Genomic DNA, 115343 nt, shown 5'->3' on the forward strand with positions numbered 1-115343 from the left:
GCGGCCTTCACGCTGGTGGCGGCCCTGCCCGTGACCGATGAGGCGGGCTTTGCCCTCGCCGCCCTCTTCGGGCTGCTCCTGTGGCGGCGCAAGGCTCCGGTGTCGGCATGAGCGGCTGTCTGATGGCGGGGGCGATGATGATCGCCCTTGGCACCGGCGGCAGCTTCACGCTGGAATGGACCCATTCGGTCGAACGCGAGGACTGGCGCGAGACATGGGAGATCACCACGGACGACCGCCTGTATCTGACGCAGGCGGCGGTCAAAGGCTCGGGCGCCGGTATGGAACCGGGTGACGGGGGGCATTTCGAGGAGGGCTGGTGGGTCTGGCACCCCGATCTGCCACCGGTGCCCGCGCTGGTCCTTGCCGCCTCCGGCAAGACCCCCTCGGCATGGCGGCTATGCGGCGCCGGATGTGTGGATCTCGGCGCCTTCTCCGGCCAACCTGTGCAGGTTGTCCCCTGTTCCAGAGCAGGGTAATACCGGTCCGCCCTGCTGCCGCATTTGGGCCGGAGCTGCTGCGGCCCGGTCTGATCGTGTGGGGGGGCAATCGCCAGCAAAGGTCTGGCCAAACACCTCCTCTCGCCAGGCTGGCCCGCGGGATCGGTGTCCCGCGCGAGGTCCGGGCCGACCCGTCGCTCTTTTGCTGCAAGCGTGCTTGGCGAGATCATCGGGTGCCGCCGTCGCAACTCTCCGGATTATCGATCAACGCAAATTCGAAACGTCGTTCCGTTACGCACCCCCCGCGCGCCCCGTGACGTGGGGGGCTACACGGGCGGCCCGACTGCTCGAGGCTTTGGATGACGTTAGGGTGAATATCGAAGATATTGGCGGCATGTCCCATGCGGCGAGTGGCGCGCAGTGAGACCCGGCGCGCGCTCATCATGATCCGGCATGCGCAAGCCCACCTTCCGAAAAGTTTAAGCCTTCATGGGAAGTGCTGGCTGTCGAGTGACCCTCTCATCCTCCGCTCTTCGATAAAGATCCATGAATCGCGTATCGCGACAGATGGCCGGAAGCCCGATATTTCCGCTTTTGCGCCGACATATCTCGAGTTCTGGCATGATACCGCCGGAGCGCTTGTGCTTCTATCCTGCCTTGATGCAGGGCACGGGACGCTTCCGGCTGGGGGCGGCCATCACGTGGACCGGTCATAGGTGCTCCGTTTCTTCTCGCTTCGTAATGGTGCAGAGGACCTTGCCGATCTCGCCACCGGACTAGAACTCATCCCAACCGTCAGCCATCTTGACGGATGCTGCAGCTGCGCGACGGGCTTCGGCAGGCCGGACCTGTCGCGGAACTGTCGGGACCGGTTCACGATGTGTGGCATCTACCGGTTTGGGCTGCTGCATCACTCCCCCGGCGGCGGTTTTCGGGCCGGCTTTGAACATCGCGATCGTCTGGGACAGAGTTTCGGTCTCTTGTGTCAGCGCATGGGTTGCGGCGGTTGTTTCCTCGAACCGTGCGGCATTTTCCTGTGTGACCTGATCCAGCTGGTTGACCGCCTCATTCACCTCGGCGAGCCCTACCGATTGTTCGCCCGAAGATGTTGCGATGGCACTTACATTGACGCTGATCTCCGCCACGCTCGACACGATTTTCTCCAGAGCGGCCCCCGCCTGCGAGACAAGTTCGACACCACGTTTCACCTGTAGCTCCGAAGACGAGATCAAGCCTTTGATATCCCGCGCGGCCTCCGACGATCTTTGCGCCAGTGCCCGGACTTCCGAGGCCACCACCGCAAAACCTCGACCGGCATCATCTGCCCGCGCAGCCTCGACCCCGGCATTCAGCGCGAGGAGGTTTGTCTGGAACGCGATATCGTCGATCATTCCGGTGATCTTGTTGATCTGCTCGGACGAGTGCTCGATCTCGCCCATCGCCTCGACCGCCTCCTGCACCACGGCGCCGGATTTCTCGGCATGATCGCGCGCGCCCTCAACCAGTTGGCTGGTGTGCTTTGCCCCCTCGGCCGAAGACCGGACCGAGATCGTCAGCTCGTCGAGCGCCGTGGCGGTCTCTTCGAGTGTTGCCGCCTGCCGTTCGCTGCGTTGCGAAAGATCATTCGCCGCCGAATAGATCTCGGCCGCATCGCCGGTGATGCGGACCGAATTTTCGCGCACGACCTGCATGGCGGTTTCCAGCTTGCGCAGCGCCTCGTTAAAATCCGAACGCAGTCCCTCGTATTCCATATCGAAAGACTGCTCTATACGGGTGGTTAGATCGCCATCCGCAAGCGTTTTCAACCCGTTACGGAGTGCATGGACGACACTCTCCTGTGCCGCCTGCATCTGCGCCCGCGCGGCCGTCGCCTGCGTCAGGGCATGCCGGGCCTCTGTGATATCCTTGCCGATCAACATCAGACGTATGATATTTCCGGTCTCGTCCTGCACCGGCGCAAATATCCCCTCGATCAGGACCGATTTACCATTGGGTCCGGGCGGGCCGGGGAAGACATCGAGCACCGGCTCGCCTGACTGTAGCTTCCGGTAGACCTCTGCAAGCTCCGGCGCGGCGTCCTGCAATCGCGGCATGGCGGGTATATCCGCCTCGGTTATGCCATAGGATCGCAACATTTGCGCGTTGCCTGATGTCAGCACACCATCGGGAGAAAAACTGGCTACGACCTGGCTTTTGTCCAGCGCGCCCAGAACTGCGGCATTCAGATAGGACTCTGTCACATCCGCCCATTCGACAATGAACCCGATCGTCTCGCCTTGCCCGTCCTCGACAGTCGACAGCTTGACCTGCAAACGGCTCTCGCCCAACTTTACTTGCAGCTGACATGGGAGTTGCGATGGATCCGAAAGCGCGGCCAGAACGGTTTTGCGCTCCTCTTCCGAGAAAAACATCCCGATCGGCGTGCCGATAATGTCGTCGGGGTCGAACGCGTCCCCATGCCCGGCGATGGCTCCTGCCGAGCGCCGCAGCAGGTTGTGGATCTCGGCATTGGCAAAAAACACCTTGAGATCATGATCGACGACCATCATGGCCGATGCGGAGGCCTGAAACGCGGCACTGCGATACCGGTTCTCCACATTGGCCGCTTGCGCCGCTGCAAGCTCCGTGCGGAACTGCTCGAGCGCGCAGGCCATCTTGCCGATCTCGTCGCCGCGTCGGGTATCGGGGACTTCGGTCGCATAATTCCCCAAGCTGATCGCCTGCATCGCGGTGGAGGCACGGCCAAGTGGTCTGGTCACGCTACGGGAGACGAGCATGGCCACGACCACCGAGACAAGCAATACGCACAGCACGAGGATGAGCTGGATCTTCTCCGCGTAGCGCTGGGTTGCCAGAACCTCGTCCGCGCCCTTCTCGACAACAATTGCCCATGTCTGCCCAAAGACCTGCACGGGGGTAAAGGCGATAAAGGCCGGATGACCATCGAGCGCTCCGCTCTCGATCGCGCCCGTCTGGCCCGCCAACGCATCCTGAACCGGAATGCTATCGACCCGGCGCGTCAGCAATGCAGGTGTATCCGAGAACCGCAGCTCCGAGCGCAATATCCCGTCAGGCGCGACGATATAGGCCTGCCCCGTCTCCTCCAACCCGTTGGGATTATTTACAATTGCTTCGATCTGATCCGTCGGAAGCTGGTATATGATGGCACCGAGCCTGTTTCCGCCCGGATCGATGACCGGAGAGCCGATAAAAGCGGCAGGCATCTCGTTCGAGGGGGCGTAGAAGGAATAATCCGAGAACGCAACGCTGCCCTGTTCGAGATCTCTTGCGGCGCGGAACACTTCCGCAAGCCCCGTCTCGCTATAGGGCCCGCTTTCGAGGTTTGTGGCAAAATCGGTTTCTTTTGCAACGGAATAGATGACATTCCCTTGCATATCGACCAGGAAAACATCGTAATAGCCATAGACCTCGATCATCGAGCGGAAACCGGGATGATGGAGCTCGTGAAGTCCGGAATAGCTGAAATCATTCACCCGCTCGGTGGGTGTATCGAGCTTGTCACGCTCACCCGCCGGATAGGGATTATCGGTTACGAAAGCCTTGGTCAGGATCTGCGCCGGATCCATCTCCTCGTTCGCGGCCATCATTCCCCAGACCATACTGAAATCCGTCAGGCTCAGCGTGGTCTCGTTCGCCGCGGCAGCTGTGGCGATATCCAGCGCTGCCCGGTCGAAAAACACCTCGAGACGGTTGGCACGGTCTTTTACATCCGCGGTCAACCGCTCTGTCGCCTCGTCCCCCAATCTTTGAAGAACGATCTGCCCCGTAAGCACTGAGACAAAGGAAACCGATAGTAACACGAGCGCCATTATGATGAGTGGCAGCTTGACCGATATACTCAGATTCCTCGTCAACGACATAGCATTCCTCCAAATGCACGCACGCGCCTCCCGAAAGCGCTGCAGTCCTCTCTATATGTCACCTGTAAAGAATCGGTATCGAGCAGATAGAGCAGGGCGGCCGGGCGGAGCCGCCGGACAAGGAGGATTTGCCTTCAAGGCCCCGGGTCGCGCTGCCTTGTGGCCGCCTGCAAAAGCGGTTCCAGCCGATCCAGCGCATAGGGTATGGAGAGCGGCGTCATGAACGAGAGCGCCGCTGCCAGATCCGGATCGGCCCAGATCGCGCGCCCGTCGCGGGCCAGACGTGTCGCACGGTAGAGCGGCATCTGCCGGATCGCGTCCGCACTTGCCGGATCCACCAGCCACAGCACCACATCACGATCGAACAGATCGATACGCTCGCGGCTCACCGAGAACTGGCCGGTCGACTGTGCCAGCGCGTCGAAAACAGGCGGCTGCACGAAGCCTAGCTGCTGGAGAAGGGCATTCGCGCCCGATCGCCCGTCATAGCCCACAAAATGGTCGGAGGCATAGAAACCGGTCGTGGCCTGTTGCCCACGGAAGGCAGGATTGGCCTGCGCGATGCGGCTGATCCGGTTTTCGATCTGCGCGATCACCGCCTCCGCCTGCGGCTCGCGCGCTGTAGCCCGCGCGATCAGACGCAGTTCGTCGGTCCATGGCACGCTCCACACATCTTCGCCCGCAGGCCCCGTGATGACCGGCGCGATCTGCGACAGCGCGTGATAGAGCGAGGGGCTCAGGTTATAGAAACTTGCGATGATCAGGTCGGGTTTCTGGGCATAGACCCATTCGATATCGATTTCGTAGCCATATTGCACCGCAGGCCGCCCGCCAAGCGCGCGGCGCGGCTCATCGGCCCAGACCCAGCTGGCATAGGGCTTGTTGCCGAACCATTCATGCACGCCCACCGGCGCGATCCCCAGCGCATAGAGAAAATCCTGCTCGTGATAGCCGATCGTCACGATGCGCTCGGGGGCGTGATCGATGCGGGTGACGCCGAGCCTGTGGGTCACCTCGCGCGGATAGTCCTGCGCCTGCCCGCATAGGGGCAGCAGGCAGATCAGCACGGTCAGGACAAGACGGAGCATAACCACCTCTCAATAGGGCAGGACAAGGGGTGTGCCATGGCGCGGATCGGGGATCACATCCGCTTCAAGATCGAAGACGCGCTTCAGCGTGTCGGGGGTGATTACCTCCGCCGCAGGCCCTTCGGCCACAAGCTTTCCCGCGCGCAAAGCCACGATATGATCGGCAAAACGGGCCGCGAGCGAGATATCATGCAGGCTCATCACCACCGAGCGTCCCTCGGCACGGTTGAGCGCCTGCACCAGTTTCAGCACTTCCAGCTGATGGGGCAGATCGAGCCATGTGGTCGGCTCGTCAAAAAGCTGCCAGCCTGTATCCTGCGCCAGCACCATCGCGATCCAGACCCGCTGGCGCTGCCCGCCCGAGAGCGCCTCGACCGGCCTGTCGCGCAGCGCGACAATATCGGTGGCCTCCATGGCACGGGCAATCACCGCCTGATCGAGCGGACCAAGCGGGCGGAACGGCCTGAGCCACGGCAGACGACCGCGCGCGACCAGCTCCCCCACGCGCAGCCCCTCGGGCGCAAGCGGGGCCTGCGGCAAAAGCCCCAGCCGCCGCGCCAGAGCCTTGGGCGGCAGTGACACCAGATCATCGCCCTCGATCCTCACACGTCCCCGCTCGGGCCGCAAATGGCCGCCGATCGCGCGCAACAACGTGGATTTCCCGCAGCCATTGGGGCCGATGATCGCGGTGACGCAGCCCTTGGGCAGCGTCAGGTCGATCCCGTCGAGCACCCGGTGCCGCTCATAGGAAATGGCAAGATTTTCGACAGTTATGCCCATGCTCCGTCTCCTTTCCGGCCGGATCGCCCGACCAGCACCACCAGAAGCGGCGCGCCCAAGATGCCTGTGAACACCCCCGCAGGCATCAGTGCCCAAGGGGCCGTGGCGGTGACCATCAGATCGGCTACGACCAGAACCAGCGCGCCGCACAGCGCCGCCCCTGGCAGATCGGGGCCGCTCGTGCGCACGCCCATCTGCCGCGAGAGCGCACGGGACAGAGGTCCCGCCATCAGCCCGACAAAGCCCACCGGCCCCACAACGGCGACCGCCGAGGCCACCGCTATGGCGGCGATCAGAAGCACCCCCAGCCGTGCAGGTGCGACCCTGAGCCCCAGCGCACGCGCCAGCTCGTCACCCATTTCAAGGCGCAAAAGAACGCCACGCGCCCAGAGCGCTGCCCCGCACAGCGGCAGCACCACAGCCCAGACAAGTGCGGTGCGGGCCCAGTAGCTGCCGTTGAGCGATCCGGTCATCCACAAGATCGCATCTCCCGCCAGCCGGTCGTCGGCCTGCGCCACCAGAAGTCCCGTGAGACCGCCCAGCGTCAGCGTGAGCCCGACGCCTGTGAGGATCAGACGGCTCAGGCCGCAGGCCCGCCCTGCCAGAACCACAAGCCCCAGCAATCCGCCAAACGCCCCTGCTCCCGCACCGAGCGTCACCGCCATCCCCTGCGCCCCTGCCAGAATGACCAGCACCGCCCCGAATGTGGCGCCTGCGGTCACCCCCAGCATCTCGGGCGCGGCCAGCGGATTACGAAAGAGCGACTGGCAGAGCGCCCCCGAGAGGCCCAGTGCCATACCCGCCCCGATCGCAAGCATGACCCGCGGCAGGCGGAGATCGATCAGCAGCACCCACATCTCCCCCGCGGGCCCCGCCGCCAGAATGGCCCACAGATCGCCGGGCGAGAACAGGAACCGCCCCAGCGAGAGATCCGCCAGCGCCAGCCCCAGAAGCGCCAGCGAAAGAACCGCCTTCGCCCTCATCGCGCGAGCCTCCCGATCAGCAGGAGGAAACAGGGTCCACCCGCCAGCGCGAGGATCAGACCGGTCTGGATCTCGGCGGGCCGGACCAGCACCCGCCCCAGCGTGTCGCAGGCCAGCAGCACCGCCCCGCCCAGCGGGACCGCCACCAGCACGCCCGCCATGACCTGCGGCCCCACCAACCGGCGCACCAGATGCGGTACCACCAGCCCGATAAAGCCCACCGGTCCGATCATTGCCACCGAGGCCCCCGACAGAAGGGCTACGGCCCCAAGACCCAGGAGCAGGACAGGCCCTGCCCGCACGCCCACGGCCCGTGCCCCCGCATGTCCAAGAGCCAGCGCATCGAGCTTGCGTGACAGCAAAAGCGCCAGCCCCACACCTGCGATCACTGGCCAGCACAAGACATTGAACCGCTCGGGATCGGCGCCCCCCAACGAGCCGATGGTCCAGAAGCGGAACTGGTCGCGTGTGCCCTGATCAAGCAGCACGATGGCCGAGACAAGCGCCAGCGCCAGCGCCGAAACAGCCACCCCTGCAAGGGTCAGCCGTAAGATCGCGGCCCTGTCCGCCGCCTTGCCGCCACCGATGGCAAAGACAAGAAGTGCCGCCAGCCCCGCCCCTGCCATGGCCACAAGCCCCAGCGCGACCGGCCCGCCCGCCACTCCCGCCCACAGACACAGCACCACCGCCAGAGACGCGCCGCCATTGACGCCCAAAAGCCCCGGATCGGCCAGCGGATTGCGGCTGATCTGTTGCATCAGCAGCCCTGCAACGGCGAGCGCGGCGCCACAGGTGAACCCTGTCAGCGTCCGCCCCAGACGCAGCCCCTGCACGATAAGATCGGCGGGGCGCGCGGGATCAAAATCGGTCAGGGTGCGCCAGATATCGGCCACGGGCATGACACGCGCTCCCAGCGACAGCGAGAGCGCGGCCACGATCAGGACCGCGCAAAGGGAAAAAAGGAGAGGTAAGACAGAACGCATGGCGATATCCGCTAGGGCGTCCCTTGCTGGCAATCGGGCTGGCTAGGGGGCGGTCGTCGATCAAAAGGTGCGGCTCAGGGTCAGCGTGGCCACGCGACCTTCGCCCAAAGCGCAGCCATAACCGTCATAGCAGACGCCGTAATAGTCGCGGTCCAGAAGGTTGGTGACCCCGAAATCGACCGAAAGCGGCTCCGCCTCGTAATGGACGGCCAGATCGAGCAGCGTATGTCCGGGCGTCTTGCGCAGATTGTCCTGCGTCGAATACGAAGAGGATACGAAGCGCGCGCCCGCGCCCACCGACAGCCCTTCCACCCACGAGGACAGGTCCTGATCGAGCCAGAGCGAGATCTGGTGATGCGGGGCCATCGCGTTTTCATTGCCGATCAGGCTCGCATCGCCATTTTTGGTGATCTCGGTATCGAGATAGGTATAGCTGGCCACACCCTGCAGCGTCGGGGTCAGACGGCCCCGCGCCTCCAGTTCGATCCCGCGCGAGCGGATCTCGCCGGCCTGCGAGAAGCTCGACCATGTCGGATCGGTGGTGTCGTAATCCTTCACATTGGTCTTGCGCAGGTCGAACACCGCGCCGCTCAGCATCAGATCGGCACTTGGTGCATAGCGCAGCCCTGCCTCGAACTGGCGGCTCTTGGACGGATCGAGTGCGGCACCGGTGATCGTCTTGCCGATATTCTGGGTGAAGCCCTCGGTATAGCTGGCATAGGGGGTCAGCCCGTTGGCCAGCTCATGCGTCACCCCGATCATGTAGGTCGTGGCCTGATCTTTCTGGGTATCGCTCGTGCCTGCAAGATCATCGGTCTGCTTGGTCTCGAACCAGCTATGGCGCAGGCCGAAGGTCAGCGTGGTGCCCTGATCGAACTTCATATGGTCCTGCAGATAGAGCCCGCGCTCCTCGTAGCGCGAGTGCGTCACCGACGAGAGCCCCGGTTCGGTCACATCGAAATCATAGCTCGGATCATCATAGCTCACGAGATAGGTGCTATCATCGAGATATTGGGTCACCTTGTAACGGCTGAGCTGGTAATCGGCGCCAAACGTCAGGCTGTTCTCGGCGCCAAACACGGTCGAACCGTATTCGAGATTGGTATCGAAGCCCAGCGAGCGCGCGTCCTCGACATTGTGGAACGGGTAGTAATAGACCCCTTCCTCTGCCGCGTAGGAATAATCGAGCTGACGGTAATCGGTGTCCTGATGGGCATAGCGCAGGCGCTGGTTGAGCCGCAGCCCGCCGCCGAAATCATGGGTGAAATCCCAACCGATGGATTGCTGGGTGGTCTTCATCTCGTTGTAATCGGGCTCGTGCAACAGCCAGTCATCCGGCAGGCTGCCCCAGCTCGGATCGATATCCTCGCCATTGATCGGCCCCATAAGGATCGGCGTCAGACTGTCATGCTGCACATGGCCCAGCACGGTGAGCGAGGTGGCGTCAGTGGGCGCCCAGGTCAGCGATCCGGCCACGAACTGGCGGTCATTGGCCGAGTCCTCCACATCGGTTTCGCCCCGACGCACAAGCCCCGTCAGCCGCCCCGCAAGCGTGCCGCTCTCGTTGAGCACATTGCCCAGATCGAAGCCGACAGACGCGGTGTCATTGCTGTTATAGCTGGCCTCCACCTCGGCCAGTGGCCCGAAGACAGGGCGCTTGGTTACCAGATTGACCATGCCGCCTGCGTCGTTGGAGCCATAGAGCACGCCCGCAGGACCGCGCAGCACATCGACCCGCTCGATCATATAGGGGTCTGACGTAAAGCCCGAGAAATTCAGCGCCTTCTGCGGCAACCCGTCACGGTAAAGCGCATTCGGCCCCATATCGAAGCCACGGATCGAGAACTGGTCATAGCGGTCATCGGTGCCCCATGTAGAGGCATTCACTCCCGCCGAATAGGCGATCGCATCCTCGACCTGACGCGGCTTGCGGGCCTCGAGCTCGGTCGAGGTGACAACGGTGATCGATTGCGGCACCTCCGCCAGCGGCACGCCGGATTTGACGCCCGTCTCGGTGGCCGGTGCCAGATAGCCTGTGACCGCGCCCGAATAGGCAAGGTTCTCGCGCACGATGATCGGCGGCAGGGCGTAGGTGTCACTGCCCGCGCTCTGCCCGTCGGCGCTGTCTTGCGCCATTGCCGGATGCACCGGCAGAAGGGTCAGCGCCGTGCTGGCCATGAGGGCTGCAATCGCCATAGGCCGGACCATGCGCGATGGGGTATGGAGAGGAGAAGTCATCAAGAATGTCCCAAAAGCAAGGGCGCAACCGCGCCGGAACTGACATGGAGGTCAGCGCTCGCCTGGGGACAACCTAGGATGCGCGGACCATATCCAGCCTCACGGGTATGTCAACCACCCGAGAGCATTGCGGACCGGACTGCCTTTGCGTCAGTGTCTCCGGCCCGCAACACGCGCGGCTAGAGCCCCGCGAAAGCCTGATCCAGCCGCGCCTTGAGGCGCGTATGGAAAGCAGTCTCGCCGATGATGCGCAGATGGTTGGTGCCCGCGATCACCTGCGCCGCCGTGGCCTGCGGGCTAAGCCTGCGCCAGTCCAGAAGGTTCAGCCCGCGCGAGAGACTGTCGCCCGCACTGAAGGACGCCACCGGCACATCGAGCGGTTGCTGGCGGTGTCTGCGGAATACTAGCGCATTGTCGATCAGCACCCAGAAGGTGTGCTCGCGGCTCGAGATTTCAGGCCCGTCAAAGGGCAAGGGCTCGGCCTCGTTGCCGATGAAGCGCAGGAACTGGGCATAGGTCTCGGCATCCATCGCCCCGATCAGCCGGTCCCATTGCGCCCGCATCTTGGTCCGTGCCAGCCATGCCGCCAGATCGGCCTCGAGCGCCTCGCGCTCGCCCGCCCCGAATTGCGGCGCGACACCGGGAGTGAATTCCGGCCCCAGATCGCAGACATCGACCATGCCGATCAGCCGTAGATCGACCGCGCCCTGCAATTGCCGCGCGGCCTCCCATGCCAGAAGCCCGCCCCATGACCAGCCAAGGAAGGCCACAGGCTGGCCCTGTGCCTCGGCGCGGATATGGGCGGCATATTCGGCCACCACCTCCTCGACCGAGACATTGAGCCGCTTTTCCTCGTTGAGCGACTGGCACAGGAAGCCCGTCACCGGCTGATCAGGGCCAAGATAATCGGTCAGCCGCTGGTATTCGCGGGTCGAGACCAGAAGACCGGGGAAGCAATAGAGCCGCGGACGTGTGCCGCCCGCCCGCAGGGCGATCGCCCGCCGTCCGGTCCCCCGCGCCCCGATCCGCGCGGTGAGGGCGCGCACCGTGGGGGCGTCGAACAGATCGGCAATCGTCAGCACCGTCTCTGGCCAGAGCCTGCGCATGCCTGCCAACGCCTTGAGCGCCAGCAGCGACTTGCCCCCCATCGCAAAGAAATCATCCGTAACGCCCATCTCGGGTTGGCCCAGCAGATCGCGCCAGAGCGGCAGCAGCAGTGCCTCGGCCTCTGTCTCGGGGGCCACGCCCAGACAGGGCCGTCCCCGCGCCTCGGGCAGCGGGAGGGCGGCGCGGTCAAGCTTGGCATTGGGATTGGTGGGCATCCGTTCCAGCACCATAACCACCTCGGGCAGCATGTGGGCGGGGAGTTTTGCCGCCAGCGCCGCCGCAAGACGCTCCTCGGAGGCCGCGCCAGTGGCAGGCCCCGTCACATAGCCGATCAGCCGTTTCTGCCCGCCGTCTTCGCGCAAAAGCACCAGCGCCTCCGACACCTCGGGCTCGGCCAGAAGGGCGGCCTCGATCTCGCCCGGTTCGATCCGGTAGCCATTGATCTTCACCTGCAGATCGACACGGCCCAGAAAATCGATCGTGCCATCCTCGCGCCAGCGCCCCAGATCGCCGGTGCGGTAAAGCCGCCCGCCCGAACTGCCATCCAGATCCGGCCCGAACGGGTCGGGCACAAAGCGGTCCGCCGTGACATCGGGCTTGCCCACATAACCGCGTGCGACCCCCGTCCCGCCCAGATAGATCTCGCCCACCACGCCCGCAGGACAGGGCATCATCTCGGCATCAAGCACATAGGCCCGCCTGTCGCCCACCGCACGGCCCAAAGGCGCATAGGTGCCGGTAAACCGTGTGCCTGCAGGCACTTTCCAGACCATCGGCGTCATGATCGTCTCGGTCGGACCATAGCCGTTGATCAGGGTCTTGGCCCCAAGAGCGCGCGACAACAGATCGAAGGTCGATTGCGCCAGCCCCTCACCCCCGAAGGAATAAAGGCGCATCGGTGGGGCGCTGCCCGTTTCCTCGGCCCATTCTGCCAGCTGCTGCAGATAGGTGGTGGGGATCGAGGCATTGTTGCAGCCGTGGCGGCGCATCGCGTCCAGCGTCTGCTCGGGCGTCCAGAGCGGGCCATCGGGGATCACCACCGAGCCCCCCATCATCAGGGGCACCATCCAGCGCTCATGCCCGCCATCCGAGGAAAACGGCAGGAAGGGCAGCTCGCGGCTCTCCTCGCTCATCTCGTAGACCCGCGCGGTAGTCTGGTTGTGATGCGAGAGCGGCCCATGCTCGACGGCCACCCCTTTGGGTTTGCCGGTCGAGCCCGAGGTATACATGATATAGGCCAGCTGGTCGGGATGGATCCGCACCTGCGGCGCATCGGGGCGCGGCGCGTCGCTCAGATCATCGAGACAGAGCACCGCCGCTTCGAGCCCTTCGGGCAGACGGTCGGCATAGCGCCTGCGCGTCAGCACAACCCGCACCCCCGCATCGCGCAGGATATGGTGGTTACGGGCCGCCGGATGGTCGGGCTCGACCGGAATATAGGCCCCACCCGCCTTCATCACCGCCAAAATAGCCACCACGGCCTCGGCCCCGCGCTCGATGGCAATCGCCACCGGCACATCCGCGCCGACCCCCAGACCCACCAGCCGGTGCGCCAGCGCATTGGCCTGCCCCTCCATCTGCGCATGGGTCAGCTGCGTGTCACCACAGATGATGGCCGTCTTGTCGGGGGTCCGACGCGCATGGCATGCGATGATCTCGTGGGTCGGGCGCGGATCGATGGGGCCGGTATCGGGATAGGGGGCCGACAGCCGGTCGAGTTCGGGGAGCGTCAGCAGCGGCAGACGGGCAAGCGGCGCCTCGGGTGCGGCCATGCCCTGCGTCAGCACCCGCCCGATATGGTGCAAAAGCGCCTCGATCTGCGCCGGCGTATGGCGGGTGGCATCGGCGCTGGCCGTCATGTGCAGCACTCCCTCGCCCGGCTCGGCCACAATCACCACCTCCTCGGCCAGTGGTGGCATGGCACGCGCGCGCCGCCCGACCCCCTGCGGCAGAGCGCGCAAGGGCCGAAGATAGAGCGCTACCGCCCCGAGCGGTCCGCCCTCGCGCGCCAACTCTTCCTGCTCCAGCAGCTCTGCGGGCAGCGCATTGGCGCGCGCCTCCGTGATCCGGCGGGCGGTATCAGTGCAGGCCGCCCCAAAGCCACGCATCCTCTCGGGGGCCAGACAGAGCGGCAGGATTGTGCCCTGCCGGTCCACGGAGCGCTCCGGCCCCTGCCCCAGCACGAAACGCAGCGCGGTCTCCCCCTCGCCATAACGTCCGAGCACGACACCAAGGGCCGTGGCCAGTGCTGTCTCGACGTCCTCGGGCGCAAGCCCCGCAGGCAGGTCGAATTGCGCCTGCGCCGTAGAGCGCGCCGCCCGCGCGGCTATAGCGGGATCGACGGGCATGGCGGGGAGCTGCGCGACAGGATAGCTCGCCAGCCGCGCCTTCCATCCCGCCAGACGTCTGCGGCGGTCCTCGAGAGACGCCGGGGCCGCCGGAGCGGTATCACGCGGTTCCGGGCCCGACCCCATGGCCTCCCAGAGTGCGGCTTCGACCGAGGCGAACACCCCGTCATCGGCCAAAAGGGGATGCGCACGGATCGCAACGATCCGCCCGCCATCTTGCCTCCCACTGACCAGCACCCGGACAGGGGCCGTCTCGAGATCGGGTGTCAGCCGCGCCAGCGCCGCGGGCAGACAGTCTTCGGGCGCGCAGGGCTCGGGCAGGGTCCGGCCATCCTGATGGCGCAGCACCTCGCCGCCCGCCTGCGGCTCGAGCCGTGCGGTAAAGAGCGGATGGCGGGCCAGCACCTGCGCCAGCGCCGCATCGAGCCCCTTCTGCGCATCGTGATCGAATTCCAGCACCAGCATCTCGGGGGTGAACGGCGCCAGTTCGCCCACGCGGGCATGGGCATAAATCCGGCGCTCGATCGGGCTGAGCGCGCGCATGGTCTCGAACGGAAGATCCTTGCTCATGGGCGGACCTCCTGCAGCGCGAGGGGGCGCATATCGCTCCAGCGCTGGCGCAGATCGGCAAGGGCGGCCTCATGCGGCAGCGCGGGCCCCACCGGCTCCCAGCCAAGGGGCACCGGATGATGGGCCTTCGACAGCCCGAAGCGGCCTTCATGGTTGCGCAGGATACGCCAGAGCGGCGCGGAGAGAGGATCGGTCATCGTCTTTGTCCTTCGATGCAATCGGAGCGGCCGAGCGGAGCCTTAGGGCCGGCGGTCATTTCCCTAGACGCCACGGGGGGCGCGAAATTCACCACACCGCGCGAAAAAATTATTTTTGCCGGTGGGGGTGAATTCCGGAGCGGCTGGCGCGTCTTGAGAGCAGGACCGACCAAACCGAGGCGCCCAGATGGCCCCCCCAGACCTTTCAGATCCCGATCTTCCCCGACTTGCCCGCAAGCTCGGCCTGCCTGTCATGGCGGGGCTGTCGCTCAATGCGCTTCATCAGGTGGTTGATGCGGGGTTCGTCGCGCGCCTTGGCACCGAGCCTCTGGCCGTGCTCTCGCTGATGGCACCGCTTGCGGGACTGGTGGCGGCGCTCGGGATCGGGATCGGCATCGGCGCGGCCAGCCTGACGGCGCGCGCCTTGGGGGCGGCGGATACACAGATGGCGCGGGCCGTTGCAGGGCTTGCGCTGGTCACGGCGCTGGGGCTTGCGGCGGGGCTCTGTAGCGCGCTCTGGCTGGCGCAGGCACCGGTTCTGGGCCTTCTGGGGCTGGAGCAGACCGACCCTCTCGCGGGGCTTGCCCGCGGATATTTCCCGTTCCTCATCCTGACCATGGCGGGCTCGCTCATGCAGATCCAGTGCGATTTTCTGGCCATCGGGCGCGGCGCCTCTGCCACGAGCCTCAAGCTTCTGGCGCTCTGTTTCGGATTGAATATCGCGCTCGATCCGCTCTTCATCTTCGGGCTTGGCTACGGGCTCGAGGGGGCGGCGATCGCAACGCTCTGCGCGCAGAGTGTCACGCTTGGCGCTTGGGCGCTGTGGTTTGCGCCCCTTTCACGCCGCCCCTGTCTGGACCGTATCGCCCCTCTGGCCGATATGGCGCGGATCGGGCTGCCGGAGGCGGGATCTGTGCTGCTGACCACGCTCAGCATGATGGCGGTCCTGCATCTGGCGCTCGTGCTGGGCGATACCGCCACGCTGGCCGCCTTGGGGCTTGCGCTCAGACTGCTACTGATCGTGCAGCTCCCGATGGAAGGGTTCGCGCTGGGGCTCCAGCCGCTTCTGGCCCACGCCATCGGCGCGCGCGATCCCGCCCGCCTGCGCGCGGTGTTCCGCTACGGGCTGCGCGCCCTGATCGGGGCGGGGGCGGGGATGTGCGTGGCCATCCTCCTGCTGGCCCCCCTGCTCGCCGCGCTCCTTGCCCCAGGTCCGGATCTTGCGGGCCAGACCATCCCGCTCCTGCGCTGGCTCGCGCTGGGGCTGCCCGCCCTCGCGCTGCGCCTGCAGGTGCAGATCCTGCTGCAGGCACGGATCGACCCGCTGCGCGCCAGCTGTCTGGGCCTTGCGCCTGCGGGCTGGCTGCTCTGGCCGCTTCTGGCGCTGATGCTGCCCCTCCTCGGCGTGGCGGGGCTCGCCCCCGCACTGACCCTCGCCGCCCTTCTCGGCGGTGCGCTCGCGCTCTGGATGATGCGCAGCGCCCCCACCCCATTCCAACCAAGGGAGATGTCCCATGACCCCCAATCCTGACCTAGAGATCGGGCCTGATGACCTGATCAGCCCTGCCCGCCCCCATGCGCTGGCCGCCTCGGCGCCCCCGATCTTCCAGTCCAGTTCGTTCCTTTTCGAGAGCTACGACCAGATCGCCGATGTGTTCGCGGGGCGCTCGGACCGTTTTATCTATTCGCGCGGCGACAATCCGACGGTGAGCGAGCTGGAGGGGCTGATCGCGCGGCTTGAACAGACCGAGGCCGCGCGCGGATTTGCCTCCGGCATGGCGGCAATTTGCGGCGCGATCCTGCCTTTCGTGAAAAGCGGAGACAGGGTCGTGGCCGTGCGCCATCTCTATTCCGATGCCTTCCGGCTTTGCGAGACCGTGCTGAAACGCTTTGGCATCGAGACCGTCTATATTGATGGGCGCGACACCCATGCCCTGATGGAGGCCCTGCCGCAGGCGGCCCTCCTCTATCTGGAGAGCCCCACCAGCTGGACCTTCCACGAGCAGGATCTGGCCACGCTGGCCGCGGCGGCCCGCGCGGCAGGCACGCTCAGCGTCATCGACAACAGCTGGGCCACGCCGCTCTATCAGAAGCCCGCGACGCTGGGCATCGATCTGGTAGTCCATGCCGCGTCGAAATATCTCTCGGGCCATAGCGATACGCTGGGCGGGCTGGTGGCGGGATCGCGGGAGCTGATCACGCGGATCGATCACGAGGCCACCCATCTTTACGGCGCGCGCATGTCGCCGATGGATGCGTTCCTGATCCTGCGCGGCATGCGCACGCTCGATCTGCGCATGGGGCGTCATATGGCCTCGGGGCTGTCGCTGGCGCGCAAACTGGCCGCGCATCCCGCCATTAGCGCCGTCCATCATCCGGGGCTCGCGCCATGGGCGGCCTCCGCGCTTGCCGGCTATGGCGGGCTCTTCGCCTTTGATCTGCACGAGGGGATCGATGTGGCGCGCTTTTGCAATGCGCTCGAAACGATCCGGATCGGGGTCAGCTGGGGTGGGCCCGAGAGCCTCATCGTGCCGGGCAGTGCGGCTTGCGGTCTGGCGGGGGCGGCCAATTCCTTCCGCTACTTCGGGGTCAGCCCGCGCACCATCCGGCTGGCTGTGGGGCTCGAGCCGGTCGAGGTCCTCGCGGCGGATCTGATGCAGGCGCTTGCGGCCGCCCAACAGATGGAGGCTGCGCAATGAGCCCCAAGCTTCTTGCCGAAGGACAGGGGCTCGCGCCGCGCACACGGTGGTTCGACCTCGAGGACAGCATCACCGGCGCGGTCAGGCGGGTGTTCCTCTGGCTGCCCGAAGGCCCCGCGCCACAGGCGGGCTGGCCCGCGCTATGGATGCTTGACGGCAATGCTGTGATCGGCACCGCCATTGATGCGATGCGGGCACAGGCCTTCTGGCCGACGGGTACGGGGCTTGGCTGGGGTGCGCTGGTGGCGGTGGGCTATCCGAGCGATGCGCCCTATGACAGCTTCCGCCGCAGCTGGGATCTGGGCCCGCCGCCGGGCCGCAGCTACCCGCCCTTCCATGAAGGCGGGCTGGAGGTGCGCACGGGCGGGGGCGCCGAGATGGCGCGGTTCCTGCTGGAAGATGTCCGCCCCTTCCTCGACACAATCGCCCCGCTCGACCCGGACAACCGCGCGCTATTCGGCCATTCCTTTGGCGGGCTGTTCGCGTTGTGGCTTTTGTTCACGCAACCGGCCGCGTTCCGCCATGTGATTGCGGCAAGCCCCGCGATCACATGGGAGGAGAGCTTCCTTCTTGAGTATCTGGCAGGGTTCACCCCGCCCGCCACCACCGCGCCCCGTGTGCACCTGTCGGCGGGCGAATGGGAGGGGGACATCCTTGCTCCCTTCCAGCGCGCGGCCCCCGATGCCGAGTTCCGTCTGGCCGAGAAAGCCCGCACCCGCACCGTGGCGGCCGCACAGGAGATGGCCCGGACGCTCGCCGCCATGGGGATCGAGACGCACTACGAGACCTATGCCGGCGAGACCCATATGTCGGTGTTGCCTGTTGCCATCAATCGCGCCCTGCACTGGGCTTTTGCCCTGCCCCCCGAGGAGCCAACCCATGCCTGATGATCTTTCTCCCTTCCCGCAGGCCGTCGCTCTGCCCTGCGGCACTGTGTTCGCGGTCAGCGATCATGGCGAGGGGCGGCTTGCGCTTGCGGCCCCTGAAATCCCTATGCCCCCCGATCAGCTTTTCGCCAAAACGCTGTCCGCCTGCGAGCGCCTGACCGCGCAGGGGCCGGAGGTGGCGCTGCGTCTTGATGGGGCGGCATGGGCGCCGCTGCTCCCGCGGCTCAGGGCGCAGGGCGTGGCGCTGGCCTGCGCGGGCGGGGATTTCGTTCTGCCCGAAACGCTCTGGCAGGTGCCCGATCTCTGGCTGTGCCATGACGCGCCCGCCTATCCGCTGGTCTGGCGGCAGGGCCCCCATGGCCGCCACCCGCTGCGCCCGCCTGCGCCGGAAGGGCAGCTCTATCGCCGCTATATTCCCTGGCTCGGCCAGACATTCGGCCTGCGCGCGCTCACCATGGACGATCTGCCCCTGTTCCACCGCTGGCAGAACGACCCGCGCGTGGCGGCCTTTTTCGAGGAGGCGGGCAGCCTCGAGGCCCATCAGGCCTATCTCGAGCGGCTTTTGGCCGATCCGCATATGACGGGGGTGATCGGGATGCTCGATGACATGCCCTTCGCCTATTTCGAGCTGTACTGGTGTCGCGAGAACCGGATCGGCGCGCATTACGAGGCAGGCCCCTTTGATCGGGGCTGGCATGTGCTGGTGGGCGAGGAGAGCGTGCGCGGGGCGGACTATATCACCGCATGGCTGCCCTCGCTCATGCATTACATGTTCCTGTCCGAGCCGCGCTGTGCCCGCATCATGGGCGAGCCGAAGGCCAGCCATGCCCAGCAGCTTCGCAATCTGGCGCGGGCGGGCTTTGCCCATCTGCGCGATTTCGACTTCCCCCATAAACGTGCCAGCCTCGTTGCCCTCGACCGCCAGCATTTCTTCGAGACCCGCGCATGGGCGCGCCCCGCGCCCACAGACGGCCAGCCGCTCCGGCTATCGGCCGCGCGCCTTCTGGATAAAGGAGACTGGTAATGACTTCTCACGATAGTGAATTCGATCTGATCGGCATGGGCTTCGGCCCCTCGAACCTCGCGCTTGCCGTGGCGTTGCACGAGCGGGGTGCGGGGCTGCGCACCCGTTTTCTCGAAGCGCGCCCGCAATTCGCGTGGCATCCTGAAATGATGATTGAAGGCGCCGATATGCAGGTCTCCTTCCTCAAGGATCTGGTCAGTCAGCGCAATCCGCAAAGCGCGTTTTCCTTCGTGGCCTATCTGCATGCCAAGGGGCGGCTCGGGCGGTTCATCAACCGCAAGACCTTCTTCCCCAGCCGTGTCGAGTTCAATGACTATCTGGCATGGGTGGCGGGCCAGCTTCCTGTCTGCACCTATGACCGCAAGGTGGTGGGGCTTGCCCCCGTGAAGCGCCATGGGCGGATCGACGCGGTCTCGGTGATTGCCGAGGACCGTCAGGGGCGGCAATGGGCCGAGACGGCGCGCAATCTCATCCTCGCGCCCGGTGGCCAGCCGCGCTGGCCAGCCGCACTCGAGGTCCTGCGCGATGATCCGCGTGTCATCCATTCACGCGATTACCTGTCCCGCGCTTTGCCCCGCCTGAAGCCCGGCATGCGGGTGGCGGTGATCGGCGGCGGCCAGAGCGGGGCCGAGATCTTCGATGATCTGGCCAGCCGCCCCGAAGCGCCCAGGATCGATCTGGTGCTGCGCGCGACCGCCCTGCGGCCGTCCGACGATACGCCTTTCGTCAACGAGATCTTCGACCCCGCAGGCACCGACCGGTTCCATGCCCGCTCCGAGACAGAGCGGCACGAGACCCTCAGGGCGCTGGCCGCCACCAATTATTCGGTGGCCGATGCCGATCTGATCGAGCGGCTCTATGACCGGCTCTACGAGCAGAGCGTCACCGGCGAGGACCGTCTGGGCGTGCATCCCGAGCAGCGGCTCACCGGCGCCCATAGGCGGCAAAACGGCGTGGTGCTGGCATTTGCGGGGCCACAGGGGCCCAAGGAGATCGCCGCCGATCTGGTGATCCTCGCCACCGGGTTCGAGCGCCGGATCGACGGGCGGTTGCTGGGCGATCTGGCGCCGCATTGGACGGGCGATCTGCCCGACCGGAGCTATCGCCTACCGATGGAAAACGGCTTTGCCCCCGGCATTTTCGTGCAGGGGTTCAGCGAGAGCACCCATGGCCTGAGCGATACGCTCCTGTCGGTGCTGGCGCTGCGCGCGGACGAGCTGGCACAGAGCCTGATCGGGCTGGCGCAGGCGCGCCGCCACAGCCTCGCCGCCGAGTGAGTGGGAGGGGAGGCCGCATCCGGCGGCCTCCTGCCCATGCCGCAGCGTCAGAGCGTCGCCTGACTTGTGGAGAGCCTTGTCTGTAAAACACCGCCCGTGCTAGGTCTGGCCCATCTACTCAGCGACGCGCCCGGCAGATGACCCCTCCCCTTGTCAGGTGATGCCATGCCCGTTGCTGCTCCCCCTTCCTTGCCCGATACCGCCCTGCGGGCGGATCTGCTCGATACGCTACAGTCACGACGCGAACGGCTTCTATGTCAGGCCATGCGCGTGCTGGGAAACCGCGATCAGGCCGAGGATGTCCTGCAGGAAGCGGCGCTGCGCTGCCTCGACTGTCCGTTGCGGCGCGAGCAGATCGCCCGTCCGCAAGCATGGCTTGGCTGCATGGTCCGCAATCTCGCCATCGACCAGTATCGCCGCACGAAGCGCCAACCGGGAGCGGAGCCGGTCACCGAACTGCCCTGCCCGCAGGCCGATCCCGAGCGGTTATTGCTCGACCGTCAGCGCCTGGATCTCCTGGAGCAAGGTTTGGCCCGCGTGCCGGACCGCGACCGGAGCATCTTTCTGGACCACAGGCTGGGCGGGATACGACAGCGCGATCTGGCCACGCGCGAGGGTCTTTCGCCCGCCCGCATCAATGCGATCATCGCCCGTGTCCATGCCCAGCTACAGGACGTGCTCGAGCCGCAGCGGCCGGAGCATTGACCCATGCGCCTGCCGCGACATGCCGACAGGCTCCTGTGCCGCCCCGATTCCATGACCATTCTACTGACAGGCCATGATGACGGTCCCGCGCATCTGCGTGCCGACAGGCTCGTGGCGCAGGGCCAACAGGCACTCGGCCTGCCCGCGAGCCGCGTGCCCTGCCGGCCCCGCGCGCCCCGCGACTGGCCTCCGGGCACGCGGGGCAGCCTCAGCCATTGGGGGCCATTCACGCTCTGTCTGCTCCATCGCGGGACCGGCTGCCATTGGGGGGTCGATATCGAAGGCGTGCCGGAGTGGCAGACCGCGCAAGACATCCTCTCGGTCGCGTTGGGCCCGTCCGAACGTGCGCTCCTCGATCATGGCAGCGATGCATTGCTCTGGCAGGCGGCTGCGGTCTTCTCGGCCAAGGAAAGCGTCTACAAGGCGGTCTATCCAAGTGTCGGGCGGGTGCTTGAATTCGATGCGATCCGGCTCGCCGCGCGGCCCTCGGGGGGGGCGCTCGTCTTCGCGCCCTCCGCAGAACTGCTCGCATTCTTTCCCGCAAGGCGCCGCATAACCGTGCCCGTCTTCCACCTCGGGGAGGCGGTCCTCAGCTTTTGCCGGATGGAAGATGCCCGCGCGGCGCGGGTGGATGACAAGGAACAGCCACCAGAAATCCGCGCTCCCCGTGCCTACCGCGATCAGGCACCGTAATCGGTATCGCTCACCTTCTCGAGCCATGTCACGGGGGAGCCGTCGATACTCTCCTGCACGGCAATATGGGACATGGCGGTTTGCGGTGCTGCCCCATGCCAGTGTTTCTCCCCTGCTGGGAAAAAGACCACATCGCCGGTGCTCACCTCCTCGACCGGCCCGCCCTCGCGCTGGACCCGCCCGCGCCCGAAGGTGATGATGATGGTCTGGCCTGCGGGATGGGTGTGCCATGCGGTTCGCGCGCCGGGCTCGAACGTGACATGGGCACCGCTCGTGCGGCCCGGTGCGTCGGCTTGGAACATCGGGTCGATGCGCACGGTGCCGGTGAAATAGGCCTCGGGGCCCGGAGCGGAGGGCGTGCTGCCTGCGCGGATGATTTTCATGGTTGTCTCCTCGGGTTGGATGGCGCGGAAAACCGCTCCACCGGATAGGGCTGCCCGCTGTGTTGCGGCGGGGCGTGCCCTGCATAGTTGCGGCCAGCCTGCGGGGAAGGCAAGCGGAGGGCGCTCAGGCCAGATGGGTCTCGAAGAAACCCTGAAGCCGGTCGAAGGGAATGATCTCCTTGCGGTCATAGAGGTCGACGTGATCTGCGCCCTCGATGATCACCAATTCCTTCGGTTCGGCCGCCCGCGCATAGGCATCTGCGCTGAAATAGCGCGAATGCGCCTCCGAGCCCGCGATAATCAGCGCCGGACGCGGCGAGATCTCGTCGAGATAGGTCAGCTGTGGCATATTCATGAAGGACAGGGGCGAGGTGGTGTTCCAGCCGCCATTCGAGTTGAGCGCGCGCGGATGATAGCCCCGATCCGTCTTGTAATAGCCATGATACATGGCGATGACCGGATTATCGATCCCTTCCAGACTGTCGGGCAATCCGCCCGCCCGTTCCGGCGCCGCCTCCGAGGCCGCATCCTCCCAGCGCTGGCGGCTCATCGCCTCGAGGGCGGCCTGACGCGCCTCGCCGCTCATCGCATCGTTATAACCATGCGCCATCACGCGGCTCATGTCATACATGGAGGTCACCGCCACCGCCTTTACCCGCTTGTCGGGGGCGGCCGCATTCAGCGCCATGCCGCCAAAGCCGCAGATGCCGATCATCCCGATCCGCTCGCGGTCGATCCCCGCCTCGAGACCGAGAAAATCGACCGCCGCCATGAAATCCTCGGTATTGATATCGGGCGAGGCCACATAGCGCGGCACACCGCCGCTCTCGCCGATATAGGACGGGTCGAAGGCCAGCGCCGCAAATCCGCGCTCGGCCATCTCCTGCGCGTAAAGGCCTGCCGCCTGTTCCTTGACCGCGCCGAAAGGACCGGCGATGGCAAGGGCAGGCAGCGCTCCACGGTTCTCCTTTGGCAGGTAGAGATCGCCCACCAACGCGATGCCGTAGCGGTTGGTAAAGGCGACCTTGCGGTGATCGACACGCGCGCTTCGGGGGAAGGTCTTGTCCCATTCGGGCGTGGCCTGCGCCAGCAGGGCCTCGGCACTCAGGGTGAGCATACCCAGGGCTGCGGCCCCGATGCCCGCCCCCAGAAGAAGGTCGCGACGGGCGGGATCTGCGGGATCTGTCTGCTCGGTCATGGGAAACTCCATCATCATATTCGCTCTGCCCCCAATCTGGCGCGATCCGGACCGCTGGATAAGACCGCCATTAGGCATCTGTCCCATGAATTGGATTCATGAATTCGTGCAAGATTTGCGCTAGAACATCTGACAAACTGGTCACAGCACGACCGAACTTCAGGAGATATTCATGGACCGCGAACTGCTCGGAGATCTCTCGACCCTTCTGGCCGTCAGCGAGGAGGGCAATTTCACCCGCGCCGGACACCGGCTGGGCATCTCGCAATCCGCCGTCAGCCATACGATCCGGCGGCTCGAGGACCGGATCGGCATTCGGCTGCTGAACCGTAGCGCGCGCAAGGTGACGCCCACCGATGCGGGGGCACAGCTTCTGGCGGCGCTCGCGCCAAGCTTCGCGCAGCTGGGCAACCGGATCGAGGAGATCCGCACCTTGGGCGAGCGCCCCTCGGGGCTGGTGCGCGTGACCTCGAGCGCGCCTGCCACGCGCGATTACCTCTGGCCGGTGGTCTCGCAGCTGGTGCGCGACTATCCCGAGGTGCGGATCGAGATCAGCAGCGACGGACGGCTCTCCGATCTGGCCGAGGACCGCTTCGATTGCGCAATCCGGCTAGGCGAGCATCTGAGCCCCGATATGATCGCGGTGCCGGTCGGGCCCCCGCTGGAAATGGCCGCCGTGGCCGCGCCCGATTATCTTTCACGCCGCGGCACCCCCCTCCATCCCGACGATCTGGAAGAGCATGACTGCCTTCTGATGCGTCACCGTGCCGATGGCCCTGTCTATGACTGGGAATTCGAGGCGGATGGCACCGAGATCGTGAAAAAGCTGACCGGCCCATTCATCCTCAACGATCCGGCTCTGGTGCGCGAGGCCGTGCGCGCCGGCCACGGCATCGGCTTCCTGCCGCTTCCGGAGGTCCGCGCCGATCTCGCGACCGGAGAGCTGCGGCGTGTGCTCGCGGAGTTCTGTCCGGCCTTTGCGGGCTATCACCTGTGCTATATGGGCCGGCACAACCTCAGCTCGGCCCTGAGGTTGCTGATCGACCGGCTGCGGTTCAGGAGCTGACGGGCGGCAGAACCGCCCCCATCAGTCCGTGATCCCCTTGGACAGCATCAGCACACGGCAGGCCTCGGCCATGCATTGGCGCGCGGCACGGCGCTCGGGCGTATCCGCAAAGCGCGCGTCGAGAAGAAGTTCGATCTGGTCACGGGCGTCCTTTACCGTCATCCCGCCGAGGCTCAATCCGCACCGCATCCAGACACCATCTATTACGGAAATCAGCGCATCGGTCATGCCTTCGGCGGTCTGCGCCTCGGACAGGCTGCGCAGCGGACCGATCAGATTGCTGCGGGTGCGGGCATAGATCACCGTCTGGATCCGCTGGTATTGCCGGTTATAGGGCACGGCCGCGCTGAGCGACATCCAGCCCTGCGCGATCGAGGGGCGGAACGCACGGGGCGAGAGGTTGGCTTCGACCACCGCATAGATCCGCTGCCACGGATTTCGCGCCACTTTCATCAGCGCCGAAACCTCGTCACGCAGGGCGCTGTTGCCATGACGCAAGGCCGCCTCGAGCAGATCGTCCTTATTGCCGAAATAATGCAGCACACTGGCTTTCGAGACCCCCGCCTCCTCTGCCACGCGCGCGAGCGTCGTGCCCGCCATGCCGTAACGCGCAAGGCATTGATGCGCGGCTCGGGCAAATTCGCGGCGCCGGATCTGCGATAACGGTCTGCGTCCCAAAAGCAGCCCTCCTTCTTATCTCGGGACGTTTTCGGTAGAGTAGATTGACCGACAGGTCAACTTATCTTAACAATGCGTATATTGACCGCAGAGTCAGCTTATAGACCACAGGATAGGATATACGAATATGATGACCGCCAGAGCGGCGCTCGCTGCCAGCGCTTTCCTTGCCTCCGCCACTTTTGCACAAGCCGATTGCAGCAAGGTCCAGCTCGCCGAGCCGGGCTGGACCGATACGGCCCTGACCTCGGGCATCGCGCAGGTTCTTCTCGAACAGCTGGGCTATAGTGCCAATGTCGAGCTGCTGAGCATCCCGATCATCTACCAGTTCATGGCCAAGAAGGATGTCGATGCCTTCCTCGGATACTGGGATCCGGCGATGGTGCAGTATTACAAGCCGTTCAAGGAAGATGGCTCGGTCGTGACGGTCACCCAGAATCTCGAGGGCGCCAAATATACCTGGGCCGTGCCATCCTATGTCTATGAGGCGGGCGTGCATGATTTCGCCGATATCGCCGCGCATGGCGACGAATTCGACCACAAGCTCTACGGCCTCTCGCCGGGATCGAATGACAGCATGATCGACGCGCGCGACAATGGTGGCTTCGGTCTTGAGGACTGGCAGATCGTCGAAAGCTCCGAGCAGGGCATGCTCGCGCAGGTGGAAAGCGATGTGAAACGCGGCAAATGGATCGTGTTCATGGGCTGGGCGCCGCATCCGATGAATGCGGAGTTCGACATGCGCTACCTGACGGGCGGTGACAAGTTCTACGGCCCCGATTTTGGTGGTGCCACTGTTCATACACAGTTCCGCAAAGACTATGCGGAGGAATGCCCCAATACCGGCAAGCTGCTCTCGCAGCTCAAGTTCACGGTCGATATGGAGAATATCGGCATGGGCTATATCCTCAATGACGGCATGTCACCGACCGATGCGGCCCGCAAGCTGCTCGGCGAGCATAGCGATATGCTGGAGGGCTGGCTGGCGGGCGTAACCACCCGCGACGGCAACCCCGCATTGCCGGCCGTCAGGGAAGGGCTCGGGCTGTGAGCGAGGCGGCAGACCGTTTCGCGCAGGTCAACGGGGTCCGTCTGTGCTACCGCATGGACGGCCCTGCCGATGCGCCTGCCATCTTTCTGGTCACCGGCCTCGGGATGCAACTGACGGAATGGCCCGAAACACTGGTCGCAGGTTTGGCCCGGAACTTCCGCGTGATCCGGCCCGACAATCGCGATATGGGCCTCTCGCAGCGGATGGGACAGCCCTTTGCGCAGGTGCCCGAGGGGTTTCGCTGGATCAGCCGCCATGCCATAGCTGCCCCCTATCACCTTAGCGATATGGCCGATGATGTGCTGGCGCTGGCCGATCATCTGGGCATCGGGCGCTTTGCCTGTGCAGGTTTCTCGATGGGCGGCATGATCGCGCAGCATGTCGCGATGCAGGCCCCCGGGCGGGTGACGGCGCTTGTGTCGCTGTCGAGCGCGGATGGCGAGCCGGTGGCCGAAGGCACCCCCGAGAACACCGTGATGATCGAGCGTTTCTTTTTGCTACCCGCCGATCGCGACGGACAAATGCAGACCTATTGCGAGAGCGCCGAATATTATTCGGGCGGAACGATGCTTGCCGATGATCCGCGGACGCGGGCGGGGGCGAAGGCGCTGCTCGACCGGTCCGATCTGGGCGGGGGCGATGGCGGCGGCTACCTGCGACAGGCCATGGCCATCACCGACAGCCCCGATTGGGTGAGCGGTCTGGGCCGGCTCGACCTGCCGGCGCTTGTGGTCCATGGGACAACCGATCCCTGCCTTCCCTTGCAATTGGGCCAGCAGGCGGCCGCGCGCATTCCGAACGCCGGTCTGCGGATCTATGAGGGTCTGGGTCACTGGATCTCGGAAGAGGTCGTGGGGGATCTGTGTGACTGGTTCGAGGACACACTGTGCACGACCTCCGCGCAGGCGCAGGATCAGTGCTGACTACCCCGGATAAGTGGTAGCCCATCGGGCCGCCACCCGCCCCGATCCATCAGGGGCGCCCCTCGCCACTGCGCCGGAACGCATTCGGGGTCATCCCTATGGTCTTGGTGAATGTGCGGCTGAAATAGGTGATATCGGCAAAGCCCGAACGCTGCGCCACATCCTGCACCGAGAGCCGCGTATAGGCCAAGAGGCGCTTGGCCTCCAGCATCCGGCGCTTGCGGATCAGCTCGTTGGGCGAGGTGCCGAGGATACGCCGGCATACGCGTGTCAGATGCGGCGGCGAGACGGCCATGGCGCGGGCGTAGTCGGGGATCGGCATGCTCCGGGTAAAATGCGCCTCGACCAGCTCGCAAAATGCCTGCGCCTGCAGCTCGTGACGGTTCATCTCGCTATGGAACGCGGTGCCGCCGACCGGCGCGATCCGGCGCAACTCCCCGATCAGCGACAGGAGCGTTGCTTGGGTCAATGCCCCCAGAAGCGCCGCCCGCTCGCTGCCGATCGAGTGGTAGACATCCCTGATCTGGCGCAACAACATATCGATCGCCTCGAAACGCTGCGCAGCGGGGCCGGTCAGGATCCCGCCCGAGACCTGCATAACCTGCCGGAGCTTGTCGAGCACCGGCGGCGCGATCTCGGCCACGGGGATGGAAAGCACATCCCCGTCGATCGCCTCGGGGAAGCGGAACCCGTGCGGCGTCTCGGGCGGCACCAGCAGCACCAGCGGCGTGCTACTGTGATACTCCAGCTCGCCAATCCGCAGCCGCACTCCCGCCGTGCGGAACAAAAAGACCTGCACGAGTTTCGCATGGCGGTGGAGCCGGATCGTCCAGTCATTCTGGCTCGAACGCTCGAAGATCGTCTCGTGATGGATCGGGTCGGTAAACGCTCCCGAGAGCAACTCGCCATAGAGTTCATAGATCGGGATCATCCGCGACATGACAGCCTCCGCTTCCCCGCTCAAGGTCCAGATTGATCGGATAATACAAATCTTTGTGCGCCGCGTCCATTCCAACAGGGCCGCAAAAAGGGCGATCCTTGATCCATATTTATGGGAGGAGAACCATGAAACTATCACGTCTACCCGCATTGGGTCTGGCGACGGCTTTTGGCGCGCTGATGGCCGCCGGAGCACAGGCGCAGGACTTCCAGTTTTCGATCCACCATTTTCTCAGCCCCAAGGCCCCCGTGCAGACGCTTCTGCTCGAGCCATGGGCGAAATCGGTGGAAGAGGCCTCCGGCGGGCGCATCCATTTCGAGATCTTTCCGTCGATGGCGCTTGGAGGGGCGCCGCCCGAGCTTTATTCGCAGGTGCGTGACGGGGTGGTCGATCTGGCATGGACCCTGCCCGGCTATACGCCCGGCACCTTCCCGCGTCTCGAGGTCTTCGAGCTACCCGATGTCCATGGCGGCGATGCCCGCGCGACCAATCTGGCCATTCAGGACATGATGGGCGATCTGGCCGAGGATTTCAAAGATGTGCATCCGATCCTCGTGCATGTGCATGCCGGCAACGCGCTGCATCTGGCAAGTGGTTCCATCGACGGGGTCGCGGGGTTCAAGGGGCTGAAGGTCCGCAGCCCGTCGCGCACCGGAGCCTGGGTGCTCGAGGAGCTGGGCGCCGAACCGGTGGCGATGCCCGTGCCCGCCCTGCCGCAAGCCCTCTCGAAAAAGGTTGTGGATGGCGCGCTGGTGCCCTTCGAGGTGGCCATTCCGCTGGGCCTGTCGGAGCTGACCGAGACCACGGTCGAGCTGGATCAGGGGCACCGTTTCGGCACCTCGACTTTCCTTTTCGCGATGAACAAGGACGCATGGGCATCGCTCCCGCCCGATCTGCAGAAAGTGATTGATGACCATTCCGGCGCGGCACTGGCCGAGGAGATGGGCGTGGCATGGAACGAGATCGAGCCGGTTGGCGTGAAGATGGCCGAAGAGGCTGGCAACAGCGTCATCGCGCTCTCGCCCGAAGCCTCGGCCGAGTTCGACTCCCCCTTCTCCGCCGTCGCCGCCCGCTGGACCAAGGAGGCCGACGGGCTGGGGATCGACGGTGACGCGCTGATCGAAAAAGCCAGAACTGCCGTTGCAAGCCATAGCGAGTAACCCATGACCAAGAGATCCCTTTTCCACGGGGTCATCGCGGCTTGGGCAGTGACGGGCGGCCTCGTGCTGCTCGTCATTGTTGGCGCGACGGCTCTCAATGCAGCCGGTTTTCTGGCCGATACGATCGCGGGGCTCTGGGGCGGCGATGTCGCGGGACTGTCGGGCTACGAGGATGGCGTGAGCATGCTGGCCGGCGTCGCAGGGCTTGCAATGTTCCCCTATTGCCAGCTCCATCACGGCCATGCGGCGGTCGATGTCTTCATGGACAAGGCGCCCCGCTGGGCCAACCGGCTGGTCACGCTTTTCTCGGGGCTGGTGGTTACGGCCATCGCACTCTGGATGGCCTATATGCTGGTGCTGGGCACGCTGGAAACCCGCGGCGACAATGTGGAAACCGCCGTTTTGGGCTGGCCTGTCTGGATCTTCATGCCCACGGCCGTGATCTCCTGCCTGCTCTGGGCACTGGCGGCTTTGATGGAAACCTTTGCACCGGAGATGCCCCATGGCGCCTGAATTGATCGGCCTTCTGGGGCTGGGGGGGCTCTTCGCCCTGATCCTGCTCCGCATTCCGGTGGCGCTGGCTATGCTGCTGACGGGCATCATCGGCACCTATGCACTGAGCCTCGCCTCACCCTTTGTAAAATTCGCGCCCTATCTGAAACAGTTCAAGACCGCGCTGTGGAACTCGGTGGCCAATTACGATCTCTCGGTCGTGCCGCTCTTCGTGCTGATGGGCTATCTCGCCGCCGAAACCGGCCTGTCGCGTGATCTGTTCCAAGGGTTGGCGGTGCTCACCCGCCGGATCCGTGGCGGGGTCGCAATGGCCACGATCCTTGCCTGTGGCGGCTTCGGCGCAGTCAGCGGCTCCTCCATCGCCACCGCCTCGACCATGTCACGCGTAGCCCTGCCGGAATTGCGGCGGCTGAAATATGACGAGGGTCTGGCGACCGGCGTTCTGGCGGCCGGCGGCACGCTGGGCATCCTGATCCCGCCCTCGGTGGCGCTGGTAATCTATGCCATCGTGGTCGAGGCGTCGATCCTCGAGATGTTCCGCGCAGCGATCCTGCCGGGTCTTATGGCAGTGGTGCTGTTTCTGGTGGTGATCCGCCTGCGCATCGCCCGCAACCCCGCGCTTGTGCCCCCACTGACCGAGATCCCTGCCGCGCAGGTGCGCCACGCGATCCACAGACTGGCCCCTGTGGCCGCGATCTTCGGCACGATCATTCTCGGCCTCGGCATGGGGCTCTTCACGCCGACACCGGCGGCCGCGATCGGGGTGTTCCTGATCCTTGTCTACGGGCTCGTGTTGCGGCGGTTCTCGGACGAGGACGGGCTGACATGGGCACGGCTGAAGGACGCGCTACTTGCCACAGCCAAAACCGCCGCGATGATCTATTTCATCCTCTTCTCGGCGGATATCCTGAAGGGGTTCTTTGCCCGCACGGGGCTGCCATCGGCGCTCTCGGACTGGGCGGCGGCCTCCACGCTCGATCCCTATGTGATCCTTGTGGCGATGCTGGTGGCGCTGATCATCCTCGGCTGTTTCATGGAGAGCCTGTCGATGATCCTCGTGGTGGTGCCTTTCTTCTGGCCGGTGCTCGTCGAGCTGAATGGCGGAGATTACATCACCGCCGAAACCGCCGCCTTCGGCATGGGCAATGCCGATCTGAAGATATGGTTCGGCATCCTTGCGCTGATTGTCGTCGAGTTGGGGCTGATTACCCCGCCCGTTGGCATGAATGTGTTTGTCATAAAATCCTTCTCTCCGCAGACGCCAATCACCCGCATTTTTGCAGGTGTCGCGCCTTTCTTCGCCATCGAACTGGTCCGTGTCGGCCTGCTGGTGCTTGTGCCCGGCCTGTCGCTGGCGCTGACCCGACTATTCTGAGGTCTCCCCATGAACACGATCAAAACCCAAATCTGCATCATCGGCGCGGGGCCGAGTGGCCTTCTGCTGGCCCAGCTTCTGGCCAATGCGGGCGTCGATACCATCGTTCTCGACCGCAAGGACCGCGCCTATATCGAGGGCCGCATTCGTGCCGGTATCCTTGAATGGGGCACGGTGACCACACTCGAGGAGGCGGGCGTAGCCGAGCGGCTCCACCGCGAGGGCATCGCCCATGACGGGTTCGAGCTGGCCTTCGAGGGTGAGCGTCACCGGATCGACCTGAAGGGGCTGACCGGTCAGCAGGTCATGGTCTATGGCCAGACCGAAATCACCAGGGATCTCTTCGACAAGCGGACCGAAGAGGGGCAGATTTTCTATTATAATGTGGAGGATGTGACCCTCGACGGGCTCAAAAGCGGCGACCCCAGTGTCGGCTTCACCCAGAACGGCAACCGATATGAGGTCTCTTGTGATTTCATCGCGGGCTGCGACGGCTATCACGGTGTCTCGCGGCAGGCGATCCCGGCCGATATTCTCAAGACCTACGAGCGCGTCTACCCGTTCGGCTGGCTGGGGATCCTGGTCGACCAACCGCCCGTCGCGCATGAACTGATCTATGCCAACCATGCGCGCGGCTTCGCGCTGGCCTCCATGCGCTCGCAGACGCGCTCGCGCTATTATGTGCAATGCGATCTGTCGGATCGGGTGGAGGACTGGTCCGATGACCGGTTCTGGGAGGAATTCTCCAACCGTCTGGGGCCTGCGGCCGACGGGCTGCGCACCGGCCCGTCTTTTGAAAAATCCATCGCCCCCCTGCGTTCCTTCGTCGCCGAACCGATGCGGTATGGCGCGCTCTTTCTTGCCGGCGATGCGGCCCATATCGTGCCGCCCACCGGCGCCAAGGGGCTCAATGCCGCCGTGGCGGATGTGCGGCTGCTGTCGCGGGCCTTCGTTGCGCATTACGAGGGCGATGACACGCGGCTTGAGGCCTATTCGGCAAAGGCGCTCGACCGCGTCTGGAAATGCGAGCGTTTCTCGTGGCAGCTCTCCACGCTGATGCACCAGTTCCCCGGAGGCAGCCCCTTCGAGAAGCGCATGCAGCAGGCCGATTTCCACTATATCGCGGGCTCCGAGGCCGCATCGCGCTCGATTGCCGAGAACTATGTGGGGCTGCCGCTGGAATAGGCTGACTCAGGGCGCGTTCAGCACCGCATCGAGCAAGCCGGGGAAGCGTTCGTCAAGCTCCTCGCGCCGGATCGACAGGACGCGCCCGCGCCCTTTGGGCAAGTTGAGAATGATGCCCGCCTCGCGCAGCACCTTCATCAGATGCGATTTGGTCGATTTGGGGATATCGGGGTCCGTCAGATGACACCGCGCCATCTCGAGCGGACCATCGGCCAGTTGCCGCACGATATCGAGACGTGCCGGATCGCTCAGCGCGAACAGAACGGTCTCGAGGCGCAGCTCGTCCTTGGCGGGATGGGGTAGATCTGTCGGTGTCTCACTCATGGTTCGAATATAGTTGAACCATCGAAGGATGCAACCTAGGTAAGGTTCGAAGAGATTCGAACCAAGGAGCCCCCATGTTTGCCATCCGCCAGCCCCTTGCCAGACCGGCAAGCTTTACCCTCGCGGCACTCGGCAGCGCGCTCGTTATGGCCAGCGCCAGTGCTCCCTCGCCATTCTACCCCCAACTTCAGGCCCAGATCGGGTTCTCGCCTGTGGTTCTCACCGGTATTTTCGCCATCTATGCGATCACGCTTCTGGCGACCCTGTTGACCTTCGGCTCGGCCTCCGACCATCTCGGCCGCAGACCGATGCTCTCGTTGGGCTTCCTGCTTCTGGCGGTCTTCGCGCTGATCTTCTCGCAGGCCCATAGCGTGGGCGGGCTCGTACTGGCCCGTGCCCTGCAGGGGGTGGCGGGCGGATTGCTTCTTTCGACCCTCTCTGCGGCCATCGTCGATCTGGAACCCACCGACAGGCCCGGCCTTGCCGCGATCTGCAATTCGACGCTGCCGCTTGCGGGGCTTGCACTTGGCGCGCTGCTGGCAGGAGGGGCGATCGATATGTCCTCGCTGGCGCTGCATCCGTTCTTCATCGGGCTTGCGCTGATCAGCGTGCTCTTTGCCGCAGGCGTCTGGCTCTGGCCCGAAACCTCGCCACGCCATGAAGGCCTTGTCTCCGCGCTGCGCCCGCGTGTGCGGATACCGGACAACGCGCGGCCCGTCTTCTGGCGCGTGGCCCCTGCCCTCTTTGCCACATGGGCCACGGGCGGGTTCTACCTCTCGCTCGGCGTATCGATCTCGAGCCATGTCTTCGGCCTGACCCACGGGCTGGAACAGGGGGCCGTCGTCACCGCGCTGGCCGGAACCGGCGCCGCAGCCTGCTTCTTTGCACGGCATATCTCGGCCTCCGCGACCCTGCGTCTGGGGATCGTGGCACTGGCTTCGGGCACACTCCTGACGCTGATTGCGGTACAACAGGGCAGTCTCTGGGCTTATCTCGTGGCGCTGCCCTTTGCGGGGATCGGGTTCGGCACCTGTTTTTATGGCGCGGTCCGCTCGCTGGCACCGCTGGCCGAACCCCATGAGCGGGGTGAGCTTTTCGCGGCCATCTTCACGCTCAGCTATCTGGCCTTCGGCGTGCCCGTGGTCATCGCCGGTGCCCTCGTCAGCACATTCGGGCTGACCACGACCACCATCGGCTATGGCGTGGTCATCATCGCCATGGCGCTGATCGCTATGTGTGCCAGATCTGACGCGCAGGGCCGCTAACGGTGCCTTTTCCAGCAACGCCTACGCCCCTACCGCCACGGCGGTGAGGCTTTTTTCCGGCAGATCGCTTGGAAAACCGCGCATGGTTCCTACAATTACCTGTGAGCCGGGCGCGATATGCCCTGACCCACCGCCCCATCGACCTCAGGCGTAGGAGCCACTCATGACGTCCAAATTCTTCGTTGCCGCCGCGCTTGTGGCAGGCTTCACCTCCACCGCGCAGGCCGATATCACGGTCTCCTCGAAGATCGACACCGAGGGCGGGCTCTTGGGCAATATCATCGCGCTCGCGCTCGAGAATGCGGGATTGCCCGTCGAGCGGCGCCTGCAACTGGGCGGCACCCAGATCGTGCGCGAGGCGATCAAGGCCGGCCAGATCGATATTTATCCCGAATATACCGGCAATGCGGCCTTCTTCCATAACGAGGCGGGCAGCGATGTCTGGAAGGATCCGGCTTCGGCCCATGACCGTGCCGCCGAGCTTGATGCGCCCGATGGCATCACCTGGCTCGACAGCGCGCCCGCCAACAACACATGGGCCATCGCGGTCACGGGCCCTGTGGCGCAAGCCAACGATCTGGCGAGCATGAGCGATTTCGGGGCATGGGTCGCGGATGGCGGCGAGGTCAAACTGGCCGCCTCGACCGAATTCGTCTCCTCGCCCGGCGTGTTGCCCGCGATGCAGACGACCTATGGCTTCACCCTGACGCCCGACCAGACGGTAATCCTGTCGGGCGGTGATACGGCGGCGACCATTCAGGCGGCGGCCCGCGGCACCTCGGGCGTCAATGCGGCCATGGTCTATGGCACCGATGGCGGCGTGGGGGCCACGGGGCTTGTCGTGATGACGGATGACAAGGGCGTGCAGCCCGTCTACGAGCCCACCCCGATCCTCCGCACCGAGGTGCTCGACGACTATCCCTCGATCCCCGGGATCCTGAACCCGATCTTCGACAAGCTGGACATGACAACGCTGCAAAAGCTCAACGGCCGTATTCAGGTGGGGGGCGAGCCGGCCGAGGCCGTGGCGCGCGACTATCTGACCCAGACGGGTGTGCTGGGCTAAGGCCATGGCGCGGGTCTCTCCCGCCGGTCTGGTCTTCGCGCTTGCCGGTGGCGGGCTGCTCTGTCTGCCCTTCATGACCATCGCGGCCAATCGTATCGTGGCGGGTGAGGGCGTGCGCCTTTGGACGCTAGGGCTCTGGGGGGCAACATCCGGGATGGCTCTGGCGCTTGTTGCGGGGCTGTCACCGCGCCCTGCCCTGCGGCTTGCAGGCGGGGCGCTGGGGCTTGGGTGTCTTGTCTGGGCAGTCTCGCAAGGCAGCGCCGATCTGCTGGCCGATGCCGGTGATTATGCGCGCAGCGGGCCTGCCGCGGGGGTCTGGGGATTACTGGCGGTCTTTGCCCTCCTGATGGTCGATGCGCTCAACGCAATGCGTCCGCGCGCCCTGATGCGCGCGCTCCTGCTCGTTGCGGGCGGCGTGGCGGTGGCCACGGTGCTCTCCTCTGGCTGGCTTGCGGGTCTGTCCATCGCGCAGGAATATAGCGCAAGATCTGCCGCATTCTGGCAGGCGCTCCTGCGCCATTTGCAACTGGCGCTCGGCTCGCTTGTGGTGGCCAGCTCTCTCGGCTTCCCGTTGGGGCTCCTGTGCCATCGCCATGCGGGGCTCCGGCGGCTCCTTCTGCCGATGCTAGGGTTTTTGCAGACCATCCCCTCGCTTGCGATGTTCGGGATCATGATCCCGCTTCTGGCGGGGCTTGCCACTGCCGCGCCCGTTCTGGCGGGGCTGGGGATCGCGGGCATCGGCTTTGCGCCTGCCTTTGTGGCGTTGGTGCTCTATGCGCTCCTGCCGGTGGTGGGCAATACCGTCGCGGGGCTCGAAGCGGTGCCACCTGCTACGGCCGAGGCCGCACGCGGTATCGGGCTTTCCGCGCGCCAACGCCTGTGGCAGGTCGAGCTGCCTCTGGGATTGCCGGTGCTGCTGGCCGGTCTCCGTATCGTCATGGTGCAGAATATCGGCTTGGCGGTGATTGCGGGACTGATCGGCGGCGGGGGCTTTGGCGGGTTCGTGTTCCAGGGCCTCAACCAGACCGCTACAGACCTGATCCTGCTGGGCGCGCTGCCCACGGTGGCGCTGGCGCTGGTGGCCGCAATTGTCATGGATATCGCCGTCGAGCTGGCCAGCCCGCGCTCCGCCACCCGACCGGCAGAAGGCTGAACAATGATCGAGATCACCAATCTGACCAAGCGTTTCGGCCCCGATCTTGCGGTGGATGCCGTCTCGATGGTGGTCGAGACCGGCACGATCACCACCATCGTGGGCACCTCCGGCTCGGGCAAGAGCACGCTTTTGCGCATGATCAACCGCCTCGAGGAACCCAGCTCCGGCGAGGTCCGCCTCAATGGCGACCCGACCCACAGGATGAAACCGCATCTGCTGCGCCGCCGGATCGGCTATGCCATTCAGGGCCACGGCCTGTTCCCGCATCACACGGTCGCGCGCAATATCGACGCGGTGCCGCGGCTCCTGGGCTGGCCCAAGGCCAAGATCCGCGCGCGGGTGGACGAGCTGCTGGATCTCTTCTCGCTGCCACCCGAGACCTTCCGTGACCGCTATCCGGCCGAGCTGTCGGGCGGGCAGCAGCAGCGCGTAGGTGTGGCCCGTGCGCTGGCCTCGCGCCCCGATCTTCTACTGATGGACGAGCCATTCGGCGCGCTCGACCCGATCATCCGCCAGCGCGCGCAGGAGGATCTGGCCCGCATCCAGCGCCAGCTGGGATCCACGATCATTCTCGTCACCCATGATATGGACGAGGCGATCCGGCTGGGGGACCGGGTGGCGGTGATGGATGGCGGCAGGTTGATCCAGTATGCGCCGCCCGCCGAGATTATCGCCCATCCCGCAAGCGGTTTCGTGGCCGATATGCTGGGCGAGCTGGACCGTCCGCTGCGCCGTCTGTCCCTGATGCGGGTCGCCGAGATCGTGCAGGCGGGCGAGGCGACGGGACCAGCCGTCAGCCCCGAGGCCTCCCTGCGCGAGGCGCTGTCGCTCTGCCTCTGGTCGGGGCGCGAGGCGCTGCCCGTGACCGGCGGAGGCGTCGTCACGCTCCGCGCGATCCGCGCGCGCGCCGAGGCCCCCGCATGAAGGCCGGATGGGTCCTGCGCCCCGCGCTCTACGCGCTCTTGCTGGCGATGGTGCTCCGGCCCGCGTGGTTCGCGCCGCTTCTGGCGCCGCTTGCCCCGCAGGGCGGGCCAGTGATCTACGAGCGTGCATCGCTTCTGTCACTGACCCTCAGCCAGCTGGGGCTCGTGGCGCTGGCCTCGGGATGTGCCACGGTGGTCGCGGTGGGGCTTGCTATCTTTGTCACGCGTAAGGCGGGCGCAGGGTTTCTGCCGCTTTCGAGAATGCTGGCCAATGTCGGCCAGACCTTCCCGCCGGTGGCCGTACTGGCGCTCGCCGTACCTGCCATGGGCTTTGGCGCGGGGCCGACACTGGTGGCGCTTTTCCTCTACGGGCTTCTGCCGATTTTCGATAACGCGGTGACGGGACTACAAAACCTGCCCTCCGTCACGATGGAGGCCGCACGCGGGATCGGGCTGTCGCCTCGCCAGCGCCTGATCTCGGTCGAACTCCCCCTTGCGGCACCGGTCATCCTGACAGGGGTGCGCTTGTCGGTGGTGATCGCGCTCGGCACCGCCACGATCGGCTCGACGGTGGCCGCGCGTACGCTGGGAGAGGTGATCATCGCGGGACTTCTGACCAATAACACCGCATTCGTCGTGCAGGGTGGCGTGATCACAGGCCTATTGGCGCTTCTTATCCATGACGGGCTGATGCTGGCGGAGAAGCGGCTGCGCCGGTAGTCTGAAACGCTTGGCATGACCTACGGCGCGACCGATACGCAGAGAACGCTCTGCCTTGCAGGCACCATGCGCCACGGGCCGCGCCCCGCGCACTCGCCGATCACCGCTGTAACGGGTCACCCGGGGTGCAGGCGTTGCTATGGCAGCCACCGGTGAGGACGCCTTTGCCGCAGAAACAGGTGCAAAACGCCACGGGCTCGCCGGAGGCATGCCGTCCCCCCATCGACGGGCCGCGCCGACACGGCAGAACGCTCTCCAGTAGAAACGGCCGGAGAGGCGCTCGAGCGGGCCTGCGCGCGCCCCAGGGAAAAGCGTCTCAGACGCGACTGACCGCCAGAAGCGTCTCGACCTGCGCCGCGAGCTGCAACAGGAAACGGTCCTGATACCATGGGCCCATGATCTGCAAGCCGATGGGCAGACCAGACGCGGTCCGGCCACAGGGCATGGAGATCGCCGGATGGCCCGTGAGGTTGAGCGGATAGGTGAAGGGATACCACGCACCACGGATCGGCCCGCGATTACCCGCAATCTCCACATCGCCCGAACTGTCGACCGTGATCGGGATGGCTGGTGCGGTCAGCACGGGCGAGACGATGACATCGCATCGCGCCAGAACCTCCTGCAGCGCGTTAAAGGTTCTGGTGCGCTCGAAGCTTGCCTGCGACATATCAAAGGCTGAAAGATCGCGCCCCTCGATGATGCGCACCAGAAGGCTCGGATCCATATCATTACCATGGCGCGCAACATGCGCGCCCATCCGCGCGGACAGCCCCGACCGCAGCACAGTCAGGAAAGCGGGCTCCACCGCGCGCAAATCGATCTCGATCTCCTCGATCTCGGCACCTTCCCGCGCCATGGCGTCGATGGCGGCACGGGTGGCCGCCGCGGTTTCGGGCTCGACCTGCGCACCGCCATTGGGGAGCCAGCCGACCCGCAGCCCCTTGAACCCCGCGAAGGGCTTGACCACGGGCAGCGCCCCCTGCCCCCAGGGATCGCGCGGATCGAAACCCGCCATCGTCTCGAAGAAGAGCGCCGTATCTTCCACGTCGCGCGCCATCGGCCCGACATAGGAATTGGCGCCGAACAGATCGGGCAGCGACAGATGCGGGATCATACCCAGCGTGGGCTTGAGCCCGACAATGCCGCAACAGGCCGCCGGAATACGGATCGAGCCCCCGCCATCGGAGCCGATGGAGAGCGGGCCCATCCCGGCCGCCACGGCCACCGCCGAGCCCGAAGAGGAGGCCCCCGGTGTGCGGTCGGGATGGGTCGGATGGAGCGTGCGCCCCGAAAGCGGCGATGTCGCTTCGGGTTTATGTCCGAATTCGGGAGTCGTGGTCTTGCCGATCAGGATGCCCCCTGCCCCGCGCGCGCGCGCCACCGACACGCCATCTTCCTTGGGCACATTCTGTGAAAAGATCTTCGAGCCCTGCGTGGTGCGCACACCCTCGGTTGCGATCAGGTCCTTGACCGAGAAAGGCACGCCTTCGAGAGGTCGGGCCGCGCCTTTCGCGATACGGGCCTCCGCCGCACGGGCCTCTGCAAGCGCGCGCTCGGGGCAGAGCGTCACAAAGGCGTTCAGCTCGGCGCGCGCCTCGATCCGGTCAAACGCCGCCTGCACGGCCTCTACCGGCGAGATCTCGCGCGCGGCAATGGCGCGTGCCTGCGCCACGGCGCTCAGATCGGCAATATCTGTCATCAGGTCCTCGGTTCTAGAGCATGTTGCGACCGCCGTTGATGGCGATCGTCTGTCCGGTAATGAAACGCGCCTCGGCGGAGGCGAGATAGGCCACAAGCCCAGCAACCTCCTCGGGCTGCGCGATGAAGCCTGCAGGCGTGGCAGCCACCAACGCATCGAGCGTCGCGCGCGGGATGCGGTTATGCGCCTCGGTCGCGATGGCCCCGGGACAGACGGCATTGACTGTCACACCATGCGGGGCCAGCTCCTGTGCGAGCGCGCGGGTAAAGCCCACGATGCCCATCTTGGCCGCAGCGTAATCCGACAGACGCAGATCGCCAGAGAGCGCCGCATCGCTGGACATATTTATGATCCGCCCCGCGCCCCGTATCTTCATCTGCGGCCCGATAAGACGGCAGGCCCGCATGGTGGAGAGCAGGTTGATCTCCATGACAAAGCGCCAGACCTCCTCCTCGCTTTCGCAAAAGAGCGCAGAGCGCTCGCGCCCTGATTGACCGAGATTGTTGAACAGGACATCGACCGGGCCGAACTCGGCCTCGACCTGTGCCACGGCTTCGGCCAGCGCCGCTCCGTCAGTGCCATCGAAGGCCAGCGACAGCCAACCCTGATGCGCCTCTGCAGGCGCTTCGGCGGGGTGGAGGTCGAATACGGCCACCCGTGCGCCCTCGGCGGCAAAGCGCCGCGCTGTCGCTCCGCCAATGCCACCGGCACCGCCGGTGACAAGCACGGTCTTGTTGTGGAAACGCTGCATTAAAGTGCCTCAATAGAAGGTGCGTCCGCCATCTACCGCCAGCGTGGAGCCGGTGATATGACAGGCGGCGGGACCGGCAAGAAAGACGATCGCTTCGGCCAACTCCTCGGGCTGCGCGATCCGGCGCAGCGCATAGCGGTCGCGGATCTCCGAGAGCTTTGCCTGCGGATCGGGGGCGTTGGCCCATGACTGGTCGAACAGATCGCTATGGACCGCGCCCGGGCAGACGGTGTTTACGCGGATACCCTCCTCGGCCCAATCCAGCGCCAAGGATTTCGACAGCATCACGAGACCCGCTTTGGACGCACAATAGGCCGCGCGATCGGGGATGGGCTTGAGCCCCGCCCCCGAAGACACATTGACAATCGCACCATGACCGGACGCCGCCAGATAGGGGAAGGCCGCACGCGCGGTCCGCATAGGCCCCGAGAGATTGACCGAAAGAAGATGCGACCAGTCGTCGTCATTTCCCGCCTCGCTCGGGGTCTCGAGGTCGATCCCTGCCGAATTGACAAGGATATCGATCCCGCCAAGCGCGCGCGCGGCGCTCTCCATAGCGGCCTCCACCGCGCTTGCGTCGGCGAGATCGGCCCTCGCACAGGCGAAAGGCGCAGCGTCATTCCGGTCAATGACAAATACCTGCGCGCCGCGTCCCTCCAGCATCAGGGCCGTCGCCCGGCCGATGCCGGCAGATCCACCCACGATGACCGCGCGATATCCGGCAAACATGCTCATGCATCAGCCTTCATCTGCGCCGCCATATCGGCGGAGATCCGGTCACAGCGGTCGATCCAGACATTATCATGTTTGCGGATATGCTGGATGAAACGGTCGAGCACGATGGCCCCCGAGGGCTGGCCGATGAATTCGGGATGCATGGCAGTGACCATCATCCGGTCTTCGGCATAAAGCGTGTCAAACTCCCAGCTCCATGTGTCCACCACCTGGGGCGGCGAGGTGATCGTGCGGCCCGGCAGGATCTTGGCGAACTGGAAATAGGGGCTGTCGGTATTGATGTAGCGGAAGGGCAGCTCCACACAATCGATGGGCGCGCCGCGCACCTTAAGGAAATAAGGCGCATCGTCATCAAAGAAATTCGACGAGTAGGAGAACCCGTATTCCTTGATCAGATCCATGGTCACATCGGTCACTTCGGCGGCCGGGCTGCGCCAGCCGCGCGGCGCCTCGCCCGTGGCCTTGATGATCGCCTGTTGCGCCAGTTCCATCTCCTCGCGCTCTTCCTCGGGGGTCAGCGTCACGATCCAGCGGTGGGTATGACTGTGATGGGCAATCTCGTGACCGTCTTTCAGCAGCGCCTCGATCACTTCGGGATGCGCCTCCACGACCTGCCCGGGCACGAAGAAGGTGGAGGTGATCTCGTGGCGTTTGAGCACGTCCATCACCCGCCAGACCCCGCGTTTCCAGCCATAGGCGCCCTGCGACATAAGGATCGGGCGCTTATGGGCGTCGGGGTCGCGGGCGGTCCACATCGTCTCGCAGTCGAGATCGAAGGTCAGCATCATCGGGAAGCCTTTGGAGGTAAAGCTCATAATCTCTCCAATTCAGAAAAAGCGAGTGAAGGAGACCCATTTCTGGGCCAGAACAAGAACGATGGCGGTGCCCAGCACCAGAAGCGTCGAGGCCGCCGCGATCGAGGGATCAACGCCATGCTCGACGGAGGCGAAAATCTTGGTCGGCAGCGTCGTCTCGCGCGGGGTCAGCAGGAAGATGGTGACCGGCACATTGTCGAGCGAGGTGACAAAGGAAAAGATCCCGCCTGCCACCAGACCCGGTTTCAGAAGCGGCAGCGTCACCAGCCGGAAGGCGGTGAAGCGGTCCGAGCCGAGCACCATGGCCGCTTCCTCGAGCTGGGGATTGAGGCCGGTGAGCGAGGACATGGCCGAGCGCACCACATAGGGCAGCGTGATCAGAACATGCGCGAGCATCAGGACCCAGAACTGTCCGCGCAGCCCCATCAGGGAGATGAACTGCAGCAGCGCCACCCCGATCACCACCGCGGGAAAGACCAGCGGCGCCATTACCAGTGACAGGATCAGATCGCGCCCGCGCACCAGCCGGTGATGGAGCGCATAACTCGCCGCGGTCCCCAGCAGGATCGACAGCGCCGTGGCCCCTGCCGCCAGTGTCAGACTGGTGGAGATCGCGCGCTGATAGCCACGATCGGTCAGCACTTCGGCAAACCAATCGAGCGTCCAGCCCTGCGGTGGCACCGTGAGGTAGCTCGTCTTGGTAAAGGAGGCCAGCACCACCACGACAGTGGGCGCATTCATGAACACCAGCACGAGAAGGGCGAAAAGCGTCAGCAAAAGCGAGGATTTACGCGGGATCATGCCTGTAATCCTTTCGTATAGCGGGCCGCCAGACGGTTTGCGCCCCAGATGAGCCCGAGCGTGATCGCCGTCAGGATGAAGGCAAGCGCCGCCCCTGCAGGCCAGTTCAGATTGGTCATGAACTCGTCATAGATCTGGGTCGCCATGACCTTGTAGGTCGGGCCGCCCAGCATGCGCGGGGTCACCAGCGCCGAAATGCTGAGAACGAAGACGAGGATCGAGCCGGTGATGATACCAGGCAAGGCCAGCGGCACGATAATGGTGAAGAACGCCCGCCCCCGCGACGCCTTGAGCCCGAGGGCCGCTGCTTCGACATCGGCGGGAATGTTCTGTAGCGCCGGCACCAGAAGCAGCACCATGAACGGCAGATAGATTTGCGTCAGCCCGATCACCACACCCAGCAGGTTATACATCAGATCGAGCGGACCGGAGATCAGCCCGAAGGATTCGAGTGTCTCGTTGACGACCCCATTGGGCGAGAGCAGCACCATCCAGCCAAAGGAGCGCACGACGATATTGCAAAGCAGCGGGAATATCACCAGCAGGACCGTCACCGTTTGAACCGCAGGACGGGCGCGCAGGATGAACAGCGCCAGCGGGAAGCCCAGCACCAGCGTTGCCAGCGTCACCACCAGCCCCAGAAACAGCGTCCGCAGCATGATCTCGATATAGAAGCCGTCGCTCAGGACCGAGAAATAATTGCCGAGCGTCCAGTCGGCACCGATGCCGCTGCCTGCCGTATAATTGCGCAGGCTCATCAACCCCATCAACAGGGTCGGAGCCAGAAAGAACAGCAATAGAAGCGCGGTCACCGGCAGAACCAGCCCCGCACCCAGCCAACGCGAGGACGTCATGCCACACCCTCCGCCTGCGCCACGAAGATCCGGTCGGGGGCGATATCGAGCGCGACCTGCGTGCCAGGCACCAGATTGGCCAATGGTCCGCGCGAATTGACCCGCGCCAGCACCTCGACCCCCTGCCCCAGCGCGATCACATATTGCACATGCGCGCCCTCGAAGATACGCAGGCTGATCGTGCCCGCAAGCGGCCCCTCGGCCCCCGGCACGAGATGGATATCCTCCTGCCGCAGGGTGACCGATACCGCCATGCCCTCGGTCAGGGGCCGGTCCAGATCCAGTTCTACCCCATGGGCAAGCGCGACACGACCGCCGCGCACCTGCCCCGACAACTTGTTGGGACTGCCGACAAAGCCCGAGACAAATCCGTTGGCCGGGCGGAAATAGACATCCTCGGGGCTCGCGAATTGCTGGATATCGCCGCCCGACATCAGGCAGATCCGGTCGGAAAGGCTCATGGCCTCATGCTGGTCATGGGTGACAAAGAGCGATGTGATCTTCAGCTCGGCCTGCAGGCGCTTGATCTCGATCTGCATCTCCTCGCGCAGCTGTGCATCTAGATTGGAGAGCGGTTCGTCGAACAGCAGGATCGAGGGGCGCGGTGCGATGGACCGGGCCAGCGCCACGCGCTGCTGCTGACCACCCGACAACTGGCGCGGATAGCGCGCGCCATGCTGGCCCAGACGGACCCGCTCGAGGGCCTCTCCCACCCGCATGTCCAGCTCGCGCCCGCTGACCTTCTGGCGGCGCAACCCGAAAGCGACATTCTCATGCACCGTCAGATGCGGAAACAGCGCATAGCTCTGGAAGACCAGCCCGATATTGCGCTTGTTAGGCGGCAGGTGGGTCACGTCCTGATCGCCGAACAGAATCTGCCCCCCGCTCGGGTCCAGAAGCCCCGCGATCATGCGCAGAATCGTCGTCTTACCGCAGCCCGACGGCCCAAGAAGAGAAACAAACTCCCCTTGTCCGACCTCCAGAGAAACCGAATTCACGACGGTCAGATCGTCATATCGTTTGGTGAGGTTCTTGATTGAAAGTGAGGACACGGCGGTCTCCGTAGGGCTTCTGGTCATGCGCCCCCTGCCCGCCCGATTGCGGGCAGGGGGATAAGGTAAACAAGGTAAAAAAGTTGGCTTAGCGGGTGATCTCGCGCTGCCAGCGCGCCCGCCAGTCGCCGACATTTGCCGCGACCTTCTCGGGATCGGGGAAATAGAGCGTCGGATAGACTGCGGTAGGCACCGCTTCGGCGGCTGCCCCCTCGAGTTTGGTGTCGGGGTTCACGGGGCCTTCATACATCTTCTCGGCCAGACAGGATTGCGCCTCGGGCGAGAGTATCTCGTTGATGAACTTGTAGGCGCCCTCGGGATTGGCAGCGCCTTTAGGGATCACCAGCGTCACATTGATCCCGATCCCGCCTTCTTCGGGATAGGCGATCTTCACCGGAACGCCGCTGGCTGCAGCAGAGGCGGTGCGGTCGCTATACCACGGCGCCATTGCGATCTCGCCACGCTCGAACATGCCGATCAGCTGATCTGCCTGCGTGTAATAGGCTTGTACATCCGGCGCGAGCTTGGCGATTGCCTCAAATCCGGGATCAAGATTGTCAATGCTGCCGCCATTCATCCGCGCCGCCGCGATCAGGAAATGCACGCCCGAGGTGCCCGAAATATCCGGTAGAGCGATTTTTCCCTTATAGGCCGGATCAAAGATCGCGCTCCAGCTGGTGGGCGGGGTTTTCACCAGTTTGGGGTTATAAGCGATAGCGGTCGCGGCCCACATGAACTGCACGAAGCTGTCTGCAGGCCCCCAGACCTTGGGATCGAGCTTAGCCGAATTGGACAGTTTCGCATGATCGAGCGGCTCGACCAGCCCTTCCGAACCCAGTTGCGTGGCAAAGGAATTGTCGATGTAAAGAACGTCGAAATCGCTGTGACCACCGGTCGCGCGCACCATCGAGGCGAATTGCGAGGAACTGCCTTCCTGCGTGATGACCTCATCACCCGTGGCTTTCTCGAAGGGCGCAATATGGCATTGCGCCACCGCCTCGCCAAACGAGCCCCCGAACGTGCCCACCACAACATCCTCCGCCAGAGCCGGCGTGGCAACGGCTGCGAGAATCGCGCCGAAAACTGCAAACTGTTTCATCTTGATCCCTGTTGTCGGTTTTTATGGGTCAAACCTGCGACGAGGAGATCGTTCTGTCTAGATTTATCTTTTGTGAAAGATAAACAAAAGGCAAGTAGAGTGGACCTGCCTGTTATTTACACATTATGCCCTCAGGAATGCGCGTTAAGGAGCAGCACACGCCGCAGAAGGTTCTCGAGTTGCTGACGCTCCTCCGGCGAGAGCATCCGCACGAAATCGCGCTCGGCCTGTGCCTGCGGTGGCATGGTCCTGTCGGCCAATGCACACCCTTCGGGCGTCAGTTTCACCAGCACACCGCGCCCATCGCTAGGGTCGACCTCGCGTGTCACCAGCCCCTTGGCTTCGAGCCGGGCGATCTGGTTGGAAAGCCCGCCAGACGTGACCACCAGGGTCGCCTGCAGCGACTTCGGTGTCATCGCATAGGGGGCACCGCTCGCGCGCAGGGTCGCCAGAATGGCATAGGTGCCATATTTGATCCCATGCCCATGCAGCACGCCGTTCATCCGGTCGTTGACGGCTTCGGCCAACCGCAGGATCCGCCCGGTGATCTGCTTGCCAGAGGTATCCAGATAGGGGACCTCCTCCGTCCAGAGCGAGATCGCCTCGTCTACAAAGTCACGTTCCTCATCGACAGAATAGGCCATCTGGATATCCAATAAATTATCTTTTCTTAAAGATACCATCACGTAAATATGCGCCATTTTCAAGCAAACTCCGCATCCTTTTCCTATTGGCTCATCCTCTGCCGACCGCGGCTGCCCGCCAGAACAGCATCGCTCTGGCGAAGCGGATGGATGTCGGTCCGCGGCCCCCCGAAGGTCAGCGGCAGCACCCCGAGCTCGCCCGCATACAGCAGCGCCTGCCTGACGCAGGCCGCAGAGATCGCGATCAGGGGACTGCGCTGGACGATTTAGGCGATCACCACGAATGGCGCGGCCAGCGTAATGGCCCCGATCACCTTTGGCCGCACATAGCTCACAATTATAACCAACATGGCCGCGGTGACCGAATGCTGTTTCGAGAGGATTAAAAGTATCCGTATCGGATTCGGATCGAACCCATTGAACCTCAGCCGGTGCATAGCCTGCCGTTTGAGCGTTTTAGACCGCCGGTCTGTAAGCATGACACTTTCGAGTGCTGCTGGCCGATAGCACCACGATGGGCAACGCGGCCCCTATGAACTCGGGCGGACCTCGGAGGAGAACGAGAGCTGCCAACGCGTCGGGCATCTCTCCGGAGGCCATCTTGCGCTTCCCGCATGGCATCCCCTCATCCCGCTCATGGCAGGAAGTCAGGCGCGGGTCACGCCGATCTGACGACCAAATTTGCCAGCTTCGCGCCTTTGCCTGCCATTCAGGGCGTCCTCCACCATACGGATCAAACTACCCCGAAAGCTGGACCCGTTTGACCTCAGCCCCGTGGGGATTCCTTCGCCGACCGCACGCTTTGCCGCCAGATGAGCGGAGTCTCCAACCGGCTTGCAGGCTCCTCGCCCAGAAGGATCTCCTCGACCCGTGCCGCTATGCGGTCATAAGGTTGGGCGAAACTGGTCAGCCCATAGCCCGCCCATCCCGCCTGCGGGATATCGTCGAAACCGATCACGCAAAGATCGCGGGGAATGGCAAGTGCCAGTGTATCGCGGGCCATATCCATCAGCCCACAGGCCATCAGATCCGTCAGGCAGAAGATGCCCTCGGGAGGCGCCTGCCCCTGCAGCAGCGCCTGCGCCGCTTCCTGCCCCTCGGCATAGCCCGACCCATCGCCGCGCCAGACCACCGGATCGATCCCCTGCGCATGGCAGGCCTCGATAAAGAACGCCTCGCGCGCAGCAAGGCTCGGTGTGCCCTTGCGCGAGCCAGCAAGCGCGATCCGTCCGCAGCCCGCCGCCCGTAGCGCCGTGACAGCCTCCTGCATCGCACGCCGGTAATCGATGCGGATATGATGCACCCCCGGCCACTCCTCGCCGCGATTGATCGCGATCACCTTCTGGCCCGCATCGATACAGGCGGTCACCATATCTGCGGGAGGCGTGCCCGACATCACGACCACCGCCGAGGCGCGGTAGCTCAGCGCCTGCGCGAGCGCCGCACCGGCGCTTTGCGGGTCGGTGCTGACATTGATGACCATCGCCATCCGGCCCGCGGCCTGCAACCGGCGCGTCAGCGCGTCGAGCAACAGCCCGTGATAGGGGCGGGTCAGGTTCGAGGCGAGCAGGCAGACGGGGCGGCTCGCATCTTTCGACAATCCCCGCGCCAGATGGTTGACGTGATAGTTCAGCGCCTCGGCCGCCGCCATCACCTTGGCCCGCGTGCGCGCCGAGACGCTCGCCCCATCGGTGAAGGTGCGTGATACAGCGGAGCGCGAGACCCCCGCAAGGGCCGCCACTTCGGCGGCGGAGGCAGGGCGCGGGGCGGGGTCGGACATGTCTAGCCCTCTGGCAGATACGGCGTGATCATCCGTGCCATTCTGGCCGACCAGAGGGCCGCGTCCACCAGAACCTGCTTGGGCGCCTGCGGCCATTCCGAAGGGTGCAGCGCGCGCGCCACACGGATATGGTCGATCGCCGCCTGCAGCGTGGGATAGGTGTCGGGGCATTCGAGATGCAAAAACAGCGCCACCAGTGTCACCGATCGCGAGCGACCGCCACGGCAGTTCACGAGGATATTGCCGGTCCCCTGCCACGGATAGCTGGGCTTGTCGGGAAGGGTCTGACCGATCAGCCCCTTCAGCTGGTAATAGCCCGCCAGCAGCATCGGCGCGGGATTGCCCGCACCATCGATGATGCCGAGCTTGTAATAGCGCACGGGTCCCCAGCCGAAGGGCAGCGCCTGCGCCTCGGGATCGGGACGGGTGACCATATTGATATCGAGGTTCACGGCACAATTGAGCACCGTGCCGATCCCGTGCGCCGCCAGCAATGCCGGATCGGAGGCTGCGTGTTTGTTGCCGATATAAAGGTCGATCCCCGCCGGATCGGTATGGACCCTGTGCAGTGGCGCGCGCCCGATATCGGCCTTGCGGAAGGCCTCCTGTAACGCGCTCGTGTCAAGATCATTCATCGCGATCTCCCTCTTCTGCGGGGAAGATCAGGGCCAGATCGAGCCCCGATATCCCCGCCATTTGCGCCGCGATCGCGGGGGTGGCGGCCAGCACGGGGCGCGTGTCGAGGAGTGAGAGGCCCTCCGGCACCTTCGCCACCACCCCGCCGGCCTCGCGCACCATCAACAGGCCCGCCACGCAATCCCAGCTGTTCATCGAGATCTCCAGATAGCCGTCGGAGCGGCCAGAGGCCACATAGGCCAGCGCAAGCCCGCCCGAGCCCGAGCGCCGGATATTCGCGCCCGCGGTGATCGCCGCCTCCTGCGCCTGCAGATAGGGTGCCAGCGGATGACGGCGCGACCAGCCCATCTCGAGACAGGCCGTGCCCATATCGGGCGTCTTTGTCACGCGGACGGGCGCCCCGTTCAGGCTGCAACCGTGCCCGCGCCGCGCCTGCCAGCGCTCGCCCGTTACCGGCTGGTGGATCGCGGCCAGCACGGCCTCGCCCGCAAGGCAGAAGGCCACGATCACGCAGAAATGCGGTACGCCACGCGCGAAATTGGCGGTGCCGTCGATCGGGTCGATTACCCATGTGGCATGGGCGGGCGTGCCGCCGCCCTCCTCGCCCAGGATGGCATCCTGAGGGAAGCGTTCCGCGATCTCCGCGCGGATCAGCGCCTCCACGGCGAGGTCGGTCTCGGTCAGGAAATCCTGAGCCCCCTTGAGGGAGAAATCGCCCGCATTACGGGTGCGGAAGCCATTCAGCGCGAGGGCCGTGGCACGCGCCATCATGTCGGACAGGAAGGCTTCGCGGGCGTCGAGGTCTGGGATCTGGGTCAAGGTCGGTCTTTCTGTAAAGGGGTCCGGCGCATACCGGACCCGATCAACGGGTCGTCGGTTACTGGCCCAGCTGGCCTGCACGCGCCAGCGCCCAGAGATCCTGCCAGTCCTGCCGCGCCACCCAGTCATCGCCCGAGGTGGCAGTGTCATAGTTCAGCATCTTGTCGGCATAACCGGCCACACCGGAGGGTTCGTCGGCCGGCACCGCATTCTCGCGATTGGTGGACATCTTGCCATCAACCGCCTGTGGTGCCCAGCCCGCTTCGGTCAGCATGTAATGGGTGAACAGCTTGGCGGCGGCGGGGCTGTCGGTCCGAGTCATGGTAAGCATGAAGCTCGGATAGAACAGCCCCACCATCGGCGACATCGAGGCACAGATGCCGAGCTTCATCCCGTTCTCGTTCTCGCGGAACTTGGCGGTGGACATGATCCCGATGAAATTCTCAGTGGTATCGGGGGCGCCCACGGCTGCGGCCACGTCACTATCGGAATTGGTCAGGAGCGGCTGGTTGGCCGCCAGTGCGGCCACGAAGGCCTCGGTCGCGGAAGCAAAACCGGTCTTCAGGGGCTTGCCGTAATGTGCCTCATAGGCGGCGGCCACCTGTGTATCGTAATGCATGGCAAGCTGGTTGAACCAGTCGGTATACATCGCCTTGGCCTGCGGGTCGGGCATGGAAACATGCCCCTTCCATTCGGGGTCGGTCAGTGCCCAGATATTATCGACAGGACAGCTCTGGTTGAGCCCGGTATTATAGGCCCAGACCACGGGCGCGTTCGAGACCACGAGCGGGCTCTGATAGCGCGCATCGATCTTGCCCACCATATCCTCGGGGACATAGCTTGTCACATAGCCCGGCTTGATGAGCTGCGCGGTGGCCGCCGGAAGATCCGAGAGGATCACCACATCGGCCTGCACATTGCCCGCCTTGGCCTCGCCCGAGACAATCTTGATGATCTGCGGGGCCTTGGCCTTGGTGCCGGTCGCCTCGAGCCCGTAGGCTTTGGCAAAGGCCGCCGCCTGTTCGCGGATCTTGCCGGTGCTGTCATAGACCGTCAGCGCGGGCTCGGTCTTGGCACGGGCCAGAAGCCCCGCCTCGTCGAAACCGTCGGCAAAGGCTGGGGACGTAAGCGCGGTGGTCAGCGCCGCGATATAAGGAAGGGATTTCATCTGTCTCTCCTAGACAAAGGGTCAGGCCAGCCCCGCCAGCGCGCGGGAGTGGGAAGGCCCTGCGGTCATCCGCGAGGCAAGGGGCGCGAGGGCATGGCCCTGCGCACAGAAAAGATGCAGCGCCTCGGGACGCGCCCGCAGATAGACGGGTGCCCCCAATTGCCAGCGTGGCGGCAGCTGCGTGGTATGGGTCAGCGTCAGCGGTCCCGCCTCGTCGGCAAGGCGGAGGGTGATGATCCACGCCCCGCCCGTGGGCAGGATCTCCTCGATCACCGCCGGAAGGCCGCTCTCGTGTCCGAGCGAGATCCCCTCCGGACGGAGACCAAGCATCTCGCCCTGCGGATGCGCGCCCTGCATCAGCGCACGGGCGGTATGACTGCGTGCGGGGATCAGATTGATCGGCGGGTTGCCGATGAACTCGGCCACGAAGCGGTTGGCAGGTTGACCATAGATCTCGTCGGGGCGCCCGAATTGCTGCAGGCGTCCCCCGGCCATCACCGCGATATGGGTGGCAAGCGTCATCGCCTCCCATTGGTCATGGGTCACAAAGACGATGGTGGTGCCGAAATCGCGATGCAGCCGCGCCAGTTCGGCCCGCATCGAGAGCCGCAGCGCCGCATCGAGATTGGACAGCGGCTCGTCGAGCAGAAGCACCCCGGGCGAGACCGCCAGAGTGCGCGCGAGCGCCACCCGCTGCTGCTGCCCGCCCGACAGCTGGGCGGGATAGCGGTTCTCCAGCCCCTCGATACGCAGGGTCCGCACCATCTCGGCCACGCGGATCTTGCGCGCAGGTTTGGGCATTCGGGCGACCTTCAGACCGAAGGCGATATTCTCGGCCACCGTCATATGCGGCCAGAGCGCATAGGACTGGAACACGAGCCCCAGCCCGCGCTTCTCGGGCGGCACGAAGATGCCTTTGGCGGTGCTGTCGAGCACTTGCTCACCGATGCGGATCTCGCCCCCCGTCGTGGCCTCGAGCCCGCAGATCATCCTGAGCGTGGTGGATTTCCCGCAGCCCGAGGGGCCGAGGATACAGGTGAAGGAGCCATGCTCGATGCTGAGCGTGAGGTCATCGACCGCGGGGGCCGCGCCTTTGGCATAGCGTTTCTCGAGATGGTCGAGTTGGATCATCGGCATCGGTCAGCTCTCCAGACCTTGGGCCAGTCCGTTGCGGGTGAGCCGGTTGATCACAATCGTGCCCGCAAGGGCGATCAGCGCGATCATCAGCACCACGGCATTGGCGGCCTGGGTGTAGTTGTAATCGATCAAGCGTAGGGAATAGGTGGTCAGCACATCGGTCGCGGGCACGGCGAGGATGATGAAGAGACTGACCCCCTTGATCCCCGAGATGAAAGGCATGAGCACGGCACTCACCAGCGCGCCTTTCTGGATCGGCACGATGATGGCGCGCATGCGGTGCAACCAGCCCGCCCCCGCGATCCGCGCGCTTTCCTCGACCTCGCGCCCCAGCTGCGTCATCGCCGCAATCCCTGCGCGCGAGGCAAAGGGCATCTGGTCGGCCACCAATGCCAGAAGCAGGATATAGGGCGTGCTATAAAGCGCCGGGATCGGCCCGTGGGGGACGGCAAACAGCGACAGGAAGGCCGCGGCAAAGGCGATACCCGGCACCAGATAGGGGAAGAAGGTCACCTGCCGCAGCGCCACACCCACCGCCCGCACCGGCACGCGGGTGACCACATAGCCCACCAGCAGCCCCGCGAGGCCCGCCATCAGCGAGGCCGCGCCCACAATGCGAACCGAATTCCAGACCGCCGCCCAGAATTCGGGCGCGCGCAGGATGCCGGTCTTGAGCGCGACCGTGTCGAGCCCGGTGCCGATCCAGTAGGCCAGCGTGAAATTGGCGGCATTGAAGCGGCCCGGCAGGATCATCACCGTCGAGAGTGCGAGCACCCCCAATGGCACAAGCACCGACACCAGCACCACCCCAAGGACGAGCCCGAATGCCGGAAGATGCCAGCGCCCCAGAGTGCGGCGGCGTTCCATCGCGCCCTTGCCTCCGATCGTGGCAAAACGTCTGGCCTCGCGCATCATCCATGTATCGATGCCCAGCGTCACCATCCCCACCAGCATGATCACCCCCGCAAAAACCGCCGCCATGCCGGTCTGCTGGGTGCCGATGGCGCGGTAGAGCGATGTTGCCAGCGTCTCGAAATGTACGGGCAGGCCCAGAACATAGGGCACGGAGAACTCGCCCACCGCATCGGCAAACATCAGAAGGCAGGCCGACATCACCGCAGGCCGCATCAGCGGCACCACGATCCGCAGCGCGATGGTGCCCCGACCCGCACCCAGCATCCGCCCCGCCTTCTCGAGCTGGCTGTCCATGCGTTTGAGCGCATTGCCCACCAGCAGGATGACGAAGGGGATATAGTTGAGCACCATGATCACGATGGTCGGAACCGCGCCATAGGAGATCCAGTCGGGCAGCTGCAGCCCCATCGCCTCGAACCAGCCGGGCTGGCCACCGGTGGTGGCGTTCTTGAAGAGCACAGTCCATGCGAGGGCGAAGGTCCATGCCGGCAGCATGAAAGGCACGATGAGCGCGGTGGAGAGCCAGCGCCTGCCCCGGAGATCCGAGCGCACCAGAAGCCATGCGAGCCCCGTGCCGATCCCCAGCGCCAGCGCGGTCGAGAGGCCTGCCACGGCGAGCGTGTTCCATAATGGCGTCCAGAAGAGGATCTGCGACATGCGCGAGAACAGCGCACGTCCGAGATAATAGCCCGTCCAGCTGCCGGCCTCTCCGCCTGTGCGCGCCGTATCACCGGCCTGCGTGACGAAGATATCCGACAGGATGGTGCACACGGGCGCCACGATCAGCGCGCAGAAGACCGCCAGCAGCACGAGCCCGATCGCGAGTGTCGGATCCTGCCGTGCGACGGCGAACCGGTGGCGCAACCGCGCCGCTTTGCCTGCTGTTGTATCGAACCCGATCATTGCCCACCCGTCCTGTTGTCGGGGCTGTTCTAGGAGCAGCGCATGACAGGGAAGTGACAATTTGCACATATGTGCAAAATAAATGGCGCATGGCCGGCTTACGGCACCAGGCCGCGACGAAAGACGAGATATCCGGCGCGTGGATCGCTGAACATCCCTCCGCTGCCCTGACCGCCTGAAATCCCGCACGGATGATGTCCGCAAGATCCAACCAACGACCGGTCACCGCTCTTTATGGTTACTCTCCGGCGCGCCGCGGCTTACAGGGCTGCACGATTTACAGTCATTCCGCTCAAAAAACACCCAATCAGGCAGATAGGCTTTGAATCCACTTGCAAAACCACCGGCGGAAGACCAAGCGGTAAAACGCTGAAAATAGGGAAATTAAGTTATATTAATGTTGTTAATATAAACCTGGACTATACTTCTAGAAGCTCCTCCCTCTTTCCATCCAGCGGCGATACTGACTGTGTCGCAGAAAACTTACCTGTGATTGGACTTGGCTTTGCCCGCACTCTTCATCATCGTCTTTGTTTCCATCTCGCTTGTGGCGGGCTCGGCCATCGCCTACCTGATCGGCGCCTCTGCGGTCCTGACCTTCCTTGCCGTCGGCAAGGACCAGTTTCTCGCCGTGCTTCCCCAACGCCTCTTCAGCCAGCTCGACAGCTTCGCCTTCCTCGCAATGCCGCTCTTCATTCTGGCAGGGGACCTGATGAACCGCGGCGGCGTCGCCAATGCGCTGATCGAATTCTCGATGGCGGTCTTCGGCCGTCTCAAAGGCGGCCTTGGCCATGTGAATGTGGTGACCTCCGTGTTCTTTGCCGGTGTGTCGGGCTCGGCCACGGCAGATGCGGCGGCCCTCGGCAACTCGCTGGTGCCCGAGATGGAACGCCGTGGCTATACGCGCGAATATGCCTCGGCCATCACCGGTGCCTCATCGATCATCGGGCCGATCATTCCACCCTCCTCGATCATGATCTTCTACGGCGCGCTGATGGGCACCAATGTGACCGCGCTTTTCGCTGCTGGTATCGTTCCGGGCCTGCTGCTCGCGGTCATGCTGATGGCCATGAACGCCTATTTTGCCCATCGCGACGACCATCCGGGCGGCAAGGATCTGGATCTTCCGCGGTTCTGGCCGTCGCTCCTGCGCGCCATCCCGGCCCTGATGTTGCCCGCGATCATTCTTGGCGGTACGCTTTTCGGCATCATGACGCCTGCCGAGGCCGCTGCCGTGGCCGTGCTTGCCGCCATTGTCGTCGGGATGGGCTACGGCCATCTGACCTTCAGCGGCATCCTCGATAGCCTGATGCGCACCGCCGTCATGCTGGGTGGGCTCTTCATCCTGCTCTGCGCCATCTCCACCTTCTCCTATATTGCCGCCCTTGAGGAATGGCCGCAGGCGATCCAGCATCTCGTGCAGGGATGGGGCCTGGGCCCGATCGGTTATCTGATGCTCATCAACGCGATCTTCCTCGGCGCGGGTATGGTGATGGATGTAAAAGCGGCTGTGGCCCTCTTCGCCCCGATCTTCGTGCCTGCGGCACTGGCAATGGGCATCGACCCTGTGCATCTGGCGATCGTGATCTGCTTCAATATCACCGTGGGTCTGCTGTCGCCGCCGCTGGGGTCGGTCCTGCTGATCCTTTCGACCGTGGTGAAGCTCGAATACTGGACGCTCATCCGCGTGACCCTGCCCTTCCTCGTGGCCGAAATCGCGCTGCTTTTCGTGCTGACCTATGTCCCTTCCCTGACCCTGGCGCTTCCCCATGCGCTTGGCCTGCACTGACCCTCCCACCCAAAGGATCTTCCCTATGACCCGTTTTGCTCCCCTCATGGCCACTGCGGCCCTCCTTCTCGGCACCACCGCGCTGCAGGCCTCCGAGATCAAGATCGGCTTCAACAATGTCGATGATGCCGAGATCAATGGCGAGGCCGCCTTCGCCCATGGCTTCCGCGATGCGCTCAAAGGCACCGATTTCACCGTCTCGCTCTTCCCATCCGATACGCTGGGCAAGGAAAAGGAACGCCTCGACCAGGTCTCGACCGGCCTTCTCGAGATCGATCTGGGCGCGATCTCCACCGCCTATTCGCTCTCGCCGCTGCTCAAGGGCGCGACCCTGCCTTTCTTCTTCAGCGATGACGCGGAGATGGACAAGATCACCAGCGAGCCCGCGATGATGGAGGCCTTCAACGCCCCCATGCTCGAAACCGGTGTGCGCTTCGAGGGTCTCAACATCATCGGCACGCCGATGGGTATCCACAACTCCAAGCACCCCGTATCCACCGTCGAGGACCTGTCGGATCTGCGCTTCCGCGCGCTCAATGGCGAGCAGCTCTCGCTGATGGAAGCGCTCGGCACCCATGGCACCGTGATCGCCTGGGCCGAGGTGGCCAACGCCATCCAGACCGGCGTGACCGATGGCTATTTCAACCCGCCCTCCTCCTCGCTGCGCACCGGCCATACGAGCTTCCTGAAATATTACACCCCCGCCGATCTTTTCCCCTCGACCCGCGCGGTCATGATCTCGGATGACTGGTATCAGGGCCTCTCGGACGAGGAGAAGACCCAGATCGACGCGGCGCTTGCCGCCGGTTTCAAGGCCAATCGCGAGTGGATTGCGGACTGGTCCTCGAAAGTGGATGGCAAGCTCGAAGAAGCGGGCGTGACGATCACCCCGCTGGCCACAGGCGAGCGTGACAAGATGGAAGCGCTGGCCAAGCCGCTCTGGGCCACGACCCTGACCGCGGACGAGCTGAAAACATGGCAGGATGCCAAAGCGGCAGCTGACAGCGAGTAAGGAGCGGGACATGGGACCGATCAGAACCGTTATCCTGAGGACCAGTGCGGTTCTCGATCGTCTCGCCAGCGTGGTCACCTGTATCGCGCTGGTCCTCCTTGTGGGGATCGTGCTCCTGCAGGTCGTGGCGCGCTATCTCTTCGACCAGCCGCCAAGCTGGACCGAGGAGGCGGCACGCTACGCCATGATCTGGGCCGGCCTCATCGGCGCCAGCATGGCCTTCAAGCGCCGCTTCGATCCGGCGCTGATGAACAGTGTGAAGGGCGGCCCGCTCTGGCTGCAGACGGGGGCGGAACTCCTGCGCTCGATCGTGGTCATTATCTATCTCGGGCCGATCCTGCTCTACTGCTTCGTCGGGCCGAACCTCAACCTCGCCCGCGGCTTCCTGCTGCGCCATTCCAAGACCATGGCCGAGGCGCTGCCCTTCACCACCTTCTGGGTGGCGATCGCGGTGCCCCTGATGATCCTCATGGTGTTCGTCCATCTGGTTGCGCGCCATATGGGGGACCGCCCGCCCGCAGATAGCGACGCGATCGAGGAGTGATCCATGTATGATCTGATCCTTCGCGGCGGGATCCTGTGCGACCCCGTCTCCGCTCGCGAAGGGCGGTTCGACATCGCCTTCGAGGCCGGTAAAATCTCCGAGGTCGCCCCCGAGATCACCGCGCCCGCGCGCAGGGTCGAGGATGTGAGGGGGCTGCATGTCCTACCCGGCATCATCGATTCCCATGTCCATGTCTCGAACTGGATGGGCGGCGCCGCAGGCCACCGGATGCTGGCGCTTGCGGGGGTGACCACAGCCCTCGACATGGCCGGCCCCATTGACAGCGTGATGGAGATCGCGGCCCGCACCGGCACCGGCCTGACGCTGGCCTGTATCGACTATATCCGCCCCGGCCATACGGTCGAGGGCACGGATCCCGACATGCCCGAACTCGAGGCGGCACTGGCCAGAGCCCGCCAGGCGGGGGCGGTCGGGCTCAAGATCCTTGGCGGGCATTTTCCGCTCTCGGCCACTGCCTCTGGCCGCGTGATCGAGCTTTGCGCCCGCGAGGGTGCGCATGTGGCCTTCCATGCAGGCACGCTCGAAACTCCGCAGAACCTGCACGGGATGCGCGAGGCCTGCGATCTGGCGGCGGGGCATCCGCTGCATCTGCCGCATGTGAATGCCTATGCGCGCGGCTTCGAGGCCTCCGCCCATCTCGAGGCATGGGAGGCGACCCGGATCCTGAGCGCCCATCCCAATATCTGGTCCGAAAGCTATCTGGCCCCGATCAATGGCAATTCGGCCAAATGTTCCAATGGCATCCCCGAAAGCGTCGCAACCCAGCGCAACCTGATCGCGGGCGGCTACAGCCCCGATCTCGACGGTATGGCCAAGGCGATTGCCGAGGGCTGGGCGTGGATCCATCTCTACGAGGATGGTGTCACGCATCTGGAAACCGGCCCAGTTGCCGTGCAGGCCTGGCGAGAGGCGATGACCGATATCGGTATGAGTTTCTTCGTCAATCCGCCCGAAACCAGCCTGTCGCTGGCCATTCTCAAACGCGACGATGGCAGTTTCGCCATCGATGCGCTGGCCACGGATGGCGGGGGGCTACCGCGCAACGATCTGTGCGAGCGCGGGCTGGCACTTGTCCATCTCGGCGCGCTGAGGCTGGCGGAGTTCGTGCACAAAACCTCGGTCGCTCCGGCGCGGATGATGGGCCTGTCGGGTAGCAAGGGCCATCTGGGCATCGGCGCGGATGCGGATGTGACGGTGATCGATCTGGCCGCGCGCAAACCGGTGCTGAGCTATGGCGAGGGCCGTGCGATCCTCGAACGTGGCAAGGTGGTGGGTCAGGGCACCACGATGATCGTGCCGCCCGAGGGCCGCGCACGCGCCGAAAGCCTCGGGCTGCGGGTGCACATCGCCCAAGCCGGAAGCTTCCGTCCCGTCTCGCCGCTCCACAGAGCCTGATCTACTGGGCCTGATCTACTGGGCCTGACTCAGCTCTCGAGGCTCCCGCGCAGAGCCTCGACGAAGCCCATGAGAAGGCTCGAATGCGGAACGCCCTTCCGTGTCAGGATCGAGGCGCGGATCTCGCAGGCCGGCACGAAGGGCCGCGCCACCAGACCCTTTTGCAGATAGGGCTCGGCGGAATAGGGATCGACGATCGTTACCCCCATACCACCCGCCGCAAGCGCCGCCGCAGTCTGGCAGTAGCGCACCTCGATCTGGGGCCGGAAGGCCGCATTGTCGGTGGCAAAGCTCTTGGCCACAAGCCGCCCCAGATGCGAGGCCTGATCGATGCCCACCAGCGGACGGCCCACCAGTTGCTGTGCCGAGATCTGCACCTCCTGCGCCAGCGGATCCTCCTCGGGCACCAGAACGACCATCTGGCTGCGCTCGATCAGCTCGGAATTCACCGTCTCCAGCCGCTCGGCATTGAGCACGAGCCCGATATCGACCTGCCCCGTCTCGACCGCCTCCAGCACATTCGCCAGACGCCGCACATCATAGGAAATGGTGACCTCGGGGCGGCTTGCCAGAAAGGCGCGTAGGGCCTTGGGGCCCAGCGAATACCCCAGAGGCGGCGTCGCGATCACCCGCAAACGTCCGACCCGCCCACTGCGCATATCCCGCGCCCGCGTCGAAAACGACCGCAAGAGCCCGAAAAGCGGGCGGATTTCCTCGAAGAGATCACGCGCCTCTGCGGTAGGCTGCAGACGCCGCCCTGTGCGGTCAAACAGCGTCAACGCCAGCTGGCTTTCCAGCTGGCGCAACCCCGCCGAGACCGCAGGCTGCGAGATCCCCAGAAATTCCGCCGTTTCCACGGTGGTCGAGCACCGCATCATGGCCGCAAATATCTCCAGCAATCGCAAGGAGATATCCGGCAGGCCCTCAATTTTTTCCATGTTGGTCGATCCTTTTTGAGGCATATTACCCCAGGATCGTTCCGAGTGCGATTGCCGCCGCGGCCAAAACCGGATCAATAATCGCAAGTCCCGTATCGCGCTCAAGCCGTGCCCTGATCGGCGCCATGCCGGCACATCCCAGCACGATGGCACCCGCACCCGCAGCCCCCAGTTCGCGCGCCCGCGCGCAGACAAGACCGTAGACGGCCTCATCGCGCCCCGAGGCTTCGGCGGAGACACCAGGCAGCGCCAGCTCGCCCGCAAGCCGCGCCTCGACCCCCATCTGGCGGATCTTGCGCAGATGGCGCGGGATCGACCGCTCGGAAAGCGCGATGATCCCGAACCGGTCGGCTCGTGCCAGCGCCGTCAGGATCGCGGCCTCCTGACAGCCGATCGCGGGTTTTGTCCCTTCGGCGCGCAGGAGATCCAGCCCAGGATCGGAAAAACAGGCGGTGATATAGGCACGCGCATCGGGGCGCGAGCGCGCCATTTCCAGCACATCGAGACCGCCGCGAGCCACATCCTCGTCACTGGCAATCGTCGCGGGGCCATGGGCAATGCCCACCGCCTCGAAATGCGGGCCCAGAGGCGCCACCGCGCGGGCAATGCCCTCGGTCACCGCCTGCGCGCTATTGGGATTGATGATCAGGATCTTACCCATCAACGTAACTCCGTTCCGAAATTCTGCCTTGGATCGAATTCCTTGGCCATATAACCGGAGGTCGCGCGCAGATCCGCCGGCGCCCGACCGAAGAACCGGCCCTGCCCCTCGCGCGCCACCAGTTTGTCCTCCTCAACGATCACCTGACCACGGGTCATCACCAGTTTCGGCACACCGGTCAGCGCCATCCCCTCGAAGGGCGTGTAATCCATATTGTCATGCTGGTCGGCCAGCCGGACCGTGCGGGTTTCCTCGGGGTCCCAGATCGCGATATCGGCATCCCACCCTGGTGCGATGCGCCCCTTGGTGGTGCAGCCGAAGACTTTGGCTGTATTGGTGGCCGAAAGCGCCACGAACTGTTCGGGCGTGATCCGGCCCTTTACCACCCCTTCGGAGAAGAGATAGGGAAGACGCGCGGCAATGCCGGGCATGCCATTGGCTATCTTAGGATAGGGAGCATCGGCTCCGTTCAGGAATTTCCCCGTCTCGTCATAGCGGTAGGGCGCGTGATCGGAATGAACCCCCACAAAGGTGCCCATGCGGATATGTTTCCAGAGCGCCTCTTGCGTGGCCGCATCGCGCAGCGGCGGCGAGCACATGAACTTCGCCCCCTCCATACCGGGACGGTCGAGATCATCGCGGGACAGCGCCAGATAGTGCGGGCAGGTCTCGGCATAGAGTTTCGCGCCATTCCACTGCTCGCGCCGCACGATCTCGGCGCCGCCCGCGGTGGAGACATGGACGATAAACAGGGGCGCATCGACGAGCTTGGCCAGCTGGATCGCGCGGTTGATCGCCTCTTCCTCGGCCAGCTCGGGACGGGAAATGGCATGATATCTGGGGGCGGTCAGCCCCTTGGCCGCCAGACGCCCGTTCATCCAACTGACCATGTCGTTATTCTCGGCATGGACCATGGTGATCGCGCCATGCGCGCGCGCCACGCTCAGGATGTCGAGCATCCCGCCATCGCCCAGATTCATCAGATCATAGGTCATGAAGACCTTGAAGGACGTAATGCCACGGGCGAATGCGCGGGGGAGTTCCTCGCGCAGCACGGTTTCGGTCGGATCGGAAATGATCAGGTGGTAGCTATAGTCGATGACCGAGCGCGAACCCCGCGCATCATAGGTCGCGATCACCTCATCCACAGATTGCCCGCGATGCTGTGCGGCAAAGGGGATGAAAGAGGAATTGCCGCCGAAGGCCGCCGAGAGCGAGCCGGAGAGATAGTCATCGGCGCTCATCACGCCCGAGGAGCTTTCCTGTGCGATATGGGCATGGGTCTCGATCCCGCCGGGCATCACGAGACGTCCGCCGGCATCGATCCGGCGCGCGCCTCCCTGCAGTGTTTCGCAGACGGCCGCAATGCGGCCGTCCCTGATACCGAGATCCCCTTTGAACAGGCCGTCGGCGGTGACCACGGTCCCTCCATGGATCACGGTATCGAATGTCATTGCGCGGGTTCTTTCACGCCGGTTTGCGACACGATCAGACCGTAATGCTCGGTGCGGCGATGGGCCTCGAAATTGAACACCGTCGATTTGCCGAAGGCGCATTTGTCGAAATCGGCCTCGGCCACGATCAGCTCGTCGCCCTCGCCTGTCGCACGCGCAATCACGAACCCGTCGGGATCGACGATGATCGAGCCTGCGAACATATGGTTGCCGTCTTCCATGCCGCATTTGGCCACGGCCACCGCATAGGTCGAGTTCTGGTAGGCGCCTGCACAGACCGACAGCTCATGGTGATAGACGCGGCGCTCGATGCCCTCGTCCTTCGAGAGATTGTTCTGCGAAGGGGTGTTATAGCCGATGGTCACGAGCTGTACGCCCTGCAGCCCCATCACGCGCCAGCTTTCCGGCCAGCGGCGGTCATTGCAGATTGCCAGACCCATGATCACACCCTGATTGCGCACCACATTGAAGCCGGTATCGCCCGCAAGGAAGTAACGCTTTTCAAGGTGCTGGTGGCTGCGCTCGGGCTCGTATTCGGCATGGCCCGGCAAGTGGGTCTTGCGGTATTTCAGCACGATCTCGCCTTCGGGGGACACGATGATCGAGGTGTTGAAATGCTCGCCTTCGGGCGTCAGTTCGCAATAACCGAAGGAGAAGCCCATACCGTAGCCCTTGGCCTTGGCAAAGAGCGGCGCGGTGGCGTGGTTCGGCATCTCGGTCTCGAACCAGTGGTCGAACTCGGCGCGATCCTCGACATAGAAGCGCGGGAAGAATGTTGTGAGCGTCATCTCCGGATAGGTCAGGAATTCGACGCCCTTCTCATGCGCTTGATCCATCAGCGCCATCATCCGCGCGACAACCTCTTCGCGGGTCTCCGCTTTCTGGATGCCGCCGATCTGGGCGCCGCCGATAATCATCTTGGTCATTTTCAGTCTTCCTTTCGGGTTATTTCACGGCCAAGCCACGCTGGAAGCGCGAGATCACCCGCACCAGCGGCCACAACACGGCTAGATAGAGAAGCGCCGCCAGAACAAGGGGCGAGGCGTTATAGGTCACCGAGCGGGCCATATTGGCCGAGTAGAGCAGCTCGGATAGCGACACGACGGAGGCCAGCGAGGTCAGCTTCACCACCTCCACCGTGTTCGACAAAAGATCGGGCAACACGTTGCGCACAGCCTGCGGCAGCACCACCGAGACCATGGTCTGTGTGGATGAGAGACCCGTGGCCCGTGCAGCCTCGGTCTGGCCCTTGGGAACGGCATTGATGCCTGCGCGGAACACTTCGGCGAAATAGGCCGAGTTGTTCATGAAAAAGGCGATCACCACCGCCACGAAGGGCGACAGCTCGATCCCCGCAAATGGCAGCCCCGAATAGACGAAGATCAGCAGCACAAGCGGCGGGATGGCGCGGAAGAGGTCGATATACACCACCGCGCTCCAACGCAGCCAGCCCCGCGGGCTGAGCGCGCCGAGCGCCAGCATCAGCCCGCCAAAGAGACCGCAGACGATCACCACGGCGCAGAGTTCCAGCGTGGTGACGGCGCCTTTGAGAAGCAGGGGCAGCGCCTGCATCATGATGTCGATATTGAAGAATGTGGTCAGGAACATATCCATGGGGCGCCCCTTACGTCCGGTAGGTGAAGCGGCGTTCCACCCAGTGGGACGCAATAACGGCGGGGATGAAAATCACCAGATAGGCAAGCGCGGCCATGGTCAGCGGCGTGGCCGATCCCGAAAAGCTCTGTGCCGAGGAGGAGACCGAGAGGATCTCCTTCACCCCGATCACCGAGCCGAGCGCGGTGAGTTTGGTGGTGGCCAGCACGCGGTTGACGAGCGGCGGAATGCCCATGCGCAGCGCTTGCGGGAAGGCGATATAGGCCAGCGTCTGCAACTTCGAGAGGCCCGTGGCACGTCCGGCCTCCCATTGGCCTGCGGAGACAGAGGTCAGACCGCCCCAGAAGATCTCTTCGGCAAAGGCTGTCAGCACCGCCGAGAGCACCAGCCAGATCACCACCTCGGCCGAGAGGTTCAGCCCCACCGAGGGCATCCCGAAATAGAAGATCAGGATCAGCACCAGCGGCGGCAACGCGCGCATGATATCGGCGAAGACGATGATGAAGAAGTTCACCACTTTCAGATTGGCCGCCCTGAGGCAGGCCAGCAGCCCGCCCAGCACGACGCCGGTCACGATCGTGGCCATCGCGAGATAGAGCGTGACGCCCATCGCCGCCACGACCTGCGGCAGGTATTTGTCGATCACGGCGGGGTTGAAAAACGTATCGAGAAACCGCATCAGGCCGCCTCATGCCCCGAAACACGCGACAGGAACGTCTTCAGGCGCTCCGATTGCGGATTGCCGAAGATCTCCTCCGGCGGGCCCTGTTCGATGACATAGCCCCCATCCATGAACACCACCCGGTCAGCGGCCTCACGGGCGAAGGCCATCTCGTGGCTGACCACCAGCATGGTCATGCCCTTTTCGCGCAGCTCCTTCATCACCTTGAGCACCGAGCCAACCAGTTCGGGGTCGAGCGCAGAGGTCGGCTCGTCAAACAGCATCACCTTGGGATCGAGCGCCACCGCGCGGGCGATGGCCACACGCTGCTGCTGGCCGCCCGACAGCTCGGAGGGTTTTGCATGGGCCTTGTGCTTGAGCCCGACCTGATCGAGCATCTCGAGCGCGCGGGCCTCTGCCTCGGGCTTGGACCGCCCCAAAGCCTTGACCTGCGCCAGCATCACGTTTTTCAGCACCGACATATGCGGGTAGAGATGGAAGCCCTGAAACACCATACCCACCTTGAGGCGCATCTTGTCCAGATCGCGGCGGGGAATGTCGGTGATGCGCTCTCCATCGATCATGATCGCGCCCGAGGTCGGCTCCTCGAGCCGGTTACAGCAGCGCAGCATGGTGGATTTCCCCGACCCCGACGGACCGATCACGAATACCAGCTCGCCCTCGCGCACCTTGAGGTCGATATTCTTCAACACCTCGGTCTGGTCGAAGCGTTTCTCGAGCGCGTGGATCTCGAGCATGGTGCGGGGCTGGGTCATCGGGTGCCTCTTCGGGAACTTGGGTCTTGCGGGCCCGCGGGGCCCAAAGGGGCGAGCCCGTCCGGGGGAGGACGACGGGCTCGCCTGTGACGTCACATCCGTTCCGATGGATCAGAACGTGCAGGTGACGTCGTGCTCGGTCGGGTCATAGCCATCAAAGCCCGGCGTGCCATAACCCGGCGTGGGGGTGACGATAGTGGTGCCTTTGGTCGGCTCGACGCCGAACCATTTCTCGGAGAGCGATGCCATAGTGCCATCGGTCTTGAGACATTCCAGAACGCTATCGATCAGATCCCGGGTGGGCGCGTCATCCTTGCGGAAGGGGAAGGCCCAGACGAGACCCGTCGGGTATTCGTAGGACAGCGCGACCGCAGGGTTCTTCTTGACCGCCCATGCAGCGCTGGTCGAGCCGCCGAGCGAGGCATCCGCACGTCCCGAGGTGACGGCCTGGATGGCGTCGCTCGTGGTGCCGAAAGTCACGACCGTCCAGCCATAGTCCGCCGCGTGCTCGCTCAGGAAGGATTCATAGACCGAGCCCTTGTTGACAGCGATGGTCTTGCCCTTGAACGCATCGAGCCCTGCCGCACCGGACAGATCGGAGCCTTTGGGCACGACGAAGCTGAAATTGGTATCCATGAACCCTTCCGAGAAGAGCAGGTTCGAGGCACGCTCTTCTGTCACGGTCACGGGGGCCACGAGGAAATCATAGGTGCCGGCCTGCAGCGCGGGGATCAGACCCGAGAATTGCGCTGCGGTCACATCGACCGGCACACCCAGCTTCTCGCCGATCGCCTTGGCCAGATCGATATTGAAGCCCTCGACCTCGCCCGACATCGTGGGCATGGCATGGGGGGCGAAAGTGCCGTCGAGCGCCACTTTATATCCATCGGATTTGATGGCTGCGGGCTCGGCCAGAGCGGAGGTTGCAAGCCCGAGAAGGGCGGCAGTCGTAAGAAGGAGGGTGCGGGTCATAATGGGTTCCTGTTGCCGGATCGGGAGGGGGACACTTGTTGGGTCGCGTCCCTACCCCGCAATATTCGCCAGCATCCGCACCGGATTCCAATATAGAACTGGATTATGTTTTAACTCATCATATTTGATCTGTTTATATATAGAGACGCGCATGTGTCTTGACTGGATCAGAAACCCGCTATCCATTTGGAAAATATCGATTAATATTGGAAACTTCGGCTAGCCTGACATGAAATCCTTGCATAGCCTCCAATCGGGCAGGATTGTTGTGATTAATATTTCACCGATTGTGATAAAATATAGGCAATGTGATATTACCTCATTTGCGATCCCGTCCCGCCTGAAAAGCCGGGGCGAACCGCTCAGCGTGATTTCGACCGTCCGAATCCGGGATGTGCAGGGGTGCACGGCGCATTGCCTTGGCCTGTAGATCTTGATCAAGACCCGCCACCAACCGTATCCGTATCTGGAGATATACCGGCAAAGGCTTGACCTCCGGCGTATATCCTTTTTGCCCCTACCCTCGGAGAGATTCTGGTTTTGGCATCTTATTATTCTGGAACCTCCCCGCGACGTCCGGAACTCGACCCTATAAATGCCCCCCGTCTGGGAAAGAAAGGGTATCGGATGCCTGCCCGAGCGGGCTACCCCAGTAGGCCTCTTCGGGATCGACGTCTCGGAACAACCGGCCAAATGTAGCGCTCGGCTTTTCCGGCGCACAGAACTTGTCGGGCATATCCATACCCGCCCCGGCGTGATCCTGGCCGAAGAGCGTCTTGCAATGCGCCGCGACGGGATGTGCACTGATCCAGCCGCGGGCGGGCCGGGTTTGATGGTCCAAATGTCGAAGGACTAGACGTTGCGGTCTGTTGCCGGCTTCCTTCCCTCGTGGGGCATATCTGCAGGTGCAAAGCCAGTATTGCGCAGCGTCAGCGCCACGATGAAGGCCACACTCATCACCGCCCCCCCGATCTCGAAGGAGCCGGTGATCGCATGGCGGAAAGCTGCCTCGATCTCGGGGCGCATGGCTGCGGGGAGCTGTGCGACAGCTTCCATCCCGCCATTCACGATCGCACGGATATCGACATCGCCCCCCAGATGGCGCAACCCCAGCGTCAGGCCCTGCGCCATCACCCCGCCCGAGACCGCCACGCCCGACGCCCCGCCCAGCGAGCGCAGGAAGGACATCGTGGCGGTGGCGCTGCCGATACTGGCCTTGGGCACCGCGTTCTGGACGATAGCCGTGGCATTGGGCATGGCAATGCCCATCCCGAAGCCCAGCATGGCCAGCGCCCCCCAGAAGGCAGGCACAGGCGCCGCATAGGTGGCCAGCACCGCCAATGTGCCAAGCCCCAGCGCCTCCAGCCCGATCCCCGTGACCATGAAGACCTTGGGCCGCCCCAGCCGCGCGGATAGCCTGCCGCCAAAGATCGATGTCAGGACCATCGCAAGGATCTGCGGCAGCATCATCGCGCCCGCCTGCGCAGGGTTGAGCCCCAAAACAAGCTGGAAATAGAGCGGCAGAAAGACCATCGCGCTCATCATGGCAAAGCCCATACAGGCCATGGTCAGAATCCCCGTCGAGAAGGCCCCGATCCGGAAAAGCGGAAGCGTGATCAAGGGCTCTCTGGCTCGCGTCTCGACCCAAAGGAAAAGCGCGATCGCCAGCAGGCCGAGCCCGCCAAGAGCGAAGGACGCCACAGATCCCCATGCAAAGAGCGAACCGCCAAGACTGAAGAGCAGCAGGAGCGACGAGGCGCCCGTCACCAGAAGTGCGGCCCCCTCGTAATCGATCCGGTGCGGTTTGCGCGGCGGCGGTGGCGGCAGCGCGCGCCACAGAAGCGCCAACGCCAGAAGACCGATCGGCAGGTTGATATAGAACACCCAGCGCCACGAGAGCGCGGTCGTCAGCCCGCCCCCCAGCAGGGGACCGGCAAGGCTCGAGAAGGCGAAGGCCGCAGAGAAAAACCCCTGATAGCGCACCCGCTCGCGCGGGGTAACCACATCGCTGATCACCGTCTGGGTCAGCGTCATGATCCCCCCGGCCCCCACCCCTTGCAGGAAACGGAAAACGATGAGTTGCGGCATGGATTGCGCCAGACCGCAAAGCATCGACATCACCAGAAACAGGCTGATCGCCCCGATCAGGAAGGCCCTGCGCCCGAACATGTCCGACAGCTTGCCGAAGATCGGCGTCGCCGAGGTCGAGGCCAGCATGAAGGCCGTCACCACCCAGCTCAGATGCGCAAGCCCGCCCAGATCGCCGGCCATGCGCGGCAGGGCGGTGTTGACGATGCTCTGGTCGAGCGCGGCAAGGATCATCGACAGGATGAGCCCTGCAAACAGCCGGCGCAGATGTGGCGGCAGGCCTTTGGCGGGGGGACGGGACGTATCGGTCATGCTGCCTTGTCGGCAAATTCCCCGACAATGGAAAGAGGACCATTCACCTTTTTTGTTACAAACGGGGCCTCTGCAAACACCCGCCCCCAGGGAATGCTCGGGGGTCTGCTGCCAGCCCATCAGCCGCGCAGCCCTCCAGTGGCCAAATCGGGCCCTGTTGACAGGCGCCTGCCGGACTGCGGCAATGGCATCGGGACCTTCGAGGCCCATCGCCGTAGACTGTGCGATCCGCAGCGCGGCATTTGCCTTAGGGGCTGGCACACCGGTGATGATGCGCAAGCCCCCACGAAATCTGCGGGCCGGATCAGGGGCTGAATCGGGGGCCGCTTGGCCTCAGGCCGGTTCCGCCACGCCTTCGGGGACGGCGGCGCCGGTCATATAGGCCACCGCATCCGACATGCTATGCGCCTTGGGGTCGATCACGCAGAGCCGCTTTCCCAGCCGGTGGACATGGATACGGTCGGCAATCTCGAACACATGCGGCATGTTATGCGAGATCAGGATGATCGGAATACCGCGCGCGCGCACCTCCTGTATGAGATCGAGCACGCGGCGGCTTTCCTTGACCCCGAGTGCGGCGGTGGGCTCGTCGAGGATCACCACGCGCGAGCCGAAAGCCGCAGCCCGGGCCACCGCCACCCCCTGCCGCTGCCCCCCCGAGAGCGTCTCGACGGGTTGGGAGATATTCTGGATGGTCATCAGACCCAGCTCGGCCAGCTTCTGGCGGGCGAAATCCTCCATCCCGCGCTTGTCGAGCTTGCGGAAAAGCGTGCCCATAATCCCCGGCACACGCCGCTCTCGACCCATGAACATATTATCGGCAATCGAGAGGGCGGGCGACATGGCGAGCGTCTGGTAGACCGTCTCGATCCCTGCGGCCCGCGCATCATTGGGCGAGGCGAACTGGACGGGTGTGCCATCAAGGAGGATCTCGCCGGCATTGGGCTTGACCGCGCCCGAAAGCGCCTTGATCAGCGAGGATTTCCCCGCGCCATTATCGCCGATCACCGCGAGGATCTCGCCCGGCATCAGGTCGAAATCGCAATGATCGAGGGCGGTAACGCGGCCATAGCGCTTCACGAGGCCGCGCGCCTGAAGAACAGCTTGGGTCATTGGGTCACCTTCCGGATGGATTGGTCGATGGTAACAGCGGCGATGATCAGCACACCGATCAGCAGATAGGTCCATTGCGGGTCGGCCCCTGCCATGCGCAGGCCCAGCTCGAACACGCCCACGATCAGTGCGCCGAACAATGCGCCCATGATCGAGCCGCGCCCGCCAAAGAGCGAGATCCCCCCGATCACCACCGCGGTGATCGCCTGGATATTGCCGATGACGCCCGTGGTGGCCGAAGGCGAGACCGAGCCGAAACGGCCGATCATCACCCAACCCGCCAGCCCGCAGATGAAGCCCACCAGCATATATACCGACATCAATGTCTTGTGGCGGCTGACACCGGCCAGCTCGGCCGCCTCGGGGTCATCGCCCACCGCATAGACATGGCGCCCCCAAGCGGTCGAGCGCAGCGCATAGGCCAGCACCAGCACAACGCCCAGCATCACCACGACGCCCACGGTCAGCACCGCGCCGCCAAGCGCGAATTTGGTGCCGAGGATCTGCAGGAAAGGCGCCTCGGTCTCGATATCGCGGGCGCGGATGGTCTCGTTGCGCGAATAGAGATAGTTCACCGCCAGCACGATCTGCCACATGCCGAGCGTCACGATGAAAGGCGGAAGCTTCACGCGGCTCACGAGCCAGCCATTGATCCCGCCGATCAGCGTGCCGCAAACCAGCCCGATCACCACCGACAGCTCCGCGGGAATGCCGTAGCGGAAGGTAAACTGGCCCATGATGACCGAGCAGAGCACCGCCAGCGCCCCTACCGAGAGGTCGATCCCCGCCGTCAGGATGATCAGCGCCTGCGCGGCGGCCAGAATGCCCACGATCTGCACCTGCTGGAGCACCAGCGTCAGCGCGAAGGGCGAGAAGAACTTGCTCCCCAGCACCAGCCCGAACACGACAAGCGCGCCCACAAGCACGATCAGCGGCACCAACGCCGGATTGGTATGGAGCGCCTCATGGGCGCGACCCGCAAACCCTTTTCGCGCTGGCTCGAATTCGGCAAACCGCTCGGCCTCGCGTTTCTTGACCACATCTTCATATTGATCCGAGCTGCTCATGTTTCCCCCCATGAGTGCAGGAGCGCAGCGCTCCGTCCGTGTTCCCAACCCGCCCTCGGGACGGGTTGGATGCGATCATGCTGGCACTCAGCCCCAGCACATAGCCTGACCTTCGGCCACCGAGATCGACTCGACCCCCTCGACAGGCTGGTCAGTCACAAGCGCCACACCGGTATCGAAGAAGGTCTTGCCATCAGTCGCCTCGGGCTTGGTGCCATCCTTGGCGAAAGCCGCAATCGCTTCGATCCCCTTGGACGCCATCAGGAGCGGATATTGCTGCGCAGTCGCCCCGATCACACCATCGGCGATATTCTGCACACCCGGGCAGCCACCATCGACCGACACGATCAGCACGTCCTTCTCGCGCCCCATGGACTTGAGCGCCTCATAGGCACCCGCGGCGGCAGGCTCGTTGATCGTATAGACCACATCGACCATCGGATCCTTGGCAAGGAGGTTCTCCATCGCCTTGCGCCCGCCTTCCTCGTTGCCCTGCGTCACATCATGGCCGACGATGCGCGGATCGCTCTCGTCGCCCCACTGGTTGGGATCGGCCAGATCGATGCCGAAGCCCTGCATGAAGCCCTGATCGCGCATCACGCCCACCGTGGGCTGGCTGACATCGAGATCGAGGAAGGCGATCTTGGCATCCTGTGCCTTATCGCCCAGCTTGGCCTTGGCCCATTGGCCGATCAGCTCGCCCGCATGGAAATTGTCGGTGGCAAAGGTCATATCGGCCGCATCGATCGGGTCGAGCGGCGTATCGAGGGCGATCACCAGGATCCCCGCTGCCCGCGCGGCCTCGATCGAGGGCACGATGGCCGAGGTGCTCGAGGCGGTAAGCAGGATGCCCTTGGCGCCGTTGGCGATACAGGTCTCGACCGCATTCACCTGCGTCTCGTTATCGCCATCCACCTTGCCGGCATAGCTGTTGAGCGTGATGCCCAGCTCTTTCGCCTTGGCCTCGGCACCCTCACGCATCTTGACGAAGAACGGATTGGTATCTGTCTTGGTGATCAGGCAGGCGCTTGTATCTGCCGCCCATGCCCCTGCCGCCGAGACAGCAAGCGTCAGCACGCTGACCGAAATCAGTGTTTTCATCGGATCTTCCTCCCTAGAAGTCTCCCGTGCCCTCCTCAAAGCACGGCAACCGGACGATACCGGTCTGTCTCACGGTGGCATTCCGCGCAAAACGCGTCAATAAATAATTCCAATTGATTTATATATTTTTCCCTTTAGCTTAATCGAACGTGGAGGATGAGACATGGATGGAAGCGAGATCCGCGCCCTCGGAGGGGGTGTCAATCATATCGGTGCGCGCGCGCATAACGAGCGGCTGATCCTGTCGACGATCCAGCGCCATGGCGAATTGCCGGGCATGGATATCGCCAAGCTGACGGGGCTGACCCCGCAAACCGTCTCCAATATTCTGAAAAAACTGGAAAATGACGGGTTTCTCTTGCGCGGAACACCCAAGCGCGGGCGGATCGGGAAACCCTCGATACCGATGGCGATCAATCCCGATGGCGCGCTGTCTTTCGGGTTCAAGATCGGGCGTCGGTCGGCGGATCTCATGGTTATGAACCTTGCCGGAGAGGTGCTGGCCGAGGAGCAGACCACCTATCGCTACCCGATGCCCGATGCGCTCTTCGCCTATCTCGAATCGGGGATGGAGCGGCTGACGCGGGGGCTGAGCCCGCTGCAGAAAGAACGCATCTGCGGGCTTGGAATCGCGGCGCCCGCCGAAATCTGGAGCTGGACCGAAGCGCTCGACGCTCCCGCCGGTTTCTCGATCTGGCGTGAGACCGACATCCAGGCCGAAGTCGCGCGGATTACCGATCTGCCGCTGATCACGCAGAATGACGGCACCGCCGCCTGCCGCGCCGAACATGTCTTCGGGCGCGGGCGGGAATTCGGCGATTACGCCTATTTCTTCATAGGCTCCTTCATCGGCGGCGGCGTGGTGCTCGACTCAAAAGTCGTTGTGGGCGGCAAGGGCAATGCGGGGGCCTTCGGCTCGTTGCGCGTGCCCGGTCCGGATGGCGCAGAGGTGCAGCTTCTGGACGCCGCCTCCCTCTATCTCCTTGAGAACGCGATCGCGCGTGAGGGGCTCGATACCTCCGCGCTCTGGACCCGCCCGCAGGACTGGAGCGGGTTCGAGCGCCAGCTCGGACCATGGATCGACACCACCGCCCGCGCGCTCGCCCATGCCATCCGCTCCATCGGCGCGGTCATGGATTTCGAGGCCGTGCTGATCGGCGGCGCCATGCCAGAGGAGGTGCGCGCCCGGATCGTGACCCGCACCACCGCCGCTCTGGCCCAGCTCGACACGCGCGGTCTGATCCCGCCCGCCCCGCAACTGGCCCAGACCGGCTCCAATGCCCGCACATTGGGCGCGGCCTGTGGCCCAGTCTTCGACCGCTATTTCCTGCAATAAGCGCGCCAACGGCCCATAATCATGAGAATTCCGATGAATGAACGTCTCCCCTTCGTCGGGCAGGGAATGCGCTTGCCTTTCCTGCTGCTGATCATCTGTTTTACCGTCTGGGGGGTGGCCGCCAACCTGACCGACCCGCTGGTGCAGGTCTTCTCGCGGATCTTCTCGATGAGTTCACTACAGGCCTCGCTCGTGCAGTTCTCCTATTACGGGGCCTATTTTCTGCTGGCGCTGCCTGCCGCCTTCATCAACCGCCGCTTCAGTTACAAGACAGGCATGCTGACGGGGCTCGGGCTTGCGACCATCGGCGCCTTCCTGTTCTATCCTGCAAGCCTGATGATGACTTATGGCTTTTTTCTGGCCGCGCTTTTCTGTCTGGCGGGCGGGCTCTCGATTCTCGAGACCTCTGCCAATCCCTTTGTCATCTCGCTGGGTCCCGAAGCCACCGCCACCCGCCGCCTCAACCTCGCACAGGCGTTCAACCCCGTGGGCACGAATATCGGCGTCCTGCTCTCGGCCACACTGATCCTGCCCAATCTCAACCCCGCCACAGATGCCGAACGCGCTGCAATGGCGCCTGCGCAGCTTGACGCGATCCGGCAGAACGAATTGGCCGCGGTGATGGGGCCCTATGTGGCACTGGCCTTCGTGCTGCTGTCGATCTGGCTGGCAATCGCGCTCAAACGCTTGCCCGAGCGCACCGCAAAACGGCGCGACGCACCGGCCCACAACTTTAACGCAGCCCTGCGACGGCTCCTGCGCAACCGCCACTATGCCTTTGGTGTTGTTGCGCAATTCTTCAATGTCGCGGCACAGACATGCACATGGACCTTCACCATCCAATATGTCTTGGGCGCAATCGGCGGCAGCGAGGCCGAGGCCGGATGGGTGCTGCAGGCGAGCCTTCTGGTTTTCCTGCTGGCGCGCTTTGTCATGGTAGGTCTGATGACCGTCATCCGGCCCGCACGGCTTCTTTGTGCTATGGCCCTCCTCGGGACGGGCCTGTGCCTCTTTGCGGCGGGCCTGCCCGGTCTGGCGGGGGTCTGGGCGGTGACGGGGCTCTCGGCCTGTCTCTCGCTCATGTTCCCCACGATCTATGGGATCGCGCTCGAAGGGCTTGGAGAGGATACCAAATTCGGGGCTGCGGGCCTTGTCATGGCGATTGCTGGCGGGGCGGTCATGCCGATGGTGCAGGCTGCCATGCTGGACCGGTTCGGGCCGGCGCTCTCCTATCTCGTCCCCGCTCTCTGCTTCGCTGTGGTGAGCGCCTATGCGCTCTTTGACCTGACCTCCGAGCGGCGGCACCACTGAGTCCGCTCTTCCCCAAGATCCTCAGAACCTCCATCGAACGCCCGAAGAGATTCGGGCGTTTTTAAACAATCGAATTGACAAAACAGATGGAAAGGCACGGCGTTTGAGGTCTATCCGTCATGCAAATGACGCATGCTTCATGTGGTTTTACATCATTTTGAGGCAGACGCCTCATAAGATTAGACCGCTAATTAATCCATTTATTTTCTTAACTTATGGTGGACAGCCTCGGCAATTGACGGGCCAGTTTCGCTATAGGCTGAAAAAACCGTCGATATTCAGTCGATTAGAAATCGACTTGCCTCGGTTACCGATTGTGACAGATGACGCGCATATTAGCGCTAACCGTTTCCGAAACCGATAGAGTCAGGACTGCACAATGCCACCCAAACTCTCTCTGACGCGCCGCGGCTTCTTGGGAAGCTCGGCCGTGGGACTGTTCCTCACAGCCCTACCGCAGCAGCTTCTTGCCCAGAACACCGCGCGTCTGACCCGATTCATGTCGCTGTCACAGTTCGTGACCGGCCACGGGGCGCTTGATCCCCGCACCGGACAGGGGCTCCTCGACGGTCTTTCCGCCGCGCAGGAGGATTTCGACACCAAGGCCCGCGCGCTGGAGACGAAAATCTCCGCCACAAACGCTCCCGATGTCGAGACCCTCGCCCAGAGCCTTGAAGGTGATCCGCTCCACGATACGCTCCTTGCCATCGTCGCTGCGTGGTATTCCGGCGTGACGACCACCGGCAGTGATGCAACCGTCTATGCCTTCGATACGGCGCTGATGTACCAGCCCGCTCGCGATGCCGTGCCGATCCCGACCTATGCGCTCGACGGTCCCAACTGGTGGGTTGTCGCACCGCCTGCCCTATCCGACATGCCTGCTTTCGGGGAGCCGCTATGACCCGTTTTCCTCTGACCCGCATGGCGCGGGCGCTTATGGGCTTCGGCCTTCTGGCGAGCCCGCTTGCCGCGCAGACCCCCGACCCTGCCAGCGGCGCCTATATCGCGACCACGGCCGATTGCGCGGCCTGCCATACCGCCAAGGGTGGCAAATCCTTTGCGGGCGGCTATGCGATCAACTCGCCGATGGGGGTGATCACCTCCTCCAACATCACCCCCTCGAAAGAGTTCGGGATCGGGAGCTACACGCTCGAGGAATTCTCGGACGCGGTGCGCAAAGGCATCCGCCGCGATGGTGCCCATCTCTATCCGGCGATGCCCTATCCGGCCTATGCCCATATGAGCGATGCCGATATCGCCGCGCTCTATGACTATTTCATGCAGGATGTCGCGCCCGTCGAGACAGCCGCCCCCGAGACCGACCTGCCCTTCCCCTTCTCCCAACGCTGGGCGATGATCGGCTGGAACGCGCTCTTTGCAGGCGGTGCGCCGATCACCTCCGATCCCGACCAGTCCGAGGCATGGAACCGCGGGCGCTATCTGGTGCAGGGGCCTGCGCATTGCGGCACCTGCCACACGCCGCGCAACCTGCTGATGGGGTCGAAAAACGCCGATCTGATGGCGGGCGGTGATGTGGGCGCGTGGTATGCGCCCAATCTGACGCCGGGCAAGGGCGGGCTGTCGGACTGGTCCGATGCCGATCTGGCACGCTATCTCAAGACGGGGATCGCCACCCATGGTCGCGCCTCCGGCCCGATGGCGGAAGCGGTGGAATACAGCCTCCAGCACCTGAGCGATACCGATATCGACGCGATGGTCACCTATCTTCGCAGCCTGCCGGCGCGCGACAGCGATCTGTCCCCCGCGGCAGGCCAGGCCACCGATGCCGCCTTCGCGCCGTGGGAGCATAGCGCCAATCGCACAGGGCACCGTCTGGCCAAAGATGCCGGCGGCGCCGAGCTTTACGAGACCGCCTGCGCCTCCTGCCACGGGCTGTCGGGCGAGGGCTCGAAAGACGGGACATATCCCGCGCTCAAGGGCAATGTGACGCTGGAAAACGGCCAGAGCGCCAATCTGGTCTCCACCATCCTGCATGGCGTGACCCGCGAGGCGGATGGCAAGCACACTCTGATGCCGGGCTTCGGGCCGGACAGTCTGGTGCAGAAGCTTGACGATGCGCAGATCGCGCGGCTTGCCAGCTATGCCAGCACAACCTTCGGCGATACCGGCCAGACCGTGACCGCCGATGAGGTGAAAACCCTGCGCACCGGTGGCCCCGTCGCACCGCTCGTGCGGCTCGCAGCCCCCCAGATCATGATCGGCGTGGCCCTCGTTGTGCTTCTCGTGCTGGTCCTGCTGGTGGTGTGGCTGATCCGCCGCCGCCGCTGACACCTTCCGGCGGGGCCCCATGCCCCGCCAGCCCCCCTTCCATGCGCCGCTCCGCGCGGCGCCGTTCCGAAAGGACCTCCCATGTCGCAAGACACTCTCAGCGCCGATGTCGTCATCGCAGGTGCAGGTATCTGTGGCGGGCTTCTCGCCCTTGATCTGACCCGCGCCGGTCTCTCGGTCATCGTGCTCGATGCAGGCCCGCGCTATGACCGCGACCAGATCGTGCAGAACTGGCGCTACATGCCCCCCGCCAACAAGGCAGGCTTCGATTACGCCACCCCCTATCCGACCGTCCCATGGGCGCCGCACACCAATTTCTTCCCCGATAACAACTATCTCAAGACCACCGGCCCTGATGCCACCGCCTACAAGCAGGGCATCATCAAGGGCGTGGGTGGCACGACATGGCACTGGGCGGCCTCGTCCTGGCGTTATTTGCCGTCGGATTTCGAGATGCAGAGCCGTTACGGCGTGGGCCGTGATTTCGCGCTGAGCTATGACGAGATCGAACCCTATTACTACAAGGCCGAGGTCGAGATGGGCGTGATGGGCCCGAACGGCCAGGAGATCACCCCTTCCGCCCCGCGCGCCCAGCCCTGGCCCATGACCTCTATGCCCTATGGCTATGGCGACCGCCGGTTCACCGAGGTCGTAGCGCCTCTGGGTTACGACAATACTCCCGTTCCGCAAGGCCGCAATTCGGAGCCCTATGACGGGCGCCCGCAATGCTGCGGCAATAACAACTGTATGCCGATCTGCCCGATCGGGGCGATGTATAACGGCATCTATTCGATCGAGAAGGCCGAAGCGCTCGGCGCGAAGGTAATCCCCAATGCGGTGGTCTACCGCATCGATACCGATGCCAAGAACGACATCACCGCCTTCCATTTCTACGATCCCGACAAGAACTCGACCAAGGTCACAGCCAAGCGCTTCGTGATCGCGGCCAACGGGATCGAGACACCGAAGCTTCTCCTGATCGCGGCCAATGACAAGAACCCCAACGGCATCGCCAACTCCTCCGATCAGGTGGGACGTAACATGATGGACCATCCGGGCATCTCGATGTCGTTTGTGGCCGCCGAACCCGTCTGGGCGGGGCAGGGCTCGGTGCAGATGTCCTCGATCACCAATTTCCGTGATGGCGACTGGCGGGGCGAGCATTCGGCCATCCAGATCGGCTATAACAACACGGCCCAGACATCAAAAGCGGGCATGAAGGCGCTGGCCACCGGCAAGGTGGGTCGCGCGCTCGACGAGGAGATCCGCCGCCGCTCGGCCTGCGGGGTCGATATCTATGTCAATCACGAGACGCTGGCGGATCCCGATAACCGCCTGACGCTCTCGAAGGACCGCAAGGACAGCCTCGGCCTGCCGATGCCCGATGTCTATTACGATGTGGGCGAGTATGTGCGCCGCGCGGCCGTGACCTCGCGCGAGCATCTGCACACCATCGCCGAGGCCTTCGGCGCGACCGAGATCGAGATGTCGGACCATTTCACGCCCAATAACCACATCTGCGGCGGCACGATCATGGGCCATGACCCGCGCGATAGCGTGACCGATAGCTGGTGCCGGACCCATGACCACCAGAACCTCTTCCTTGCCACCGGCGGGACGATGGCTGCGGCGGGCACGGTGAACGCGACGCTGACCATGGCGGCACTGTCGCTGCGGGCGGCCCAAGCCATCCGCGAGGATCTTTCGGCGGGCTGATAGCCCTTACCCTAAACGGAAATCGGGCCTGCCGGATTCAGTCCGGCGGGCCTTTCGGCGTGACGTAAACATTTTTAAGTTATTGTTTTTAATATATTTTATATGGAACTCCGTCTCTATTTCGGGGTTGGGTGAATGTAGAAATACACATACAACCCCGACGGAAGGAGCTCCCTGATGACCAGATTGATGACCGCCCGCGCCGTGCCACTTGCAGGGCAGGAGGACCGCCTGAGGGCCCTCGTGGCAGAGCTGGCCCGCAATGTCCGCGCCGAAGCCGGCAACCTGCGCTTCGAGGCCAGCCATGAGCGCGATGGCGCCGTGGTGATGATCGAGGAATACCGTGACGATCAGGCCTTCGAGCATCACCTTGCCCAGCCCCACACACAGCAGTTCAACGCGGCTCTTGAAGAGATCGTCGAGAATGGCGGCTCGGAGGTGACCGAGCTTACAGGCTTTGCCAAGGAGGAGGCCGCCCATCCCGATATCCGCGGCACCGATCATATCGGGCTAACTGTGCCGGATATGGCCGAGGCCACGCGCTTCTTTACCCAAGCTTTCGGCGCGGTCACGCTTTATGATGTGCAGCCCGCCGATGCCCCCCCGATGGCAGGCAAGGACCCAGAGGCACAGCTGGGCCTGACCGAAGGCACCAAGGTCACCCATATGCGCCTCATGCGGATCGGAAATGGCCCCTGCCTCGAGATGTTCTGTATCGCCGATGGCGAAAGCCGTGCACCCGCGCGGCTGCAGGATCGCGGGATCACCCATATCGGGCTCTATGTCGAGGATATCGACACGGCCGCAGAGCGCTTCGCGCAGGCGGGCGGTTCGCTGATGGCGGGACCGCATCCACTCTCGGGTGTCGAGGATGGCGCGGGCAATGCGGGCATCTATGGCACCACGCCCTGGGGGATGCTGGTGGAACTGCTGACCTATCCTTCAGGCAATAGCGCCACCCCGCCGCTGCCGCGCTGGACGCCCCATCCATAACCCTGCAACCGAAAGGAAAGCCCCATGATCAAGATGACGATGTTTCTCAAACGTCTCCCTTCCCTGACCCGTAGCGAGTTCGTCGAACACCATATCCACACACACGGGCCGCTCTTCCGGTCCATCCCCGAAGCCGAGCGCCATGTGCTGCGCTATATCCAGACCCATCCGATCAGCGCTCCCGAAGGCACGGTGGAGACGGCCGATTTCGACGGCACCGCAGAGATCTGGTTCGACAGCCCCGAGGGGATGCAGGCAGTGCTCGGCTCCGACACCTACAAGAGCCGCGTTTTTCCTGACGAGACGACCTTTCTCGACCATGCCAATACCCTGATACAGGTGGGCGAGCAGGTCGAGATCATCGCCTGACGGCGGAACCGCGGGGGTGACGCGCCCCCGAAATATAGGGAAAGGGCCGCCCTCCGGCACGGAGGGCGGCCCTTTCGGTGTTCAGTTGTGCAATACAGGGCTACTGCGGCAGCGCATAGACCGCGATCTGGTCACCCACGGCGGGTTTCAGGATCGAATTGCCGCCAGATATGAAGGCCACATATTGCCGCCCCTGATATTCGTAGATCGCGGGGTTGGCCACCACGGGTGCCTGCAATTGCGAGGACCAGAGTTCCTCTCCCGTGTTCAGATCGAAGGCGCGTGCCTTGGCATCCATCGTGGCTCCGATAAATACGAGCCCCGATTTGGTCACCGCAGGACCGCCGATGGTGGGCGAGCCCATGCTCTCGGGCATGAAAAAGCCGTATTTCTGCGAGCTGCCCAGAGGCTTGCGCCATTTCACATCGCCCGTATGCATATCGATTGCCACCAGCTCGCCAAAGGGCGGCTTCCAGCAGGGCATCCCGAGCCAGTTCATCGCCGTCATCAGGCTCATCCCATAGGGCGCGCCCTGCTGCGGATAATAGCCGTTCTCGTTGCCCGAGCCACCAGCGACCTTATCATAGGTCTCGCGGTCATAGAGCTTGATATACTGCACGATATGCGAGGTATTCACGACCGCGATCTGGCTTTCGGGGTCGAAGGCCACGCCGCCCCATTGCACGCCACCGGCGCTATCGGGATAGGTCAGCACCCCCTCGCCCTTGGTGGTGGGCGGCGTATACATCCCGCGATAATCGAGATTGTCGAAGAGCTTCGAGCATTGGCCCCCCGACACAAGATCCGCGATCCCCCAGACCTCGGGCTTTTTCGACTGATCGAGAAGCGGCGCGGGCTTGGTGGGGAAAGGCTGCGTGGGCGCATAATATTCGCCCTCGACCGAGCCATCACCCTGCGGCACGGGACGTTCCTCGATAGGCCAGACATCCTCACCAGTGGCGCGGTTGACGGTAAAGAGGAAGCCCATCTTGGTGGCCTGCATCAGCGCGGGGATCTCCTTGCCGTCCACCGTGATATCCATCAGCGTGGGGGCCGAGTTTATGTCATAATCCCAGATATCGTGATGCACCCATTGCCGCGACCAGACCACCTCACCGGTATCAAGATCGAGCGCAGTGGTGGAGGTCGCATAGGGGATCTCCTGCGTGCGGTTACCGCCCCAGTAATTGGGCGAGGGCGAAGCCACCGGCAGATAGACCATGTTCAGCCCCAGATCGACCGACATCGCGGTCCAGACATTGGCGGTGCCGGTCTGGCGGCGGATATCTTCGGGTAGGGTTTCGAAGGCCCATTCCAGCTTGCCGGTCTGCGCATTCACAGAGAAGACCGCGCCCGGAGGGGCTTCGGCATATTCCCAGTCCTTGCCCGCCCAGCCGAGGATCACATGATCGCCCGCAACCGTTGGCGGCTGCAGCACCGAGAAGGGGAAACGGTCATTGACCGTATTCCACTGGTTCACATCCAGCACGCCATCCTTGCCGAAATCGGGGCAGGATTTGCCGCTATCGGCATCGACCGCGAAAAGCTGCGCATCCATCGTCCCGATATAGACGATCTTCTGGCAGATCTTGCCTTCGACAGGGTTTGCCGCCTGCCAATAGGCCACGCCGCGGTTCTTCAGTGCGGGCTGGGTAAGCGCCTCGAGCCTGGATTTGGTGTCAAAGGCCCATTTCTGCTCGCCCGTCGCCGGATCGAGGGCGAGGATACGGTAGAAGGGCGTGCCGATATAGAGCGTGTCATTGGCAAAGATCGGCGTAGCCGACCAGACAGTGGCGGGCTGGTCTCCCGAGCCGTCCGAGACATCGCCCGTATGCAGATCCCAGACCTTTTCCAGCTTGCCCACATTTTCGGGCGTGATCTGGGTCAGGGGAGAGTATTTCTGGGCGTTCAACTGCCCGTGGAAGCTGTCCCAACCGGCGGTTTCGGGCACAAGGGGCGTGCCGTTGCGCGTGCGGGTTTCGGCGGAGAAGAGCGGATCGGCCACGCCCGGATAGCGGTCCTGTGCAGTCTGCACCGGGGCTGCGGGGCTGTCCTCATCGGCCCCCGGATCGCTGCTCTGGTCCGCGCCTTGGGTCATGCCGGACATAGCGTTCGGGTCCGTGCCGTCCTGAGATGCGGCCTCCTGCGCGGGCGGCGAATCGGAGGGCGCTGCGGGCGTTTGCGTCTCCTGTGCTACGGCCGCCCATGGCAGAGTGAGCGCCAGCAGGGCCAGCGTTGCGGTCTGTGTCGCGCGCATCATGCCATCACCTCGCTTTTGCGCAGCGAGCGGCCCGCGCGCAGATCATAAATCAAGCCGAGCGCGACGACGACCATCGCCACGATCAACCACCATTCATGCAGGAAATACCCTGCAGCCGCTGTCCCTAGCGCGCCGAGCGCCACGAGGATACGCAGCACCAGGCGAAGCCCGCCCGGGCGCGTGATCTGGATCCAGAGCCCCGCAATCACGATCAGGATCGAGCTGGCGATCACCAGCCCCGCCCCGAAGGTACCGGTCACCCCTGTAAGCGGCGTCATGAAATTCCAAACCGCCACAACGGCACCGCCCAGCCCGCCTGCCACGATCCCGATCGTGCGCGGGCGCTCCGATGAATATGCGCTACCCATCACGTCCTCCTCCGCCAAAATAGCCCGACATGTCAATTTGACATACAGATGGCGGAACGCAGCCGATCACGATTGGATCCATAAAAAATGATGGAACCTGAAGTAAGCTTCTCGCCCTGCGTCAGAAAAGCGGCCTTCGGCAGATGCGAAAAGGGGCTGCAAGCCAGCCCCCCTTCCCCGCAATGCCTTCTGCGTCAGGACATCACTTCTTCTGCCGTTGCAAGATACTCGAGCCCCAATATCGCGATCACCCGATCAAGCGTTCCCAGCATCACGAGCGACGTATCGAGCGGCCGTTTGGGGGTTTCGCTCTGCCCCGCCGCAATACAGCGCGCAACCTCGGCGGCCTCATAGAACAGCCCCTCGAAATGGCGCCCCCGCGGCTCGTCCCATGTCAACACAGACGCGCCATCGGCAGAGGCCAGCGTGAACGGCCCCGGCAGGTTGAATTCGGACCCGAAGCGCAGCGTGGCTTTGGTTCCCACGATCACCGCATTCGTGGGCGTGAAGCCGTAAAGCGTGGTGGAAAGCGTCGCCTGATTGCCCGCGTGATCGGCCATCATCAGCGAGAGCTGCCCATGGACCCCGCTTTCGTCCATCTGTTTCTGCCCCACCAGCGTCGCGGGCGCCCCCATCAGACGCGTGATCAGCGACAGCGGATAGGTGCCCAGATCCATCAGCGGGCCGCCTGCGAGCGCGGGATCGAAGATACGGTGATCGCGGCTGAAATACTCGCCATAATCGGTCTGGACCGACTTGATCTCGCCCAAGGTTCCCGCCGCCAGAAGCTGGTCGATCACATCGAATTTCGGCAGGAAATAGGTCCAGAGTGCCTCGGCCAGAAACAACCCCTTGTCCCGTGCCAGCGCCGCCATCTGACGGCCCTGGCTCTGCGACATCGCCATCGGCTTTTCCACCAGCACATGTTTGCCGGCCCCGAGCGCCAGCATCACATGCTCGAAATGCAGGTTATGCGGGCTGGCCACATAGATCACATCAAGGCTCGGATCATTGACCAGCGAGGCATAGGACCCATGCGCCGTCTCGATCTCCCATCTATCCGCGAAATCCTGCGCCTTATCGAGGCTGCGCGAGCCCACGGCAGCAAAGATCTGGCGCGTATGGGCACGGGTCGAGGCAATGAACTGCTCGGCAATCCAGCCGGTGCCGAGCACCCCCCATCGGAGCGCGGGCGCCGCCATCGGATCGGGGATACGGGACGCGGGCAGGGTCTGCGGAAAATCGGTCATCAGAGTGTCTCCCATTTACGGCTTGTCAGGGACCGGTCCATCGCATCGACGATCCGCTGGTTTTCCAGTCCGAAGGCAAAATCGGGATAGCAGGCCTGCCCGCAGATCCCATCGATCAGATCGCGGACCTCGATCACCTTCACATCGAAATAGCCCAGCCCCCCGCCTGCAAAATCGAAGGGGAAGAAAGCCGAGAATTGCGGCACCTGCGAGCCTGCCAGAAGCGTCTTGAAGCCGCGATCAGGTTTGGGGTCATCGAAGCGTGCGACCTTGAGCTCGTTGAACCGTTCACCATCCATCAGGATCGTGCCTTTGGTGCCCGAGATTTCCCAATAGACCCCAAAGACCTTGCCCGCGCTCACACGGCTGGCCTCGATCGTGCCGCCCGCGCCAGAGGCGAAGCGGATCATGGTCTGGATCTGGTCCTCGTTCTCCACCTCGCGGCGCGGGGCATCCGCGCCCGCACGGGCCGAATAGCCGCCTGCGCCCTGCGGCTCGGGGCGTGTCGGGAAATAGGTCTGTGCCTGTGCGATGGTCTCGGCCACAGGCCCCATCAGATATTGCGCCACCGAAATCACATGACTGCCCAGATCGCCAAGCGCACCGGTGCCCGCCTCGCGCCGTGTGCAGCGCCACGAAAAGGGCAGATCGGGGTCGTTGAAGAAGCCCTGATCGAACCAGCCGCGAAAGCGCATCGGCTGGCCTATCTCTCCCGCCTCGATCAACTGCTTGGCCAGCATCGCGGCCGGCGTCTTGATATTGTTGAAGGCCACCATTGTCTTTACCCCCGCGCGGCGCGCGGCGTCCTCCATCTCCTCGGCCTCTGCCACCGTCACCGAGAGGGGCTTCTCGCAATAGACATGTTTTCCTGCGGCAATAGCGGCCAATGCCATCTCGTGATGGAGCGCATTGGGCGAGGTAATATCGACAACATCCACCTCGGGGTCGGACACCAGCTGACGCCAGTCACCCGTCGAGCGGGCAAATCCGAACCGTGCCGCGGCCTTGGCCGCAAGTGTCTCTGTGGCATCGGCGAGCATATAGAGTTCGGGCTGGGCGGGCAGATCGGGATAGAGCATCGCCGCACGGCGGAAGGCATCGGCATGGGCCTGGCCCATGAACCCCGAACCGATCAACCCGATTTTGAGTGTCTTGGTCATTGCGGCCTCCTCATGCCGGAACGAACTGGGAAAGAATATATTCACGGGCGGCCGTGACCGCGGGTCGCGGCGGCACCTTGGCGGGATCCTGCTCTGCCTCGACCACCAGCCACCCCTGATAGCCGCTCTCGCGGACAAAGCGTGCAAGCGGCCCGAAATCGATGCAGCCATCCCCCGGCACGGTAAACATGCCCGTGCGCACGCCGGCGTTGAAACTCATGTCGTCCTGCCGCACACGGGCCATTGCTTCGGGGCGCATGTCCTTGAGATGGATATGGCATATCCTCTGACCGAAGTCGGCGATCAGGCGATCATACGCATAGCCCGCCCCGGCCGCATGGCCGGTATCCAGCAATAGCCCCAGTTCTGGGCCGGACTGGGCAAAAATCTCGGCCACTTCCTCATAGGTCTCGGCCACCATCATCAGGTGGTGGTGATAGGCCAGCCGCAGCCCGTAACGCGTCTGCAAGGCGTCCGCGAACCGCGTCAGGCGCTCGGCATAGGCACGCCGATCGGATGTCGACATCAGCACGCGCCGCGACATCGGCTGATCGAGCGCGTCAGGTTCGGCCATCATCGCGACCTCGCCATAGACCATCACCCGGGCCCCCATCGCCTGCAAAAGCCGCGCATGTGGCCCGACTGCCGCCAGTTCCTCGTCCACGCCCCGCAGGGCCAGCTCGCCCGAATACCAGCCCGAGGCCAGATCGAGCCCGTAATCTGCCAGAAGCGGGCCGAGAACTGCCGCATCACGCGGAAATTTGCGGCCAAGCTCGATGCCCTGATACCCCGTCTCCGCGGCATCGTTCAGGCAGGTCGAGAGCGGGATATCCGCGCCCAGATCTTCGAGCACGTCATTGGCCCAGCTCAGGGGGCTCACACCCAATTTGACACCTTGTGGAAGCCCCATCTCACACCTCCTCCAGCTGGGGTTGGCGCAGATCGACCGCACGACCTTCGCACATCGAACGGATTGCAGCCTCGACCAGACGCTGCGCCTCGAACCCGTCGCGGATACCGGCCAGCGGCACATGGCCGTCGCGGATCATCGCCACGAAATCCACCATCTCGTCGCGATAGGCCTGCGCGAAACGCTCGAGGAAATAGGCTTCTGGCGGCGCGCTCAAAGCGCCCGAACGGGTCGACACGACCATATGGTGCTGCGGCTGGTTGGCGATCGAAAGCACCTCATGTGAGCAGAGCGCCTCGAGCCTCTGGTCGAAGCCCATCGGACCACGGCGGCACCCGGTGATCTGGGCCTGTCGCCCCGAAACGGTGGTCATCGTGATCATCAGGCTATCTACATCGCCCGCCGCCCCGATCTCCTCGGAGATCAGGCAGGCGCCTACCGCATAGACGGTGGCGATCTCCTCGTCCATCATATAGCGCACCATATCGGCATCATGGATCGAGCTGTCGCGGAACATGCCGCCCGAGCGTTCCACATAGGCGCGCGGCGGCGGCGCGGGATCTCGCGACCACATGCTCAGCTGTTCGAGCCGCCCCGCCTCGCCCGACGCGATCCGCTCGCGCAGGGCCCGGAAGCTGGCATCATAGCGGCGCTGGAACCCCATCATGCACCTGATCCCCGACGCCTCGACCGCCTGTGTCACCTGCTCGGACAGCGCGAAATCCAGACTGATCGGCTTCTCGCAGAAGACCGCCTTGCCGGTCTGGGCCGCAAGCCGCAGCAGGTCGACGTGGCTGTCGGTGGAACTGGCGATGATCACGCCATCAATGTCAGGATCATCGAAGATGTCCTGTGTGGCGCGCAATTGTGCCCCTGTCGCCGCACAAAGCTGTGCACGCGCGGGGCTGTCGATCGGATCGGCAATCGCTACAAGCGAGACATCCGGCAAGCGCGCAGCGTTCAGCGCATGGATCTGTCCGATGCGCCCTGCCCCGAAACAGGCAAGTCTGGTCATGGTCTTTCTCCCTCAGGCCCTCCCGGCCTTGGGCAAAGATTAGGCTTGCACGAAGCTGCCACATAGACCAGATTTTGATGAGATTTCATCAGATCGAGTTGCTCATGACCCGCAAGGCCACTGCCGCCGATGTTGCCCGAGACGCCGGCGTCTCGGCAGCAACCGTGGACCGTGTGCTCAACAATCGTGGGGGCGTGGGCGAGGATAAGGAGCGGCGCGTATTGGAGGCCGCAAGGCGGCTGAAACTGGATCGCGCACTTGATCTGCGGGCCGCGCGCACCCTGCGGGTCGCCGTGTTCCTGCAACCGGGCACAAACCCGTTCCATGCCAGTCTGGCCGCGGCTTTCCGCGCCCAGAACCATGGGCCCAATCCGTTCAACCTGCAAAGCCGTATCCACCATGCCGATCCGCGCGATGCGACCAGCACGCTCAAGGCGCTTCGTAAGGCCTCGGCCAGCCATGAGGCGCTGATCACCTGCCTGCCCGACACCCCCTCCATTGCTGCCTTTCTGGAAGCCCGTGCCGCCTCGGGCCAGCCCGTGATCACGCTGGCCAGCGATGTCGGTGCGCCACATGCAATCTATATCGGCCCCGATAACTACCGCGCGGGGCGTATCGCGGGCGAGTTGACGGGACGGTTTCTGGGGCGGCACGGGGGAAAGGTGCTGGTGATGGCGGGGCATCTGTCAATGATCGGTCAGACCGAGCGCTGTGAGGGCATCCGCGACGCGCTGGCAGAGCATTATCCGCGCGCCCGGCTCCTCGATATTGTCGAGATGGGAGACGGGGTCGAGCGGGCCGCGCATTTCCTGCATACGGCCCTGCGTGCCGAGCCCGATATCGCGGCAATCTACTGTGCCTCGGCCGCCGTGAAGGAAATTGCACAGGCGCTCGCCCTCCACTCTCGAGGCGCGGCCCGGCCCGTGGTAATCGCGCATGAATTGACCCCCGAGCGGCGCAGACTGCTGGCGGAGGGGATAATCGATGCATTGATCGATCAGGAGCCGGCGGTCGAGGTCGAAACCGCGCTACGCCAGATCGCGATTATTTTCGGGCGCAGCGAGCCGGGAGGCCTCGAGATGGAAACGCCGCTGCGCATCTATCTGCGTGAACATCTGTAGCGGCGGGGGAACCGGCTGCGGCTCCCCCCCTCTGTCAGGTCTGCCGGTCTTTCCCTGAACTGTGGCGCAGCAACAGCCGCCACCCCAGATAGGCACCACAGGCCCCAAAAAGGATGGCCCAGCCCGCGCTTCCGGTCAGCGCCTCGAACACTGCCCAGCCGAGGCAGAGCGCCACCAGAACAAGGCGCATCCAGAGCGGCAGATAGATCGGATGATCAAAGGCAAAGAGACGTTCGAGATCGAGCACCCCTCAGGCCTCGACCGGTTGTTTTTGAGTGTTTGTCAGGCCGACCTCGTTTGCGATGCGTTTGAGGGTGTGGAGGCCGAGGGTCTGGTAGAGGAGCGGGTTTCGGATATGGGGGTCCTGCTCTGCCTCGATGACGATCCATCCGTCATAGCCGTTCTGCGCGAGGATCGTGAGAAGCGGCGTGAAGTCGACGGCACCCTCCTGATCGCCGGGCACGGTGAAGGCGCCGGCCAGCACGCCCTGCAGGAAGGACAGGTTCTCGGCACGGACCTTCGCGGTGATCTCGGGGCGGATATTCTTGGCGTGGAAATGGGCCACGCGCGTGATGTGGCGGGCAAGCACTTCCTCGGGATTGCCGCCGCCGAAGGTGCAATGGCCCGCATCGAAGAGAAGATGCGTGGCGGGGCCCGTCGCGGCCATGAAGGCGTCGATCTCGGCGGGGCTCTCGACCACGGTCCCCATATGGTGGTGATAGGCAAGCCGGATGCCCTGGGTTGCGAGATAGGCGGCGAAGGCTTCCATCTTGGCGCCGAAAGCGCTCATCTCGGCGGCGCTGAGTTTGGGGCGGTCATTGACCGGCACATCGGGGCGCCCATGGACGGTGTTGGAGCATTCGCAGACGATGCAGACCTTGCAGCCATTATGTTTGAGCTTGGCCAGATGGGGCTGGACGGCCTCGATCTCCGCCTCGACCGAGCGGGTCAGGAGTTCGGTCGAATACCAGCCGGAGATGAAGGCGAGGCCATATCCGGCCAGCAGGGCGCGCAGGGCCTCCGCGTCGTCCTGTGGCCAGCGGTGGCCGTTCTCGATACCGTCGAAGCCGATGAGGCGGCCCGCCTCCTCGAGGATGCGCGCGGTGGGGATATCCGCGCCGATGGACTGGTCGTCGTCATTGGCCCAGGCGATGGGGTTGGTGCCGAATTTGATCATGGGGATCTCCTTATGGGTAGGGGCCGCGCTCGGGGGCATCGAACCCCCTCGCGCGGCGCAGGCGTCCCCATCGGGTCCGCCTGCCGCGCCGGTGGTTAGTTCACGAGCCGTTGTTTGGCGGTATTTTCGAGGTAGCGCTGGTAGGCTGCGGGGCGGTTCGGGGCGTGGCCTGTGGCGGGGACGGCGACGTCCCAGAAGTGGCCGGCCTCACCGGCTGTGGTCTCGATGCCGGTGCCGGGGAAGTCTTTCGCGGTGGTGTCGATCACGATGACGGTGGGGATATCGCGCGTGCGGGCGGCCGCCAGCTGCGCTTCCAGATCCTTGATATCTTTCGCCTTCACCGCATGGGCGCCCATCGAGGCCGCATGCATCACATAATCGATCTGCGGCTGCGCCTCGATATTGCAGTTCACATACATGTTGTTGAACGGGTTGCCGCCACAGCCCAGCGTCTGCAGCCGGTTGATGCAGCCATAGCCCGCATTATCGGTCAGCACCACGGTGAAGGGGATGCGGCGCATGACGGCAGTGGCCAGCTCGGAATTGGCCAGCATATAGGAGCCATCGCCCACAAAGCAGATCACCTCGCGGTCGGGGTTCGCGAGCTTCAGCCCCATCCCGCCCGCGACCTCGTAGCCCATGCAGCTATAGCCGTATTCCATGTGATAGCCGCCTTGAGTGGGCTGCCAGAGGAGCTTCAGCGCGCCCGGCATGGTGCCAGCGGCACACATCACAACGGCCTCGGGGGCCGCGCGCTGCACCGCGCCGATCACCTCCGCATCGAGCGGCAGCTCGCCCGCGCCCCGCTCCTCCGAGCGGTCGCGGCAGTGATGGGTCACGGCCTTCAGCCAATCCTCGCGCGCGCCCTGATCGGCATCCTCGGCGCGGTAGGCGCCGAGGCCTTCGGTCAGCGCTTCGAGCGCCACTTTCGCATCGGCCATCAGGGGCTCGGCGCCGTGCTTCATGGCATCATAAGCGGCCACGTTGATCGAGAGGAGTTTCGCTTGCGGGTTCGCAAAGAGCGTGCGCGAGCCGGTGGTGAAGTCCTGCAGGCGCGTGCCCACACCGATCACCAGATCGGCGCGCTGGCTTGCGGCATTGGCCGCCGCCGAGCCGTCGACGCCGCTCGCCCCGAAGTTCATCGGGTGGAATTGCGAGAGCGCCGATTTGCCCGCCTGCGTCTCGACCACGGGGATGTTGTGGCGGCTGGCGAATTCGGCCAGCGTGGCCTCGGCCTGCGAGTAGATCACCCCGCCACCGGCCACGATCACCGGGGCCTTGGCCGCACGGATCATCGCGATGGCCTGCTCCAGCTCGCGCGCATCGGGCGCGGGGCGGCGGATATGCCAGGTGCGGGGCGTGAAGAACGCTTCGGGGTAATCGAAGGCTTCCGATTGCACATCCTGACAGAAGGCCAGCGTGACAGGGCCTGCCGAGGCAGGATCGGTCATCGTGGCCAATGCGCGGGGCAGCGCCGTCAGGAGATGCTCGGGCCGCGTGATCCGGTCATAATAGCGCGAGACAGGGCGCAGGCAGTCATTGGCCGAGATCGTGCCATCCTCGAAGCCCTCGACCTGCTGGAGCACCGGATCGGGGCGGCGATTGGCGAAGACATCGCCCGGGATCAGAAGGATCGGCAGACGGTTCACATGCGCCAGCGCCGCCGCGGTGACGAGGTTCGTCGAGCCCGGCCCGATCGAGGAGGTCACCGCATGCGCGCGGGTGCGGCCCATGCCCTTGGTATAGGCCAGACCCGCATGCGCCATGGTCTGCTCGTTCTGGCCGCGCCAGGTCGGGAAGGCCTCGCCGATCTCCTCGAGCGCCTGACCCAGACCCGCCACATTGCCATGGCCGAAGATCGCCCAGATCCCCTCGATATACCGTTCGCCCTCGGGCGTCAGCTGAACGCTCAGCCATTTTACCATGGCCTGTGCGGCCGTCATGCGGATCGTGCCCATACTCTTCTTCCTTTGTTATACGCCCCGCCCTGTGGGGGGCCGCGCCCTTGGCGGCATCGAGCCACCTGCGGGCGCGCATCGCGGGCTGCGCCCGCGATGGGGCGCGCCGGTCCTTTCGATTATTCGGCAGCCACAGAGGTCGCTGCCGCGCGGGCCTTGTCCCAGATCCCGGCCAGACGGGTGTAGCGCGTGGCCATCTCGGCAACCGCCTCCTCGTCATCCATCCGCCCCGCCAGCCAGTCGCGCGCCACCGACCCGAAGATCGTCCGGCCCACGGCAAAGCCTTTCACCAGCGGGAAGCCTGCGGCCACCTCGAAGCTTGCCGCCAGTTCCGCCTCCGGCGCATCCAGCCCCAGAACCACGATCCCGCGGGTGTGGCGGTCATGCTCCTCGATGGCATCGCAGGCCTTGGCCCATCCGGTCTGCGATGCCATCGGCTCCAGCTTCCACCAGTCGGGATAGATCCCTTCCGCATAGAACCGCCGGATCAGGATAGCCGTGGTGTCATCGGTCACCGCAGCCACCTTGGAGGGGATGATCTCGAGGAGGAACTCGAGATTGTTGCGGCGCGAAGCCGCGTAGAGTTTCTTGACGCTGTCGAGCTGCCAGGCCCAGGTCTGCGCATCGTCATCGGGATGGCAGAACACCAGAACCTTCACCACATTCTCGCGCGCCCATTCCTTCAGGCCACCGCAATCATCGCCCAGTTCCGGCTCCAGCGTCAGCGGACGGGAACCAGGCCATTCGCAGGGACGCCCGATCCACAGGCCCGTGCCGGAGGCCGCATGCAGCGCATGCCGCCCGATGCGGTTGTCGCACAGGATCCCATAGCCCGGACGGCCATCCTGCACCTTGAGTGCGGCCTCGAGGCACAGCTCCTTGAAGGCCCCGCCTTTTTTCAGCGTATAGCCCTCCATCTCCTCGAGCTGCATCCGGTGATCGAAGGCGAACACCCGCATCTCGGAGAAGTCGCCGCCATGGCTGCGATGGCGGTTGGTCGCCCAGTGGATCTGCTCGAGCTCGGCATCATTGCGCAGATCGGGCTGGATCACGCCGCGGCTCAGGAAGAACTCCAGCTCCTCGAGCGAGGGATAGGCCGGCGTGCAGCCATGGCGCGAGACCGCAAAGGCCCCGCAGGCATTGGCATATTCGAGCGCCTTCGGCCAGGTCTCGCCATCGAGCCAGCCCTTCAGGAGGCCGGAGAAGAACCCGTCGCCCGCGCCCAGCACATTGAACACCTCGATCGGGAAGCCCGGGCCCGTCTGGCCCTCGTCAAGGCTCTCGGGGATCGCGCCTTCAAAGGCCGCAGCCCCCGCCGCCCCGCGTTTGCAGATCAGCGTCGCATTCGACACCGCCCGCACCGCCTTGAGCGCCGCGATCGTATCCGTCGTGCCGCCCGCAATGTGGAACTCTTCCTCGGTGCCCACGATCAGGTCAAAATAATGCAGGCTCTTTTGCAGCTTGGCCGTCACCTCGGCGCTTTCCACAAAGCGGCTCTCGCCATCGCCATGGCCCGCAACCCCCCAGAGATTGGGGCGGTAATCGATATCGAGCGCCGTCTGCGCACCATGTTTGCGCGCCAGCGCCAGCGCTTTCAGCGTCGCCGCTTCCGTCTTGGGGTTCGACAGATGCGTGCCGGTCGCCACCACCGAGCGCGTGCGCCCGATCAGATCTTCCGAGATGTCATCCTCGCACAGCGCCATATCCGCGCAGTTCTCGCGGTAGAAGATCAGCGGGAACTGCTCCTCGTCGCGGATCCCCAGAATCACCAGCGCCGTCAGACGCTCGGGATCCGTGGTCACACCCGCCACATCCACACCGTGGCGCACCAGCTCCTCGCGGATGAACCGCCCCATATGCTCGTCGCCAACCCGCGTGATCAGCCCAGAGTTCAACCCAAGACGCGCCGTCCCGCAGGCGATATTCGTCGGAGACCCGCCAATATATTTCTCAAATGACCCCATATCCTCCAAACGACCCCCAACCTGCGAGCCGTAAAGGTCAACGCCAGCGCGACCAATCGTAATTACATCCAATGGTTTCATAATGTCCGTCCAATTCTTGCAGGGCGCTGGTGAGGCCCCTAGGCCGACCGGAAGACCACGCTTCCGACCGGGCTTTTACCTGCGGTGATACCGCGTTTCAGGCATCCGCGGCGGCGACTGCCTCGCGCATATAGGCAAGGCTCGCCGCGATTTCCGCTTCGGGATCCTTGGCCAGATGCACCTCCTCCGCGAAAGGCTCGACGGAGAAGGCTCCCTGATAGCCAAGCTCGATCAGCTTGCGGATCTGGGCGATATTTTCGAGCCGGTCCGCGCCATCGACATGCACCCGATGCGCATCGAGCATATCCTCGACGGCCACCTCCGGATCGGTCACGCCCGACAGATGCACCAGACCGGTCATTTCGGGGAAGAACTCGGTCTCGGAGGCCAGATGATGGTGGAAGGTGTCATGCATCAGTTTGTAGGTGCCCATGCCATCCGCCGCCTCGATGGCCTTGACCGCCACCGATTTCAGACGCAGCGAGGAGACCGGAAAGCCCAGCGGCTCGACAAGCCCCGTGAGGCCGCGCGCCTCGAGCACCGGTTTCATGGCCTGGAGCGCCGCGACGGTGTCCTCGAAGGAGACCGGCGTGCCGTCATTGAGCGGGCACATCACCAGCGCCTTGGCCCCGCAGGAGGCGGCATAATCGGCCATCGCCTCGGCACGGGCAGGCAGGTCGCCCGACCAGACATTGAACGGATAGAGCGCGTTGATCGAGAGGATCGTGATCCAGTATTCCTCGGCCAGCGCCCGCACCTCGGCGGGGGCCATCGTGCCCAGGATATCGGGAATGTCGTTACGGATCTCGACCTCGGTCACGCCCTGACGGCGGCACAGCGCAAAGAATTCGGCCAGCGACAGTTTCGGTGTGCAGATATGATTGAGTGCAAAACGCATGATCTCACCTTTGGCAAAGGGTTCAGTTATAGAGAGCGGGGCGGGTTGGCAGGGTGATCGGGATGATCGTGCCCTCGTTATCCTGTGCGGTGACGCAGGCATCGGAGGTGATCGCCGCGACATAGCCATCCCATGCAGAGGGTCCCGAGGCGGTGCCCGCCTGCGCGGCCGCGATGAAGTCCTTCAGCTCGACATCATAGCTCGCGACGAAACGGTCCTTCCAGTCGGTCAGGATATCGTTCTTCAGCTCGGCACCCAGACGCTTGGTGATGGCCATCGGCTCGGGCAGATTGGCAAGCCCCTCCTCGCCCACGACCTGACACTGGATGTCATAGCCATAGGTGCAATTCACGAAGACCTCGACATCGATCCGCACGCCTTTGGCCGTTTCCAGCAGAACCACCTGCGGATCGCGCAGCTTGGCATGGGCTTTGGAGGAGACCCGCGGGAACACCACCTGCGCCGAGACATAGTCATCATCCAGCAGCCAGCGCAGCACATCGATCTCGTGGATCAGCGTGTCATGGATCGCCATCGGCGTCAGATAGGCTTCGGGCACGGACGGGTTGCGATGGGCGGCATGGACCATCAGCGGTGTGCCGATCTGGGTGTCGACCACTTCCTTGAGCATCCGGTAGCCCGCATCATAGCGGCGCATGAACCCGACCTGCACGAGGCGCTTTCCATGCGCCACTTCCGCATCGACGATGCGCTTGGCCCCCTCGGCGGTCGTGGCCAGCGGCTTCTCGCAGAAACAGGGTTTGCCCGCGGCAATCGCGGCCAGAACATAGGCCTCATGGGTCGAGCCTGTCGAGGTGACGAGGATGGCGTCCACATCCGCAGCTGCGATCAGCTCCTCGCCCGTGGCATAGACGGTGGCTTCGGGCGCGAGATCGGCCTGCGCGGCGCAAGCCGCATCGAAACTGTAATCGGCCAGCGCCACCATTTCGGCCCCTGCCAGAACCTGTTGCAGACGGCGCGTATGATCGCGCCCGATCATGCCGGTGCCGATAACACCTACTCTTACGGTCATAGGATTGATCCTTATCAGAAATATTTCGCGATATAGCTTTTGGTCGAGGCCAGCATGGAGGCGGCGCTCGCCTCGGCGCGGTCCTCCCAGGCAAAGACGCAATTCGACAGCACACCGTCGAACTCCATATCGGCCAGTGTCTTGAAGAAGAGATCCCAGTCGATCTCGCCCTGCCCGATATCCAGATGCTGGTGCACCCGCACCTTGGATTCCGGCGGGTTCACGATATAGCGCAGCTCCGACGACTTGTTATGGTCATAGGTGTCGGCCAGACGCACATGGACCAGATGGCCCGCCGTGGCGCGCAGGTTCGCTTCCATATCGGGGCCGTAGAAGAAGGTATGCGGCGCGATGAAAGACGCCTTCACCGCGGGCGAATTGATCGTCTTGATGATATTGATGGCCGGCGCGATCTCCTCGAGCCAGTCTTCGGGATGGGCTTCCAGCGACAGCGTCAGCCCCTCCCGCTCGAGGATCGGCACGAGGATATCCATCGCGCGGAAGAACTGCATCTCGCAGGTCTCGGGGCGGTGCACGCCCGAACGGTCATTCAGCGAGCGGTTGGGCGAGCCTCCGCGGCCGAATTCGGAGACGAACATCGGGCAGTCCATCTCGATCGCGATCTCGATGGCGCGTTTCCAGTTGTCGATCGCGTTCTCCCATTCATCGGGATAGGGGCTGGCCCAGCGATACATCGGCTGCAGCGTCGCCAGACCCACGCCATGGTCCTTCAGCGCTTTTTTGAAGCTGGCAATCCGCTCGGGATAGACCTTGGGGCGCGTCCACCAGGACAGGAAATCGGGGCGCGGCGAGAGTTCGATATAATCGTAACCCAGCTCGGCGGTCTTGCGGCAGGTCTCCTCCAGCGAAAGATGGCGGATCATATGCGGGTCTAGCGTATGTTTCATGAAAACTCCGGTCGTCTTGTGGCGGGCAGGCCCCGCCACGCTGTGTCAGTTATACTGGTCGAGCGTGTCGGGGGTGACGGGCTCGAACGGCACCCAGATATTGCCCTCGACACTCTGGCCCGCGGCCATGTCGAGCGCGGTCTGCAACGTCACCTGCCCCTGTTTCGTCGCGTTCTGGAACACGGTCACATCCAGATCGCCCGCGCGCATCGCGGCCAGCCCGTCGGGCGTGGCATCGATACCGGCCACCACGATCCGGTCCATATCGGCCCCTGCCGCGCGCAGCGACTGGATCGCCCCGATCGCCATCTCGTCATTATTCGAGATGATCGCATCGAAGGGGATGCCCGCCGTCAGCCAGTTGGTGGTCAGATCCGCGCCTTGGGTGCGGTTCCAGTTGCCCACCTGCTTGTCGACGATCTCCATCCCGTCACAGGGGGCTTGGGAGATCACCTCCTCGATGTCGCGGGTGCGCACCATCGAGGCCTCGTTCTCCAGAGGGCCCATCAGCACCAGCACCTTGCCCTTCCCCCCCAGCATCTCGCAGACGGCCCTTGTCTGCATGGTGCCCGACTGTTTCTCGTCGGAGCCCACGAAGGAGGCGCCTTCGGGCATGTTCTCATGCTCGGCGGGCGGGTGGTTGACATAGACGATGGGGATGCCCGCATCGCGCGCGACCGCCGTCATCGCGGGCGTGGCCGCCCCATCCACCGGATTGACGATGATCGCATCGACGCCATTGGCCACCATGTTCTGCACCTGATTGAGCTGGCGGGCCACATCGAGCTGGGCATCCTCGACCGAGAGCGTCAGATCGGAATGGGTCGCGGCCTCGCTGCGGATACCGTCCAGCAGGATGGTGAGGAAGGGGTTGTCGAAACTGGTCATCGACACACCCACGGTTGTCTCGGCATGGGCCATCCCCGCCGTCAGGGCAGTGCCTAGCGCGAGGGCTGCAAGTCTGGTCTTCATTGTCTCTCTCCCGTTGATAGATAATCGTCATGGCTCACACGGGGCGGCCTCTCGCCGCCCCGCGGGGGAGGTTATTTCTTGATGCGTTTTTTCTGGCGGTAGGTGTCCACGACCACGGCGGCCACGATGATCACGCCCTTGATCATTTCCTGGTAATAGGCGTCGAGCCGGAGGAAGGTGAACCCCGAGATGATGACCCCGAAGATCACCATGCCGATCGAGGTCCCGATGATCGAGCCGCGTCCACCTGCCAGAGACGTGCCGCCGATCACCGCCATCGCAATGGCGTCGAGTTCATACATCAGGCCCATGCCGGCCTGCGCGGTCTGGCCGCGGGCGGCGACCACGATGCCCGCAAGCGCGGCAAGCATGGCCGCGACCATATAGAGCTTGATAATATGGCGCTCGACATTGATCCCCGAGACACGCGCGGCCTGCGGATTGGCGCCAATCGCATAGGTAAACTTGCCATAGCGGGTATATTTCATCGCGATATGGAAGATTACAGCCACCGCGATGAAGATATAGACGGGCGTCATTCCCTTGCCGAGCATCGCATAGCTCTCGGTGGGGAAAGAGATCGGCTGTCCCTTGGTATACCATTTGGCAAAACCGCGCGCCGCCACCATCATCCCCAAAGTCGCGATGAAGGGCGGGATCTTGGTATAGGCGATGAGCCAGCCATTGATGAAACCCGCCACCGCCCCGCAAGCAAGCCCGATCAGGATCGGCACGATCACCGGCATATCGGTCAGCGCCGGATAGACCGCCCGCGCGTATTCCGCCGATTGCGCGAAGGACATTGAGACCATCGCGACGGCCCCCACGACCGAGCCCGAGGACAGGTCGATCCCCCCCGAGATGATGACCTGCGTCACCCCCACGGCGATGATCCCCACCACCGAGACCTGCAGGATCATGATCTTCAGACGGCCGATATTGGCCAGAAAGGACTGGCCCTGAAAGATCCAGCCCAAAATCTCGAAAACAATGGCAATCCCGACAAGCACCAGCAGGATATTCACCTCCTGCGGCAACTTGCGATGCGCCGTGCCCCGCGCATCCTCCATATTTACATCTTGCGTCGCCATAATGGCATTCCTCCCTAACTCCCCTGACTTGCGGCGTTATCTCGCCGCAAGCTCCATCACACGCACCTGATCTGCCTCCGCCCGATCAAGGAAGCCACTCACATGGCCCTCGTGCATCACCATGATCCTGTCCGACATGCCCAAGACCTCCGGCAGTTCCGACGAGATCATCAGCACCGCCACCCCCTGCCCTGCCAGCTGGGTGATCAGACGGTGGATCTCGGATTTCGCGCCCACATCGATCCCGCGCGTCGGCTCGTCGAGAATGAGGATGCGCGGATTGGTCAGAAGCCAGCGCGCGATCAGCAGCTTCTGCTGGTTTCCGCCCGAGAGATTTTCCACCGTCTCCGCCAGATTGGGGGTCTTCACCCGCAGCTTGGCGGCATAATCTTCGGCCAGCGCCTCGATTTCCTTCTGTTTTACAAAACCCAAACCACTGACCTTGTCGCGCGTCAGAAGCGCCATCTGGATATTGGCCAGACAGTCGAGTTGCAGGAAACAGCCCGTCTCCTTGCGATCCTCGGTCAGGAAGGCCAGCCCGTGTTCCATCGCCACCTGAGGCGAGGCCATCGCGACGGGCACCCCGTCGATCAGGATCTCGCCCGAGCCCGCAGGAGTCACGCCAAAGATCGCCTCGGCCACATTCGAGCGTCCCGACCCCACGAGCCCTGCCAGCCCGAGGATCTCGCCACGACGCAGGCTAAAGCTGACATCATGAAAGGTGCCCGGCAATGTGAGCCCGCGGACCTCGAGGATGGTCTCCCCGATCTCGCAGTCGATCTTGGGAAACATATCGGTGATCTCGCGGCCCACCATCATGCGGATGATGTCGTCGCGGGTCACGTCGCTGGCACTGACGGTCGCGATATACTGGCCATCGCGGAAGACGGTCAGCTCATCTGCAATCTCGAACAACTCGTTCATCTTATGGGTGATATAGACGATCCCCACGCCTTTCGCGCGCAGATCGCGGATGATGGCGAAGAGATGTTCGACCTCGGTCTCGGTGATCGCCGAGCTGGGTTCATCCATGATCAGCACATCGGAATTGTAGCTCACCGCCTTGGCGATCTCGACCATCTGCTTTTGCGCGACCGTCAGATCGCCCACCATCGCCGCCGGATCGAGCCCGATATTCAGATCGTCGAACAGCGCCTGCGTCATCGCCCGCATACGCGCATGATCGACCAGACCGAACCCGTTCTTCGGCTCGCGCCGGATCCAGATATTCTCGGCCACCGTCATGGTGTTCATCAGGTTCAGCTCCTGATGGATCATCGCGATACCGGAGTTGAGCGCATCTACGGGCGTCTTGATATCCAGAGGCCGCCCCGCAAAACGCACCTCGCCGCGATCGGGCGTATAGACGCCGGCGATGATCTTCATCAGCGTCGATTTGCCCGCACCGTTCTCGCCCATCAGCGCATGGACCGTGCCCGGACGGATGCGCAGCTGCACATCATCGAGCGCCACCACGCCGGGAAACTCCTTACGAACCTTATCGACTTCCAGAATATACTCGCCCTGATAGGGTTCGTGGGCAAAGGCCTTGGCACCATCTGGCATGTGATCCTCCCTCTCGCATACGGAAAGGGGGCGCAGACGCCCCCTCTGGGCCTCAGTTCTTGGCGGTGTAATCGGCAAGATTGTCGGGGGTGACGAGCTCGAAGGGCACATAGACAGTGCGCTCCAGATCCTCGCCGCGCGCAAGGCTGAGTGCCGCATCAACCGCGCCACGCCCCTGCCCCGCCGCATTCTGGAAGACGGTCACATCCAGATCGCCCTGCGACATGGCGGTCAGCGCATCGGCCGTGGCATCGACCCCGCCCACGACCACATCCTCCATCGGGATGCCTGCGGTTTTCAGCGCCTGAATGGCCCCGATCGCCATCTCGTCGTTATTGGAGATCACCGCATCGAATTGCAGGCCCGCCGAAAGCCAGTTGGTCATCAGGTCGGTGCCCATCGTGCGCGACCACATCGCGGTCTGCTGGTCGACGATCTCGATAAACGAACAGTCATCGGTTGCGATCACGTCATGGATGTCCTGCGTGCGCATCCGCGCCGCCTGATTGGAGAGTTCCCCCATCATCACCAAAGCCTTGGCACCCTCGCCCTTGCCCTGTTCTTTCAGAAGGCGGCAGACTTCCTGCGCCTCCAGCGTGCCCGATTCCTTCTCGTCCGAGCCTACAAAAGCCTGGTTATCGGGAAGCTGGTCGAGATTGACCGGAATGCGGTTGACATAGACGAGCGGGATGCCGGCATCGGCTGCGGCCTGGCTCATGGCCATCGTGGCGTCAGTATCCACCGGGTTAACGATGATGGCATCAACGCCAAGCGCCACAAAATTCTGGATCTGGTTCAATTGCTTGCCCACATCATTCTGGGCATCCTCGACCTGCAGGGTCACCCCTTCGAGCCCCTCGCCATAACCAATCATCCCGTTGCGCAGCACGGTCAGGAAATTATCGTCGAACAGGGCCATGGACACGCCGATATTCTCTGCATGCACGGCACCAGCCATCGATGCCGCCAAAGCGGTCGATACCAAAAGCGTTTTCATATGTTCTCCTCCAGATACGACGTCCGGCAGCGTCGCTCAGGTCTTGCCGGATGATCGGGACTACGGGCCGCTCCCATGCGGCGCGATACATGCCCCGATAGCACCGCAGCGGCTCCTCTCCGCTTTGGCGCTAGGGAAAGATCCCTATTCCGTTAACATCCGTCAATCATGTTGAAACGTCATGGCGCTTCATTCGTGAGAGATAGAGACAGCGGAAATGAAAGAAACCCATCATCATACAATCTCCGAGGTCCACAGCTGCGGCGGGAAGAACCGCTGCCCCGGAACGGCAGCCGTGCCATTCTCATGGGTCGAAACGATGACATCGAGCAATTCGCGCACCAGATCCTCGATCGGAGTGCCAAAGACCATTGCGGCATAGCCGTCCTGAAGGGCCAGCCGTGATTCCGGCGTCAACTCGTTCACGATCAGCAGGACTTCCTCCGGCCCGCGCGTCTCGCGGAGCGCCGAGATCGCGCCCTCCATCCCGCCTCCCGCCACATACAGGCCGCAGAGATCGGGATGCCGGTCGAGCAGTTCCAGCGTCGCCTCATGGGTCAATGCCCGCGTTTCCAGATTGATCTGGGTGTCGATCATCTCGAATTCGGGGGCCACATCGCGCAGATAGGAGCGAAACCCCGTCTCGCGCATCACATGCCCATGATAGCGCGAGCTGCCGATAAACAGCGCGACCTTGCCGGGCCGCTTGCTGATCTTCGAGATACACCATCCCGCCTGCCGTCCGATCTTGAGATTGTTCATGCCGAAATAGCTCTCGCGCACCCCCTGCGCGAAATCCGAAAGAAGCGAAAACACCGGAATACCCGCGGCCTTGAGCACCCCCACGGCCGCCGTGATCCGGTGATGGTCGACGCCTGTGGCTGCAACCGCATCGACCCGCCCGGTCAGGCCCTCCAGAATATCGGCCAACTCCGCCGGATCAGTCGATTGAGGATGATGGAAGACAAGCTGTATGCGGCGGGTCAGGATCGCCTGCACCTGCCGCTCGAAGGCGCTGATGAATTCGAGATAGAAACTATGCCTGGGTTTTTGCAGTACCACCCCAAGGCGCAGGGTCGGTCGGTCCGCCAGAATGCGCTGCCGGATCATATTGCTGCCATGATAGCCGATAGTTACGGCCGCCTGATGAACCTTCTTGGCGGTCTCCTCGCGCACGGGCGAGCGCCCGTTGAGCACGCGATCGACTGTCGCCACACTGACCCCAGCGGCCCGCGCCAGATCCGTAATCGTCGGTCTGCCCATCTGTTTCCCCTCCCCGAGCAAAAGCCCCACATGTCTCCTCGGCTCTACTGATGCCGGAAGTTCAGCAGAAAATGAAATACTGTCATCATCAGGCTTTCATTTTCTATCAAATCTGCAAGTTTCCTGTGGGATAGCCGGAAATCCTATGCTGAACGGTCGCAAGCCAGCCCGTTGCCGCGTGGCCGGACCGGCAAGACGCTCCCGCGCCCTCTGATGGAAGACAACGCGACTATTCTTTTGCGATTGCGCGCTTTTCTGAGACATTACAATCGGTCGGGATAGAAGAGATTCTGCCCCGTGTTTTATGACATGCGCCCGCCACGATTTTTTTTGGGGGGGGGATCATAGAATTTCGACAGCCATTTTCGGTTTATGGGCGGGCATCGTCCCGCCGTTCCCCATGTTGGGACACTTGTTTTTGCAAGACCAGAGTCACTCGATGGCAACCTACGCCACCGCATCCATATTCTCGACGAGATGGAGGTCCAACTGGTCGTGCCAGACCCTCGAGCTTATTCTGGGGAGGGTGATGGAGCTCCGATGGCCATCAGATTTTTTGTGAGGGGGTCTGAAACATCATCAGATCCCAGCAACCTGATAAGCAAATCCATGATGAGCCTTCGCGCTTCTCGCGCTGAGCCGCGATACCGGTTTGTTGGGCGAGATGATTGGCGTCACTGCGGAGCACCTGATGGAGTTCGATATTGGCGCGGACGGGTGCGTATCGGCTGTCTTTCTCTAAGGACACGTCGAGCGATCGCAAAGACGCGGATCGCTATTAATGATGAGGCCTATGTTCATAGCGTTTCGAGGCGATCCGCAGATAATCTGATACAGGCGATGATTGTGTCGGCCTTTTCATGACACCACCCATCGAGGGCACCGGCCCTTTCTCCGGATCGATACGAGCAGGATCAAAGTGCGCCAGCTGAGTTCATCAGCATCGCCGTCACCATTGTGGTGAGGGTTGAGACCGATGGCAGGTATGAAACTTCGGGAATATCTGTAAGGGCATCAGAGGCCGAGCTTCCGGACCGAGTTCTTGCGTGATCGTGTACATCGCGGCCTGCCGATTTCTAGCTGATCCCATCCAATGCACACGCAAGTAGAAATGCGGCTACATCGCAGGGGCTCTCGACGATATAACAACAATGCCACGGCCATTGTTAGCGCATTGCCTTGCTCCACATGGGCCAAGAGCAGCAGGCATGTGGTCTCGGCCTTCGTAAGCCCTTGCACGAGCCGCTATCCGAATGCAGCAGACCGAAGAATAGACCGGCCTGCGCGACCCGACAGTAAGTTCAAGCCCCCCTTTGGAACTACACCATCACATGGAACCTGAGCCCGAGTTGGTCTTCCAGGCATTATGCAACATCTTGCGCGAACCCGTCGTGATCTCCCAGACCCGTATCGGTGAGCGGAATATGGAAGCGGTCCACGACTTGTGTCAGTTGCAACGCTTCGCGTTCGAGCGCGCCGCAGGCCGCTGCTGTCTCCTCGAACATCGCTGCATTCTTTTGAGTCGTCCCGTCCAACTGTCCGACCGCGGAATTGATCTCGCCAATCCCCGAGAGTTGCTCATCCGATGTTGCGGAAATCCCCGCGACATTCTCCGAGATTTCTTTCACGAAACTTACGATATTCTCCAGCGCTTCGCTGACCTGACCAACCGAGGCCACGCCGTTCTGAACATGGCTGTTCGATGCAGCGATCAGACCGTTGATCTGGCTGGCGGCCTCTCCCGCCCGTAATGCAAGGGCGCGCACTTCGGACGCCACGACTGCAAACCCACGCCCTGCTTCACCCGCCCGTGCTGCTTCGACCCCTGCATTGAGCGCAAGCAGGTTGGTCTGGAATGCGATATCGTCGAGAACCGAGGTGATCTTGCTGATTTCCTGTGACGAATGTTCGATGCTGCCCATTGCGGAGACGGCGTCGGTAACGATGCTTCGGCTCGTTTCGGCACTTTCACGGGCCGATATGACCCGCATATTCGCACGTTTTGCGCTTTCGGTCGAAGACGAAACGGAGGCCGTCAACTCATTCAGCGCCGCAGCTGTTTCTTCGAGCGTGGCCGCGGTGGATTCCGTGCGCCGGGATAGATCGGAGGAGGCTTGCGCGATCTCCGTGGACGAGGCGCCGATAACCGATACAGAATCCGTCACCTGCCGGATGACCTCGCCCAGATTACCGATCGCAACATTGAAGTCATGGCGCAAGGCTTCGTAATCGGTCGGAAATTCTTCGTTGATGCGATGCGCGAGATTACCTTGCGACAAAGCGGCCAGCCCTTGGGCGAGAGCCGTGACGACCTGTCTCGTCTCGCGGGCTTGCTGTGCCTGTCGAGCCTCTTCCTGCTGACGTTGCGCCTCGATCCGCGCAGCATCCTCCTGCGCGCGCGCATCCTCATCGGCCTGACGCTGTTTCTCGCGGGCCTCTTCTTCCTCTTCGCGGCGGCGCGCCTCCTCGGCAGCGGCTTTCTCGCGGGCACGATCTGCGAGTTCGCGGTCTTTTTCTTCCTGTTGCAGGCGTTTCTGGTCAAGTGCGTTGTTGCGGAAAATCGATAGGGCCGTTGCTAACCGGCCCAACTCGCCGCTACTGGGCAGCCCGTTTACCGGAGCCAGATCGCCTTGGGAAAGGCGTTCCGTCACGCGTGTGATCAGATTGAGCGGCTTGATGATCATGACCCATGCAAATGCCGGAGCGATCACGATAATGATAAGAGCAAGTATACCGATGCCGCCAATCTGCGTCTGTGCGGACGAGACGTCTGCCGATATCATCTTGGAAATTTCGATGATGGCTGAGCGTGCACCATTCGCCTCTGTCGCAATCAGATCGGCAATTTCCGTGACGTTTTGCGCGGCATCTATCTGGGCTTCGCCCGCACGGGTGCTTGCCGCAAAACCGAGGGCACGGTTGGCCGCAAGTCCGGTCTCGGGGTCCGCCAGTTTTACCAGATGGCCGATCCGGCCCTGTAGTTCGGGATCTGCGGTCGCACTAAGGGCGGTCAGCTCTCTTCCCGCTGTCACGAGTACGCTTTGCCGGCGTGCCAACTCGAGCGGGTCTCGTGCCAAGGCGGTGTGAAGCGCCTCGGCAAAGAAGTGCTTCGTGCTAGCGTCCAATGCGCCCATGTTCCGGATCATCCGGACCTGTTCGTCCAGAAGGGAACGTAACGCCGTCTGGTTGGCCGTTTTTGTATCGTCACCTTTGATGATCAGATCGAAGCCGATATCATCAAGGGCCGTATTGAGTTCGAGTTCTGCCAGGCGCCGCAACTCGAAGATTTCGGCGGTATCCACGGAGCTCGCCGCACTCCACGAGGTAAAGACGGGCATCAGGCGGGTCTGCAAATTTGTGACTGCGGCGGCGGCAGGTTGCGTCTGCTCGGATGTTGCCAGGTCTTGCAAAAGCTCCGTCAGGCTGTTGCTCGAGGCCTGCGCAATATCCGCCAGAATGGACCGGATCGCTGGATCTGCCGTCTGTACCGCGCTCAGCGCAAGTCCCGAGATCAGGTTCATTTCCGCCCGTGCCTGTAAAGCGGTCGTCAGCTGCGCTACATCCTGATCCAAAAGGGTTGTCAGGTTTTCATCCACTTGGGATATCGTATCCTCCCCGCTCAGGACCATTTCGAAATAGGCGTTGTCTACCGCATCCGCCAGCGCCGTGGCGACATCGACCTCAAGCCCGGCCGCCTCTTCGACAGCATGGGAAATCATCTCCTCTTGCTGATATTCGTCGGCGCGCGCGGCACGCAGGGTGTTCAGGGCGGCATCGGTTTTGGCTAAAGCGTCCATCAAGGCCTGCTGGCGCTCCGCCGGCAGACCCGAGATGATCTCTCTTGTCTCATCAAGCGTTTTCTCGGTCTCTTCTCCGATCGTGCGCAGCGCCTCTGCAGACGGGGCCGTCATCAGATCAATCAGATGTCCCCGCATCTTGCCTGCCGTTGCTGTAATTCGAGCACTATCTTGCAAAAGCGGCAAACGGTTTGCTGTAAAGTCCGTCACTGCACCTGAAATGGACTGGAACACGGTCCATCCAATGACCACTGCGGTGATTGTCATCGCACCGATAACGGCAATGATCATCATGACGCGCAGCATGATACTTCCAAATAACTTCTTCGCCAGTGGCATGCAGAGAACTTTCCAAACTCTAGAAATCGGAGAGATCGATGTCCCCCGCTTGCTCTACAAGCGGGGGCAGCTATCAGATATCAGCCATCGCCCAATGCGAGCGGCTTGAAGGAGCCATCCGCCTGAATCTCGGTCAGGAACACGTCATCCGAGCCCTGATTGTCGCCGGCGCCATAAGTGAGCGAGAAGCCACCCAGATCGAGTGTGCCCAGATCTTGCAATGCGGCCAGGTAGCTTTCGCGGGTCACATCGGTCCCCGCTTTTTCGAGCGCAGCCAATGCAACACGGCCGGTGATATAGCCTTCGAGCGTCACGAAGCCCGGTGCAGCATCGGGCGCGACCGTTTTCAGGGCGGCCTGATATTGCTTCACGAGCGGCAGGCTGTCATCCCACGGGAAGGGCACGACCTGGCTGATAATGACGCCCTCGCCTTCTGCTCCGAGCTCTTTGGAGAGCGCATCGGACCCCACGAAGGAAATATTCACGAAGACCGCATCCATCTTCATCTTATGAGCCAGTTTGATGAATTCCGCGATGGGTTTATAGGCCCCCACCATCACAACGGCCTGCGGATTGGCCTTGCGGATATCCAGAAGCGCGGTCTTCACCGCGACCGTGTTGCGGGTGTAGGTGCCCTCTGCCACCAGCGACATACCGCGATCGGTCAACGCCTTGGTCACGCCCTCGAGCCCGACGCGGCCGAACCCGTCATCCTGATAAAGAATGGCGATATCTTTCAGGCCCAGAGTGCCCACCAGATAATCGATCCAGACTTTGGTCTCGGCGCCATAGGTAGCACGGATATTCACCACATTGGTCAATTTGGGGTCGCGGAGGAAGCCCGCACCGGTGAACGGGCCGATATAGGGCATGCCCGCCTCGGTGGCCAAGGGCTGTGTGGCCTGTGTCGTGGGGGTGCCGACCGGACCGATCAGCCCCAGATAGTCGTTGCCGGTGATGACGCTGCGCACCTGCTCGACAGAGCGATCGGGTTCGTAGCCATCGTCGAAGCCCTCGACCGAAACCTTGCGCCCGTTGACGCCGCCTGCGGCATTAGCCTCTTCGAAGGCGGCCTTGATGCCAAGGTTCATCCCCGTCCCCAGAGCGGCTGCAGGCCCCTCCATTGCCGCCACCTGCGCAAAGCTCACCGAACTGTCGGTCACACCCTGCTCTGCCCAGACCGGCGCCGCCGCAATGACGGATGCTGCCGTCAGCGCACCCCAAAATGACTTGATCATTCTCATCCCTTCCCGCGATTGATGTCGGCAGCAGGATGACAACCAAAAGTTTTTTATCCCTTATCGGCACACGTTTTTGGAGAACGTGGTAAACAATTCCCGAAATGCAGGGACTATCCCTTAACGGAGACGCGGATCCGCCTCGGTGCCAAAGCGAATCCTCGACTCTCCGGATCGATAAAATTATAAGAACATAACAGGAACAAAAAGGACCTGTCATGTTTGCTGCACAGGACAGACGCATCATCAGCATGTGGTTTCCAAGACTGGCCACAGACCGCGTTTTACGCGGCTCTTCCGTCACGGGCCCCTTCGCACTTACGCTGCGCGTGGTCAATGCCGAGCGCCTCAGCTGCCTGAACGATGCGGCCGAGAAGGCAGGTCTGGCGCGCGGGATGAGTGCGGCCGATGCCCGTGCCTTCTGCCCCGATCTCCTCACTGCCCCTGCCCGCCCCGATCTCGATGCCCGTTTCCTGTCGGGGCTGCGCCGATGGGCGTTGCGCTATTGTCCCTGGGTCGGGCGCGAGGGCGCGGATGGGCTGGTACTGGATGTGACGGGCTCCACGCATCTCTTTGGCGGCGAGGCGCAGATGCTGGAGGATATGCGCGCGCGCGCGCTCCGCACCGGTCTGACCTTGCGGTTGGGGGCCGGACATACCCGCGGCGCGGCATGGGCTTTTGCGCATTACGGGCAAGGACATATACAGGATCTGGCCGAGCTGCCGGTGGCCGCGCTGCGGATTGATCCGCAGACTGTCACCGCCCTCCAGCGGCTGGGGCTGCGCCAGATCGGCGATCTGCAGAGCGCGGCCCGCGCGCCTCTGGCGCGGCGTTTCGGGGTGGGGCTGATGGAACGGCTCGATCAGGCGATGGGCATCATGCCCGAACCGGTCACTCCCGAGGAGGAAGCCCCCAGCTTTGCCACCCGCATGAGCCTGCCCGAGCCGATCGGGCTCAGCGCCGATGTCATGGGCGGGGTCGAGCGGTTGCTGGTGCCGCTTTGCGACAAGCTCGCCCGCCATGAGAAAGGCGCGCGCCGATTGCTCCTGACGCTGCGCCGTGTCGATCAGGCGAGCCAGCAGGTCGAGTTGCGTCTGGCTGCCCCCATGCGCGATCCCGCCCGTATCCTGCCGCTTTTCGCGCGCGGGGTGGCGGAGGTCGATGCAGGGTTCGGCATCGATATGCTGCGCCTCGAAGCGGTGGGGATCGAACCTCTGGCCATGGTCCAGCTGGGCCATGCGCGCCATAATCCCGACCAGCTAGACGATCTGGTAACCCGTCTGGGCACACGGATCGGGCTGGAGAACATCCAGCGCTTCCTACCCGCCGAAAGCCATATCCCCGAACGCGCCTTCACCCTTGCGGCCGCCGCCTTCAGCACGCCCGATCCGGCATGGAGCGCGCCCCGCCCGCGCCCCGTGCAGATTTTCCCGCCCGAGCCGGTCACCGGCACCATGGGAGAGGAGACCCCGCGCCCGCCCGCCCGTTTCCGCTGGCGGCGCATGGGCTTCGAGACCGGTCGCACCACCGGCCCCGAACGCATCGCCCCCGAATGGTGGCTGCCCGATGAGGGCCGCCATGCGGGGCTGCGCGATTACTGGCAGGTGGACACGCGCGAGGGCCGCAGGCTCTGGCTGTTCTATACGCCGCAAAATCCCGCATGGTTCGTCCAGGGAGAATTCGCATGAGCTATGCCGAACTCTGTGTCACCTCCAATTTCACCTTCCTCACCGGTGCCTCGCATCCCGAGGAGCTGATGCTGCGCGCGACCGAGCTGGGGCTCGAGGCGATTGCCCTCACCGACCGCAACTCTCTGGCGGGTGTGGTGCGGGCCTATTCGGCGCTCAAGGCGCTGCGCGAGGAGATGACGCAAAGCCTGCGGGTGCGATCCTCTTCGCAGGTCGATACCTGTTCGCGCCAGGAGATGGGCCAGCCCAAGGATCTGCCGGTGCCGCCCGCGCCCAGACTACCGCGGCTCATCGTGGGGGCGCGGCTGGTGCTGCGCGATGATCCGGTCGAATGGGTGGCGCTGCCCACCGATCTGGCCGCCTATCAGCGGCTCTCGCGGCTCCTCAGCCTTGGTAAAAGGCGCGCGGGAAAGGGCGAGTGCCATCTGGAGCTGGCCGATCTGCTGGAGCACTGCGAGGGGGTGATCCTCATCGCCCTGCCCCCCGCCGATCCTGCACTGGCCGCCCGCCCCTTGGGCCGGATGCAGCGCCGCTATCCGGGCTATGTGTTTACCGGCGCAGCGCCGCGTTATGACGGCTCGGATCAGGCGTGGTTCGATGCCTGCGCGGCCCTCGCGCTACGGGCCTCGGCGCCGATGGTGGCGGTGGGCGATGTGCTCATGCACCGCGCCCATCGCCGCCAGCTGGCCGATGTGCTGACCTGCCTGCGCGAGGGGATGAAGATCGACGATATCGGCACACGCGCCCTGCCCAATGCCGAACGCCGCCTGAAAGGCGCGCCCGATATGGCGCGGCTCTATCACCGCCATCCGGCAGCGCTTAAACGCAGTCTCGAAATCGCGGCGCGCTGCAGCTTCTGCCTGAGCGAGCTGAGCTACCAATATCCGCTCGAGGAGACCGGCGAGGAAACACCCCAGACCCGCCTCGAACGGCTGGCGCAGGAGGGGCTGGCGCGGCGCTATCCGCGCGGGGCAACGGCGCGGGTCTACGGGCTGATGGCCAAGGAGCTGGAACTGGTGGGCGATCTGGGCTACGCGCCCTATTTCCTGACCGTTTATGATATCGTGACCGAGGCACGCAGCCGTGGCATCCTGTGTCAGGGGCGGGGCTCTGCGGCCAATTCGATCCTGTGCTACCTTCTCGGCATCACCGATGTCTCTCCCGATATGATCGGCATGGTCTTCGAGCGGTTCATCTCGCGCCATCGGGGCGAGCCGCCCGATATCGATGTCGATTTCGAGCATGAACGGCGCGAGGAGGTGATCCAGTGGATCTACCAGCGCTACGGGCGCGAGCGGGCGGGGCTCTGCGCCACCGTCATCCATTTCCGCACCCGCGCCGCCATCCGCGAGGTGGGCAAGGTGATGGGGCTGAGCGAGGATGTCACGGCGCGGCTTTCGGGCGATATCTGGGGGATGTCGAATGCCGGAACCGACCTTGACCGCGTGCGCGAGCTGGGCCTCGACCCGAGCGATCATCGCCTCGCGCTGACATTGCGGCTCATTGGCGAGATCATCGGTTTTCCGCGCCATCTGAGCCAGCATGTGGGCGGCTTCATCATCACCCAAGGGCGGCTCGATGACCTCTGCCCGATCGAGAATGCCGCGATGGAGGGGCGCACCTGTATCGAATGGGACAAGGACGATATCGACGCGCTCGGCATTCTCAAGGTGGATGTGCTGTCTTTGGGCATGCTGACCTGTCTGCGCAAGAGTTTCGATCTGCTGGAGGAGCACGAAGGCATCCGGCATAGCCTCGACAGCGTTCCGCAGGACGACGGACCAACCTATGCGATGCTCCAGCGCGCCGATGCGGTGGGGGTGTTTCAGGTGGAAAGCCGCGCACAGATGAACTTCCTGCCGCGGATGAAGCCGAAGGAGTTCTACGATCTGGTGATCGAGGTGGCCATCGTGCGGCCCGGCCCCATCCAGGGCGGCATGGTCAAACCCTATATACGCCGCCGTCAGGGGCTGGAGGCGCCAGAGCCCTTCGGTCCCGAGCTGGAGGCCGTGACCCGCAAGACGCTGGGCGTGCCGCTCTTTCAGGAACAGGCCATGCAGATCGCAGTGATCGGGGCGGGCTATACGGCAGAAGAGGCCGACAAGCTGCGCCGCTCGCTGGCCTCGTTCCGGCGGATGGGCACGATCGGCGAGCATCGCGATCGTTTCGTCCGCGGAATGAAGGCGCGCGGCTATAGCGACGCGGTGGCCGAGGCCTGTTTCGCCCAGATCGAAGGCTTTGCCGATTACGGTTTTCCCGAAAGCCATGCGGCGGCCTTTGCCATGCTGACCTATGTCTCCTCGTGGTTCAAATGCACCTATCCCGCGATCTTCACCTGTGCGCTTCTCAATTCGCAGCCGATGGGGTTCTATGCGCCCGCCCAGCTCGTGCGCGATCTGCGCGAGCACGGGGTGGAGGTGCGGCCCATCTGTGTGAACCATTCCGCTTGGGACAACCGGCTGGAACGCCGTGCCGATGGGACGCTGGCCCTACGGCTCGGGTTCCGCCAGATCAAGGGCTTCCGCGCCGAGGATGCGGACTGGATCACGGGGGCACGCGGCAATGGCTATCCCGACCCCGAGAGCCTGTGGCTCAGGGCGGGCATCGCGCCCGCGGTGCTGGAACGGCTGGCCGAGGCCGATGCCTTCGGCGCGATGGGGCTGACACGGCGTGATGCGCTCTGGGCGGTGAAGGCGATCCGGGCGCCCGCGCCTTTGCCGCTGTTTTCGGACCCGCTTGATGGCGAAGGGCTGCGCGAGCCTGTGGTCACGCTCCCCAATATGCATCTGGGCGAGGAGGTGGTGGAGGATTATGTCGCCATGCGGCTGACCTTGCGCGCCCATCCGATGGAGCTGTTGCGCCCCTCCCTGCCCGAGACCCTGCCCCATGACCGGCTGACGGACGCGCCCTTGCGTCTGACCAAGATCTGCGGCCTCGTGATCACCCGCCAGCGCCCCGGCACCGCCTCTGGCGTGGTGTTCCTCACGCTTGAGGACGAGACGGGGGTGGCCAATGTGGTGGTCTGGCCCAAGGTCTATCAACAGTTCCGCCGCGCCGTAATGGGAGGGCGCCTGTTGCGCGTGACCGGCAAACTGCAACGCGAGGGGATCGTCACCCATCTGATCGCTGCACGGATCGAGGATCTGTCGCACAGGCTCTCGGATCTGGGCCATCCGCTGGAGGATGTGATCGGCCAGACCCAGCCACAGGCCGATGACGCGCCCCGCCCCCGCCCGTCCCAGCCTCGTGGTTCGGCCCGCCACCCGCGCGAGCAGGCCAAACGGCTCTTTCCCAGCCGCGATTTCCATTAAGGTGCCACGATGGCGGGCCATGCACCAGATGCAAGGCGGCTCTGCAAAGAATCGGGCTTTCTGCAACGCGGCACATTGGGTAGTTTAACTCCAACGCAGCCAAGCGCTGCCCAGAATTTCGAAGGCTCTCTCCTCCTCCCTGAGCCTTGGAAACAGGCGGCGATCTCCTCCTCCTCCCTGAGATCGCCGCCGCTCTAACCTCCTCTTGCTTTAATCGATCCTCACGAAATCGCATAATCGGGTTGTTTCGGGCTCTGGATTATTGCCAGTCCGGCAAATCAGGTTGTATGGACTGCAAGGCCCGCCCTTCCCTATCTGCCAGAGACCTGTTCCGCCCATGACCACATCGCCTCCTCCGCATGAAGCCGGCTTCAACAAAGCCGAATGGCCGTTCTACTGGATCACACAGACGTCCTCGCGCTACATGCAGGTGATGGAGGCACGGCTGAAGGCCGAAGGGATGGACATCGCCTACTGGCGGGTGCTGATGTCGCTTTACGAGGACAAGGCACTGTCGATCTCGGAAATCTCGACCCATTGTATCATCAAGGCCAATACGGCGACGAAAATCATCCAGCGGATGACGGCACAGGGGCTGGTGATGACCGGACCGCGGGCCAGCGATGGCCGTGTCACCGAAGTGACCTTGACCGATGCGGGCAACGAGATGCGGATGCGCGCACGCAAGATCGCCGACGAGATCTTCGCCCATGCCTTCACGGGGTTTTCCCGTGAGGAACAGCTGGTGATGAACCTGCTTCTCGAGAAGGTCTTCGTCAATCTCGGCGAGCTGACCGCTTAGGCGCGGCCCGCATCGCTATGGATACGGCGCGTGGCCTGCCATGCGCTGCGCACCAGATCCTCGGTCAGATCGGAGGCCGCATCGCCATTCCCCGCACGGATCGCGGCGATCATCGCGGCATTGGCCTCGATCATCCGCTCCAGCATACCCGCATCGCGGATATAGGCACCATAGCGGTAACGTAGCGCCGAGGTATCGAGCTGACGCAAAAGCCGCGCCAGAACCGGATTGCCGCAGGTCTCGTGCAGCATCATGGTCAGGCGGACATTGGCCTCGAATCCCTCGCTCAGATCCTGCGCCACCAATGCGGTGCGCATCTCGCCAAGACAGGTCTCGAGACGCAACGCGATGGCCTCGTGATCGGGATGTTCGGCCAGAAGCCGTGCACAGCTGCCCTCGAGCGGGATCCGGCACAGGGTGATATCATCGAGCGCCTTGAGCGACATGGGCGTCACGCTGGTCCCCAGCCGGGGCTTGCGTTCGACCAGCCCGCGCCCTTCGAGGATCTGGAATGCCTCACGCAGAGGCGAACGCGAGATCCCGAACCGCTCGCATATCTCGATCTCGCGCAGCTTCTCGCCGGGGCGGAACGCCTCACGGACGATAGCCGCTTCCAGCCGGTCTGCAATCTCCGCTCCGATCGAGCGCAGCTTCAACGGCCCGCCTATCTCGTCCATCACACCTCTCCGCGTCCCATCATCCGGCAATCATCCAAGATGTTCTTGCTGCGTCATTTCCGGCCAAACAGCAAGTCCGTCACGACGACAAGGGCGAGAGAGACGATGATCGATACTGTGGAAACGGCGGCGGCCTCGGGCGTGAAGTTGAAACGCAGGTAATCATAGAGCTGGATCGGGAGAGGAGCAGAGCCCGTGCCCTTGAGCATATAGGAGATGCCGAAAGTATCGAAACTGATGATGAAGGCAAAGACCGCCCCCGTCGCAAGACCCGGCGCGATCAATGGCAGGGTGATGCGGCGGAAGGCTACCATGCGGGTAGCCCCCAGGGTGCGCGCGGCCAGCTCGCAGGCATCATCGCGCCCCTGTAGCACCGTCACCACATTGAGGAAGATGAAGGGCAGCGTCATCAGCACATGGCCCGTGAAGAGCGCGATCTTGTGCTCGGTCCCCACCCCGATCTCGAAGAAGAAGAACAAAAGCGCGATCGCCGTCAGGATCTCGGGCAGGATCAGCGGCAGGAGCATCAGGATACGCCAGCCCTCGCGCGCAGGCCCTGCATGGCGCACCACATAAAGCGCGGCCATCGTGCCGATCACCATCGACACCGCCGTGGCCGAGCCCGCCAGAATGCTCGAATAGAGGATCGCGTCGATGAAGACCTTATTGCCCAGGAAGGTCCAGAACCAGCGCAGGGACAGGCCCTGCGGCGGGAAGGTCAGGAAGTTTCCGGCATTGAGCGAGGCCAGCACAACGATGACGATGGGCGCAAGCAAAAAGGCATAGACGCCGAAGCGCAATAGACCCAGGAGAGGAGAGGCAAGCCGCATGGTCATTTCCACTTCATTCGCGTCAGGCGCGAGAAGATCAGCACGATAATCCCCGCCGAGACCGCCAGCACCAGTGCCATCGCCGCACCAAACGGCCATTGATACTGGTCAAGAAGCGCATCCACCACGAGGATGGTTGTTGTCTTCACCCGCATCCCACCGATCAGCGCGGGCGTCACATAGGACGAGACCGCCAGCACGAAGACCAGAATACAGCCCGACTGGATGCCGGGCATCGACATCGGCAGCGTCACGCGACGAAAGACGGTGAAGCGCTTCGCCCCCAGCGAACGCGCCGCCTGCGCCACCGAATGGTCCATCTGGGACAGCGTCGACAGAAGCGGCAGCACCATGAAGGGCAAGAACACATGCGCCAGCGCAAGGATTACGCCGAAATCATTATACATCAGTGGAATAGGCCGCGAAATCAGTCCCCAGTCACGCAAAACCGTATTGATGACACCGGCATTGCCCAGAAGGATCGTCCAGCCATAGCTGCGCACCACGATCCCCACCAGAAGCGGCGACAGCACCAGCCCGTAGAGAAGCCCCCGCCAGCGCCGCGAGGCCAGCGCGATATGCAGCGCCACCGGATAGGCCAGCACGAGACACAGGAAGGTGGTGAGCGCCCCCATCCACAGCGTCTGCGGCAGACTGTCGAGATAATAGGGCTGAGAGAAGAAGGACCGGTAGGCCGTCAGGCCAAAGCCCTCGCCATAAGGCGTCTGGCCCTCGCCCGGCAGCCGGAAGCTCATCACCAGCACCGAGATATAGGGCAGCATGATGAAGCCGAAGACCAGAATGGCCGCCGGCAGGATCAACAGCGTGGAGCGCGTGCGCGAGATCGTCATGCGTCCGCTCCGAGCGGCCAGAGCCGTGCCGGATCGAGGCTGAGCCCCACGCGTTCGCCCTCATTCGCGCGATAGGTCGTGGGCGAGATCACCGCCATCGGCCCGAGATCGGTCTCGATGACATATTCCAGATGCCCGCCGCTGAAGGCACAGGAGATCACCTGCCCCACCAGATCGCCCTCCTCGGGCGCGCAAATGCCGATCTGCTCGGGTCGCGCCATCAGACGCAGGCTGGCCCCTGCGGGCAGATGCGCCCCCACCAGCGGCAGGTTGCGTCCCTGCGGCAGATCCACCCCCTCGCCATCTGCCGAGACCGGCAGCGACAGGATATTGGCATTGCCGACAAACCGCGCGATGGCCTCGGTCTGCGGGCGGTCATAGACCTCTTCGGGGCTGCCCTTCTGGGCAATCTCACCATTGAACATCACGACCACGCGGTCGGACATGGTCATCGCCTCGTTCTGGTCATGGGTGACATAGATCGTGGTGATGCCCACACGGCGCTGCAGGTCGCGGATAAAGCCGCGCATCTCGTCACGCAATGCGGCATCGAGATTGGCCAGAGGCTCGTCCAGCAGCAAGATCGCAGGCTCGATCACCAGAGCCCGTGCCAGCGCCACACGCTGCTGCTGGCCGCCCGACAGCGCCTTGG

General features: G+C 63.7%; 100 protein-coding genes (2 of these 100 running past the window's edge). 36 read left to right on the top strand and 64 right to left on the bottom strand.

Annotated elements, in window-relative coordinates; translation table 11 throughout:
- Positions 1 to 111, top strand: the end of a protein-coding gene (locus WDB91_RS18115; protein WP_339115611.1) for a TRAP transporter permease. The gene continues 1944 nt to the left of window position 1, outside the view; only the last 111 of its 2055 coding nucleotides appear in the window; the start codon falls outside the window, past its left edge; its stop codon occupies positions 109 to 111.
- The gene (locus WDB91_RS18120) at positions 108 to 479 is read left to right on the top strand and encodes a DUF1850 domain-containing protein (protein ID WP_339115550.1); all 372 of its coding nucleotides are present in this window, start codon (positions 108 to 110) and stop codon (positions 477 to 479) included. The genes WDB91_RS18115 and WDB91_RS18120 overlap by 4 nt, the downstream gene beginning before the upstream one ends.
- A 737-nt stretch (positions 480 to 1216) precedes the next feature.
- Here the strand turns inward: WDB91_RS18120 and WDB91_RS18125 are convergent.
- From WDB91_RS18125 to WDB91_RS18160, 8 genes are all read right to left on the bottom strand, one after another.
- Complete coding sequence (locus WDB91_RS18125) at positions 1217 to 4321, bottom strand: methyl-accepting chemotaxis protein (protein WP_339115551.1); 3105 nt, start codon at positions 4319 to 4321, stop codon at positions 1217 to 1219.
- A 134-nt stretch (positions 4322 to 4455) separates the two neighbouring features.
- Positions 4456 to 5409 carry an ABC transporter substrate-binding protein gene (locus tag WDB91_RS18130; RefSeq protein ID WP_339115552.1) on the bottom strand — a complete coding sequence of 318 codons (954 nt, stop codon included), beginning with the start codon at positions 5407 to 5409 and terminating at the stop codon, positions 4456 to 4458.
- A 9-nt stretch (positions 5410 to 5418) separates the two neighbouring features.
- Positions 5419 to 6189, bottom strand: coding sequence for an ABC transporter ATP-binding protein (locus WDB91_RS18135; RefSeq protein WP_339115553.1), 771 nt, complete (start codon positions 6187 to 6189; stop codon positions 5419 to 5421).
- On the bottom strand, positions 6180 to 7172 hold the full coding sequence (locus WDB91_RS18140; protein WP_339115554.1) for an iron ABC transporter permease: 993 nt from the start codon (positions 7170 to 7172) through the stop codon (positions 6180 to 6182). Before WDB91_RS18140 ends, WDB91_RS18135 begins: the two co-directional genes overlap by 10 nt.
- On the bottom strand, positions 7169 to 8155 hold the full coding sequence (locus WDB91_RS18145; RefSeq protein WP_339115555.1) for an iron ABC transporter permease: 987 nt from the start codon (positions 8153 to 8155) through the stop codon (positions 7169 to 7171). Before WDB91_RS18145 ends, WDB91_RS18140 begins: the two co-directional genes overlap by 4 nt.
- A 60-nt stretch (positions 8156 to 8215) precedes the next feature.
- Entirely contained in the window at positions 8216 to 10393 is a 2178-nt protein-coding gene (locus WDB91_RS18150; protein WP_339115556.1) for a TonB-dependent siderophore receptor, read from the bottom strand.
- A gap of 179 nt (positions 10394 to 10572) precedes the next feature.
- The gene (locus tag WDB91_RS18155; protein WP_339115557.1) at positions 10573 to 14418 is read right to left on the bottom strand and encodes an amino acid adenylation domain-containing protein; all 3846 of its coding nucleotides are present in this window, start codon (positions 14416 to 14418) and stop codon (positions 10573 to 10575) included.
- Positions 14415 to 14615: a hypothetical protein gene (locus tag WDB91_RS18160; RefSeq protein ID WP_339115558.1), complete on the bottom strand. Its 201-nt coding sequence runs from the start codon at positions 14613 to 14615 to the stop codon at positions 14415 to 14417. Before WDB91_RS18160 ends, WDB91_RS18155 begins: the two co-directional genes overlap by 4 nt.
- A gap of 187 nt (positions 14616 to 14802) precedes the next feature.
- On the opposite strand from WDB91_RS18160, the gene WDB91_RS18165 reads away from it, so the two are divergent.
- The 7 genes from WDB91_RS18165 to WDB91_RS18195 all read left to right on the top strand — a co-directional run bounded on the left by WDB91_RS18165 (position 14803) and on the right by WDB91_RS18195 (position 21900).
- The gene (locus WDB91_RS18165) at positions 14803 to 16146 is read left to right on the top strand and encodes an MATE family efflux transporter (protein ID WP_339115559.1); all 1344 of its coding nucleotides are present in this window, start codon (positions 14803 to 14805) and stop codon (positions 16144 to 16146) included.
- On the top strand, positions 16130 to 17314 hold the full coding sequence (locus WDB91_RS18170) for a PLP-dependent transferase (RefSeq protein WP_339115560.1): 1185 nt from the start codon (positions 16130 to 16132) through the stop codon (positions 17312 to 17314). Before WDB91_RS18165 ends, WDB91_RS18170 begins: the two co-directional genes overlap by 17 nt.
- Positions 17311 to 18201, top strand: a complete 891-nt coding sequence (locus tag WDB91_RS18175; protein WP_339115561.1) for an alpha/beta hydrolase-fold protein — start codon at positions 17311 to 17313, stop codon at positions 18199 to 18201. The genes WDB91_RS18170 and WDB91_RS18175 overlap by 4 nt, the downstream gene beginning before the upstream one ends.
- The gene (locus tag WDB91_RS18180; RefSeq protein ID WP_339115562.1) at positions 18194 to 19225 is read left to right on the top strand and encodes a GNAT family N-acetyltransferase; all 1032 of its coding nucleotides are present in this window, start codon (positions 18194 to 18196) and stop codon (positions 19223 to 19225) included. Before WDB91_RS18175 ends, WDB91_RS18180 begins: the two co-directional genes overlap by 8 nt.
- Entirely contained in the window at positions 19225 to 20502 is a 1278-nt protein-coding gene (locus WDB91_RS18185) for a SidA/IucD/PvdA family monooxygenase (RefSeq protein ID WP_339115563.1), read from the top strand. Before WDB91_RS18180 ends, WDB91_RS18185 begins: the two co-directional genes overlap by 1 nt.
- Before the next feature lie 165 nt (positions 20503 to 20667).
- Positions 20668 to 21207, top strand: a complete 540-nt coding sequence (locus WDB91_RS18190) for a sigma-70 family RNA polymerase sigma factor (protein ID WP_339115564.1) — start codon at positions 20668 to 20670, stop codon at positions 21205 to 21207.
- A 3-nt stretch (positions 21208 to 21210) separates the two neighbouring features.
- The gene (locus WDB91_RS18195; protein WP_339115565.1) at positions 21211 to 21900 is read left to right on the top strand and encodes a 4'-phosphopantetheinyl transferase superfamily protein; all 690 of its coding nucleotides are present in this window, start codon (positions 21211 to 21213) and stop codon (positions 21898 to 21900) included.
- Here the strand turns inward: WDB91_RS18195 and WDB91_RS18200 are convergent.
- On the bottom strand, positions 21888 to 22283 hold the full coding sequence (locus tag WDB91_RS18200; RefSeq protein ID WP_339115566.1) for a cupin domain-containing protein: 396 nt from the start codon (positions 22281 to 22283) through the stop codon (positions 21888 to 21890). The genes WDB91_RS18195 and WDB91_RS18200 overlap by 13 nt on opposite strands.
- A 124-nt stretch (positions 22284 to 22407) precedes the next feature.
- A complete protein-coding gene (locus WDB91_RS18205) occupies positions 22408 to 23481 on the bottom strand; it encodes an alpha/beta hydrolase (RefSeq protein ID WP_339115567.1) in 1074 nt (357 codons plus the stop codon).
- Positions 23482 to 23653: 172 nt separating this feature from the next.
- Here WDB91_RS18205 and WDB91_RS18210 point away from each other — a divergent pair, with 172 nt between their 5' ends.
- Positions 23654 to 24547, top strand: coding sequence for a LysR family transcriptional regulator (locus WDB91_RS18210; RefSeq protein WP_339115568.1), 894 nt, complete (start codon positions 23654 to 23656; stop codon positions 24545 to 24547).
- Between the two features lie 21 nt (positions 24548 to 24568).
- On the opposite strand, the gene betI is transcribed toward WDB91_RS18210, so the two are convergent.
- Positions 24569 to 25225 (bottom strand): transcriptional regulator BetI, encoded by a 657-nt coding sequence (betI, locus tag WDB91_RS18215; protein WP_339115569.1) that lies wholly within the window; start codon positions 25223 to 25225, stop codon positions 24569 to 24571.
- Positions 25226 to 25352: 127 nt separating this feature from the next.
- On the opposite strand from betI, the gene choX reads away from it, so the two are divergent.
- On the top strand, positions 25353 to 26276 hold the full coding sequence (gene choX / locus WDB91_RS18220; protein ID WP_339115570.1) for a choline ABC transporter substrate-binding protein: 924 nt from the start codon (positions 25353 to 25355) through the stop codon (positions 26274 to 26276).
- Positions 26273 to 27199 (top strand): alpha/beta fold hydrolase, encoded by a 927-nt coding sequence (locus WDB91_RS18225; protein WP_339115571.1) that lies wholly within the window; start codon positions 26273 to 26275, stop codon positions 27197 to 27199. Before choX ends, WDB91_RS18225 begins: the two co-directional genes overlap by 4 nt.
- Before the next feature lie 49 nt (positions 27200 to 27248).
- On the opposite strand, the gene WDB91_RS18230 is transcribed toward WDB91_RS18225, so the two are convergent.
- Positions 27249 to 28139 (bottom strand): helix-turn-helix domain-containing protein, encoded by an 891-nt coding sequence (locus WDB91_RS18230; protein ID WP_339115572.1) that lies wholly within the window; start codon positions 28137 to 28139, stop codon positions 27249 to 27251.
- A gap of 125 nt (positions 28140 to 28264) precedes the next feature.
- Between WDB91_RS18230 and WDB91_RS18235 the strand changes: the two genes are divergently transcribed.
- The 4 genes from WDB91_RS18235 to pobA are packed head-to-tail and all read left to right on the top strand — an operon-like array spanning position 28265 to position 32372.
- Positions 28265 to 29299 (top strand): TRAP transporter substrate-binding protein, encoded by a 1035-nt coding sequence (locus WDB91_RS18235; RefSeq protein ID WP_339115573.1) that lies wholly within the window; start codon positions 28265 to 28267, stop codon positions 29297 to 29299.
- Between the two features lie 3 nt (positions 29300 to 29302).
- Positions 29303 to 29812, top strand: coding sequence for a TRAP transporter small permease subunit (locus WDB91_RS18240; protein WP_339115574.1), 510 nt, complete (start codon positions 29303 to 29305; stop codon positions 29810 to 29812).
- Entirely contained in the window at positions 29802 to 31187 is a 1386-nt protein-coding gene (locus WDB91_RS18245) for a TRAP transporter large permease (RefSeq protein ID WP_339115575.1), read from the top strand. Before WDB91_RS18240 ends, WDB91_RS18245 begins: the two co-directional genes overlap by 11 nt.
- An 18-nt stretch (positions 31188 to 31205) precedes the next feature.
- On the top strand, positions 31206 to 32372 hold the full coding sequence (gene pobA / locus WDB91_RS18250; RefSeq protein WP_339115612.1) for a 4-hydroxybenzoate 3-monooxygenase: 1167 nt from the start codon (positions 31206 to 31208) through the stop codon (positions 32370 to 32372).
- A 6-nt stretch (positions 32373 to 32378) separates the two neighbouring features.
- On the opposite strand, the gene WDB91_RS18255 is transcribed toward pobA, so the two are convergent.
- Entirely contained in the window at positions 32379 to 32696 is a 318-nt protein-coding gene (locus WDB91_RS18255) for a transcriptional regulator (RefSeq protein WP_339115576.1), read from the bottom strand.
- A 74-nt stretch (positions 32697 to 32770) separates the two neighbouring features.
- Between WDB91_RS18255 and WDB91_RS18260 the strand changes: the two genes are divergently transcribed.
- From WDB91_RS18260 to WDB91_RS18280, 5 genes are all read left to right on the top strand, one after another.
- Positions 32771 to 33961, top strand: a complete 1191-nt coding sequence (locus WDB91_RS18260) for an MFS transporter (protein WP_339115577.1) — start codon at positions 32771 to 32773, stop codon at positions 33959 to 33961.
- 163 nt (positions 33962 to 34124) lie between these two features.
- The gene (locus WDB91_RS18265) at positions 34125 to 35027 is read left to right on the top strand and encodes an ABC transporter substrate-binding protein (protein WP_339115578.1); all 903 of its coding nucleotides are present in this window, start codon (positions 34125 to 34127) and stop codon (positions 35025 to 35027) included.
- A 4-nt stretch (positions 35028 to 35031) separates the two neighbouring features.
- Positions 35032 to 36180 carry an ABC transporter permease gene (locus WDB91_RS18270; RefSeq protein ID WP_339115579.1) on the top strand — a complete coding sequence of 383 codons (1149 nt, stop codon included), beginning with the start codon at positions 35032 to 35034 and terminating at the stop codon, positions 36178 to 36180.
- Positions 36181 to 36183: 3 nt separating this feature from the next.
- The gene (locus WDB91_RS18275) at positions 36184 to 37107 is read left to right on the top strand and encodes an ABC transporter ATP-binding protein (protein WP_339115580.1); all 924 of its coding nucleotides are present in this window, start codon (positions 36184 to 36186) and stop codon (positions 37105 to 37107) included.
- Positions 37104 to 37826, top strand: a complete 723-nt coding sequence (locus WDB91_RS18280; RefSeq protein ID WP_339115581.1) for an ABC transporter permease — start codon at positions 37104 to 37106, stop codon at positions 37824 to 37826. Before WDB91_RS18275 ends, WDB91_RS18280 begins: the two co-directional genes overlap by 4 nt.
- Positions 37827 to 38142: 316 nt before the next feature.
- Here WDB91_RS18280 and WDB91_RS18285 read toward each other — a convergent pair whose 3' ends face one another.
- From WDB91_RS18285 to WDB91_RS18355, 15 genes are all read right to left on the bottom strand, one after another.
- The gene (locus WDB91_RS18285) at positions 38143 to 39525 is read right to left on the bottom strand and encodes an amidase (protein ID WP_339115582.1); all 1383 of its coding nucleotides are present in this window, start codon (positions 39523 to 39525) and stop codon (positions 38143 to 38145) included.
- 13 nt (positions 39526 to 39538) lie between these two features.
- Entirely contained in the window at positions 39539 to 40276 is a 738-nt protein-coding gene (locus WDB91_RS18290) for an SDR family NAD(P)-dependent oxidoreductase (protein WP_339115583.1), read from the bottom strand.
- 9 nt (positions 40277 to 40285) lie between these two features.
- Positions 40286 to 41011, bottom strand: coding sequence for an SDR family oxidoreductase (locus WDB91_RS18295; RefSeq protein ID WP_339115584.1), 726 nt, complete (start codon positions 41009 to 41011; stop codon positions 40286 to 40288).
- The gene (locus tag WDB91_RS18300; RefSeq protein ID WP_339115585.1) at positions 41008 to 41826 is read right to left on the bottom strand and encodes a polysaccharide deacetylase; all 819 of its coding nucleotides are present in this window, start codon (positions 41824 to 41826) and stop codon (positions 41008 to 41010) included. Before WDB91_RS18300 ends, WDB91_RS18295 begins: the two co-directional genes overlap by 4 nt.
- Before the next feature lie 12 nt (positions 41827 to 41838).
- A complete protein-coding gene (locus WDB91_RS18305; RefSeq protein ID WP_339115586.1) occupies positions 41839 to 42627 on the bottom strand; it encodes an ABC transporter permease in 789 nt (262 codons plus the stop codon).
- Positions 42624 to 43481 carry an ABC transporter permease gene (locus tag WDB91_RS18310; protein WP_339115587.1) on the bottom strand — a complete coding sequence of 286 codons (858 nt, stop codon included), beginning with the start codon at positions 43479 to 43481 and terminating at the stop codon, positions 42624 to 42626. The genes WDB91_RS18305 and WDB91_RS18310 overlap by 4 nt, the downstream gene beginning before the upstream one ends.
- Positions 43478 to 44533, bottom strand: a complete 1056-nt coding sequence (locus tag WDB91_RS18315) for an ABC transporter ATP-binding protein (protein WP_339115588.1) — start codon at positions 44531 to 44533, stop codon at positions 43478 to 43480. Before WDB91_RS18315 ends, WDB91_RS18310 begins: the two co-directional genes overlap by 4 nt.
- 88 nt (positions 44534 to 44621) lie before the next feature.
- Entirely contained in the window at positions 44622 to 45632 is a 1011-nt protein-coding gene (locus WDB91_RS18320; protein ID WP_339115589.1) for an ABC transporter substrate-binding protein, read from the bottom strand.
- Positions 45633 to 45763: 131 nt separating this feature from the next.
- Positions 45764 to 46276, bottom strand: a complete 513-nt coding sequence (locus WDB91_RS18325; RefSeq protein WP_339115590.1) for a MarR family transcriptional regulator — start codon at positions 46274 to 46276, stop codon at positions 45764 to 45766.
- A 766-nt stretch (positions 46277 to 47042) separates the two neighbouring features.
- A complete protein-coding gene (locus WDB91_RS18330; RefSeq protein WP_339115591.1) occupies positions 47043 to 48056 on the bottom strand; it encodes a substrate-binding domain-containing protein in 1014 nt (337 codons plus the stop codon).
- Between the two features lie 2 nt (positions 48057 to 48058).
- Positions 48059 to 48691 (bottom strand): dual specificity protein phosphatase, encoded by a 633-nt coding sequence (locus WDB91_RS18335; protein ID WP_339115592.1) that lies wholly within the window; start codon positions 48689 to 48691, stop codon positions 48059 to 48061.
- On the bottom strand, positions 48684 to 49511 hold the full coding sequence (locus WDB91_RS18340) for an inositol monophosphatase (RefSeq protein ID WP_339115593.1): 828 nt from the start codon (positions 49509 to 49511) through the stop codon (positions 48684 to 48686). The genes WDB91_RS18335 and WDB91_RS18340 overlap by 8 nt, the downstream gene beginning before the upstream one ends.
- A gap of 58 nt (positions 49512 to 49569) precedes the next feature.
- Positions 49570 to 50679, bottom strand: coding sequence for an ABC transporter substrate-binding protein (locus WDB91_RS18345; RefSeq protein ID WP_339115594.1), 1110 nt, complete (start codon positions 50677 to 50679; stop codon positions 49570 to 49572).
- 21 nt (positions 50680 to 50700) lie between these two features.
- Positions 50701 to 51816 carry an ABC transporter ATP-binding protein gene (locus WDB91_RS18350; protein WP_339115595.1) on the bottom strand — a complete coding sequence of 372 codons (1116 nt, stop codon included), beginning with the start codon at positions 51814 to 51816 and terminating at the stop codon, positions 50701 to 50703.
- Between the two features lie 3 nt (positions 51817 to 51819).
- Positions 51820 to 53634 carry an iron ABC transporter permease gene (locus WDB91_RS18355; RefSeq protein ID WP_339115596.1) on the bottom strand — a complete coding sequence of 605 codons (1815 nt, stop codon included), beginning with the start codon at positions 53632 to 53634 and terminating at the stop codon, positions 51820 to 51822.
- Between the two features lie 505 nt (positions 53635 to 54139).
- On the opposite strand from WDB91_RS18355, the gene WDB91_RS18360 reads away from it, so the two are divergent.
- Genes WDB91_RS18360 through WDB91_RS18375 form a run of 4 tightly spaced genes read left to right on the top strand, consistent with a single transcriptional unit; the run spans position 54140 to position 58395 of the window.
- Positions 54140 to 55423: a TRAP transporter large permease gene (locus tag WDB91_RS18360; protein ID WP_339115597.1), complete on the top strand. Its 1284-nt coding sequence runs from the start codon at positions 54140 to 54142 to the stop codon at positions 55421 to 55423.
- 25 nt (positions 55424 to 55448) lie between these two features.
- The gene (locus WDB91_RS18365) at positions 55449 to 56435 is read left to right on the top strand and encodes a TRAP transporter substrate-binding protein (RefSeq protein WP_339115598.1); all 987 of its coding nucleotides are present in this window, start codon (positions 55449 to 55451) and stop codon (positions 56433 to 56435) included.
- A gap of 10 nt (positions 56436 to 56445) precedes the next feature.
- On the top strand, positions 56446 to 56979 hold the full coding sequence (locus tag WDB91_RS18370; protein WP_339115599.1) for a TRAP transporter small permease subunit: 534 nt from the start codon (positions 56446 to 56448) through the stop codon (positions 56977 to 56979).
- 3 nt (positions 56980 to 56982) lie between these two features.
- Positions 56983 to 58395 (top strand): amidohydrolase family protein, encoded by a 1413-nt coding sequence (locus tag WDB91_RS18375; protein ID WP_339115600.1) that lies wholly within the window; start codon positions 56983 to 56985, stop codon positions 58393 to 58395.
- 29 nt (positions 58396 to 58424) lie between these two features.
- Here WDB91_RS18375 and WDB91_RS18380 read toward each other — a convergent pair whose 3' ends face one another.
- The 12 genes from WDB91_RS18380 to WDB91_RS18435 form a co-directional block, all read right to left on the bottom strand.
- Positions 58425 to 59333 (bottom strand): LysR family transcriptional regulator, encoded by a 909-nt coding sequence (locus tag WDB91_RS18380; protein ID WP_339115601.1) that lies wholly within the window; start codon positions 59331 to 59333, stop codon positions 58425 to 58427.
- A gap of 25 nt (positions 59334 to 59358) precedes the next feature.
- Positions 59359 to 59994: an aspartate/glutamate racemase family protein gene (locus WDB91_RS18385; RefSeq protein WP_339115602.1), complete on the bottom strand. Its 636-nt coding sequence runs from the start codon at positions 59992 to 59994 to the stop codon at positions 59359 to 59361.
- Positions 59994 to 61448: a dihydropyrimidinase gene (gene hydA, locus WDB91_RS18390; RefSeq protein WP_339115603.1), complete on the bottom strand. Its 1455-nt coding sequence runs from the start codon at positions 61446 to 61448 to the stop codon at positions 59994 to 59996. Before hydA ends, WDB91_RS18385 begins: the two co-directional genes overlap by 1 nt.
- A complete protein-coding gene (locus WDB91_RS18395; RefSeq protein WP_339115119.1) occupies positions 61445 to 62374 on the bottom strand; it encodes a nitrilase-related carbon-nitrogen hydrolase in 930 nt (309 codons plus the stop codon). The genes hydA and WDB91_RS18395 overlap by 4 nt, the downstream gene beginning before the upstream one ends.
- Positions 62375 to 62393: 19 nt before the next feature.
- Positions 62394 to 63062, bottom strand: coding sequence for an amino acid ABC transporter permease (locus WDB91_RS18400; RefSeq protein ID WP_339115120.1), 669 nt, complete (start codon positions 63060 to 63062; stop codon positions 62394 to 62396).
- Positions 63063 to 63072: 10 nt separating this feature from the next.
- Positions 63073 to 63741 carry an ABC transporter permease subunit gene (locus WDB91_RS18405; RefSeq protein WP_339115121.1) on the bottom strand — a complete coding sequence of 223 codons (669 nt, stop codon included), beginning with the start codon at positions 63739 to 63741 and terminating at the stop codon, positions 63073 to 63075.
- Positions 63741 to 64481 (bottom strand): amino acid ABC transporter ATP-binding protein, encoded by a 741-nt coding sequence (locus WDB91_RS18410; protein ID WP_339115613.1) that lies wholly within the window; start codon positions 64479 to 64481, stop codon positions 63741 to 63743. The genes WDB91_RS18405 and WDB91_RS18410 overlap by 1 nt, the downstream gene beginning before the upstream one ends.
- 129 nt (positions 64482 to 64610) lie before the next feature.
- Complete coding sequence (locus WDB91_RS18415) at positions 64611 to 65471, bottom strand: transporter substrate-binding domain-containing protein (RefSeq protein WP_339115122.1); 861 nt, start codon at positions 65469 to 65471, stop codon at positions 64611 to 64613.
- Between the two features lie 852 nt (positions 65472 to 66323).
- Positions 66324 to 67871: an MDR family MFS transporter gene (locus WDB91_RS18420; RefSeq protein WP_339115123.1), complete on the bottom strand. Its 1548-nt coding sequence runs from the start codon at positions 67869 to 67871 to the stop codon at positions 66324 to 66326.
- A gap of 333 nt (positions 67872 to 68204) precedes the next feature.
- Complete coding sequence (locus WDB91_RS18425; RefSeq protein ID WP_339115124.1) at positions 68205 to 68984, bottom strand: ATP-binding cassette domain-containing protein; 780 nt, start codon at positions 68982 to 68984, stop codon at positions 68205 to 68207.
- Complete coding sequence (locus tag WDB91_RS18430) at positions 68981 to 70051, bottom strand: ABC transporter permease (protein WP_339115125.1); 1071 nt, start codon at positions 70049 to 70051, stop codon at positions 68981 to 68983. Before WDB91_RS18430 ends, WDB91_RS18425 begins: the two co-directional genes overlap by 4 nt.
- An 87-nt stretch (positions 70052 to 70138) precedes the next feature.
- On the bottom strand, positions 70139 to 71152 hold the full coding sequence (locus tag WDB91_RS18435; RefSeq protein WP_339115126.1) for a sugar ABC transporter substrate-binding protein: 1014 nt from the start codon (positions 71150 to 71152) through the stop codon (positions 70139 to 70141).
- Between the two features lie 163 nt (positions 71153 to 71315).
- On the opposite strand from WDB91_RS18435, the gene WDB91_RS18440 reads away from it, so the two are divergent.
- The 7 genes from WDB91_RS18440 to WDB91_RS18470 all read left to right on the top strand — a co-directional run bounded on the left by WDB91_RS18440 (position 71316) and on the right by WDB91_RS18470 (position 79166).
- Entirely contained in the window at positions 71316 to 72488 is a 1173-nt protein-coding gene (locus WDB91_RS18440; RefSeq protein WP_339115127.1) for an ROK family transcriptional regulator, read from the top strand.
- A gap of 33 nt (positions 72489 to 72521) precedes the next feature.
- On the top strand, positions 72522 to 73799 hold the full coding sequence (fucP, locus tag WDB91_RS18445; RefSeq protein ID WP_339115128.1) for an L-fucose:H+ symporter permease: 1278 nt from the start codon (positions 72522 to 72524) through the stop codon (positions 73797 to 73799).
- Positions 73800 to 74178: 379 nt separating this feature from the next.
- Positions 74179 to 74700, top strand: coding sequence for a sugar dehydrogenase complex small subunit (locus tag WDB91_RS18450; RefSeq protein WP_339115129.1), 522 nt, complete (start codon positions 74179 to 74181; stop codon positions 74698 to 74700).
- Positions 74697 to 76088: a cytochrome c gene (locus WDB91_RS18455; RefSeq protein ID WP_339115130.1), complete on the top strand. Its 1392-nt coding sequence runs from the start codon at positions 74697 to 74699 to the stop codon at positions 76086 to 76088. The genes WDB91_RS18450 and WDB91_RS18455 overlap by 4 nt, the downstream gene beginning before the upstream one ends.
- 81 nt (positions 76089 to 76169) lie before the next feature.
- Positions 76170 to 77804 (top strand): GMC family oxidoreductase, encoded by a 1635-nt coding sequence (locus tag WDB91_RS18460; protein ID WP_339115131.1) that lies wholly within the window; start codon positions 76170 to 76172, stop codon positions 77802 to 77804.
- Between the two features lie 177 nt (positions 77805 to 77981).
- A complete protein-coding gene (locus WDB91_RS18465) occupies positions 77982 to 78797 on the top strand; it encodes an antibiotic biosynthesis monooxygenase (RefSeq protein ID WP_339115132.1) in 816 nt (271 codons plus the stop codon).
- A gap of 24 nt (positions 78798 to 78821) precedes the next feature.
- The gene (locus WDB91_RS18470) at positions 78822 to 79166 is read left to right on the top strand and encodes an EthD domain-containing protein (RefSeq protein ID WP_339115133.1); all 345 of its coding nucleotides are present in this window, start codon (positions 78822 to 78824) and stop codon (positions 79164 to 79166) included.
- 100 nt (positions 79167 to 79266) lie between these two features.
- On the opposite strand, the gene WDB91_RS18475 is transcribed toward WDB91_RS18470, so the two are convergent.
- The 6 genes from WDB91_RS18475 to WDB91_RS18500 all read right to left on the bottom strand — a co-directional run bounded on the left by WDB91_RS18475 (position 79267) and on the right by WDB91_RS18500 (position 86129).
- The gene (locus WDB91_RS18475) at positions 79267 to 81426 is read right to left on the bottom strand and encodes a PQQ-binding-like beta-propeller repeat protein (protein WP_339115134.1); all 2160 of its coding nucleotides are present in this window, start codon (positions 81424 to 81426) and stop codon (positions 79267 to 79269) included.
- Positions 81423 to 81794, bottom strand: coding sequence for a hypothetical protein (locus WDB91_RS18480; protein WP_339115135.1), 372 nt, complete (start codon positions 81792 to 81794; stop codon positions 81423 to 81425). Before WDB91_RS18480 ends, WDB91_RS18475 begins: the two co-directional genes overlap by 4 nt.
- Before the next feature lie 194 nt (positions 81795 to 81988).
- Entirely contained in the window at positions 81989 to 83044 is a 1056-nt protein-coding gene (locus WDB91_RS18485) for a Gfo/Idh/MocA family oxidoreductase (RefSeq protein WP_339115136.1), read from the bottom strand.
- A complete protein-coding gene (locus tag WDB91_RS18490) occupies positions 83044 to 84204 on the bottom strand; it encodes a Gfo/Idh/MocA family oxidoreductase (protein ID WP_339115137.1) in 1161 nt (386 codons plus the stop codon). The genes WDB91_RS18485 and WDB91_RS18490 overlap by 1 nt, the downstream gene beginning before the upstream one ends.
- Positions 84205 to 84214: 10 nt before the next feature.
- A complete protein-coding gene (iolE, locus tag WDB91_RS18495; protein WP_339115138.1) occupies positions 84215 to 85114 on the bottom strand; it encodes a myo-inosose-2 dehydratase in 900 nt (299 codons plus the stop codon).
- A 1-nt stretch (position 85115) separates the two neighbouring features.
- A complete protein-coding gene (locus tag WDB91_RS18500; protein WP_339115139.1) occupies positions 85116 to 86129 on the bottom strand; it encodes a Gfo/Idh/MocA family oxidoreductase in 1014 nt (337 codons plus the stop codon).
- 77 nt (positions 86130 to 86206) lie between these two features.
- On the opposite strand from WDB91_RS18500, the gene WDB91_RS18505 reads away from it, so the two are divergent.
- Positions 86207 to 87250, top strand: coding sequence for a LacI family DNA-binding transcriptional regulator (locus WDB91_RS18505; protein WP_339115140.1), 1044 nt, complete (start codon positions 86207 to 86209; stop codon positions 87248 to 87250).
- A gap of 34 nt (positions 87251 to 87284) precedes the next feature.
- On the opposite strand, the gene WDB91_RS18510 is transcribed toward WDB91_RS18505, so the two are convergent.
- The 14 genes from WDB91_RS18510 to WDB91_RS18575 form a co-directional block, all read right to left on the bottom strand.
- A complete protein-coding gene (locus WDB91_RS18510) occupies positions 87285 to 87497 on the bottom strand; it encodes a hypothetical protein (protein WP_339115141.1) in 213 nt (70 codons plus the stop codon).
- Between the two features lie 3 nt (positions 87498 to 87500).
- Positions 87501 to 88427 carry a myo-inosose-2 dehydratase gene (gene iolE, locus WDB91_RS18515; protein WP_339115142.1) on the bottom strand — a complete coding sequence of 309 codons (927 nt, stop codon included), beginning with the start codon at positions 88425 to 88427 and terminating at the stop codon, positions 87501 to 87503.
- Between the two features lie 95 nt (positions 88428 to 88522).
- On the bottom strand, positions 88523 to 90385 hold the full coding sequence (gene iolD, locus WDB91_RS18520; protein ID WP_339115143.1) for a 3D-(3,5/4)-trihydroxycyclohexane-1,2-dione acylhydrolase (decyclizing): 1863 nt from the start codon (positions 90383 to 90385) through the stop codon (positions 88523 to 88525).
- Positions 90386 to 90504: 119 nt separating this feature from the next.
- A complete protein-coding gene (gene iolC, locus WDB91_RS18525) occupies positions 90505 to 92430 on the bottom strand; it encodes a 5-dehydro-2-deoxygluconokinase (RefSeq protein ID WP_339115144.1) in 1926 nt (641 codons plus the stop codon).
- A gap of 97 nt (positions 92431 to 92527) precedes the next feature.
- Positions 92528 to 93328, bottom strand: a complete 801-nt coding sequence (locus WDB91_RS18530; protein ID WP_339115145.1) for a TIM barrel protein — start codon at positions 93326 to 93328, stop codon at positions 92528 to 92530.
- A 22-nt stretch (positions 93329 to 93350) separates the two neighbouring features.
- Positions 93351 to 94361, bottom strand: coding sequence for a Gfo/Idh/MocA family oxidoreductase (locus WDB91_RS18535; protein ID WP_339115146.1), 1011 nt, complete (start codon positions 94359 to 94361; stop codon positions 93351 to 93353).
- 14 nt (positions 94362 to 94375) lie between these two features.
- A complete protein-coding gene (locus tag WDB91_RS18540; RefSeq protein ID WP_339115147.1) occupies positions 94376 to 95269 on the bottom strand; it encodes a sugar phosphate isomerase/epimerase in 894 nt (297 codons plus the stop codon).
- A 45-nt stretch (positions 95270 to 95314) separates the two neighbouring features.
- Positions 95315 to 96241 (bottom strand): sugar ABC transporter substrate-binding protein, encoded by a 927-nt coding sequence (locus WDB91_RS18545; protein ID WP_339115148.1) that lies wholly within the window; start codon positions 96239 to 96241, stop codon positions 95315 to 95317.
- A 71-nt stretch (positions 96242 to 96312) separates the two neighbouring features.
- A complete protein-coding gene (locus WDB91_RS18550) occupies positions 96313 to 97332 on the bottom strand; it encodes an ABC transporter permease (RefSeq protein ID WP_339115149.1) in 1020 nt (339 codons plus the stop codon).
- Between the two features lie 36 nt (positions 97333 to 97368).
- Entirely contained in the window at positions 97369 to 98898 is a 1530-nt protein-coding gene (locus WDB91_RS18555) for a sugar ABC transporter ATP-binding protein (protein ID WP_339115150.1), read from the bottom strand.
- Positions 98899 to 98950: 52 nt separating this feature from the next.
- Positions 98951 to 99895, bottom strand: coding sequence for a sugar ABC transporter substrate-binding protein (locus WDB91_RS18560; RefSeq protein ID WP_339115151.1), 945 nt, complete (start codon positions 99893 to 99895; stop codon positions 98951 to 98953).
- 234 nt (positions 99896 to 100129) lie between these two features.
- Positions 100130 to 101158, bottom strand: coding sequence for a LacI family DNA-binding transcriptional regulator (locus tag WDB91_RS18565; RefSeq protein WP_339115152.1), 1029 nt, complete (start codon positions 101156 to 101158; stop codon positions 100130 to 100132).
- A gap of 1364 nt (positions 101159 to 102522) precedes the next feature.
- Entirely contained in the window at positions 102523 to 105294 is a 2772-nt protein-coding gene (locus WDB91_RS18570) for a methyl-accepting chemotaxis protein (protein WP_339115153.1), read from the bottom strand.
- A gap of 80 nt (positions 105295 to 105374) precedes the next feature.
- Complete coding sequence (locus WDB91_RS18575) at positions 105375 to 106538, bottom strand: ABC transporter substrate-binding protein (protein WP_339115154.1); 1164 nt, start codon at positions 106536 to 106538, stop codon at positions 105375 to 105377.
- Between the two features lie 212 nt (positions 106539 to 106750).
- Between WDB91_RS18575 and WDB91_RS18580 the strand changes: the two genes are divergently transcribed.
- From WDB91_RS18580 to WDB91_RS18590, 3 genes are all read left to right on the top strand, one after another.
- The gene (locus tag WDB91_RS18580) at positions 106751 to 108220 is read left to right on the top strand and encodes a DNA polymerase Y family protein (RefSeq protein ID WP_339115155.1); all 1470 of its coding nucleotides are present in this window, start codon (positions 106751 to 106753) and stop codon (positions 108218 to 108220) included.
- Complete coding sequence (locus WDB91_RS18585) at positions 108217 to 111531, top strand: error-prone DNA polymerase (RefSeq protein WP_339115156.1); 3315 nt, start codon at positions 108217 to 108219, stop codon at positions 111529 to 111531. Before WDB91_RS18580 ends, WDB91_RS18585 begins: the two co-directional genes overlap by 4 nt.
- A 337-nt stretch (positions 111532 to 111868) precedes the next feature.
- Complete coding sequence (locus WDB91_RS18590; RefSeq protein WP_339115157.1) at positions 111869 to 112333, top strand: MarR family winged helix-turn-helix transcriptional regulator; 465 nt, start codon at positions 111869 to 111871, stop codon at positions 112331 to 112333.
- Here WDB91_RS18590 and WDB91_RS18595 read toward each other — a convergent pair.
- The 4 genes in view from WDB91_RS18595 to WDB91_RS18610 are tightly spaced (at most 53 nt apart) and all read right to left on the bottom strand, a layout consistent with a single transcriptional unit that may run on beyond the window.
- Complete coding sequence (locus WDB91_RS18595) at positions 112330 to 113010, bottom strand: GntR family transcriptional regulator (RefSeq protein WP_339115158.1); 681 nt, start codon at positions 113008 to 113010, stop codon at positions 112330 to 112332. The genes WDB91_RS18590 and WDB91_RS18595 overlap by 4 nt on opposite strands.
- A gap of 53 nt (positions 113011 to 113063) precedes the next feature.
- A complete protein-coding gene (locus WDB91_RS18600; protein WP_339115159.1) occupies positions 113064 to 113846 on the bottom strand; it encodes an ABC transporter permease in 783 nt (260 codons plus the stop codon).
- Positions 113843 to 114691: an ABC transporter permease gene (locus tag WDB91_RS18605; RefSeq protein WP_339115160.1), complete on the bottom strand. Its 849-nt coding sequence runs from the start codon at positions 114689 to 114691 to the stop codon at positions 113843 to 113845. The genes WDB91_RS18600 and WDB91_RS18605 overlap by 4 nt, the downstream gene beginning before the upstream one ends.
- A protein-coding gene (locus WDB91_RS18610) for an ABC transporter ATP-binding protein (protein ID WP_339115161.1) crosses the window boundary here: on the bottom strand, positions 114688 to 115343 show its 3' portion. Its footprint extends 391 nt past the window's final position; the window shows 656 of its 1047 coding nt (coding positions 392-1047); its start codon lies beyond the right edge, outside the window; its stop codon occupies positions 114688 to 114690. The genes WDB91_RS18605 and WDB91_RS18610 overlap by 4 nt, the downstream gene beginning before the upstream one ends.

Source organism: Thioclava sp. GXIMD2076 (assembly GCF_037949795.1).
Lineage (GTDB): Bacteria > Pseudomonadota > Alphaproteobacteria > Rhodobacterales > Rhodobacteraceae > Thioclava > Thioclava kandeliae.

Coding starts and splice junctions, on each gene's coding strand:
- WDB91_RS18120 (WP_339115550.1), top strand. CDS start 108: ATGAGCGGCTGTCTGATGGCGGGGGCGATGATGATCGCCCTTGGCACC.
- WDB91_RS18125 (WP_339115551.1), bottom strand. CDS start 4,321: ATGTCGTTGACGAGGAATCTGAGTATATCGGTCAAGCTGCCACTCATC.
- WDB91_RS18130 (WP_339115552.1), bottom strand. CDS start 5,409: ATGCTCCGTCTTGTCCTGACCGTGCTGATCTGCCTGCTGCCCCTATGC.
- WDB91_RS18135 (WP_339115553.1), bottom strand. CDS start 6,189: ATGGGCATAACTGTCGAAAATCTTGCCATTTCCTATGAGCGGCACCGG.
- WDB91_RS18140 (WP_339115554.1), bottom strand. CDS start 7,172: ATGAGGGCGAAGGCGGTTCTTTCGCTGGCGCTTCTGGGGCTGGCGCTG.
- WDB91_RS18145 (WP_339115555.1), bottom strand. CDS start 8,155: ATGCGTTCTGTCTTACCTCTCCTTTTTTCCCTTTGCGCGGTCCTGATC.
- WDB91_RS18150 (WP_339115556.1), bottom strand. CDS start 10,393: ATGACTTCTCCTCTCCATACCCCATCGCGCATGGTCCGGCCTATGGCG.
- WDB91_RS18155 (WP_339115557.1), bottom strand. CDS start 14,418: ATGAGCAAGGATCTTCCGTTCGAGACCATGCGCGCGCTCAGCCCGATC.
- WDB91_RS18160 (WP_339115558.1), bottom strand. CDS start 14,615: ATGACCGATCCTCTCTCCGCGCCGCTCTGGCGTATCCTGCGCAACCAT.
- WDB91_RS18165 (WP_339115559.1), top strand. CDS start 14,803: ATGGCCCCCCCAGACCTTTCAGATCCCGATCTTCCCCGACTTGCCCGC.
- WDB91_RS18170 (WP_339115560.1), top strand. CDS start 16,130: ATGACCCCCAATCCTGACCTAGAGATCGGGCCTGATGACCTGATCAGC.
- WDB91_RS18175 (WP_339115561.1), top strand. CDS start 17,311: ATGAGCCCCAAGCTTCTTGCCGAAGGACAGGGGCTCGCGCCGCGCACA.
- WDB91_RS18180 (WP_339115562.1), top strand. CDS start 18,194: ATGCCTGATGATCTTTCTCCCTTCCCGCAGGCCGTCGCTCTGCCCTGC.
- WDB91_RS18185 (WP_339115563.1), top strand. CDS start 19,225: ATGACTTCTCACGATAGTGAATTCGATCTGATCGGCATGGGCTTCGGC.
- WDB91_RS18190 (WP_339115564.1), top strand. CDS start 20,668: ATGCCCGTTGCTGCTCCCCCTTCCTTGCCCGATACCGCCCTGCGGGCG.
- WDB91_RS18195 (WP_339115565.1), top strand. CDS start 21,211: ATGCGCCTGCCGCGACATGCCGACAGGCTCCTGTGCCGCCCCGATTCC.
- WDB91_RS18200 (WP_339115566.1), bottom strand. CDS start 22,283: ATGAAAATCATCCGCGCAGGCAGCACGCCCTCCGCTCCGGGCCCCGAG.
- WDB91_RS18205 (WP_339115567.1), bottom strand. CDS start 23,481: ATGACCGAGCAGACAGATCCCGCAGATCCCGCCCGTCGCGACCTTCTT.
- WDB91_RS18210 (WP_339115568.1), top strand. CDS start 23,654: ATGGACCGCGAACTGCTCGGAGATCTCTCGACCCTTCTGGCCGTCAGC.
- choX (WP_339115570.1), top strand. CDS start 25,353: ATGATGACCGCCAGAGCGGCGCTCGCTGCCAGCGCTTTCCTTGCCTCC.
- WDB91_RS18230 (WP_339115572.1), bottom strand. CDS start 28,139: ATGTCGCGGATGATCCCGATCTATGAACTCTATGGCGAGTTGCTCTCG.
- WDB91_RS18235 (WP_339115573.1), top strand. CDS start 28,265: ATGAAACTATCACGTCTACCCGCATTGGGTCTGGCGACGGCTTTTGGC.
- WDB91_RS18240 (WP_339115574.1), top strand. CDS start 29,303: ATGACCAAGAGATCCCTTTTCCACGGGGTCATCGCGGCTTGGGCAGTG.
- WDB91_RS18245 (WP_339115575.1), top strand. CDS start 29,802: ATGGCGCCTGAATTGATCGGCCTTCTGGGGCTGGGGGGGCTCTTCGCC.
- WDB91_RS18255 (WP_339115576.1), bottom strand. CDS start 32,696: ATGAGTGAGACACCGACAGATCTACCCCATCCCGCCAAGGACGAGCTG.
- WDB91_RS18260 (WP_339115577.1), top strand. CDS start 32,771: ATGTTTGCCATCCGCCAGCCCCTTGCCAGACCGGCAAGCTTTACCCTC.
- WDB91_RS18265 (WP_339115578.1), top strand. CDS start 34,125: ATGACGTCCAAATTCTTCGTTGCCGCCGCGCTTGTGGCAGGCTTCACC.
- WDB91_RS18270 (WP_339115579.1), top strand. CDS start 35,032: ATGGCGCGGGTCTCTCCCGCCGGTCTGGTCTTCGCGCTTGCCGGTGGC.
- WDB91_RS18275 (WP_339115580.1), top strand. CDS start 36,184: ATGATCGAGATCACCAATCTGACCAAGCGTTTCGGCCCCGATCTTGCG.
- WDB91_RS18280 (WP_339115581.1), top strand. CDS start 37,104: ATGAAGGCCGGATGGGTCCTGCGCCCCGCGCTCTACGCGCTCTTGCTG.
- WDB91_RS18285 (WP_339115582.1), bottom strand. CDS start 39,525: ATGACAGATATTGCCGATCTGAGCGCCGTGGCGCAGGCACGCGCCATT.
- WDB91_RS18290 (WP_339115583.1), bottom strand. CDS start 40,276: ATGCAGCGTTTCCACAACAAGACCGTGCTTGTCACCGGCGGTGCCGGT.
- WDB91_RS18295 (WP_339115584.1), bottom strand. CDS start 41,011: ATGAGCATGTTTGCCGGATATCGCGCGGTCATCGTGGGTGGATCTGCC.
- WDB91_RS18300 (WP_339115585.1), bottom strand. CDS start 41,826: ATGAGCTTTACCTCCAAAGGCTTCCCGATGATGCTGACCTTCGATCTC.
- WDB91_RS18305 (WP_339115586.1), bottom strand. CDS start 42,627: ATGATCCCGCGTAAATCCTCGCTTTTGCTGACGCTTTTCGCCCTTCTC.
- WDB91_RS18310 (WP_339115587.1), bottom strand. CDS start 43,481: ATGACGTCCTCGCGTTGGCTGGGTGCGGGGCTGGTTCTGCCGGTGACC.
- WDB91_RS18320 (WP_339115589.1), bottom strand. CDS start 45,632: ATGAAACAGTTTGCAGTTTTCGGCGCGATTCTCGCAGCCGTTGCCACG.
- WDB91_RS18325 (WP_339115590.1), bottom strand. CDS start 46,276: ATGGCCTATTCTGTCGATGAGGAACGTGACTTTGTAGACGAGGCGATC.
- WDB91_RS18330 (WP_339115591.1), bottom strand. CDS start 48,056: ATGTCCGACCCCGCCCCGCGCCCTGCCTCCGCCGCCGAAGTGGCGGCC.
- WDB91_RS18335 (WP_339115592.1), bottom strand. CDS start 48,691: ATGAATGATCTTGACACGAGCGCGTTACAGGAGGCCTTCCGCAAGGCC.
- WDB91_RS18345 (WP_339115594.1), bottom strand. CDS start 50,679: ATGAAATCCCTTCCTTATATCGCGGCGCTGACCACCGCGCTTACGTCC.
- WDB91_RS18350 (WP_339115595.1), bottom strand. CDS start 51,816: ATGCCGATGATCCAACTCGACCATCTCGAGAAACGCTATGCCAAAGGC.
- WDB91_RS18355 (WP_339115596.1), bottom strand. CDS start 53,634: ATGATCGGGTTCGATACAACAGCAGGCAAAGCGGCGCGGTTGCGCCAC.
- WDB91_RS18365 (WP_339115598.1), top strand. CDS start 55,449: ATGACCCGTTTTGCTCCCCTCATGGCCACTGCGGCCCTCCTTCTCGGC.
- WDB91_RS18370 (WP_339115599.1), top strand. CDS start 56,446: ATGGGACCGATCAGAACCGTTATCCTGAGGACCAGTGCGGTTCTCGAT.
- WDB91_RS18375 (WP_339115600.1), top strand. CDS start 56,983: ATGTATGATCTGATCCTTCGCGGCGGGATCCTGTGCGACCCCGTCTCC.
- WDB91_RS18380 (WP_339115601.1), bottom strand. CDS start 59,333: ATGGAAAAAATTGAGGGCCTGCCGGATATCTCCTTGCGATTGCTGGAG.
- WDB91_RS18385 (WP_339115602.1), bottom strand. CDS start 59,994: ATGGGTAAGATCCTGATCATCAATCCCAATAGCGCGCAGGCGGTGACC.
- hydA (WP_339115603.1), bottom strand. CDS start 61,448: ATGACATTCGATACCGTGATCCATGGAGGGACCGTGGTCACCGCCGAC.
- WDB91_RS18395 (WP_339115119.1), bottom strand. CDS start 62,374: ATGACCAAGATGATTATCGGCGGCGCCCAGATCGGCGGCATCCAGAAA.
- WDB91_RS18400 (WP_339115120.1), bottom strand. CDS start 63,062: ATGGATATGTTCCTGACCACATTCTTCAATATCGACATCATGATGCAG.
- WDB91_RS18405 (WP_339115121.1), bottom strand. CDS start 63,741: ATGCGGTTTCTCGATACGTTTTTCAACCCCGCCGTGATCGACAAATAC.
- WDB91_RS18410 (WP_339115613.1), bottom strand. CDS start 64,481: ATGCTCGAGATCCACGCGCTCGAGAAACGCTTCGACCAGACCGAGGTG.
- WDB91_RS18415 (WP_339115122.1), bottom strand. CDS start 65,471: ATGACCCGCACCCTCCTTCTTACGACTGCCGCCCTTCTCGGGCTTGCA.
- WDB91_RS18420 (WP_339115123.1), bottom strand. CDS start 67,871: ATGACCGATACGTCCCGTCCCCCCGCCAAAGGCCTGCCGCCACATCTG.
- WDB91_RS18425 (WP_339115124.1), bottom strand. CDS start 68,984: ATGACCCAAGCTGTTCTTCAGGCGCGCGGCCTCGTGAAGCGCTATGGC.
- WDB91_RS18430 (WP_339115125.1), bottom strand. CDS start 70,051: ATGAGCAGCTCGGATCAATATGAAGATGTGGTCAAGAAACGCGAGGCC.
- WDB91_RS18435 (WP_339115126.1), bottom strand. CDS start 71,152: ATGAAAACACTGATTTCGGTCAGCGTGCTGACGCTTGCTGTCTCGGCG.
- WDB91_RS18440 (WP_339115127.1), top strand. CDS start 71,316: ATGGATGGAAGCGAGATCCGCGCCCTCGGAGGGGGTGTCAATCATATC.
- fucP (WP_339115128.1), top strand. CDS start 72,522: ATGAATGAACGTCTCCCCTTCGTCGGGCAGGGAATGCGCTTGCCTTTC.
- WDB91_RS18450 (WP_339115129.1), top strand. CDS start 74,179: ATGCCACCCAAACTCTCTCTGACGCGCCGCGGCTTCTTGGGAAGCTCG.
- WDB91_RS18455 (WP_339115130.1), top strand. CDS start 74,697: ATGACCCGTTTTCCTCTGACCCGCATGGCGCGGGCGCTTATGGGCTTC.
- WDB91_RS18460 (WP_339115131.1), top strand. CDS start 76,170: ATGTCGCAAGACACTCTCAGCGCCGATGTCGTCATCGCAGGTGCAGGT.
- WDB91_RS18465 (WP_339115132.1), top strand. CDS start 77,982: ATGACCAGATTGATGACCGCCCGCGCCGTGCCACTTGCAGGGCAGGAG.
- WDB91_RS18470 (WP_339115133.1), top strand. CDS start 78,822: ATGATCAAGATGACGATGTTTCTCAAACGTCTCCCTTCCCTGACCCGT.
- WDB91_RS18475 (WP_339115134.1), bottom strand. CDS start 81,426: ATGATGCGCGCGACACAGACCGCAACGCTGGCCCTGCTGGCGCTCACT.
- WDB91_RS18480 (WP_339115135.1), bottom strand. CDS start 81,794: ATGGGTAGCGCATATTCATCGGAGCGCCCGCGCACGATCGGGATCGTG.
- WDB91_RS18485 (WP_339115136.1), bottom strand. CDS start 83,044: ATGACCGATTTTCCGCAGACCCTGCCCGCGTCCCGTATCCCCGATCCG.
- WDB91_RS18490 (WP_339115137.1), bottom strand. CDS start 84,204: ATGACCAAGACACTCAAAATCGGGTTGATCGGTTCGGGGTTCATGGGC.
- iolE (WP_339115138.1), bottom strand. CDS start 85,114: ATGGGGCTTCCACAAGGTGTCAAATTGGGTGTGAGCCCCCTGAGCTGG.
- WDB91_RS18500 (WP_339115139.1), bottom strand. CDS start 86,129: ATGACCAGACTTGCCTGTTTCGGGGCAGGGCGCATCGGACAGATCCAT.
- WDB91_RS18505 (WP_339115140.1), top strand. CDS start 86,207: ATGAGATTTCATCAGATCGAGTTGCTCATGACCCGCAAGGCCACTGCC.
- iolE (WP_339115142.1), bottom strand. CDS start 88,427: ATGATCAAATTCGGCACCAACCCCATCGCCTGGGCCAATGACGACGAC.
- iolD (WP_339115143.1), bottom strand. CDS start 90,385: ATGGGCACGATCCGCATGACGGCCGCACAGGCCATGGTAAAATGGCTG.
- iolC (WP_339115144.1), bottom strand. CDS start 92,430: ATGAAACCATTGGATGTAATTACGATTGGTCGCGCTGGCGTTGACCTT.
- WDB91_RS18530 (WP_339115145.1), bottom strand. CDS start 93,328: ATGCGTTTTGCACTCAATCATATCTGCACACCGAAACTGTCGCTGGCC.
- WDB91_RS18535 (WP_339115146.1), bottom strand. CDS start 94,361: ATGACCGTAAGAGTAGGTGTTATCGGCACCGGCATGATCGGGCGCGAT.
- WDB91_RS18540 (WP_339115147.1), bottom strand. CDS start 95,269: ATGAAACATACGCTAGACCCGCATATGATCCGCCATCTTTCGCTGGAG.
- WDB91_RS18545 (WP_339115148.1), bottom strand. CDS start 96,241: ATGAAGACCAGACTTGCAGCCCTCGCGCTAGGCACTGCCCTGACGGCG.
- WDB91_RS18550 (WP_339115149.1), bottom strand. CDS start 97,332: ATGGCGACGCAAGATGTAAATATGGAGGATGCGCGGGGCACGGCGCAT.
- WDB91_RS18555 (WP_339115150.1), bottom strand. CDS start 98,898: ATGCCAGATGGTGCCAAGGCCTTTGCCCACGAACCCTATCAGGGCGAG.
- WDB91_RS18560 (WP_339115151.1), bottom strand. CDS start 99,895: ATGAAAACGCTTTTGGTATCGACCGCTTTGGCGGCATCGATGGCTGGT.
- WDB91_RS18565 (WP_339115152.1), bottom strand. CDS start 101,158: ATGGGCAGACCGACGATTACGGATCTGGCGCGGGCCGCTGGGGTCAGT.
- WDB91_RS18570 (WP_339115153.1), bottom strand. CDS start 105,294: ATGCCACTGGCGAAGAAGTTATTTGGAAGTATCATGCTGCGCGTCATG.
- WDB91_RS18575 (WP_339115154.1), bottom strand. CDS start 106,538: ATGAGAATGATCAAGTCATTTTGGGGTGCGCTGACGGCAGCATCCGTC.
- WDB91_RS18580 (WP_339115155.1), top strand. CDS start 106,751: ATGTTTGCTGCACAGGACAGACGCATCATCAGCATGTGGTTTCCAAGA.
- WDB91_RS18585 (WP_339115156.1), top strand. CDS start 108,217: ATGAGCTATGCCGAACTCTGTGTCACCTCCAATTTCACCTTCCTCACC.
- WDB91_RS18590 (WP_339115157.1), top strand. CDS start 111,869: ATGACCACATCGCCTCCTCCGCATGAAGCCGGCTTCAACAAAGCCGAA.
- WDB91_RS18595 (WP_339115158.1), bottom strand. CDS start 113,010: ATGGACGAGATAGGCGGGCCGTTGAAGCTGCGCTCGATCGGAGCGGAG.
- WDB91_RS18600 (WP_339115159.1), bottom strand. CDS start 113,846: ATGACCATGCGGCTTGCCTCTCCTCTCCTGGGTCTATTGCGCTTCGGC.
- WDB91_RS18605 (WP_339115160.1), bottom strand. CDS start 114,691: ATGACGATCTCGCGCACGCGCTCCACGCTGTTGATCCTGCCGGCGGCC.